Genomic DNA, 111,900 nt, shown 5'->3' with positions numbered 1-111,900 from the left:
CGATCTCCCGGAGGAGGCGCCCGGCGAAGGGACGCTGCTGGGTGCCGCAGGTGACGAGGTTCCTCCCGGCGGAGTCGTCGCGGGCTCGTTCAGCCAGGAGTTCCCCGGCGCCGATCCGTATGCCGGCATCCCGGCCGACGCAGTCGGGCTGCCCCCGCTGAGCGAGGCCGAGCAGGAGGCCGTGGAGCGCGAGGCGGATCGGCTCGCCGACGACCCGGACGCGCGCAAGAACCTCTAGACGCGTCAGGCGACCTGAGCCGCCTTCGCGAGTGCGAGGTCGTCGAACAGATCGGTGTTGAAGCGGTAGGCGAGCAGCACCTCGTCGATGACATGCTCCTGCTCCTCGGCATCCCACGGCGCAGCATCCAACTGCTCGCGGTACACCTCTTTGAAGGCCTTCGGGTCGGCGATGTCGTCGAAGAGGTAGAAGCCGATGCCGTTGGTCTCGAAGCCGAACCGGCGGGCCATGAGGCGGCCGATGAACTGGCCGCCCGAGAGGTCGCCGAGGTAGCGGGTGTAGTGGTGGGCGACGAATCCTCCCGCCCACGTGGCGCCGACCTCGTTGATGCGGTCGACATACGCGCGGGTGGCCGGCAGCGGAGTGATGCTCTCGCGCCAGTCGGGGCCCACGAGGAACTCCAAGTCGGCTTCGAGCGCCGGCAGGCGGGTGAGCTTGTCGCTGATGAAGACGGCGGCGACGGGATCGTTGCGCATCTGACCGGCGGTGCGCTCGAGCGCCTCATAGATGAACCAGTGCTGCGCGACGAGTGCGATGTAGTCCTCGCGCGTCCCCTCGCCCTTCATCAGATCGGCCATGAAGCCCGCGTGCTCGCTGGACGAGTGGGCGCGACTCGAGCGCTCACGCAGCGCAGCGGAGAACGGGATCGGGTCGCTCATGGCCCCATTCTAGACAGATTAGGTTCGCCTTACCTATCTCGTCATCGGCTCACGCGTGCGGCCGTGGCTCCACCCCCAGCCTGCGGCACGCCTCGTCGTACAGGGCGACGATCTCTCGGCGCACCTCGGGACGCGCGGTGATCGGTCCGCCGGTCCAGGGAGCGCGAACCTCGATCGCGCTGCCGTCGGACAGCGTCGCTTCCCACGTTCCGCCGTCGCCGTCGAAGCCGGTCATCACCGCGCCGACCACGTCGTCGACGCCGAATGCCCGGGCGATCAGGATGTTGTCGTCCCCGTGGTCGCTGTTCATGTGGCCCAGGACGCCCGCCAGCGCGGACTCGTCGAAGTGGTGCGTCATGAGCGTCAGCCTAAAGAATGCTGAGAGAGTCAGTCGTGCCCGGGTGTGTTTGAATCTAGAGGACGATCACCGGGGGGTGAGAATGACGGCCCGACTCGCGACACGCCGCGCCATGGCTGCGGCATCCGCCGCGATCGTCGTCGCGCTCGCCCTCGCAGCATGCTCCCCCGACAAGCACGTCGAGGTCGACGTGCCGCCGCAGGCTGAGGGCAAACTCGCCGAGGCGACCGTCGAGCAGCTGAAGGATGCCGTCACCAACGCGATGGAGGCGACCGGGTCGTCCGGCGCCATCGTCGGAGTCTGGGCGCCCTGGAGCGGCAGCTGGGTTGAGGGCCTCGGGACGCAGAATCCGGTCGACGGCGGCAAGGTCAGTGCGGACATGCAGTTCCGGACCGGGCGCATGACACGGGCGATGACCTGCGACGTGCTCTACGCCGCAGCCGCCGAAGGCAAGGTCAAGCTGAACGACACCGTCGCGACATGGGTGCCGAGCGCTCCCACCCTCACCGACATCACCCTCGAGCAGCTGTGCGACGGCACGTCGGGCATCGGTTCGTACTCGAAGCACCTGACGCCGGTCTGGCTGTCGAACCCCGAGCGCAAGTGGAGCCCGCGCGAGCTCGCCAGCTTCGGGCTGGGCGAGCCCCGGTCGGGCGAGCCCGGTGCCGCGTACCGCGACTCCGACGCCGGCTACGTGCTGCTCGGACTCGCGCTCGAGCGCGCCCTCGAGCGGTCCGCCGCCGAGCTGATCCAGGACTACATCGCCGACCCGCTCGACCTGGAGGCCACCCAGCTGGCGCTGCCGTCCGGATCGGTCCTGACCGGCCTGCACGCACCACGGCTGGAGGACGGCAAGAGCAACTGCGCCGAACCGCTCGACGTGTCGAACGTGTCCATCACGACCGGGTTCACCGACAGCGGGGTGTCGAGCAACATCACCGAGCTCGGCCGATACGCGCAGGCGCTGGCGACGGGCGCACTTCAGCCCGAGAAGGACGACCGGTTCGACGACGCGCTTCCGGCGACGAAGGGAGCGCCCTCCTGGTACAACCAGGCGGGCGGCGCCGTGCTCGCGGGCTCGCTGGTCGGGCAGTTCGGCTCCGTTCCGGGCTACATCACCGCTGCGTTCTCCGACCCCACGTCGGGTCTGACGGTGGCCGTGGTGCTCAATGACTCCGCGGCAGGCTCGGGCGTGGGGGCGTACCTCGCATGGGAGCTGGCCGCGATCGCCTCGAAGGCGCCCGCCGCGTCCGGTCAGACGGCCCCCGACGCCGGGCTGCCTTGGACTGCGGAGCAGTACCACGAGATGATCGCCAGCGGCGCGATCTGCGCAACTCCCGAGCAGTGACCCCGTGACGCGCGGCGGCGCGGGAACCACCCCCGCGATCCTCCTCGTCGTCGCCGGCCTCGCCTGTCAGGAGGTCGGCGCTTCGCTGGCCGTCCTGCTGTTCCCCACCGTCGGACCGCTCGGCATGGTGATGCTGCGGCTCGTCTTCTCGGCGGTGATCCTCCTCCTGATCGCCCGTCCGACGCTGCGAGGGCACTCCCGCCATGCGTGGACGGGCGTGGTCTGGTTCGGTGTCGTCCTCGCGACCATGAACGCGCTGTTCTACCTCGCGCTCGAGCGGCTCCCGCTGGGCGTGACCGTCACCATCGAGGTGCTCGGTCCGCTGGTCCTGTCGATCGTCGCGAGCAAGCGCGGCTCCGCCTGGCTCTGGGCGCTGCTCGCTCTGGTGGGAGTCGTGGCGCTCGGCGGCGGCGGATGGGACCGGCTCGACCCGCTGGGCGTGCTCTTCGCGCTCGGCGCCGCAGCGAGCTGGGCGTTCTACATCCTCGCGTCGGCGCGGGTCGGCCAGGCGTTCCCCAAGCTCGACGGGCTCGCGCTGGCGATGGCGGTCGGCGCCGTGCTGGCACTCCCGTTCGGTGTGGCGGATGCCGGCCCCGCCCTGCTGCGGGTCGAGATCGTCGCCCTCGGCGCGGCCGTCGCGGTGCTGTCGTCGACCATCCCCTACGCACTCGAGCTGGTGGCGCTGCGCCGGCTGCCGGCGGCGGCCTTCGCGATCCTGATGAGCCTCGCGCCGGCGACGGCGGCGCTCGCCGGGTTCATCTTCCTCGGCCAGCACCTGGCCTGGCTCGAGATCGTCGGCATCGCCCTGGTCATCGCCGCCAGCATCGGCGCCGTCCAGTCGTCCGCGCGGGCCGCGCGCGAGGCGGCCGAGCCGCTCGCCTGACGCTCGCGGTCCGGGCGCTGGTGTGCGTCGCGACCGTATCAGCATGTCGCGCGGAGGCCTCTGCGCAGTACCATCGTGCTGATCTGTCCGGCGGCACCGACGCATCCGGGAAGTGTCCATGACTGACGCGCAATCGACGGCCCCGCCGTCGCCGCTGATCCTCGATATCCGGGTCCACGGCGTGAGCAATACGCCTCCGGCCGAGATGCTCGAGTCCGAGCCCGACGCCATCGAGCGTGTCGACGGCGATGCCCTCGGCTCGTTCTGGGCGAGGAAGGACAGAGCCGTCAGCGGTGACGGCATCACGTCCACGCATGCGTTCTCGTGGGGTGCGCAGACCCGCACCGGCGGCGGAGCGCTCGCCGCGGTCGGGCGGGCGTTCGTGCACGTCGGCTGGTTCCTGCTGCTGCCCTATGCGCTGGTGAACCTCGCCTACTGGACGCGCGAGATCAGGCCGCAGCCCGACGGCACGACGCGCGCGTGGCACGGCGACATCGGCTCGGGAACGGTGCGCGTCTTCGGGCTCGTGCTCACGCTCATCGCGGTGGCCGCGTTCTGCTCGGTCGCGATCGACCTCGTCGCGGTGCAGTGCTTCCGCGGCAGCATCGACGAAGCGGACAGGGTGTGTGCGGCCCTGCCCGCGATCTTCGACGGCTTGCGCGAGTTCGACGTCGACAGCCGGGCGGCCCTCCTCGGCCTCATCCCGGTGCTGATCATCCTCGTCCTCTACTCGATCGCACGCCGTGGACGGGTGCGGTTCGAAGCCCGGATCGAGAAGTTCGGCGAGCAGATCGGCAGCCAGGAAGACGCAGGCAGGCCGCTCCTGGCGACCCGCGGGTTCTGGTCGGCCGCACGCAGCCGCGACACCTCGGAGTGGCTGCATGTGGCCGGCTCGTTCCTGCTGGTGCTGTTCCTGCTCGCCTGGGATGCCGCGTTCCCCGAGGCCGACTGCCTCGGTGCCCCGCTGACCAAGGACCTCGCCACGTGCCTGGGGCCGATCGACGGGATGTCGATGGCGTTCGTGGTGGTGGCGGGTGTCGGTCTCGTGCTCGTCGTGATCGGGGTGATCATTGCCTCGAGCACGCCGCCACAGGCAGCGCAAACGGCGAAGACAATGAACCCCGTCCTGCTGGCCCAGCGGAATCAGACGCCCGACAAGCGCAATGCCCGCAAGCGGATATTCGCGCTCAGCTGCCTCGGCTACGCCGTGGTCGGTTACCTCGTGTGGCTCGTTCTGACGTTCCTGCCGCCGACCGACCCGTCGAAGGTCGCGGATCAGTTCACCGGGCTGATCACTGCGCCACTCGTGCTCATGTCGGTGGCGCTGTTCCTCGCGCTGTACGCGCTGAGCTGGCGACTGCGCTCGACCTGGCGCCGGCGCACCAGCGCGATCGTGCTCACCCTCGGCGCCGCCGCGCTGCTGACGAGTCAGGTGCTCTCCGACTCCTCTCTCCAGTGGACGCTGACCGCCGTGGCTGTCGCGTTCGTGCTGCTTCACCTGCTCATCTCGCGGACATCGCAGCCGAACCCGGGTGTCGCTGAGGGGGAGTCGGATGCCGGCGAGCTGCGGTTCCGCGCCTGGCGAGGTCAGGGGGCGGCAGTGGTCATGCTGCTGTCGCTCTTCGTGTCGATGGCACTGTCGAGTCTGCTCGTGCTCGGGGTCGCCTCCTGGCTGGGAGCGCCCGCGCCACCCGAGACCGACCGCATCTGGCGCGAACCCGGCGACCCGTTGCCGGTCACCGAGTGGAACGTGCCCGACGCGTACGAGCGCTTCGCGGTGCTGCTCCTGGCGGTGGTCGTCGGGATCGTCGTGCTGCTCATCTTCGCGATCGGAATCAACCTCGCGAAGCTCGTCAGGCTCACGCTTCCCGAGCTGAGGTGGAGGGGCAGTGCGCCGGATGACGAAGCCGACGCTCGGGTCGGGGGTGGAGTGGATGCACCCGGCGCGAGGTATCCCGAGCCTCTCGACGACCCGGACGAACGGGTGCGGATTCGCGCCCTCGCACGGCGGTCGTCGCATCTGCTTCACCGCGGCGAGCCGCTGTTCGCGTGGATCGCCGCGTTCGCTGCGGTCGGCTTCTTCGCCCTCTCGTCTTCGATCGCCTTCGACGAGGCGAAGCTCATCCTCGGCGGGTGGGCGCCCGGCCTCCCGGCGGGATTGCGCACCACCGCGACGTCGGTGCTCGTCGCGCTGGCGGTCGTCGCCGCAGCGGCGGTCGTCGCGAACGCGGCATCCAGTGCTGATCGTCCTCTCGGCGTCTTCTGGGACGTCGTCGCGTTCTTCCCGCGTGCCGGCCACCCGTTCGCGCCGCCGTGCTTCGCGGAACGAGCCGTTCCCGAGCTGGCGGAGCACACCAGGCGATTCCTGCGGCAACCCCGGGCAGACGCCGCCGCGCCGCTGCCGGCCGTCATGCTGACGGCGCACTCGATGGGATCGACCATCTCTGCGGCGACGATCCTGGCCCTCCGCGGCGAGACGGTCGTGGAGGGCGACCTGCTCAGCACGCGGTTGACCGAGCGTATGGCTCTGCTCTCGTACGGCAGCCAGCTGCGCGCCTACTTCAGCCGGTACTTCCCGTCGGTGTTCGGCTATCAGGTGCTGGGCGTGCCCGGGCTGACGGCTCCGTCGCTGTGGAGGCGCGACCCGTGGAAGACGCAGGTGCTGGCGGAGTTCCCCGGACCGGGTGCTGCAGCCGACGAGGAGAGCGTCAGGGCGTCCAAGGCCGAGGTGCATGCCGCGGCATATCGGGATGAGTCGCTGACAGCGCTGCTCGGCGCCGGGGCGAAGGGCGACCCGCGCTGGCGGAACCTCTGGCGGCGCACCGACTTCCTCGGCTTCCCGGTGTTCAGCTACCACAGCGTCCGCAACCCGGTAGACCGCGGCGCGACCGAGGCGGCCCCGGGCTACCAGTGGACCGTCGCGAAGCACTCGGCCTATCTCGGCACCGAGCAGATCGAGCTCGCCCGCGCCGAGCTGGTGACCGCGCTGCGCGCCGGTCAGTAGCGCTCGCGGTGCGTCTCCCGGGCCGGAATCAGCAACACGACGCCGAGGAGCAGACTGACGCCGAGCGCGATCATCTCCCCGACGGCGTCGATGAGCGGCATGTGGTCGAGGTGGAAGGCGTGGTACGCGAAGTGCAGAGCGCCGAACGTCGTCCATGCGATTCCGAGGATGCGGTAGGCGATCTCGTTGCGCCAGATGAGGCTGCCGATGCTCGCCGCGCCCAGAGCGAGGTACATGGCGCCGACGTCGCGGATCAGGTGTTCGTTGAACGGTCCGTCGACGGACACCCACGATCCGAGCACGCCGGGGAACGAGTCGTAGAACGCCTCCGGGAAGAAGTACGCCCATACTCCGACGAATCCCGCGAGAAGGGTGGAGAGCGCCGCGGCCCAGGCATGTAGTCGTCTCATACCAGAGTCGACGACGCAGCATCCCCGAATGTATGCCGGTCGACCTGGTCGAGCGGCCGGCGACCCGCGCTCTCGTGTCGCGGTCAGATCGCCAGGGTCACCTCGCCGTATCCCATGGCGATCAGGAACGACAGCACCGAGAGCACGATCGCCACCGGCACCATCGTGTAGCGCTCCGGCTTGCTGCGGGAGATCGCGTTCATCAGGATCCCGAGCACGGAGTAGGCGAAGATCACCCACATCGCGATCTGCGAGAACAGGTCCGGGAAGACGCTGATCGCACCGACGCGGTCCCACGCCACCACCGCCATGAACGCGTAGATCAGGATCGAGAGCACACTGCCGATGCGCTTGCGCGCGGGCAGTACACGGTCCTTGCCGCCCCACGCGAAGTGCCCCCACGGCGCACCGAGCACCAGCGCGAGCTGGAAGACGGCCAGCAGGGCGAGGACCAGCGTGAAGAGGAAGGCGAAGGGCATCCTGTCAATGTAGCGGCGGGCCTTCGCGCGTTGCGTCACAGCCCCGGCGCTCGCCGTTGCGGTTTCTCCGCACGGCCGAGCGATTCAGTCGCGCGAGGTCGCGTTCACGCTGCCGGAGCGTTCCTGGCCGCTCAGGCGCGCGATGGCGGCCATCATGCGCTCGGTGATCTCGCGACGCGCCTTGCCGTCGGGCACGCCCTCCAGATCCGTGAGATCGAGCGGGTCACCGAAGCGCACCTCGATGCGCGGCCTCCCCGGCAGCAGGTGGCTCAGAGGCCTGACGGTGCCGGTCCCGATGAGGCCGACGGGCACGACCGCAGCGCCCGTGTCGCGCGCCATCCACGCGGCGCCACCGTGGCCGGCGTGAAGCTTCCCGTCGCGTGAGCGGGTCCCTTCGGGGAATACCGCGAACACACTCCCGGCCCGCAGGATGCTGCTCCCGGCATCGAGCGCGGCGCGTGCATCGCGACCGGTCGCGCGGTGAACGGGGACCCCGCCGATAGAGGTGAAGAACCATCGCTTGAAGCGCCCGAGGATCCCGGGGCCGGTGAAGTATGACGACTTGATCAGGAACTGGACGGGGCGGATCGCCGATGTCGGGATGATCACCGTGTCGAGCGCCGCCAGGTGGTTGCTCGCCAACAGCACCGGCCCGCGCTCGGGCACGTTCGCTCGCCCCACGATGCGGGGACGGTACAGCATCCAGAAGAGTGGCCGCAGGACGACTCGACCCAGGAAGTAGACGGCACCCGGCCGCGGCACGGGGGTGGGACTCGGCGGAGCGGGCGCTGTCACCTCGCCACTTTATCTGCCGTGGAGCCCCGGACTTCCTGCGGTCCTCGTCGCGATTGCCTGAGGAGAACGATGGTGATGACGGCGAGCGGACCGTTCACCAGCCCGGGCGCACCGACCCAGAGCGAGCCGGTGCCCACCGCATACGCCCCCCAGAGGCATGCGTTCATCAACAGGAGCACTTGAGAAGACGTCGACACTCCTCTCAGCTGCTCCCGGTGCTTGCGGCACCTCCACACCAGAGCCGCCTGGGGCCACCAGAGGACGAACGAGATCACCGAGGCGACGAACCCCAGCACGTCGATGTAGGCGTACATCGTGTCTCACCTCCTCGGGCGGAGCGCTGACGCTCCCTGCCCTGAGCCCGGTGGTCCCGGGACTCTTCCGTTGTGTCGATAGAGAGGAGGCTGCGCGGGCCGCGGCCGATACCCCTCGCGCACATGAGGTTGGATCGGTGCGCGAGCTGTCAGAGCTTCGAATGGCCGCCTCCCCGAAGGTCGACCGGATCACCTCGGTGCCGATGGACCCGATATGAGCCCGCGCCGCACCACAGCGGCGCTCCACCGTCCCAGCGCGACGCCAGCGACGATGTCCGAGATATGGTGCTGGCCGCGGTAGACCCGCGAGAAGGCGATCGCTCCAGGAATGCCGTACCGAAGGACAGGACCGACGAGCCGCGCGCCACGGACGCCGCGGCGATCGAGCAGGTCGGCGAGCGTGCCATGGAGCGCGAAGGCTGCTGCCGTGTGCCCGGAGGGGAAGGACGACGTCGCATGGGGCTTCTCAGGACGCCACACCCGCTGGGGCCGTGGTCGTTCCACGAGAGCCGCGGATGCGACGAAGCATGCGGTCTCGAGGGCGAGCACCGCCGCGGGGGCGATCGCTGAGCGGCGGTCGCGCGTCAGCATCCAGGTGATGCCGCACCAGATCGCCCCGTTCGCGATGGTCTGCGGCACGCCGGAGTACCACGAGAGCGGCCCGGTGAGGCGGTCGATCGGCTCACGCCCAGCCGGGTCGGCGGGGCGTGTCGCGAGGACGGCATCGACGTCGTCCGGCCGGTGGCCGAACGCCTCCTGGAGCGCGCGCACGGGCTCGTCCTCGCGGGGGTCGTCGCCGCCGAGGAGCCGTATGGCCCGCCCAGCCGCAGCCAGCACGGCGACTGCTCCGAGCGTCGGCAGGACCACGGCTCGCAGCAACGGCATGCCCGCATCGTAGCGGTGCGGCCGGCGGGAGCCGGGGGATGTCCGTCAGCATCACTGCGGCTGATCGCGGTCGCCGAGCGACATCTCCTGGGTGCCGATGACCGCGAGAAGCTGCAGGCGCTCGTAGCTCTCGGTGCCCGGCGTCGCAGTGAGCACGAGGAGCGTCTGTCCTTGCTCCGGGTCGATCAGGATCTGGCACTGCATGTCCATCACGCCGACTTCAGGGTGCTGCAACCGCTTCTCACGTGCATGCGTCGACCGCACCTCGTGCGCCTCCCACAGCGCGGCGAACTCCGGGCTCTCCGCCAGCAGGGCGGCGACGATCGCACCGGCGCGGGAGCGTGCACCGTACTTGGCGTAGACCGTCCGGATGTCGGCGGTGAACGCGCGGGACAGTGCGGCGTGGTCCTCGTGCGGATAGACGTCGCGGGCCGCGGCATCCATGAACCATCGATACCCCACGCTGCGCATGAATCCTTCGAACCGCGTCTCGTCGCCGAACAGCGTGCGAGCGGCGGGAGTCTGCGCGAGCGTCTCGCCGAGCTCCGTCATGACCTGTGCCGGAGTGTCGGCGAGCCGGTCGAGAACCCGCATCAGGCCGGGCGAGACGTGCTCGCTGCGCAGGGCTCGCGCGGGTGCCGTGTGGCCCGCGAGTCTGAACAGGTGGTCGCGCTCGTCGAGGCTGAGCCGCATGCCGCGCGCCATCGCGGCGAGCATCTGCTCTGAAGGCTGCGGGCCGCGGCTCTGCTCGAGCCGGCTGTAGTAGTCGGTGGACATGTCGCAGAGCACCGCGACCTCTTCGCGGCGCAGCCCCGACGTCCGGCGCCGCGGGCCGCGCCGCAGCCCGACGTCCTCGGGTTGCAACGCCTCTCGGCGGCGCCGCAGGAAGTCCGCCAGTTGCGCTCTGTCCATGATCCGAGTCTCGGGTACGGGCGCGGGGTTAGCCAGGGATCGCGGATCCGTGCGACGGCGTCGCGCGCATCACAGGGCGACGCTGACGCCGGTCAACTGTTCGGACAGCTCCCACACGCGCCGTGCGTCGCTCTCGCTCCGCAGCCGGGTGAACAGCGGCTGCTCCGCGGGGAGCCCGCCCAGATGACGGAAGCCCTTCGGCCCATACATCCGTCCGCCCCGCGCCTCCGGGGCGGTCGCCGCGTACACGGCAGACAGCGCAGCCGACGAAGGGGTGCCGACCAGGATGCCGCGCCCCGACAACCACCGGATCACCTTGACCGCCGCAGTGTCGTTCGGTCGCCCCATACCCGGCTGCGCCGACAGCAGGTTGGTCGGAGTGATGCCGGGATGCGAGAGGTTGCTGCGCAGGCCCCAACCCGCGGCATCCGATCGCCTCTGCAGTTCGACCGCGAAGAGGCCGAACGCGATCTTCGATGAGCTGTACGCCTTCATGGGGTCGTAGTGGCGCGCCCACGTGAGGTCGTCCCAGTTGATCGAGCCTCTGTCGGCCGCGACGCTGACCTGACTCGTCACATGCGCGCGTCCCGCCTGCAGCAAGGGGAGCAAGTGTGCGACGAGGGCGAAGTGTCCCAGATGATTGACCGCGAACTGCAGCTCGTGGCCGTCGATGGTGCGCTGCCGGGTGGGCGGGTTCATGACACCGGCATTGGCGATCAGGATGTCGATCGCGCGCCCATCGGCGAGCAGGCCGTCGGCGAATGCGGCGACCGATTCCAGCGAGGCGAGATCGAGATGACGGACCTGGATGCCGGCGCCCGGCGTCCGCTCGCGGATACGAGCCGCGGCGGACTCGCCCTTCGCACCGTTGCGGACGGGCAGGACGAGGTCGGCACCCGCCCGAGCGAGCCGCGCCGCGATCTCGAATCCGACGCCGTCGCTCGCGCCGGTGATGAGCGCGCGCTTGCCAGTCAGGTCAGGGGTGGGGATGTCGTGGGGCTTCGGCATGGGTGGCTCCTTCGTGTGAGGGTTCACCCATCGTGCGCGAGGCGCGCCGGCGGATTCAGGGCGCCGTTACCCCCGGATCGGGCGTCCCTGGCTGGGGAGGGCGGCCACCCTCGCCGACCCTCGGCTACCCGCTCCGTTCTTGCGCGGAAGCTCCGGCGCCCCCTACTCGACGGGCGCTCGGCTACCCGCTCCGTTCTTGCGCGGAAGCTCCGGCGCCCCCTACTCGACGGGCGCTCGGTCAGTACTCCGTGCCTGCGATGGTGATCGTGTCGGGGAGCTGATCGCCGCTGTCGATTGCGACGCGGGTGAACTGATCGCCGTTCCTCACGTACGCCCCTGCGACCGCTCCGGTGATGAAGTAGTGCGTCGAATCCTCCCCGGAGAGCATGCTGGGCGTCAGGTAGAGCAGGTACTCCTGCCCCGGGTGAAGAACGCTGGGCTCCGGCCCATCCTGCCGAACCTGGATCACCTCTCCGACTGCTACGGGCACCGCGCCGGACTCGAGGTTCGAGCCGAGGCTCGGGTTCGCAGGACTGCTGGTGACTTCGACTGTCGAGATCGTGGAGCTGAATCCCGCGGATGTCTCTTCGCGCTGATCTCTGACGGATCCCACGACGATGGCCGAGCTGTCCCGGGCCAGCGAGTCGAGGTCGTCATACAACGTATGCCGACTTCCCGATTGACCACCCGGCACGCAACCTACGGCGACCAGGGAGGTCGCGACCAGGAGCGCTGTGGTGAACGCGACTCGTCTTCCGCGACCCTTCATCGCATCCTCGATCTCTAGGTAGGTGGAAACCATGGTCCGGTCGAGCTGGCCCGCGAAGGCTACTCGAGCGACCCCTCTCGATCGTGCGCTCGATCTGCGAGAGAACGGGTCGCGATCTGCGCGACGCCGGCGAGCACGGTCGCTCCGACGAGCGCGACGATGCCCAGCGTGACAGATACCTGTGCCCCTGCCGACAGCGCCGCGACTCGCTCGGCATCTCCGACCTCGTCCCAGGTCCGGTTCGTGATCGCCAGAGCGGCGAGGCTGAGCGCGGTCGCGAGCGACAGGCCCGCGACACCAACGACGACGAGCCACACGGTGTGAGGGATGGGACGGGGGCGTCCAGGTGCGGCAGCGCTGCCAGTCATGCGAAGTCCTTTGCGAGCGGGGATGACGCGAACCTACCTCAGAGCAGCGGCCTCGCGCGTGAAGATCTGCGGACCCGAACTGCGGCAGCCACCATCCCCGTTGCCAACCCCATGACCTGATACGAGACGTTTCCACAGGTCGTGGGGTTGAGACTTCGCCTGGCACGGGATGAACTACGCTCCGGACTGTGAAGCATGACTCCGTCGGTCGTCGCCCGCTCGCGTCCGGCTCCGTCCCGACCGTGTTGGCAACTGCCCTCCTCGTGTTCGCCTTGGCGGGATGTGGTGCCCCGACCCCTGCTACCAGCGATCGGGTGCCATCCGCGGCGTCAGATGACGCCCTCGGGAACACCGGCGACTCGCCGTGCAATGTCCTCGATGACGAGACTGTCGAGTCTCTGCTGGGGCAGCCTCTGACCCCGGTCGAGGTGAAGGTCCCGGGCACCGAGACGTCGGCGTGTCAGTACGGCGACATCACCGACCACGGCATCCAGGTGATCCACCTTCCCGCGGATGCCTGGGCGCAGTCGCTTCCCGCCGCGCTGAGCGCGATCGACGCGGCCGGCGCCGCGGAGATGCTCGATCCGGCGAAGGTGGAGAAGGCGAAGGCAGCCGCCGAGATTATCAGCCAGGGCGGCACGATAGCGCCGGAGGAGGGGTGTGAGCACTTCAGCACGCTGGTCGAGATCCAGGGGATGGAACCCGGGTCGAATTACGTCGTGAACTTCGTGCCCACCCAGGAGTCGCCGATCGCCGTGACCGCACAGCAGTGCGTAGACGGCACCTTCACCTCGCTCCTCCTAGGGAGCCCCGAAATGGCGCAGGACCCGGCCGTGGTACCCCGTCTGCTTGAGGTTCTGGCCGACGTGGCGCCGCGCTCGTAGTGAACCGCATGCCACGAGCATGCGACAGACAAGTGAGTCGCGCCGAGTAGCGCGACTTCGGTGATCAGCCCAGCGTCGTCACCGAGTGCTGATTGCTCTCGGGGTCGCACGTCGTCACCTGCCACGCTGCCTGATCGCCGTCGCTGACGCGGGCCATCTCGATGATCAGCGGGCTCGGCCACTGTTCGCCCGAGCGCTGCGCTGCTTCGAGCGCCGCGAGCGCCGGCGAGCCCTGCTCGGCCTGGGTGAGCGCGACTTCGCGGGTCGCGATCGGTTCGAGAGTTCGCACGTCGACGAGCGACTCCCTGCCGAAACTCGGATCGTCCACCCGCTCGCCGAAGGAGTCGAGCTTCGTGTCGGCGCTCCTCAGGCGCCAGACCCACCGCGACTCCAGGTACTCGAGCCGAAGACCGACGATCTCGCCTCCCACCGCCGACGACTCTCCCGGGAGGGACTCCAGGAAGTCGGTCGGCCATGACAGCTCCGGCGGCATGCACGTGCCGGGATAGCCGTCTCCGACGGCACCCGGCGCGCTCGGGAACGACGCGCAGCCCGCGCAGAGGACCGCCACGGCGAAGACAACCGCAGCACCCGCCGGATTTCGAGACACGCTTCCGACCCTAGTCCGCGGCCTTCACGTAAGTGGATGTGACTTCCCATCCCCACGCGAGCGAGACGCACCTCCGGTACCGCGTCCTTCGTTAGCCGGATGCGCGTATACGGATCCGCACCGATTGCGACTTGCCCGGCCTCGGCATGGACTTCACCTGCTGCTCACGGTCAAGCCGCGGGTCGGTCGCATCCCCGATGCTCACGCGACCGCTTGCCGGTCCGGTTGCGGTCCCACCCCGGGGCGAGCCATGAAGGACGCCCCTCCTCGCCCGGCGTGGGCTGAGGAGGGGCGTGGGGGTCAGGCGGTAGGAGTTTCGGAGTGGGTTACCGACACTTGATGACGTAGATCGGCTGTGAGAACAACGGCTGGCGACTGCCGGCGATCGTTGCCCAGTTGTAGAACGTGCCTTGCTCCGCGATCCGCGACGTGCACTTCGGCGTTGACACCAGCGTCTTCTTGCCGTTGTGGTACAAGCCGACGATCGCACCCTTGGGTGGGGACAGCACGGTCGTTGACGACGGCCACGCCTTCACGAGTACGGCTGAGGACTTCGCCGACGGGTACGCGGCGTGCGCCGGAGCACCGCCCAGGATCAGCACGCCAACGAGTGCCGCTACAGCCGCGGCCTTGCATGCAAACAGCTTCATCACAGAACCTCCACATAAAAAACGGCGGGAGGTCTGGGGAACCCGACCCGCCAGGGCGCTGGGGACGCCCGCAGCCCACGCTAACGGCGCAGACGCGGGACCCTCGGCAGCAACGAGCGCTAGAGCGCCAGGTAATCGGCCCCGGGATCGCCGGTAAGGAGTGCGGCAGGGAGGGGCGTGGTTGAAAGCCGCCCTACGTGGCGATGAGGTGCCGCTACCGGCGGAAAACGTCAGTCCGGAACACCTCTCGAATGTCCGAACGAGCGTTGGAAGTGACAAGTGGAGGGGATGACGGGAATCGAACCCGCGCTATCAGCTTGGGAAGCTGAAGTTCTGCCATTGAACTACATCCCCGGGCACGCCTTTCAGCGTCTGGAAAGAATAACAGAGCGGGTCCACAGGCCGAAGCAGACGCTCCCGCGCCGCCGGTAGGCTGGCCTCGTGCTGCTCTCCGATCGCGACATCCGACACGAGCTCGACGCGGGTCGCATCGGGCTCGAGCCGTGGAACCCCGAGATGGTGCAGCCGTCGAGTGTCGACGTGCGGCTCGACCGCTACTTCCGGCTGTTCGACAACCACAAGTACCCGTTCATCGACCCTGCCGAGGACCAGCCCGAGCTCACGCGACTCATCGAGGTCGACCCGTCGGAGCCCTTCATCCTGCACCCCGGCGAATTCGCGCTCGGCTCGACGTTCGAGCAGATCACCCTGCCCGACGACATCGCCGCCCGCCTCGAGGGCAAGTCCTCGCTCGGCCGTCTGGGTCTGCTGACCCACTCCACGGCAGGCTTCATCGACCCCGGCTTCTCGGGCCACGTCACGCTCGAGCTGTCGAACGTGGCCACGCTGCCCATCAAACTCTGGCCCGGCATGAAGATCGGCCAGGTCTGCTACTTCCGCCTCACCTCGCCCGCGGAGAACCCCTACGGCTCGGGTCCGTACGGCAATCGCTATCAAGGCCAGCGTGGGCCGACGGCATCCCGATCGTTCCAGAGCTTCCATCGCACCGACGTCGGTCAGACCGACGCAGGAGCCATGGGCGGCTGAGCCTCGGGCCCCGATCGAGCAATCGGGGTGGAACCGGCGAGCGGTGCCGGCACCACCCCGATGGCTGCCCCAGCGCCATCGGGCGCAGGTCAACCTTCCGATCGAGCCCGCCCCAGTCCGTGACCCGTGTCCCCACACGATTCGGTCACGATCGACCCGAAGGCTACTGCAGTTTGCAGTATAGGGATCCGGACGGTCCGCGTCGATGATTTTCTGAAAGTAGGATGCTGTGCCCCAACGCGAGCTCACCACGACCGCGTACCTGACCCTCGGTCTGCTGGCGACGAGCGACTGGTCGGCCTACCAGCTCGCCGAGCAGCTGGGTCGCGGCGTGGACCAGCTCTGGCCGCGCGCCGACCGTCAGCGATACAACGTGGTGAAGAAGCTGCTCGCCACGGGTCTGGTGACCGCGCGCGAAGAGCACTCCGGCAGGCGCGGCCGAACCGTCTACGCGATCACCGACGCGGGCCGGGAGGCGCTCGCCGCGTGGCTGGCCGCCGAGCCGGAGCCGGTCGCCCTCGAGTTCGAGGGGATGATCCGCGTCCTCGTCTCCGACCAGGGTTCGATCGACGACCTGAGACGCACCCTCGAGACCATGCGCGCGCAGGCCGAGACGGCACGCGCGCAGTTCGCCCGCTACGCCGTGCACATCAGTGAGACGGGCGGCACCTTCCCGGAGCGCCGGCACCTGTTCGCACTGTCCAACACCTTCATGATCGGCCACTACAACCACATCATCGAGTGGACGACGTGGGCGCTCGAGCAGACCGAGTCGTGGCCCGACCCCGCTTCCCCGGCTGAAACGCATCAGACGCAGGTGCGCGACATGCTCGCGGAGGGTCGCAAGGCCTGGGGCGCATCGCTCCAGCTCGGGGCCTGACCCCCTTCGTCGCCCGCACCGATCGCCCTCGGCGCGTCGCCGGATGTCAGGATATGAGCGATGGATCACGAGTGGAGTGACGAGCTGCGGATGCTGCGTGCCCGCGCCTACGGTCCGGCAGCCGACATCCTCGACGATCCGGCTGCGCTCGCCCGGCTGCGCGAGCTTGAAGACCGCGCGCAGACCCCCGACCCGGCTGCGACGGACGCAGACCCCGCACCCGCTGCGACGGATGCAGCACCGGCACCCGCCGCCACGGACCCCGCACCCGTACCCGCCGCCAAGGACGCGGCACCGGTGGCCGCGGCATCCGTCTCCGGCGCGTCCGCGACGACCGCGGTCGCCACGGGTGACGAGCCGGAGAAGCGACACCGCCGCATCTGGCCGTGGCTGGTCGCCGTCGGCGGTGCGGGCCTGGTCGTCGGCGCGGTGCTGGCGACGGCGATTCCTGCGCTGCCCGGCAACCGGGTCGCGGTGCTCGCGACGGCGTCGGAGGCCGAATGGAACAGCGACCTCTTCGGCCCGATGCAGGACGGCTCGGTTGTGTTCGAGGACTTCCGCGACCTCACCGTCGTCGAGGTGCGCAACGCCTGGGGTCAGCCCGAGGACGACCGCTCGACGACGTGCGTGTTCGTCTACAGCGACCAGGGCATGATGCTGACCATGGGCTGCGCGGGCGAGGGCTTCCCGCCGACGGCGTCGTTCACCGTGACGTCGACTGCGTCGGAGGACCTCCGCTCGGAGTTCCCCGAGGGCACCTCCCTGCGCTTCGTCGTCGACGAATCCGAGGCGTCGGTCTACGCCCGGCGGCCCTGAGCGCCCGGAGACTCTGAGCGCACGGACGACCTCAGTGCGCCGTGCGCACCCCGACCGAGTCGTGCACCAGCACCGCGGCGGCACGCGCCCCCTGACCCGCGGCGACGATGAGCTGCTGCGGGCCGGGGGACGCGGCATCCCCCGCCGCATACAGGCCCGGCACCGACGTGCGTCCCGAGCGGTCGGCGGTGAGCGCGCCGTCGTCGTCGCGATCCACGTCGAACGCCGACAGGAAGTCCAGCGCGGGCTGCCACTGGGGCCGCACGAACCCGCCGGTGACCGCGACGCGAGAGCCGTCGACGAGGCGCACCGCCGACACGGCGCCGCGGTCCCCTTCGAGATCGTCGATGCCGCGGCGTTCGACGATGATGCCGGATGCTGCGAGCTCGGCCTCCTCGACGGTGTCGACCACGTCCGCTCCGTTCGTGAACACCGTGAGGCGGTCCGTCCAGCGGGAGATGAGGCGGGCCCGCACCGCGAGGTCGGTCGTCTCGCCGATGAGGGCGAGCGGACGATCCTGCAGCTCCCACGCGTCGCAGGCCGCGCAGCTGAACAGCGACATGCCGTAGAACGCGCGCAGGCTCGGAATCTGGGGCAGGGTCTCCCGCATCCCGGTCGCGATGAGCACCGATCGTGCGGCGACGGCCGGCGGGGTGCGACCGGCTGGCCCCTTCAGAGCGGCGATGAATCGCATGCCGTTCGGAGAATCCGTCGGCAGCAGATCCGTCACCACCGTGCGGTCGAGCAGGCGGACGCTCGGGTACGCCGCCAGCTCCGCGCGTGCGAGCTTGCGCAGCTCGAGCGGAGGAACCCCGTCGCGGGTGAGGAATCCGTGGGAGCGAAGGGTGGCCGCGTTGCGTGGTCGACCGGCGTCCACCACGACCACCGAGGCCCGCGAGCGTCCGAGGTTGAGCGCCGCCGACAGTCCCGCCGGACCACCTCCGATGACGATCACGTCGACCTCGACCTGCGACATGCCCGCGCTGTATGCCGTTTCAGCCATGCGATTCCTCCTGCGGGGGAAGCGCGGCGATGATGGGGTGGTCCTTGTGGATCACGCCCACCTTGGCGGCGCCGCCGGGCGAGCCCACGTCGTCGAAGAACTCGACGTTGGCCTTGTAGTAGTCCTGCCACTCGTCGGGCAGGTCGTCTTCGTAGTAGATCGCCTCGACGGGGCACACCGGCTCGCACGCGCCGCAGTCGACGCACTCGTCGGGGTGGATGTAGAGCGAGCGGTCGCCTTCGTAGATGCAGTCCACGGGGCATTCGTCGATACAGGCCCGGTCCTTGACGTCCACACACGGAAGAGCGATCACATACGTCATGTGCGGATCAGCGCTCCCGACCGCGAGATGTCCACCTGCTCGGCGCGCGGCACGACCTTGACGCGCTCGCGCGCGAAGCGGTGCGATTCGCCGAGAGCGCGCTCATGGGCGTCGAGCGCGAGCCAGCCGTCCCATGTCGTGTAGGCGACCTCGCGCTCCTCGAGCAGCTCGACGACGTCGCTGTCGATCCGAGGTGCGGCGAGCCGGCCCGCGGCGGCGTCGGCGACGAGATGTGCGATCGTCTCCATCGCGTCGGACTTGGTGTGGCCGATGAGCCCGACCGGACCGCGCTTGATCCATCCGGTGGCATACAGACCCGACACGTGACCGTCCGCACCGTTCACACGGCCTTCGACGTTGGGGATCACACCGCGCGCGTCGTCGAACGGCGCATCGACCACGGGCGTGCCGTGGTAGCCGACAGCCCGGTACACCTGCTGCACCGGCAGCTCGCGGAACTCTCCCGTTCCCCGCACCCCGCCGTCGCCCGCCGGCGCGGTGCGCTCGAAGCGGACTGCCTCGACCCTGTCAGAGCCGAGCACCTCGACGGGGGAGTGATAGAAGTGCAGGTGCAGGCGACGGCTCGCTCCGGTCGACGGGCGGGTGCGCCAGCCGTCGAGGATCCGCAGCATCACCTTGAGCTGGTTGGTGGCGGGCGTCACGCCCTCGAGGTGGGCGAAGTCCTCGTCGTGGACGACGATGTCGACGCCGGGCACTTCGCCCAGCTCTCGCAACTCGATCGGCGTGAACTTGATGTCGGCAGGGCCGCGGCGTCCGAACACGTGCACGTCGGTGACGGCGGATGCCTCGAGCCCGGCGAGCACGTTGTCGGCGATCTCGGTCGAACGCAGGTCTTCCGGGTGCTTCGCGAGGATGCGCGCCACGTCGAGCGCGACGTTGCCGTTGCCGATGACGGCGACCTGCTCGGCGTCGAGGGTCCAGTCGGTGGGGACGTCGGGGTGACCGTCGAACCAGGCGACGAAGTCGGCGGCGCCGAACGACCCCGGCAGGTCGATGCCGGGGATGTCGAGCGCCGCGTCGCGGATCGCGCCGGTCGCCAGGATCACCGCGTCGTACCGCTCGTGCAGCTCGTCGAGCGCCAGGTCGCGGCCGATCTCGACGTTGCCCAGGAACCGGATGGACCCGGCGTCGAGCATCTCGTGCAGCGATGTCACGATGCCCTTGATGCGCGGGTGGTCGGGCGCGACCCCGTAGCGGATCAGGCCGTACGGGGCGGGCAGCGACTCGAAGAGGTCGATCGCGACGCGACCGCCGGCCTCCCGCACGGAGGCGGACAGGATGTTGCCCGCATAGATGCCGGCGGGACCGGCGCCGACGATCGCGACGCGGAGGTTGTCGATGGACGATGAGGTCATTGTGCAAGAGCCTTTCCGGGGGCGTCGCCGCGCGAGACGGGCGGGCCGAGGGGGTCGAAAGCCGACAGATCGGCGGTCGCGATCGCGTCGGGGGCATACGGGCTGAGGCGTACGACGTCCCCGACCACCACGACGGCGGGGGAGCGGACGCCGCGAGCGGCGGCCTGCGCGGCGATGGTTGCGAGCGTGCCGACCGTGACCCGCTGGCCCGGGCCGTAGCCATCCTCGACGACCGCTACGGGGCAGTCGGCACCGCGCGCGCCGCGGGCGAGGATGAGGGCTGAGTGCGCGAGGGTGCCGATGCCCATGAGCAGCACCACCGTGTGGTCGCGTCCGCCGCCGAGTTCGCGGATCTGGTCGTGTCCGGTGGCGACGGTGAACGCGGTGGCGACACCACGATGGGTGAGCGGGATGCCGGCGAGCGCGGGCACCGAGATGGCGCTGGTGATGCCCGGCACCACCTCGGCCTCGATCCCCGCCTCCTGGCAGGCGGCGAGCTCCTCGCCGCCGCGGCCGAACACGTACGGATCGCCGCCCTTGAGCCGCACGACGCGCTTCCCGTCTCGAGCGAGCTGGATGAGCAGCGCGTTGATCGCGTCCTGGGGCACGGCGTGGTGTCCGGGCAGCTTTCCCACGTCGACGACCTCGGCCGTGAGCTCCACCCCGTCCGCGGCGAGGCCGTCGAGCACGCCCCGTGCGCCGAGCCGGTCGGCGACGATCACGTCGGCGTTCTCGAGCGCGCGCAGCCCCTTGACGGTGAGGAGTCCCGCATCGCCGGGCCCGGCGCCCACGAGCCACACCTTGCCGGCGGACTCCGGTCGCCGGGTCATCGCGCACCTCCCGTGACGAGCAGACCTCGGCGCTTCAGCATCCGTCGCTCGAGGGGTCCGAAGAAGACGAGCTCGATCAGGATGCCGATGAGGAGGATCAGGATGATGGTGCCGAGCACGCCGGCGAGATCGGCGAGCTCGCGCGACTGCTGCAGCATCGAGCCGAGCCCGAACCCGATCGTGCCGCCGACGGCGATGATCTCGGCCGCCATGAGCGAGCGCCACGAGAACGCCCAGCCCTGCTTGAGACCGGCGAGGTAGCCGGGCAGCGCCGCGGGGAGGATGACGGCGGTCGCCAGCTGCCAGCGCGACGCCCCGAGCACGGTGCCGACGCGCCGGAGCTGCGGCGGCACCTGGTCGATGCCGGCGATGAGGCCGTTCACGACCGACGGGATCGCGCCCATCAGGATTACGAAGTAGACGGTCGCGTCTGACAGCCCGAACCAGATGATCGCGGCGGGGACCCACGCGACGGAGGGGAGCACCTGCAGCCCCGAGATGATGGGTCCGACGGCCCGGCGGATGGGACGAACCTCGGCCAGCAGCAGCCCGATCGGTGTGCCGACCGCGAGCGCGATGAGGAAGCCGACCACGCCGCGCTCGAGGCTCGTGGCGACGGCCTCCTGCAGCCGGCCGGAGTCCCACGCCGAGCCGAGTGCGGTCGCGACGTCGACGGGGCTCGGCACGATGTCGGGGCGCGGCTGCGCGAGGACGACGTACGCCTGCCACGCGACGAGCAGCAGAAGCACGAACACGATGGGCGGCACGACGCTCTCGGTGATGCGGCGCCAGCGCGCAGCTCCCGGGCCGGCATCGGTCTGGAGGCGGTCGAGTCCGGCAGCGAGGCTGCGCAGGTCGTCGGGAGCGGATGCCTCGGCCCGCGGCGCTTCGACCGTGATGTCACGCGGCATTGCGACGGATCTCCTTCCGCAGCTGCTCGGTGATCTCCACCGACAGGGCCGCGACCTCGGGCGATTCGATGCGACGACCGCGGGTCTTGGCGATCGTCCATTCCTGCACGATCCGGCCCGGCCTGCTGCCCATGAGCACGACGCGCTGGCCGAGCCGCGCCGCCTCGCGGACGTTGTGGGTGACGAAGACGATCGTGCGGCCGGTCGCGCGCCACACGCGCTCGAGCTCCTCGTGGAGCAGGTCGCGCGTGATGGCGTCGAGAGCGGCGAACGGCTCGTCCATCAGCAGCACCGGCCGGTCCTGCGCGAGCGCGCGCGCGAGGGCGACGCGCTGCCGCATGCCGCCCGACAGCTCGTGGGGGCGCTTCTCCGCGGCATCCGCGAGATTCACCGTATCGAGCAGGGCGAGCGCCTTCTCGCGACGCTCGCCGCGCGGAACCCCGCGCAGCCGCAGGGCGAGTTCGACGTTACGGCGTGCGGTCAGCCACGGCATGAGGGCCGACTCCTGGAACATGACCGCCGAGCCCTCCGCCGGCGTTGCGATCGAGCCGACCGTTGGCCGGTCGAGGCCGGCGATCAGGTTGAGCAGCGTCGACTTGCCGCAACCCGACGCGCCCAGCAGGCACACGAACTCGCCCGGCGCGATGTCGAGGGAGACGTCGTCGAGCACGAGCGGACCGCGGCCGAACCGCTTCGAGACGCCGCCGATGCGCACTGCCGGCGCGGGTGCCGCAGAGGGTGCAGGCACCGGCGCCACACCGTCGAAGCTCGGCCCGAGCAGGTTCGGCGTGGCGGAACGGGGCGCCGCGAAGTGGGGCGCCGCGACCTCGACGCCCGACGTCGCGACACCCGCTGCCGTGGGACCGGACGCCGTCACGGCGAGTCCTCTCCGAGCCCTGCCGCCGAGACCTGCTCTGCGCCGGCGGTGTCGAGCAGGCCGTTGAGGATGCGCAGGTCGAACAGTCCGTCGATCGAGCCGTCCTTCTGCGTACCGGCTTCGAGGCCGTTGGCGACGAGGGTCTCGAACGCCTCGGCGTGGGGGTCGACCGAGAAGGCCACGTGCTCGAGGGCGCGCTCGATGACCGGGTCGCTGAGCGGCTTGCCCGTCTCGGCCTCGATCGCCGCGTTGATGACGCCGGGGGCCTCGGCCGCGTTGTCGCCGATCCAGTGCACGGCAGCCACGTGCCCTTCGAGGAGCCGCTCGACGACGTCGGGATGCTCCTCGAGGAAATCGGCGCGCACGAGAAGGACAGTGGTCGGGAACGCGCCGTCGGGCCACAGCTCGGCCTCGTCGACGAGCACTTCGGCACCCTCGTCGACCACGAGCCGCGAGACCCACGGCTCGGGCAACCAGGCGCCGTCGATCGCACCCTGCTGGAACAGGGTGAGCGTCTGGGCGTTCTCGGTCGGCGTGATCGACACGTCGCCGCCGCCCGAGGGATCGGTCTCGTAGCCCTGCTCTGCCAGGTAGACGCGCAGCGCGACGTCCTGCGTGTTGCCGAGCTGCGGAGTCGCGAGGGTCGTGCCCACCAGCTGCTGGGGGCTGTCGATGCCGGGACGGACGACGAGCGCGGCGCCGCCGGTCGCCACACCGGCGACGATGCGGGCCGACTCGCCGCCGGACTGGATGAACGTGTTGATCGACGGATTCGGGCCGATGTAGGTCGCATCGATCGCGCCCGCCGTGAGCGCCTCGATCGCCGCGGGACCGGCGTTGAAGACCGAGGTCGACAGGTCGATGTCGCCGAGCGACTCTGCGAAGAGGCCCTCCTCGAGTCCGACGAGCGCCGGTGCGTGCGTGACGTTCGCGAAGTAGCCGAGGCGCACCTCGGTGACGTCTTCGGGCTCGGGCGTGCTGCCTGCGGCGGAGGCGCACCCGGCCATCATCACGGCCACAAGTCCCAGAGTGGTGATCGTCGTCGCGGTGCGGATGGTGTTCACGGTTCGCCTCCTTAGATGGCAGTGGGTGGAGCAGGACGGGTGCGCGTCAGCCGCGCACGATGCCGGCGGCCAGGGTGGCGCCGTCGGACGGATGGATCACGAGGAACGAGCCCCCGTGTCGGCTCGAGGCGTACGGCTCGAGCGGAAGATCGGCGGCCAGGCGCAGGCGCGCTCGGCCGATGTCGTTGGTGTGCAGAGTCTGCGCCGGCGCGTGGACCAGGGCGTCGAGGTCGTACCGCGACTCGATCTGCGCGACGATCGCCTGCACCGTCGTCGTGCCGTGCTTGACCAGCACCCGCTGACCGGGGGTGATCGGCCGGGCGTCGAGGTTGAACAGCTCGACGTCGGCCTCGCGACGACCGGCGGGGAGCGTGCCCTCGGTGACGACCAGAGCGCCGCGCGCCGTGTCGAGCTCGTCGGCGAGCTCGAGCGAGACCGACTGCGGGGCGACGGCCTCGTCGACCGGGCGACCGGAGGAGCGGATGCCGGTGATCGTCGTCGCGATGCCGGACGGGAACAGCTGCACCCGGTCGCCGACCCGCACGGCGCCCGACGAGATGCGCCCCGCGACGGCGCGGTAGTCGCGCAGCAGCTCGGCTTCGACGGGGTCGGCGGCCAGCTCGGGCGAGAGACCGCCCTGCGGCCGCAGCACGAGCTGCACCGGGAGGCGCAGCGGCTCGGGACCGGCATGCGGGTCGTCGCCCAGCGACCCCGTCGCAGGCAGGGTCTCGAGCAGTTCGAGCAGTGAGGGCCCGTCGTACCAGGGGGTGCGGTCGGAGCGGTCCACGACGTTGTCGCCGTCGAGCGCCGAGACGGGGAGCACGTGGAGGTCGTCGATATCGAGCTCGGTCGCGACCGACCGCGCCTGCGCCGCGACGTCGGCGAACGCATCCGCCGAGAATCCGATCAGGTCGATCTTGTTGACCGCCACGATCACGTGCGGAACGCGCAGCAGCGCGACGACGGCGAGATGCCGGCGGGTCTGCTCGAGCACGCCCTTGCGGCCGTCGACGAGCACGACCACGGCGTCGGCCGTCGTCGCGCCGGTGACCATGTTGCGGGTGTACTGCACGTGGCCGGGGCAGTCGGCGAGGATGAACGACCGGGAGCCTGTCGAGAAGTAGCGGTAGGCGACGTCGATCGTGATGCCCTGCTCGCGCTCGGCACGCAGGCCGTCGGTCAGCAGCGCGAAGTCGAACGCGCCGTGCGCGAAGCCCCGCTCGGCCGACGTGCGGGCGACCTGCTCGAGCTGGTCGGCGAGGATCGCCTTCGAGTCGTGCAGCAGCCTTCCGACGAGCGTGGACTTGCCGTCGTCGACCGATCCCGCGGTCGCGAACCGGAACAGCGTGGGTTGAGCCGTCAGCGTCGCGGTCATCAGAAGTACCCGTCCTTCTTGCGATCCTCCATGGCCGCCTCGCTGAGGCGGTCGTCGGCGCGGGTCGCGCCGCGCTCGGTGAGGGTCGAGATGGCCACTTCGGCGACGATGTCGGCGAGGGATGCGGCATCCGACTCCACTGCTCCGGTGCAGCTCATGTCGCCCACCGTCCGGTAGCGCACCGTGCGCCGCTCGACCTTCTCGCCCTCGCGCGGGGGCGAGAACTCGCCGACGGGGCGCCACATGCCGTCGCGGGCATAGACCTCGCGCTCGTGCGCGAAGTAGAGGGGAGGGAGGGGGATGCCCTCGCGCTCGATGTAGCGCCAGACGTCGAGCTCGGTCCAGTTCGAGATGGGGAAGGCGCGCACGTGCTGGCCGGGGGTGTGGCGGCCGTTGTACAGGCTCCACAGCTCGGGGCGCTGGTTGCGCGGGTCCCACTGGCCGAACTCGTCGCGCAGCGAGATGATGCGCTCCTTCGCGCGGGCCTTGTCCTCGTCGCGGCGCGCGCCGCCGAAGACGGCGTCATGCCGGCCGGCGGCGATCGCGTCGAGCAGCGGCAGCGTCTGCAGCGGGTTGCGGGTGCCGTCGGCGCGCTCCTGCAGGCGGCCGTCGTCGATGTAGTCCTGCACGCGGGCCACGTCGAGACGGATGCCGAGGCGCTCGACGGTCTCGTCGCGGAACGCGATCACCTCGGGGAAGTTGTGGCCGGTGTCCACGTGCAGCACGGAGAACGGCACGCGGCCGGGCGCGAACGCCTTGGTGGCGAGGTGCAGCACGACCACGGAGTCCTTGCCACCGGAGAACAGCAGCACGGGCCGCTCGAACTCGGCGACGACCTCCCGGATGACATGGATCGCCTCGGCCTCGAGCAGGTCGAGCGTGCTGAGCGCCGTGCCGAGCTGCCCAGAACCGGTGGTCTGCCGAGCGGAGGATGATCTGTCGGGAATCGACCTGTCCTCGCCAGAACTCCTGTTCTCGGCGACAGCGTTGACGATGAGTGTCTCGGTCATACGTGGAGCCCGCATTCGGTCTTGGAGAGCCCGGCCCACCGGCCGGAACGGGGGTCTTCGCCGGCGGCGACCGGCTTGGTGCACGGCTCGCACCCGATGGACGGGTAGCCGTTCGAGACGAGGAGGTTGACCGGCACCCGGTGCGCGTCGGCGTAGTCGAGCAGGTCGTCGAAGGTCCAGGCGGCGACGGGGTTCACCTTCACCAGGCCGTTGCGCTCGTCCCATGTGACGAGAGGGGTGCGGGTGCGGGTCGGGGCCTCGTCGCGGCGCACGCCCGTGAACCAGACCTCGTAGCCGGCGAGGGCGTCGCGAAGCGGGGTCACCTTGCGGCGCTCGCAGCACAGCGCCGCGTCGCGCTCGTGCAGCTTCGCGCCGAACTCGGCGTCCTGCTGCGCAACGGTCTGCTCGGGCAGCACGTCGACGATCCGCACGTCGAGCACGCGGCCGACCTCGTCGCGCGTGAACCGCGTCTCGGCGAAGTGGTACCCGGTGTCGAGGAACAGCACGTCGACGCCCGGCAGGTGCTCGGCGACGAGGTGCGGCAGCGCGGCATCCGCCATCGAGCATGCGACCGCCGCCGACGTCATCGAGAAGTTGCGCGCGACCCAGGCGACGGCATCGGCGGGGGATGCCTCATGCTCGGTGAGACTGCCCAGCTCGAGGTTGCCCCGCTCGGCGAGAGCCTGCAGCTCTTCGGCCGAGCGCTTCGCCGCGATCCGGGGCGCGAGCGACACGGTCACTGGAGGCTCTCCTCGTCGGCGCGGTGCGCCCACTGGGCGAAGGTCTCGTCCGCCGCGGCATCCCGTTCCGAGAGGAAGCGGCGCACCACCCGGTCGACGTAGTCGGCGATGCCGTCGGCGCCGACCTTCAGGCCGCGCACGGTGCGGCCGAGGCCGGCCTCGTCTCGGTCGGCGCTGACGAGTCCGCCGCCGAGGTGCACCTGGTATCCGGGCACCTGCTCGCCGTCGATCGTCACGAGCTGGCCCTTGAGGCCGATGTCGGCCGTCTGGATGCGCGCGCACGAGTTCGGGCAGCCGTTGACGTGGAGGGAGATCGGATGCGGCAGCTCGAACTGCTCGAGACGCTTCTCGAGGTCGAGCACGGCGGCCGTCGCGTAGGCCTTGGTCTCGACGATCGCGAGCTTGCAGAACTCGATGCCGGTGCACGCGATCGTGCCGCGGCGGATCAGGCTCGGACGCGCCGAGAGCCCGAGCTCGTCGAGGCCGGCCACGAGCGAGTCGACGCGGTCCTCGGGGATGTCGAGAATGACGAGCTTCTGGTGCGGGGTGGTGCGCAGCCGCGTCGAGCCGTGCGCCTCGACGAGGTCGGCGAGCTGCGCGAGGATCGGGCCCGAGACCCGGCCGACGATCGGGGTGACGCCGACGTAGAAGCGGCCGTCCTTCTGCCGGTGCACGCCGACGTGGTCGCCGTGGGCGAGCGGCTGGGGCGCGGCCGGTCCGTCGGGGAGGGCGTAGCCGAGGTACTCGTCCTGGAGCACCTGGCGGAACTTCTCGGCACCCCACTCCGCGAGCAGGAACTTCAGGCGCGCCTTGTTACGCAGGCGCCGGTAGCCGTAGTCGCGGAAGATCTGGGCGACGCCGTGCCAGGCATCCGCCACCCGATCCGGCGACACGAAGACACCCAGCCGCTCGGCGAGGCGCGGGGTCGTCGACAGGCCGCCGCCGACCCACAGGTCGTAGCCGACGCCGAACTCGGGATGCTCGACCGCGACGAAGGCGACGTCGTTGATCTCGTGCACGACGTCCTGGCTCGGGTGCCCGGTGATCGCCGACTTGAACTTGCGGGGGAGGTTGGCGAGCGAGGCATCGCCGATGAACCGCGATGTGATCTCGTCGATCTGCGGCGTCGGATCGATGAGCTCGTCGGCGGCGATGCCCGCGACGGGCGACCCGAGCACCACGCGCGGAACGTCGCCGCAGGCCTCGGTCGTGCCCAGCCCGACTGCTTCGAGGCGCCGCCAGATCTCGGGCATCGACTCGACCTCGACCCAGTGCAGCTGGATGTTCTGCCGGTCGGTGAGGTCGGCGGTGTCGCGGCCGAACTCCTGCGAGATGCCGGCGATCACGCGCAGCTGCTCGGTCGTCAGCTGGCCGCCGTCGATGCGGACGCGCAGCATGAAGAAGGCGTCCTCGAGTTCGTGCGGTTCGAGGGTCGCGGTGCGGCCGCCGTCGATCCCGGGCTTGCGCTGGGTGTAGAGCCCCCACACGCGGAAGCGGCCGTGCAGATCGGTCGGATCGATGCTCGCGAAGCCGCCCTTCGAGTAGATCCTCTCGATGCGCTCGCGCACCGCCAGGCCGTCGTCGACCTGCTTCCACTCCTCGTTGCCGTTCAGGGGCGTCGTGCCGTCGATCTTCCATTGCCCGTTGGGCTTGGACGACGGCCGAGGCGGACGCGCGGTGGCTCCGCCGGTGCGCGCGGGAGGCGGCGCCGCGGCGCGGGTGTCGGTGTCGCTGATGGTCACGGTGACCTCCGGAGGAGTCCCCGGGCGTCACCGGGGCGGACTCTGGCGAGCCCATTCGGCGAGAGTAGAAGCGCCATGCGCCCCGGCCTAGGCGGGTGTCAAGGGGCGTCACCGTGCGTAACGGTGCGTCACAGAGGTTGCGGCCGAGCGGGGTTATCGGACCGCGTCCAGGAAAAGGGCGCTCGCTATGCGGGGATTGCGCTGCGGTAGCGGTCGATGACGATGTCGACGAGGGATGCCGCGGGCTCGTCGTCGTCGAGCAGCGGGCGTACGACTGCTGAGTCGCCCGACACGCGCACGGCGAGGTCGTGGAAGTAGCCGGGCGCGAGGAGGTAGTTCGCGACCACGGCCGCGCCCGCCGTGTCCTGCACGTGGGCGACGGCCGCGCCGAGGCGCGGCTCGGCCGCGGCCAGGAACCCCACCTCGACGGGTCGCCCGAGACGCTCTGCCAGCATCGCGCCGACCGCACGGCAGTCGTCGTTCGCCCGGTCGTCGCTCGATCCGGCGACGGCGAGCACGACCGCGCTCGCCGGATCGGGGTCGAGCTGCGCGAGACGCGCGGCGAGCTGATCGGCGAGCCTGGGGTCGGGGCCCAGAGCGGGGGCGATCGTCACGCCCTCGCGGCCGGCGGACTGCTTCTTCAGGTCGACCCGCACGTGGTAGCCCGCCGACAGCAGCAGCGGCACGATGACGACCGGCTGGTCATCGGGGAGGGCATCGAGGGATGCCGCGACATCGGGCTGCTGCACGTCGACATGGCCGAGCCGCACCGTGACGTCGGGAAGTCGCTGTGCGACGGCGGCGACGAGCGCCGCCACCGCGGCCTGGCCCTCGGGTGAGGACGTGCCGTGTGAGATCGCGAGCAGAGCCGGGGTGGTCATCGGCTCCATTGTGCTCCGGCCATGTGGCGCGCGTGTTACGAGTCTTGCGGCGCCGACACGTCGAAGCGTCGGGAGAAACCCGCCCGGCGACGTTCTGGGAACGCCGCGAGCGCAGGAATCTCCCGACGCTTCGACGCCGGGGCGTCGGCTCAGGCGGCGCCGGCCTCCTGGCCGCGGCGGAATCCGGCGTCGAAGCCGCGCTCGTACGCGCGCTCGCCGCCCTTGCCGCCGTGCCCGTGCCGGTCGTGACCGTGGTGGCCGTGGCCGCCGCCGTGGCCACCGCCGTGGCCGTGGCCGCGCCCGTGACCGTGCTCGTGAGGGGCATGGCCGTGGTGGTGCCCGCCGCGGCCACGGCATCCGTCGTCGTCATGACCGTAGGCCCACGCCTCGGACCGCGAAGCGCCGTAGCCGAGTCCGAACCCGAAGCCGGGACCGGCGCCGAACCCGCGCGGTCCGCCGAACCGGCGTCCCGGGCCGAAGCCGCGCCCGAAGCCGCGTCGTCCGGCGAACGGTCGGGATTCATCCCAGCCGAGCTCGCGCGCGATCGCCTCGAGGGAAGCGAGCGTGGTGGCGAACTCCTCGTCGGAGACGGCGCCGGCGACGCGGGAGCGGATGCCGCTCACGACCTCGCCGAGACGTGCGTGCGCCTCGCGGCCGGCATCGGTGAGCGCCCAGGTTCCGTCGCCCTGCTCTTCGGCCCAGCCGAGGTCCTCCAGTCGGCGCAGTCGCTTGCCCTTGCGGGCGAGGCGCTCGGCGGCCTGCGGAGCATCGACGTCTCCGGCGAGCAGGTTCAGCAGCATCCAGTCGCGGCGCGTGACGCCCTCGTTCTGGAACGCTGCGGCGAACTGACTCGTGAGCAGGTCGTCGACGGCGCGCAGCCAGTAGCCGATCGGGCGACGGTCGCCGGGGGTGCCGCCGTTGTCGTCGGCGGGTGTGTTCTGTGTGTTGTCGTCGTCGTTCATGAGGTCCCTTCCAAGGCGGCAGAGCCGCTCGATTACATGTCTAAGTACATGTATATGTAGTGTGACATGCGAATGTTTTATATGTCAAGTCGCATGTAAATTGATCCCATGCCCCAGCAACCCACCCCGGCCGACGACATCGCCGCAGCCCTCTCGAAGCTGCGCGGCCGCCGTATCCCGCGCCCGCCGTGGGAGGGCCCCGACCCCCACGGCCACTCCGGCCGCGGTCCGCATCACCACGGCGATGGACCCTGGGGGCGCGGCGGTGCGCACCACGGGCACGGCGGTCCGCCGTGGGGCGGCGGTCCTCGCATCGGCGGCCCGGCCCGCATGCGCCTGCTCGAGGCGCTGGCGGCGGCATCCCACCCTCTCTCCGTCGGTGAGATCGCCGACGCCGTCGGCGTCGATCAGCCGCGTGCCTCGCGGCTGGTGCAGCAGGCGTTCCAGCTGGGGCTCGTGCGCCGTGAGGCCGACCCCGAAGACGCTCGGCGGACCCGTGTGGCATTGACGGATGCCGGAGCCGCCCTCGTGCGGGGGTTCCGCGGCGAGCGCCGCGAGGCCATCGACACCGCCCTGGCCGGGTTCACCGACGAGGAGCGCGCCGACCTCGCACGACTGCTCACGAAGCTCGCGGACGCCTGGCCCTGGTGACGCAGCCGGGCGCCGCCCCTCACGCGGGCTGCGAGCGCGGCGGGGCCTTGACGAACAGCAGCAGCACGAAGCCGATCGCGAGGATCAGCGCGATCCCGAGGATGCCGTACAGGGTCTGGTTGCCGGCGACGGCGATGAACGCACCCCACAGGAGCGGCGCCATCCAGCTCGCGGCCCGGCCGGTCGTGGCGTAGAGGCCGAAGATCTCGCCCTCCTGGCCGACGGGCGTCACCCGGGCGAGGAACGAGCGAGATGCGGCCTGTGCTGGGCCGACGAGGGCAGCCAGCACGATGCCCGCCGCCCAGAACAGGCCCTTGCCCGCGCCCGCACCGATGAAGACGGCGAGGCAGCACGCGATGATCCCGCCGATGGCGACGAGGATGACCGTCTTCGGGCCGAAGCGGTCGTCGAGACGACCGGCCAGGATCGTCGAGATGCCCGCGACCAGGTTCAGGACGACGCCGAAGATGACCAGATCGGTGAAGCCGAACCCGAAGACGCGGGCGGCGATCACGGTGCCGAAGGTGAACACGGCGGCGAGGCCGTCGCGGTACACCGCCGAGGCCAGCAGGAACCACAGCGTCGGACGGTGTTCGCGCCACAGGCGCGCCACCGAGCGGACGAGCTCGACATAGCCGGCGAAGAATCCGACCCGCTTGGCGTCGGGCGACGCCGGCGGCTCCGGGACGTTCCGGAAGATCGGGATGCAGAACAAGACCGTCCAGACGGTCGCCCCCGCAGCGATCAGCTGGAAGGTGATCGCCTGCGTCCCGTCGAGGACGCCGCCCAGGATGAGGCCCACGACGATCACGAGCGCGACGATGCCGCCGATGTAGCCGAACCCCCAGCCCAGTCCGGAGACGCGGCCGACGGTCTTGGGGGTCGACACGGACACCAGCAGGGCGTTGTAGTTGGCGCCCGCGATCTCGCCGACGATGCTCCCGAAGGCGATCATCGCCACCCCGAACCAGAAGAGCGACGGCGTTCCCGGGATGAACGCCATCGCGAGCTGGCTGAGGATGAGCAGCCCGGTGAAGATCGCCAGCATGAGCTTGCGGCGGCCAGTGGCGTCGGCGCGCTGACCGAGCACCGGCGCGAGAAGCGCGATGAGGATGCCGGCGATCATGATGCCCCAGCCGAGATTCGCGTCGAGACCGCCCAGTGCTCGGCAGAACTCCGTCAGCGCGTTCGCGCTGGTGTCGCAGTCGATCTCCTCGCCGTTCACGATGCCGGAGGCGGCGACGGCGGGATCGAGGAAGAACGGCGAGACGAGGAAGCTCGGCACCCAGACGAAGGTGAGCAGCACCGAGTTGAAGGGCTGGGTCGCCCAGTCCCAGAGCGCCCACGAGACCACGCGCTTGCGTGGGACCGGGGCTTCGGAACCGGCCTCCTGGAAGACGTCGGCGAACGGACGGATCGCACCGGTGTTGGCTGCCGCCGGCGGCGCAGGCGTGCGGAAGATCGGCTCGTCGGGAGAGTGGTCGGGTCCCATGGTCGTCACGGTACGGCCCTTCGATGAACGGCGGGTGGCGCCCGCGGGCGCGTCGCCTCATCGCGACGCCCCGCCAGAGTACCGGCCGTCGACCGGGGCGATGTTCACCCGGGTGATCTCTGCCGCAGGATCTGTCCGTGCGGGTTCCGCCGTGGTTCGCTACGGTCATGTCCGACGCACCGGGCGCCACGCCCGCCTTCAACGGTCGCCTCGCGATGCTCCTCGCGATGGCGATGTTCGTCCTCGTCGTCGACACGTCGATCATGAACGTGTCGATCTCGGCGGTCGTGAACGAGCTCGGCACGACGGCGAGCGGCGTGCAGAGCGCGATCGCGCTCGAAGCCCTCGTCTCGGCCGCGTTCATCCTCATCGGCGGCAAGACGGGCGACCTGATCGGACGCAAGCTCGCCTACATCCTCGGCCTGCTCGGCTACGCCATCGGAGCCGTCGCGATGACGTTCGCGCAGAGCCTGACCGCGGTGATCATCTTCTGGGCGGTGATCGGCGGGATCGGAGCATCCCTTCTCCTTCCCGCGATGCAGTCGCTCATCCACGGCAACTTCGCCGGCGATCACCAGAAGCGCGTCTACGCGCTGGTCGGCGCGTCGGCGGCGATCGCGGCGGCAGTGGGCCCTCTGCTCGGCGGGTTCATCACGACGTTCTGGTCGTATCGCGTCGCCTTCGCGCTCGAAGCGGTCATCATCGCGGTGGTGCTGCTGGGGATCGGCCTCGTCAAGGATGTGAAGTACACCGGTGACCGCTCCATCGATCTCGTCGGCGCGGCTCTGTCGGTGATCGGCATGGGCGGTGTCGTGCTCGGCATCCTGGTGTGGCAGGAGGGCGGCGGCTACGTCGGTCTGATCATCGGCCTCGGCGCGGTCGCGCTGGGGGGCCTTGCCTGGTGGCTCAACTCGCGCAAGAAGCGCGGCAAGCCGGTGCTGCTCGATCCGGCCCTGTTCTCGTCGAAGCCCTTCCGCACGGGAGTGAGCGGGCAGCTGCTGCAGCAGATCGCGCTGGGCGGCACCATGATCGTGCTGCCGCTGTACCTGCAGATGGTGCTCGAGTACAACGCGCTGCAGGCCGGCCTGTCGATCGCTCCGCTGTCGCTGAGCATGTTCGCCGTGGCGATCTGGGCCGGGCGCGGCGCGAAGGGCCGCCCTGCCAATCTGATCCTGACCGGCTTCGCACTCGCCCTCGTGGGGCTGGTCGCCATCGTGCCGCTCGTGCCGATCGCAGACACGGGGTGGTGGCTCGCGATCCCGCTGCTCATCGCCGGCTCGGGGCTCGGCCTGCTCGTCTCGCAGCTCAACAACTACACGCTCTCGCCGATCTCCGACGAACGGGTCAGCGAGGCGGCGGGAGTCAACTCCGCTGCGGGTTCCTTCGGACTCTCATTCGGACTCGCGTTCGCCGGAGCCATCATGCTCGCAACGCTCGCCGTGTCGTTCACGTCGCTCTCCGACGCGAGCACGGTGCTGTCGTCGGAGCAGAAGCAGCAGGTCTCCAGCGTGCTCGAAGAGGACGCGCAGCTGATGTCGAACACCGGGCTCGCCGAGTTGGTGGCGGATGAGCCGCCGGATGCCGCGGCCGAGGTGATCCGCATCAACACCGAGGCGCGGCACATCGCGCTGCAGGTGGCGCTCCTCATCCCGATCCTCGCCGCCGGCCTGGGCGTGCTGAACGGGTTCCGGATGCGGAAGCTGCCCGACCCGAAGGCGTCGTCGACGGAGACGCTGCTCGGGTAGGGCGGGGCGGTCCCGGGCGGGCTGTCCACCGCTGGCTGGCGCCCGTGCGGCGAGGCGCGCACGCCTTGTTAGGGTGTATCGATTTGCGCGTGAGCGGGCCGTTCGATCCGCGCGACTGCACCCCTCGATCCGGAAGCGACCCACGATGCCGCACCCTCGCCTTCGGGCCGTCCTCGCCGCTCTCGGAGCCGGCGCCCTCGTGCTGGGACTGGCCGCGCCTGCCGATGCCGCCGAGCCGGTCGGCACCGTCCGGGGAGTGCTTCAGGACGAGGCCGGCGGGCTGCTCGTCCGCGACGAGTCGGTCATCCTCGTCTCGCTCTACCGCGACGACGAGCTCGAGACTCCCGCGCTGACGATGCAGTTGGGGACGGGCGACCTCGGCGAGTTCGAGCTCACCGACGTCCCCGCCGGACGATATGCGGTGAAGTTCGCGCCGGTGCCGGGGTGGAACCCCTGGCGCGTAGGCGAGTGGTGGGGCGACACGCGCCGCGCGGCGGAGCGCGCGTTCATCGAGGTCACCGATGGCGGTGTGGTCGAGCTGGAGGCCCGGCTGTCGTCCACGGTCAGGCTGCGGGGCACGGTCACCGGCCGGCAGCTGGCGTTTCCCGTCGCCAAGAGCAGCATCACCGTCGCGGTCACGTCCGGGGATGCCGAGCTCGACGACTGGCTCCCCTGGCGGTCCACCACCATCCGGCTGGGGGAGAGCTACTCGTTCAACGTGATTCCCGGGACGTACGATCTCTCCTTCGCCGACACGACGGGCGCGCATTCGCCCCTGACGGTCGGCGACGTGGTCGCGACGTCACCCTCGACGACGACGGACGTCGCCCTTCAGGCGGCCCGGGCATCGATCTCGGGCACGTGGTCGCTGCGAACGGCCGAGGGCATCGTGCCGATGCGACAGGGATCGGTGCTCCTCTACAAGCTCTCGGCCGGCGGCGCGTGGGTGAAGCAGTCCGCGACGTGCGCCGGGAGCGGCACCAGCAGCGCGTTCCTTCTCGACTGCTTGAGCGCCGGGCGGTACAAGCTGGGGTTCAGCCACAGCGGCATCGTCACGGGCTACTGGGGTGGCGAGGATCTCGATTCCGCGACCGAGATCGTCCTCGCGAAGAACCAGACGTTCGCCGGGATCGATGCCGTCGTCGACGCCCACGCGGAGCTGACCGGCGTCATCGGGGTGCGGGCGGAGGGGACCTTCTACCCGAGTGCCGGCGTCGGTTTCGATGTCTGGCGGAGGACGGCCGCCGGGTTCGTGCCTGTTCCCGGCGCTGTGGAGGGGTACACCGTGTGGGGCGAGACCGGCGGTGCCGGCGAGTTCTACGGCTACCTCGCGCCGGGCCGTTACGTGCTGCGGTTCGATCCGGGCCACGGGCCGTCGATGTACTACGGCGGAGCCGCCTCCTTCGAGAGGGCGACCGAGATCTCCGTCGGGCCGGGCGAACACCTGGACCTCGGCACGCTCGCGCTTCCGTCCGCCATGAAGGTCGGCAGGATCGCCGGCGACGACAGGTTCGCGACGGCGGTCGCGGTGTCGAAGAAGCTCGTCCCCTCGGGAGGCCGGGCGCCCGTGGTCTATCTCACGAATGCGTTCGACTTCCCGGATGCACTCGCCGCAGCTCCTGCGGCGATGCGCGCCGGGGGCGTGGTCCTTCCCGTGAGCCGCGACGCGATTCCGGCGGGCGTGGCGAGCGAGCTCAGTCGCCTACGCCCGAGCCGAGTGGTCGTCGCAGGCGGAACGGGTGCGGTGTCCACGGCTGTCGTCACCGCCGTGAGGGCGATCCTCCCGGATGCCGCCATCGTGCGGCTCGGCGGCGCGAGCCGCTACCAGACCGCCGACCTCATCGTCCGCGACGCGTTCGGGGGCGAAGGCAGCCGTCACGCGATCCTGGCCACGGGGGCCGCCTACCCGGACGCCCTCGCCGCTGGCCCGGCAGCCGGGCACCTCGACGCCCCGGTGATCCTCGTCGACGGTGCGCGAGGGCTGACCCGCGAGACGAAGGCCACGATTGCGAAGCTGGGGATCACCGATGTCTACATCGCCGGGGGGAAGGGCGCCGTCGGCGCCGACCTGGAGTCGGAACTCCGCTCGCTGCTGGGCAAGGGCAAGGTGAAGCGGCTCGCCGGCTCCGACCGGGTGTTCACGGCGATCGAGGTGAACGACGCGATCTTCGGGAGTGTGGATCGAGGGTACGTCGCGGGCGCCAACGGCTTCGCGGACGCGCTCGCCGGAGCACCGCTGGCGGGCTCGCACGATGCACCGCTCTACCTCAGCGCCAAGACGTGCATCAACTACTGGACCCTCGAGAGCCTTCGCTTCCGCAACGCCGCCCAGCTGACACTGCTCGGAGGAACCGGTGTACTCGGTTCGAGCGTCGCGGCGCTCCGCACCTGCGACTGAGCACCTGCGCACTTCACGGAGTGTCGTAGGTATGTTCTAGTGTCGGGGCATGTGCAGCACCGACGCCCTCCACTGCGACGACGCTGCTGCCATCGTCGGTGAGCTCGACCGCGTGCGCCGTGACCTGGCCGCGCTCGAAGCCGAGCGCACGATGCTGCTCGACGCCCTGCGGCGCGCAAACGAGGCGCACGAAGATCGGGTCGTGACCGGGGGTGACGTCGAGTGCGAGTCCGGCTCGAGAAGAGCGGCTGCGGATGCCTCGGACTGGGTCGCCCGGTCGACCCGCGCCGAAGTCGCGTGCGTGCTGCGGATCAGCGAGCGCGCTGCCGCGACCCTCCTCTCCGAAGCACGCGTGCTGTGCGCCGACCTCCCAGCCACGACCGAGGCGCTGCGCTCCGGTGGCATCTCCTACGCGCACGCGAAAGCGCTGGTCGAAGACGCGCAGCTGTTCCGCCCGCTCGACCGCGGCGCGTTCGAGCAGGTCGTGCTCTCCGGGCGGGTCGACGTGACGCCGCATCGCTTCGCGCATCGCTGCCGTCGCGTGCGCGAGCACCTCGACCCCGAGACGATCGACGAGCGGTCTGAGCGTGCGACGCGATCGCGCGGGGTGACCGTCCAGCCGGCGCGAGACGGCATGGCCTGGCTGATGGCGTACGGACCGATCATGCAGGTGCAGCTCGCGCACACGCTGCTCACCGGCACCGCGATGGATGAGACTGCGGCGGGCGACCCGCGCACGATGTCGCAGCTTCGCTTCGACGCCCTCGTCGACGCGGTGCTGCGCTCCGGGCGCCCGGTCGGGCTCGCCGACGGCGCTGACGCAGCGTCGCTGCGTCCGGTTCGGGTCGGGGTGACCCTCACGGTACCCGCCCTGACCCTGCTCGGGCAGGGTGACGAGCCCGCGGTGATCGACGGGTACGGCCCGATCCCGCTCGACGTCGCCAAGACGCTCGCAGCGGGGGCGGACTCCTGGCGACGCGTGCTCACGCACCCCGTGACCGGGGTCCGGCTCTGCCTCGACCGCGAGACCTACCGCGTGCCGGCCGCATTGCGCGCCTGGCTCGCCGACCGCGACGGCACGTGCCGGTTCCCGGGCTGCGACCGCGCGGCCTCGGCGTGCGACGTCGACCACAACCATGCCTGGGCCGACGGCGGCTGCACCGACCACGACAATCTCGCGCACCTGTGCCGTGCGCACCATCGGCTCAAGCACCACACCCGATGGTGGGCACGGTTCGAGGATGAACTGCTCGTGTGGATGAGCCCATCGGCCCACGAATACTCCACTGGTCCCCGCGAAGACCGCGAACCGGCACTCACCCGGCTCAGACACTGACTCACCGGGCACCGGGCGCAGGCGGTGATCCCGCCGGGCACCGGCGTCCGGCGGTGATCCGCCGGGCACCGTGCGCAGGCGGTGATCCCGCCGGGCACCGGCGTCGGGCGGTGATCCGCCGGGCACCGTGCGCAGGCGGTGATCCCGCCTGGCACCTGGCTCAGGCGGTGGTCCGGGCGCTCACCAGGCTCAGGCGGTGATCCGGCCGCTCACCCGGCTCAGGCAGTGAATCCGGCGCTTCTCCGGCTCAGGCGTTGACCCCGCCGTTGCGATGCTCGTGCCATTCCCGCTCGAGGATCGCGTAGTGACCGGTGTCGGTCCACTCGCCCTTCAGCCACATGTGCTCCACGAAGTGCCCCTCATGGCGCATGCCGAGACGGGCGCACAGCCGGACGGAGGCGTCGTTCCGCGGATCGAGCTCGGCATACACGCGATGCAACGCGAGGTCGCCGAACGCCAGGTCGAGCAGCACGCGTGCCGCCTCCGCGCCGTAACCGCGTCCCTGCGCGTGCGGAGCGAGGATCCAGCCGATCTCGGCGGTGCGATCGGGATCGACGCTGTGCAGCTCGAGATACATCGTGCCGAGAAACGCCCCGTTCTCGTCGCGGATCGCCGGCTGAAGGTAGTCGTCGGCCTTTTCGAGATGCGTGGCCGCAGCATCCCGTTCCAGCACTCGGGTCACCTCGTCACGCGAGCGCGGCTCGTACAGCAGGTACCGGCACACGTCGGGGTCGGATTGAAGGGCATGCAGGTCGTCGAGGTCGTCGGGGCGCAGCGCGTCGAGCGTGACGCGGGGGCCGCGCAGCGGCTGCAGGTCGTACGGAAGCGGCATGCGGCCATCCTCCCGGATCGCACGAACGGGTGGGAGGGATGCCGCGCCCGCCGATGCCCGCCATCCGGCGCTCTCGAGGGTTAGGCTCGCCGCAACGCGAACTCCGACGGGAGGATCGATGAACGACCCCACACCGCCGGACAGCGAACCGACCGGCGCCCCGCCTGACGCCGCCTCGCCTGACGCCGCCTCGCCTGACGCCGAGCCCTCGCCTGACACCGGCGCCCCGCCCTCGCCTGACGCCGCCTCGCCCGAGGCCGCCTCGCCTGACGCCGAGCCCTCGCCTGACACCGGCGCCCCGCCCGGCTCGGCCTCGCCTGACGCCGAGCCGCCGCACAGGCAGGCCTTGCGTCGCGGCGAGGGTCCGCATCACGCGCAGGGCGCTCGGCACCGCGTGGGCCAGCACCACGAGGCGCCCCCGCCGCCGACGCACGGAGGCACCGCCCGCGCCCGCAAGAGGCTGGGCGAGGATGCACCGGAGTTCGTCGAGTACTTCAAGGAGCGCGTCTACGCGACCTTCACCGGCCTCGCGATCATCCTCGTGGTGTCGGCGAACGACGCGCACGACGCCGCCCATGCCGTGCTGGCGCTCCTGCTCGGCGTCGTCGGCATCACCGCGGCGGGATTCGTGTCGGGCGTGATCTCGCACCTCGCGGTCCACCGCGACTTCCCGGGGGGCGCCGAGCTGAGGGCGCAGCTGCGCATCGCGGGCGGGGCACTCGGCACCCTCGTCACCCCGATGATCCTCCTGGCGCTGGCGTGGTTCGGCGTCCTGCCGCTGCCCGCCGCGCTCCGCGCGGCCGAGATCGTCTACGTCGCCACGCTCGCCGTCATCGGCTGGTTCGCGGTCCGCCGGTCGCGCCTGGACCTGTGGAAGCAGCTGCTCGCGCTCACGATCCTCGTCACCCTCGGGCTGGTGGTCGTGTTGCTCCAGACCCTCGCCCACTCCGTCTGAACCTCAGCCTCCGACTCAAACTTGAGCCGGGTCATATCAAGTTCATTTGACACGCTCGGAACCCCCGAGTAGCCTTGAGCCATCGCGACTCAACCTCTGTGTCGAGCGCGAGCAGACTTCCCATCAACCACGGGCCGAGGCATCCGCTTCGCCCACAAGAAGGAGAGAACACATGGCACGTGCTGTCGGAATCGACCTCGGTACGACCAACTCGGTCGTCAGCGTCCTCGAGGGTGGCGAGCCGAAGGTCATCGCCAACGCCGAGGGCTTCCGCACGACCCCGTCGGTCGTCGCGTTCACGAAGGACGGTGAGGTGCTCGTCGGCGAGACCGCGAAGCGCCAGGCCGTCACCAACGTCGACCGCACCGTCTCGTCCGTCAAGCGTCACATGGGCACCGACTGGGGCTTCGACGTCGACGGCAAGAAGTGGACGCCGCAGGAGATCTCGGCCCGCATCCTGCAGAAGCTGAAGCGCGACGCCGAGCAGTACCTGGGCGACACGGTGACGGATGCCGTCATCACGGTTCCGGCGTACTTCAACGACGCCGAGCGCCAGGCCACGAAGGAGGCCGGCGAGATCGCGGGCCTCAACGTGCTGCGCATCATCAACGAGCCCACTGCCGCCGCTCTCGCGTACGGCCTCGACAAGGGCAAGGAGGACGAGCTCATCCTCGTCTTCGACCTCGGTGGCGGAACGTTCGACGTCTCGCTGCTCGAGGTGGGCAAGGACGACGACTTCTCGACGATCCAGGTGCGCGCGACCGCCGGTGACAACCGCCTCGGCGGTGACGACTGGGACCAGCGCCTCGTCGACTACTTCATCAAGCAGTTCAAGGACACGACGGGTGTCGACGTCTCGGGCGACAAGATCGCCCTGCAGCGCCTCAAGGAGGCCGCCGAGCAGGCGAAGAAGGAGCTCTCGTCCTCGACGAGCACGAGCGTCAACCTCCCTTACCTCTCGCTGACCGACTCGGGCCCGGTGTCGCTCTCCGAGACGATCACCCGCGCCAAGTTCGAGGACCTCACCAAGGACCTCCTCGACCGCACGAAGAAGCCGTTCGAGGACGTCATCCGCGAGGCCGGCATCAAGGTCGCCGACATCGACCACGTCGTGCTCGTCGGCGGTTCGACGCGTATGCCCGCGGTGAGCGAGCTCGTGCAGCGCGAGGCCGGCAAGGAGCCCAACAAGGGCGTCAACCCCGATGAGGTCGTCGCCGTCGGCGCAGCCCTCCAGGCCGGCGTCCTCAAGGGCGAGCGCAAGGACGTCCTGCTCATCGACGTCACCCCCCTGAGCCTCGGCATCGAGACCAAGGGCGGCATCATGACCAAGCTCATCGAGCGCAACACCGCCATCCCGACCAAGCGCTCGGAGACCTTCACGACGGCCGACGACAACCAGCCGTCGGTCGCGATCCAGGTCTTCCAGGGTGAGCGCGAGTTCACGCGCGACAACAAGCCGCTCGGCACGTTCGAGCTCACCGGCATCGCGCCGGCGCCCCGCGGCATCCCGCAGATCGAGGTCACCTTCGACATCGACGCCAACGGCATCGTGCACGTCTCGGCGAAGGACAAGGGCACCGGCAAGGAGCAGTCGATGACGATCACCGGCGGCTCGTCGCTGCCCAAGGACGACATCGAGCGCATGGTGCGCGAGGCCGAGGAGCACGCCGCTGAAGACAAGAAGCGCCGCGAGGCCGCCGAGGTGCGCAACCAGGCCGAGACCCTCTCGTACTCGATCGAGAAGCTCATCAAGGAGAACGACGACAAGCTGCCCGAAGACGTCAAGACCGAGGTCCAGGCCGACGTCGACGCTCTCAAGACGGCGCTCGCAGGCGACGACGACGAGGCTGTGAAGACGGCGTTCGACAAGCTGAACCAGAGCCAGGGCAAGCTGGGCGAGGCGATCTACGCCTCGAACCAGGCGTCGCAGCCGGCTCCCGACGCGTCGGGCGAGCAGCCCGCTGACGGCTCCGGCCAGACCGAGTCCGACGAGGACGTGGTCGACGCCGAGGTCATCGACGACGAGGAAGACAAGAAGTAACCATGGCCGACAAGGACTTCGAGAACGAGGTCCCCGGCGGCGAGGACCCGGAAGCACAGGCTTCCGGGTCCGACCCGCAGGAGGGCCAGGACGACGAGCTGACGATCGATGACATCCTCGGTGCACCACAGAATGCGGATGCCGCGGCCGAGGACGCCGTGATCGCCGACCTCGAATCGCAGCTGCTGAATGACCTCAAGCGCCTGCAGGCCGAGTACGCCAACTACCGGCGCCGCACGGAGGACCAGCGAGAGCTCGAGATCGAGCGCGCCAAGGGAGCGGTCGCGAAGGGTCTCCTGCCCGTGCTCGACGACCTCGACCGAGCGGAGAAGCACGGCGACCTCGAGGAGGGCTCGCCCTTCGCCGCGATCGCCGAGAAGCTGCGCGGCGTGGCCGAGCGGATCGGCCTGGCCACCTACGGTGCGCCCGGCGAGGCGTTCGACCCGCAGCAGCACGAGGCCATCTTCCAGGCGCCGACCCCCGGCACGACCGAGCCCACGATCCTCGAGGTCGTCGAGATCGGCTACCGACTCGGTTCCGTCGAGCTCCGCCCGGCGAAGGTCGTCGTCGCGGTGCCGGCCGAGTAGTCCGGAGGGCACCTATGGCCAGTCAGGACTGGTTCGACAAGGACTTCTACTCGATCCTCGGTGTGTCCAAGGACGTCAGCGACGCTGACCTCAAGAAGACCTACCGCAAGCTCGCGCGGAAGTACCACCCCGACTCCAACCAGGGCGATGCCAAGGCCGAGGCGAAGTTCAAAGAGGTGAGCGAGGCATACTCGGTGCTCTCCGACGCCGAGCAGCGCAAGGAGTACGACCAGATCCGTGCCATGGGCTCGGGCGCGCGCTTCACGGCGGGCGGCCAGGGCGGCGCGGGCGGCTTCGAGGACGTCTTCTCGATGTTCAACCAGGGGCGCGGCGGCGGTCGCTACCAGTCGGCCGAGGACTTCGACGACATCTTCTCGATGTTCAACCAGCAGGGCGGCGGCTTCGGCACCGGCCGGTTCGGTCAGTCGACGGGCGGCTACCGCGGGTACGGCGGTCCGACCCGTGGGGCCGACGTCACGGCGCGCACGACGATCGACTTCGTCACCGCGACCAAGGGCGAGACCATCACGCTCCAGGGCGAGGACGGCCGTCCCTTCAAGGTGAAGATCCCCGCGGGCGTCTCCGACGGCCAGAAGATCCGCCTGCGCGGCCGTGGCCGGCCGTCGCCGGACGGCGGCGACAACGGCGACATCGTCGTGCAGGTCGCCGTGCGACCGCATCCGGTGTTCACGCGCGACGGACTCAACCTTCGGGTGACGATCCCGGTGACGTTCACCGAGGCCGCCCTCGGCGCGACCATCGAGGTCCCGACGTTGGGCGGCGAGCCCGTGAAGCTGCGGGTCGCTCCCGGCACTCCGTCGGGGCGCGTGCTCCGCGTGAAGGGCCGCGGCGTGCAGACCGCCAAGGGCACCGGCGACCTGCTCGCCGAGGTGCAGGTGGCCGTGCCGTCGCATCTCGACGACGCGGCCCGCGAGGCGCTCGAGCGGTATCACGCGCTGGAGCCGAAGGAGAACCCGCGTGCCGACCTCATGGCGAAGGCGCGCGGCTAGGAGGATAGGTCGGAGGGAGGTGACTGGGCATGGGTGAGCAGCACGACATCGACGACGAGTCGCCGATCTTCGCGATCGCCGTCGCCGCAGAGCTCTCCGGCATGCATCCGCAGACCCTCCGTCAATACGACCGTCTCGGGCTGGTCGTGCCCGCGCGCACGTCGGGCGGCTCGCGTCGCTATTCGCTCCGCCACGTCGCGCAGCTGCGCGAGGTCGCGCGGATGTCCGCCGACGGCATCGGCCTCCCGGCGATCGCGCGCATCCTCGAGCTCGAAGACCGGGTCCGCGAACTGCACGGCCGCGTCCGCGACCTCGAGGAGCGCGTGCGCACCGAGCTCGAACGACGCCCCGGCGCCCGCGTCTTCGCGGCCGGCGCGACCGGCGCGGTCGTGACGCTGCGCCACGGCACACGCGTGCGCCGCGCGACCGAACTCGTCGTGTGGCGTCCGCGCCAGCCGATCGAGCGTGCCGAGGATCCCGCAGATGATCCGCCGGCGGCCGGCTCGTCTGAAGGCTGAGCCGACCGAGCCGGGAGTCGGTGCGATCCGTGCTGGATCTGACCGGCCACTCCGTCGTACTCTGTTAACTGTCGACAGGAGACGAGAGTGACTCGATCGGTCCAGCGCGCCGCGTCATTGGGTCAGCAGATCGCGGACATCATCCGCCAGCGCATCGTCCGGGGCGAGTTGCAGCCCGGCGATCGCCTCACCGAGGAGTCGCTCGCCGACGAGTTCCAGGTGAGTCGCGGACCGGTTCGCGACGCGATCACCCAGCTCAGCTTCGAGAAGCTCGTCGAGGTGCACAAGCCCCGCGGGATCTACATCGTCGGGCTCACCGACGACGACGTGGAGCAGCTGTACAGCCTGCGCGCGGCACTCGAGCAGCTCGCCCTTCAGCGGGCGATGCGCGTGAGCGACGATGCGCGCTGGCGCCCCTCGCGCGAGGCGGTGACACGCATGCTCGAAGCGGCAGATCGTGGCGACCACGCCGATTTCCTCGCCGCCGACCTCGACTTCCACGCGCAGATCTACGCGCTCGCCGATCATCCCCGTCTCGAGGGCGCGTGGAGCCAGTACCTGCCGACCTTCACCTCGCTCCTCGACGTGACGATCAACCACGACGAGGATCTCCACGAGTCCGCTGCCGACCACGATCGCCTCTACGCAGTGATGCGCTCGGGCGACGTCGCCGCGGCGTCCAGCGTCCTGGCGCAGCACCTCGCCGGCGCCGAAGAGCGCATGACCATGGAGCTCGCCGCGCGCCGCGAGGCCTGAGCGACGAAGTGTTGACTGTTAACAGTCGACACTGTAACGTCGAGGTGAGTCGACAACAGGGTCGGCCACGCACCAGAGGAGCAAGGATGCCCCGCAAGCGCATCACCCGCCTCGCCGTCGCCGCCGCAGCCGTCGCAGCGACCGCTCTCGTTCTCTCCGGCTGCACCAAGGTCGAGGAGACCGCTGCACCGGAGTCGACGTTCCCCGAGAAGGACCTGCGCCTGATCATCCAGGCGAACCCGGGCGGCGGATCGGACCTGTCGTCGCGCGCCCTCGCCACGGAGCTCGAGGACATCCTCGGCGTCAGCGTCATCCCCGAGAACATGCCGGGCGCCGCAGGCGCCCTGGCGATGGAGTACGTCGCGGCCCAGCCCGCCGACGGCTACGTCATCGGGTTCGCGCCGGTCGAGATCGCGATGCTCAACACCACGCAGGGAGCCGACGTGCTCCCCGAGAACTACGATCTGCTCGGCCAGATCATGCTCGCTCCGGGCGTCGTCACCGTCGGTGCGTCGAGCGACGTGCAGACCCTCGAGGATCTCGTCGCCAAGGCGGAGGCCGGCAGCGTCACCGTCGCCAACTCGGGCGCGGGCTCGATCTGGGAGGCCGCGACCCTCGGCCTCGCCGCCGAGGCCGGCGGCACGTTCACCCCGGTGCCGTACGACGGCGGCGCGACCGCCGTCTCGGCCGCTGCGTCCGGCGAGACCGACGCCGCGGTGTCGGGTCTCGGCGAAGCGCTCGCGCAAGGCGACGCCGTGCGGATCCTCGCGGTGCTCCACGACGAGCGCCACCCCGACGTTCCGGACGTCCCCACCGCGCAGGAGGCCATCGGCGCTGAGGTCGTCTTCGGTGGATGGGGCGGGATCTACGCTCCCAAGGACCTGCCGGACGACGTGAAGAGCGTGCTCGAGTCCGCCGTCGAGGAGGCGGTCGCGAGCGACTCGTACCAGCAGTTCCAGGCGGACGCCGGCAACCTCGTCGTGTACCGCGACTCGGCCGAGTGGACGACCTTCGTCGAGGACCAGTTCACCCTGTTCCAGGAACTCCTGGGCTGACCCGTCCGGTGCGGGGCGGGCGAGAGCCCGCCCCACACCTTCGGAGGACGACATGTCGACATCGCACAGCACTGTCGCTGCGGAGGAACAGGCGGGGGCCGCGGCATCCCGTCCCCTCGAGATCCTGTTCGCAGCGGTGGCACTCGCCTTCACCGCGATCTATCTCTACCTCGGCACGCAGATCCCGCTGAGACAGGAAGCCGCCCCCGGCCAGATCGACGCGCGCTTCTGGCCGCTGCTGCTGGGCGTGAGCGGTGTCGCGGTGTCGATCGCGCTGCTGGTGATCGCGATCGCCCGCCCCGCGCCCTCGCGGGAGGACATCGAGCCGATTCAGCCCGGCGGCATCGTCCGCGTCATCGCGACGTGCGCGCTCACCGGCGTCTACGTCGCCCTCTGGACGGTCGCATCGGTGGTCGCGTTCGGCTACCGCATCGAGCTGTTCCCCATCATCACCGCGCTCTTCATGGCGTCGCTGATGCTCCTCTTCGGCCAGCGGCGCTGGCTCGGCCTCGTGCTCTACCCGCTCGCGGTGACCGCATTCATCTATGTGCTCTTCGGAGTGCTGCTGAGGGTTCCCCTATGAACGCCATCTTCGACGGCATCAGCTCTCTGCTGGATATCTCCGTCCTCCTCTACATGCTCGTGGGCCTGCTCCTCGGCTTCCTCGTCGGAGCGTTCCCGGGCATCACCGCGACGATGGCGGTCGCGCTCGCCGCCGGGTTCACGATGACCCTCGAGCCCGTCCAGGGGCTCGCCGTCCTCCTGACCATCTACGTGGCGGCCAACTTCGGCGACCGGGTGCCGTCCATCCTGGTGAACACCCCGGGCACGCCGGCATCCATCGCGACCACACTCGACGGCTATCCGATGGCCAAGCAGGGCCGCGCCGGCCTCGCGCTCACGATCTCCGCGATCGTGTCGGCGATCGGCATCCTCGCCTCCCTCGTGCTGTTCGCCGTGGCCGCCGTGCCCGTCGCCACGTTCGCGCGCAACTTCTTCAAGTCGCCCGAGCTGTTCGCGCTGGTCGTCTTCGGCATCGCGATCATGATCGGCATCTCGTCGAAGTCGATGCTCAAGGGCATCCTCGCCGGGCTGTTCGGACTGATGCTCGGCACCGTAGGCACGTACTCGGCCACCGCCGATCAGCGCTATACGTTCGGCATCCTCGAGCTCTTCGAGGGCTTCAACTTCATCGCCGTCATCATCGGACTCTTCGGCATCGCCGAGCTGTTCGACCAGCTGCTCACCTACCACCGCGCCAAGACCCGTCCGATCTCGAGCCTCGGCCGCTGGTGGCCGACCCGCGCCGAACTGCGTCAGACGCGGCGTGCGCTCGCGGTGTCGGGCGGCGTCGGCCTCGGCGTCGGACTCATCCCCGCGGCGGGCGGCGACATCGCCGGCCTCATCGGCTGGGAGCGCGCGCGCAAGGTGTCCAAGCAGCCCGAGCAGTTCGGCAAGGGGTCGATCGAGGGCATCACCGCCTCGGACACCGCGTCGAGCGCCACCCTCGGCGGATCCCTCACGACCACCATGGCCCTCGGCATCCCGGGCGACTCCGTGATGGCCGTCATGATCGGCTCGATGATCATCTGGGGCATCACGCCCGGCCCGAGTCTGTTCGCCGATCGCCCCGGCCTCGTCGTCTCGATCACGGGCATCATGCTCATCGCGACGCTCCTGTCGCTCGGCCTCAGCCTGGTGCGCATGCGCGGCATGGTGAAGCTCCTCGACGTCCCCCAGCCGTACCTGTGGAGCGGCATCCTGGTGTTCTGCATCATCGGCACGTTCGCGACGTCGAACAGTCTCTCGACCGTGGTCACGATGCTCGTGTTCGGCGTGATCGGCCTGCTGCTGAAGCGGATGTCGGTGCCGGCCGGCCCGGTCGTGCTCGGCCTCCTGCTCGGCCCGCTCGCCGAGGAGAATCTGGCGCGCACGCTCGCGATCCTCCCGACCCGCCCGTTCTTCGAGGTCGTGAGCCCGATCGCGATCATCCTGCTCGTGCTGGCCGTGCTGTCGATCGCCGTGCCCGCGGTGCGCAACGCCCGCCGGCCGCGCGACAAGCGGGGCTCGTTCGCCGAGTCGATCCTCGACGACGACACCGTCGCCGACATCGAGGCCAAGCACACCGCCATCGACGCCCTGCCCGACCCCGTCACGGGCGTGGTCCGCACGCCCGACGAGCTGGACGTCGCTCCGACGCGTCCGGTGAATCCCAAGGAGAATCAGAAGTGACCCGCCGAGACATCGTGACCGCCATCCCGACGAGCTTCCACCCCGACGGGACCCTCGACGCCGAGGGCAGCCGGTCGATCTTCCGGTACGTCGCCCAGTCGGGCAACGAGGGCGCATTCGTCCTCGGCACAACCGGGGAGTTCCCGGCGATCGACGACGCCGAGTTCGAGACGCTCGTCGCGGCCGCTCTCGACGAGCTCGGCGGCGCGATGCGCGTCATCGTGCACGTCGGCCAGCCGAGCGCCTTCGAGGCGGTGCGCCGCGTGCGCATCGCCAAGCAGCTGGGGGCGACGGAATTCGCGGCGCTCACGCCGTACTACCTCGCGGTCACCGAGGACGCCGTATTCGACTACTTCTCCGAGGTGTCCGAAGCCATCGGCGACGGCACGCTGTTCGTCTACGTCTATCCCAAGCGCAGCGGTGTCGAGGTCAGCCCGGAGCTTCTCACCCGCCTCGCCACTCTTCCCAACGTGATCGGGGCCAAGGTCAGCGAGCTGTCGCTCGACGAGCTCGCTGCCTACCGCGCCGCCGTGCCCGACGGCTTCGTGCTGTACACGGGAGCCGACCGCGAGCTCGTGGCCGCCGGCGAGGCCGGTGCGCAGGGCGTGGTCTCGGGGGTGTCGTCGGTGCTCCCCGGCCCCTTCCGCGCTCTCGCGCAGGCCGCGGACAGCGGCGATCCCGCCGCGATCGAGCAGGCCCAGACCGCCGTCGACGACGTCGTCTCGGTCATCGGCGGAGACATGGCGCGCATGAAGGCCGCCTATCGCAGCATGGGCATCGCCGACGGCGTCTGCCGGATGGCGCTCGTCGAGCCGGACGCGTCGGCGATCGCGGAGATCGAGCGGGTGCTCGCGGCCTACGGCTCCTGACTCGGCGGATGCGCGGAAGGTGAGGCGGATGTCGGGGATCGCGGTGCTGGGAAGCGCGAACATGGATCTCGTCGTGCGGCAGGAGCGACGCGTCGAACCGGGCGAGACGATCTTCGGATCGTCGTTCCACGCCGGGCCCGGCGGCAAGGGCCTGAATCAGGCCGTCGCCGCAGCGCGCGCCGGTGCGACGGTCGCCTTCATCGGCGCGGTCGGTGCCGACGATTTCGGGGTGCGCCTGCGCTCGTGGCTGTCCGCCGAGGGAATCGACGTCGGGAGAGTCCGCATCGTGGACGAGCCGACCGGCATCGCCCAGATCACCGTGACCGACGACGGCGAGAACGCGATCGTGGTCGTGGCCGGAGCGAACGCGCGGAGCGTGCTGGACGATGCCGACCGCGAGACCATCGCCGCGGCATCCCATCTCGTCGTGCAGCTCGAGCGGCCCGAGTCGCTGCTGCTCGAAGCACTCGCTCACGCCCGCGCGCACGGCGTGACGACCGTCGTGACCCCCGCACCCGCCCACGAGGGTCTCGACGACATCCTGCGCCTCGCCGACGTGCTCGTCCCGAACGAGGGCGAGGCGATGCTGCTCTCGGGCGAAGCCGATGCCGAGTCTGCCGCGGTCGCACTGAGCCGACTCGCCGGAACCGTCGTCCTGACGCGCGGCCGGCACGGCGCGATCGTCGCCCGCGACGGCGCCGTCGTCACCACCGTCGCGGCGGTCGCGACCGACGTCGTCGACACCACCGGGGCGGGGGACACCTTCACGGGCGTCCTCGTCGCGGGTCTGGCTGCCGGCGACGCGCTGGATCGAGCCCTCGAGGCCGCAGCGGCCGCCGCCGCGATCGCGGTCTCGCGGCGGGGCGCCGCCGAGGCGATGCCGACCGCCGATGAGATCGCCGCCCGGCTGGCAGGCCGCAGCGACGCGACCACCTCCACTCCGACCGACCATCCCGCACCACAGGAGAACGCATGAGCACCTACACCCTCCCGGCAGCCCGCGCACGCGCGGCCGTCCCCCCGAAGACCGCGTACCTCATCGCGAGCGGCGATCTGCGCGAGTCGGCGAACACGGCGGGTTGGCCCACGCAGGCGCAGATGGAGGCGGACGTGACAGCGGCGCTCGGCGATCTGGGCTGGACGGTCGTGCGCGCCAACGATGTCGACCCCGCTACCGGACACGGATTCATCTCGAGCCAGCGGATGGGGCTCGAGGTCTTCAAGACGATCCCCACGGACGCGCCCCTCATCGTTGCCGAGGCGGTGTGGCAGTACTCGCACCACGTCCTCGCCGGACTGCGCACCCACGAGGGGCCGATCCTCACCGTCGCGAACTTCGCCGGCGACTGGCCCGGTCTTGTCGGGCTGCTCGGCCTCAACGCCGGTCTCACGAAGATGGGCAAGGCCTACTCGACGATCTGGTCGGTCGACTTCACCGACGACTGGTTCAAGGCCGGGCTCGAGGAGTGGACCGAGACGGGCACCATCACCCACGACGCCTCGCACGTGCGGCCGCTCGGCGAGCTGCCGGCCACGGCCGAGGTCGAGCTCGGACGCGCTCTCGGCGATGAGCTGCTCGCAGACAAGGCCATCATCGGCGTGTTCGACGAGGGCTGCATGGGCATGTACAACGCGATCTTCGACGACGAGCTGCTCAATGCGACGGGCATCTACAAGGAGCGCCTGTCGCAGTCTGCGCTGTACGCCGAGATGCTGACGGTGACGGATGCCGAGGCCGACGCAGCCCGCGACTGGCTGATCGACCGCGGCATGACGTTCCGCTTCGGCACCGACGAGGAGACCGAGCTGACCGAGGCGCAGGTGCGCTGGCAGATGAAGATGTACATCGCCGCGCTGCGGATCGCCGACGACTTCGGCCTCGACGCCGTCGGCATCCAGTACCAGCAGGGCCTCAAGGACCTGGTGCCCGCCTCCGACCTCGCCGAAGGCGTGCTGAACTCGACCGAGCGTCCGCCGGTGCTTTCGCGCGACGGCTCGCGCGAGCTGTTCGCGGGCCGTGCGTTCCCGCACTTCAACGAGGCCGACGAGGGCGTCGCGGTGGATGCGCTCATCACCGACCGGGTCTGGCGGGCGATGGGCCTCGTGCCCGACAACACCCTGCACGACGTGCGGTGGGGCGAGGAGTACGACGGGGAGTTCGTCTGGGTCTACGAGATCTCGGGCTCGGTCCCGGCATCGCACCTCGGCGGGTGGGACAAGGCCGAAGGCTGGCGTCAGGGCCCGGTGTTCTTCCCTGCCGGCGGCGCGACGATCAACGGCATCTCCCGGCCGGGCGAGGTCGTGATCTCGCGTGTGTTCATCGCCGACGGCATCCTGCAGGCCGATGTGTTCCGCGGGTCGGTCGTCGAGCTGCCCGTCGAGGAGACGCAGCGGCGCAAGGACGCCACGAACCCCGAGTGGCCGATCGCCCACGTCGTGCTGCACGACGTCTCGCGCGACCAGTTCATGGCACGGCACAAGGCCAACCACGCGCAGGTGGTCTACGCGCCCGATGCCGAGACCGCCGACAAGGCGCTCATCGCCAAAGCGGCGATGTTCGACCGCATCGGCATCAGGGTGAACCTCGTCGGCCGCGTCGAAGGCCTCTGAGCGCGCGCCCCGCCTGTCAGCCCGCCTCGCCCACCCCGCGGTGACGGCGGAAGAGCTCCCAGTCCGCACGGGACAGGTCGGCGTAGGCGTACGACCATTCCAGGATCGCCTCGCCGACCACGCGGCCACCGCCCGCGTACCCGGCGACGACCGCCGCGTTGGGGGACTGGCCGTGTGCGCGCGCGAGCGTCGAGGCGCAGGCATCCGCGTACCAGCCGAAGGCGGCGTCCTCGAGCGTGTCGACGTCGAAGCCGCCCTTCTTGTCGTGGAACTGCCGCACGTAGAACGAGCGCTCGGGTCCGTCGATCGACGGGCCGGTGAGGTGGCCGAGGAACGGATCCGACACCGCCTGCAGGATCCGCTGCATCGCCACGACGCGCCCGCCCTCGCCGTTCTCCTCGATGTAGCGGGCGACGGACTCCGGCTGCGCCACCTTGCCGAATTCAACGAGCACGCTCTGTCCCGCCTCCTTGCCCTGCAGGATCAGCGCATTGCCGTCGCCGTCCGACAAGGAGATCAGGTAGCAGCGCGTGCCGACACTGCCGACGCCCACCACGCGGCGGGCGATGTCGGTGACGTGGTACTTCTGCAGCAGCACGCGGATGTCGACGTTGGCCGACCGCTGGTACTGCGCCACGAACTCGTTGATCCGCAGCTCGATCCGCGGGTCCACGTGCGTCATCGTCGGCGGCGTCTCGCCGAACACGAGCCGACCGGCGTCGTCGAGCGACGTGAGCTTGCGCACCGCGCGGGCGGACGTGCGCTTCTCGGCGTCCTTCACAGCCTTGTGCAGAGCCTCCGCCGACTCCGGGTCGAGCGAGTCCGAGGCCGCGTCCGCGTCGAAGTGGTCGTAGTAGCGCTTGAGCGGACTGCGCTTGGCGCCGCTGCCGAGGGCGCGCGCGTACGTGCGCACGGCGCCGAGCGCGGCATCCCGCACCACCTCCTCATCGCGCGAGGTGGACTGCCCGGCGATCACGATGCTCGTCACGAGGCGTTTGACGTCCCACTCCCACGGGGCCCAGGCCGACTCGTCGAAGTCGTTGAGGTCGAACACGAGCGTGCGCTGCGGCGATGCGAACAAGCCGAAGTTCGACACGTGCGCGTCACCGCACGACCCGACCTCGATGCCGCTGCTGGGCGACCGTGCGAGGTCGGCGGCCATCAGGGCCGCTGTTCCCCGATAGAACGCGAAGGCGCTCTCGCTCATGCGCTGCGTGCGGATGGGCACGAGCTCGGGCACACGGGTCGAATCCTGCTGATCGAGGATCCCTATCGGATCGCGCTCGCCTTCCGGCAGCACAGCCAGGCTCTCGCGCGGATGCGCCTCGCGCACCGTGCGGCCCTCGGTCAGGTGGTCCTCCAGGGTGGGCGGCGGGGACCAGGTCTCGGCCAGGGGCCGCGAGTCCGTCATTGACATGTCGTCAGTGTGGCACCGTCCGTCGCCGCGCGGGGGGTGACTTCGGGGATGAAATGCGCGGCGTCGAGCCCCGCCGTCGGTACCCTGGCCGCGTGACCCGCGCCGCAGCAGAACCGCCGCCGCCGCTGCTGTCGTCGAGCACGCGGACCGTGCTCGGTCTCGCGGCCGCGGTCATCGTGCTCACGGGCGTGTACTTCGCGCGCGAGCTCGTCGGGCCCCTCGCGCTGGCGATCGTCCTGGTGGTGATCTGCGAGCCGGTACGCCGGCCGCTGGAGCGCCGCGGCTGGCCGCACTGGACGGGCACCACCGCCGTCATCCTGGTGGCGTATCTGGTGCTCGCCGTGATGGGCGCGCTGCTGTGGCTGGCCGGCACGCAGTTCGCGCGCCTCGTCGGTGAGTTCTCCGACGAACTGCAGGACAGCGTGCAGAGCTTCCTCGGCTGGCTGCGGTCGGTCGGCCTCGATGATCAGGCAGCGGATGCCGCGGCCGCCGTGCTCGATCCCGAGACGCTCGTCGGCCTGGCGTCGAGCCTCGGCGGGGCGGTGCTCGGCGTCGCGACCGCGCTCTTCTTCGTCGTCGCGTACATCATCTTCATGGCTGCCGACGCCGCGCGCTATCGGGATGCGGGCCGGGTCTTCGGGCGCGCGAAGGCGCCGACACTCGCGCGCATCCAGCGGCTCAACACGGGGGTGCGCCGCTACTACGTGGTCAACGCCACCTTCGGTGCGATCGTCGCCATCATCGACGGCTTCGCGCTGCTGTGGCTCGGCGTGCCCGCGCCGCTCGTATGGGCGATTCTCGCGTTCGTCACCAACTTCATCCCCAACATCGGCTTCGTTCTCGGCCTGATCCCGCCGGCCGTGCTCGCGTTCGTCGTGGGCGGCTGGCCCATGCTGCTCGCCGTCATCGCGATCTACTGCGTCGTGAACGTCGTGCTGCAGGTGCTGGTGCAGCCCAAGTTCGTCAGCGACGCCGTCGATCTGAGCCTCACTCTGAGCTTCTTCTCGGTCATCTTCTGGACCTTCGTCATCGGCCCGCTCGGGGCGATCCTCTCCATCCCGCTCACGCTGTTCGTCCGCACGCTCGTGCTCGAGGGCGACCCGCAGTCGCACTGGCTGCGCTGGCTCTCGGGCGATCGCTCAGCCGTGCCACCGCCCGATCCCGATCCCTCGTCGACCCAGCCACGGAGGCGGCCATGACCGAGAGCACCATCGACCACGAACCCGCGACACGGCGCGGGAACGCGGCATCCCGGATCCTCGACAGCACCAGCGAGAGGTCGCTTGAATCCCTCGCGATCGGCATCGCCGCGGTCGCCTTCGTCGTCGCGGCGGTCATCGCCGCGGTCGCCTTCGGCCTCCAGCCGGCGCCGATCTCCGGTCCGGACTCGATCGGCCAGTTCGCCGCCGTCGCATCCGCGGTGGTCGCGTTCGTCGCGGTGATCGCCGGACGCTGGCTGCTCCATGACCGTGGGCCGAACGGGCGCGTCCGCGTGCTCGACGTGCTCGACATCGTCGCCCTCGCGATCGCGCACGCCGTGATCGCGCTGCTGGGCTGGACGATCCTCGCCGTGACGCTCGAGCGCGCGTTCATCGGTGCCGAGGTGTTCGCCCTGCCGGTGCTGATCCTCGCCGGCGCGGCGGCCGCGATGACGGCGTACCTGGCGTTCTTCTCGGCGACTCATATGGACCTGCAGCTGCTGGCCGCAGTGCTCGCCGTCTTCCTGGCACTGGGCGTGCTCGCGAGCATGCTGACCGCGAGCGACCCGAACTGGTGGAAGGACAACCTGAGCGCGCTCGGCATGACCACGAACGTGTCGGCGCTCGCGTTCAACCTCACGCTCATCGTCGCCGGCTTCCTCGTGACGACCCTCGCGCGCTACGCGACGCGCGGCATCCCTACGGCCAATCCGGTGGGCATCGGCCGCGTGCGCGTATGCCTGATCGTCGTGGGCGTCTTCCTCGCGCTCGTCGGCGTCTTCCCCGTCAACGTGTTCTTCGGCATCCACACCGCCGTCGCGTCGGGCATGGTCGTCGCGTACGGCGTGCTCGTCATCGGACTTCCGAGGTGGATCACCGGGATGCCGCGCCCCTTCATCCTCATCGGCTGGCTGTTCCTCGCGGTCACGCTCGTGCTCGCCGTGTTCTTCCTCGTCGGCTACTACACGCTGACCGCCGTGGAGCTCGTCGCGGGCATCCTCGTGTTCACCTGGATCGTGCTGTTCATCCGCAACGCCGCCGCGCTCGAGCAGGACGCCCGCTCGGCCTCCTGACCCGCGCGCCCCCGCGGGGAGTCGCGTGTACTGCGGGATGATGCGCGTGTGGACGAGAAGACCTGGCATCGCCGCACACAAGTGCCGCTCGTACTCGCATCCCTCGTCTACCTGATCGCGTACTCGTGGCGCGTCATCGGCGGCCTCGAAGGAGTCGCCCACGTCCTGGTGACGACGGTGATCGTCGCGACGTGGGCGCTGTTCATCGTCGACTACGTGGTGAGGCTGTCGCTCGCGAAGGACCGCCGGGTCTGGTTCCGCACGCACCTGGGCACCCTCGCGATCACCCTCATCCCCGTGTTCCGCCTGGTGCTGCTGTTGCGCGTCCTCACCCACGTGCCCGGCATGCGCCCATCGGCGGGCAGCCGCCTGCGCACGCAGATCATGGTCTACGGCGCCGGTGCGGGTGTCCTGCTGATCTACATCGCGTCGCTCGCCGTGCTCGAAGCCGAGCGGTCGTCGCCCGACGCCAACATCACCAGCTTCCCCGTCGCGGTCTGGTGGTCGTGTGTGACGATCACGACGACCGGCTACGGCGATTTCTTCCCGGTCACGTGGATGGGGCGCGCCGTCGGGACCGGCGTGATGTTCAGCGGCATCGCGCTCTCAGGCATCATCACCGCCACGCTCGCCTCGTGGATCTTCGAGCGCGCCGCCCGCGACCACGACGACGCGGAGCCCGCGACCCGCGGCCAGATGCGTCAGCTGCTCGCCAAGGTGGAGGCGCTGAGCAGGCCCGCCGCGGAGGGGGATGCCGAAGGGCGCTGAGCCGGCGTCACCGAAACGCTGAAGAGCGCTGACCCGGCGTCACCGAAACGCCGAAGGCCGCACCCTCGCGGATGCGGCCCCCGGCGTTCGATCGGCGCTGTCAGGACAGGAGCTTGGCCTTGGCGGCCGCGAACTCCTCGTCCGACAGGATGCCCTGCGAGTGCAGGGTGGCGAGCTGCGTGAGCTTCGCCATCATGTCGTCGCCGCCTGCGGCCGGCGCCGCGGCGGGCGGCGCTGCCGCCTGAGCGTTGGCGACGGCCTGCGCGGCAGCGGCGTCCATCGCCGCCTGCTGCTGCTGGGCCTCGTACGCCTGCTGCTCGTACTGCTCGTTCGCCTTGTTCTGCTGGTGCCGCGCCACGCTCCCCGAGACGGCGGTCGCGGTGCCCGCGACGACCGCGGTACGTGCCGCCATTCCGATGAGGCCGGGACGGCCCACTCTGCGCATCATGTCTGCCTCCTTCAGTCGGCGTTCTCGGCGAGGAACGCATTGACGACCGGCGCCGGGATGCCCTCGCGGGCGATGACGGCGCCGCCGGCGTCGTAGAGCGCCGCCGCGAACGCCTTGGCCCACAGCAGTTCGACGACGAGGATCGCCGCGGAGGTCCCGGGCGGAACCTGTTCGGCGAGCGCCTCGATGTCTTCCATCCCCGCCAGCCCGGCGAGGTCGAGGGCCGGCACTCCGCCGTCGTCCGTCGTGTCGGACAGCTCCATCACGGTGAGCTCGCCCTCGGGCGACCGCGTCGCGAAGACGAGGTCGAGGACGTTGATCGTGCCGGTGGCGACGAGGTCGTCGACCGCCTGCAGGATGCCGGGACCGGGCTTGTCGCCGTCGAATCCGATCGCGTAGAACTCGATCGGGCCGTAATCGAAGGTCGTCATGACGTCATCCTCCTCTGCCGAGCCTCAGCCCGCGAGTGCCTTCGCCTTGAGCGCGTCGAACTCGGCCTGCGAGATCGCGCCGGAGTCGAGCAGCGACTTGGCCTTGGCGATGTCGTCGGTGGCACTGCCTCCGCCGCTGCCTGCGGTGGCCCGGATGTACTCATCCTGCTGCTTGCGCATCTCGGTGGCCTGGTCCATCGCGCGCTTCTGCATGCCCGTGCCCCGGGCGATCAGGTAGACCAGCGCGGTCAGGAACGGCACGAAGATCAGGAAGATGATCCAGACGGCCTTCCACCACCCGCTGAGGGTGTGATCGCGGAACAGGTCGCCGAGGATCGAGAACAGCACCATCAGGTACGCGACGAACACGAAGACCCAGAAGAACCAGGCGACCCAACTCCAGAGATCCATTGTTTCCAGCCAATCGTCAAGGGCGGATCGATTCACCCGCCGCAGTTGCGAAACTACGAGGGCGGACCGGGCGCGACGTCACCCTGAGCGGGTGAATCGTCGACGGCGTCGGGCACGGGGTTGACCGATACGACTTCGATGTGGAGTTCGTCGAACATGTCGAGCAGGCCGATGAGCTTCGCCTGGTCGGGCACGCGGCCCACGACCCGGGTGCAGCCGTCGTCGGTCGTGCGGACGTCGAAGCCGTCGAGTGCCGCCACGAGCGCGGGGCCGAGGCGTCCTCGGAGCAGGATGCACACGACCTGGGGCGTCATCACGGACCTCTCGGAGGGGATCGCGCTTCTGCGGGTGTCGTCCCGGTGAACGCTGCCGACATTGTCACCGCGGGTCTCTCGCGCACACGTCACCCCTGTGGGATGATTCCCCCGAGCTCACGCCCACCTCGCCAGGGAGGCTCAGGGGTTGTCTGGATCACGTCGTATCCCGTCGCACGCCGTCGATCGGCCGGCGCTGCGAAGGCAGCTGGATGCCGGCATGGAATCGCCGTTGTCGCTGGTCGTCGCGCCCGCGGGCGCGGGCAAGACCGTCCTGCTGTCGCAGTGGGCGCACTCCCATTCCGACATCGCGGTGGCGTGGTTCGACATCACGGTCGCCGACGACTCGCCCGGCGCCTTCGCCGCGCGCCTCGTCGAGGGGATCGGGTCTGTCGTCCCGACTCTGCACGCGCCCGGCGCACCGCTCGAAGCATCGGAGGGGCGCCTCGGCGACGCGTTCCTCGACGACCTCGCGGGCAGCCTCGGCGAGCTCGATGGTCGCTTGGTCCTCGTCTTCGACGACCTCGACCGCATCGCGGGGAGCTCCATCCTCACCGACCTCTGGCGCCTCATCGACCTGCTGCCGCCGAACGTGCACGCCGTCTTCGCGTCGCGCGTCGACCTGCAGCTCGGCTGGAGCCGTCACCGCCTCGAGCACGGGCTCGTCGAGATCCGGCAGCGTGAGCTCGCCTTCGACGACTCCACCACCGCGCGGGTCATCGAGCACATCGCGGGCAAGCCGGTGAGCGGGCACGCCGTCGCAGCGGTGACGGCGCGCACCGAAGGATGGGCGGTCGGCGTGCAGCTCACAGCGCTGAGCCTGCGCTTCGCCGACGATCCCGATCGCGTCGTCGACGAGCTCGCCGGCACCGACCGGCTGGTCGTGGACTATCTCAGCGAGGAGGTGCTCGACGCCCTCGAGCCCTCGCGCCGCTCGGCCCTCAAGCATCTGGCGGTGGTCGACGAAGTGTGCGCCGGGCTCGTCGAGGCGATCGCGGACGTCCACGGCGCGGCGTTCCTGGCGGAGCTCGAGCGCGACTCGATGTTCATCGTCGCCGTTCCCGAGCGTCCCGGCTGGTTCCGGTTCCACCGGCTCTTCCGCGATCTGCTGCTGTACCGCCTGCGTGCCGACGATCCGCGCGCCGAGACGAGCCTGCTCGAGATCGCCGCGGACTGGCACCTCGATGCGGGCGACGTCGAGATCGCCGTCGACTACCTCCTGCGCGCGAGGAAGTGGGAGCGCGCCATCGAGCGCGTGCTCCTGAGCGGACGCGAGGTCTTCGAGCAGTCCCGCACCGCCACGGTGGCCCGGTGGCTCGAACGCGTGCCCGCCGAGGTGCGTGCCGCCCACATCGACGCCGAACTGCTCCGGGCGATCGCCGAGGGGATGAGCGGCCGGGGCCTTGTGGCGGTCGACGCGATGCAGGCTCTGCTCGCCGGCGCCGAACTCTCGATCGGCCAGCGGCAGGTCGCGCTCGCCTACCTGGCCGCGAGCGTGCAGTTCCACCCGCATCCCGAGCCGTTCGTGCGGGCGGCTGTCGACGCGCTCGCCCTCCTCGAGGCGCATCCCGACGCCGAGGTGCCCGATCTGCTCGGACTCACCTCGAAACCGTTCCTCGCGTTCCTGGCGCGTGGTTCGCTGGGCCGCGCCCACATCTTTCTCGGCGATCTCGTCGGCGCACGGCGGCATCTCGCGGCGGCGATCGCACTGCCGGGGTTCGCGTACACGCCGTACCGCGTGCACCTGCTGGGCAGTCTCGCCCTGGTCGAGGCGATCGACGGCAGGTTGGGGGCCGCCACCGCCCACTCCGACGAAGCGCTCGAGACCGCCCGGAGCGCGGGACTCCTGTCGCATCCCGCACCGGCCGACGCGTACCTCGCCCGGGCGATCGTGGCGGTGCAGCGCGGCGAGCCTGATGTCGGAGCGCTCGCCCTGACTGAGGGCATCGTCCGCTCGGCTGCGAACCAGCGCACCCAGCTGATGTGGGTCGGCCACGCCATCCGGCTGCTCATCGACCCCGACGACTACCAGCTCGCGACCGTCGAGCCCCCGGGCCCCCCGCCGGCCATCGTGCGCCAGTGGCTCGTGACCATCGCCCTGCGGCGGGTTCGCGTTCACGGAAAGACGTCGACTCAGGCTGCGCCGGCCCTGGCCCTCTCCTCCAGCTGGTCCTCGGTGCACTTCGAGGAGATCGCGGCCCTGCTCGCCGACGGGCAGGCGGCCGCTGCGAACGCCCGGATACGCCGACTCGCCTTCGAGCCCGATCCGGAGGCGCCGCTGGCGTCCGTCGAGCTGGCCATCGTCGCCGGCTGGACGTACGCGCTGGAAGGGCGACGCGGGCAGGCTCGCGAGCAGTTCGAGAAGGCGCTCGCGCTCGCCGCACCGGAATGGCTCGCGTATCCGTTCCTGCGTGCCGGACCCGCGGTCGTCGACCTCGTCGAGGAGCTCACCGGCGGGCGCACCGAGTTCGCACGCTTCGTCATCGCCCGCGCCCGCACCGCAGGGGGTCGCCCGAACCGCAGGCTGCTCGAGGAGCTGACACCGCGCGAGCTCGAGCTGCTCGCATTCCTGCCGAGCCGCCTCACGATCGCCGACATCGCGGCCCGCTGCTACGTGTCGACGAACACGGTCAAGACGCACCTCGGTCACATCTATCGCAAGCTGGGGGTCTCGGGGAGGGATGCGGCCATCGAGCACGCGGTCGAGCTCGGCCTCCTGGACGCCCGAGAGATCGCCCGCGTCGGGTGACGTAGAACCCGATCGCGCGCGGCCATCATGGCCGCATGGATGACGCCGAGGGCCCGGGTCCGGTCGCCGAGGCGGAGGGCCTGCCGCTTCCAGACCGGCCTCGGCGCTTCCTGGGCGTGCTGGCGGCGCTCGACCGGCCCCTCGCCCTCGGCTTCATCACCACGCTCGGCGTGCTGGGTGCGCTCCTGCTCGGCAGCGCGCTCGGCTCGATCTCGACGATCCTCGTCTACATCGTCCTCGCGATGTTCCTGGCGGTCGGTCTCGATCCCATCGTGCGGCGCCTCGAGCGCCGTCGCGTGAAGCGGGGCGGCGCGATCGCCATCGTGTTCGGGGGCTTCACCCTGCTGTTCCTCGGGTTCCTGATCTGGGTGCTGCCCCCCGTCATCGCCCAGATCGCGGAGTTCGTCGAGGCGATCCCCGAGTCGATCGCAGGCGTTCCCGAGACCGAGTGGTTCGCGGCGCTGAACGCCGACACGCAGGTCGCGCTCGTCGCGGGCCTCGAGCAGCTCGGCGAGTGGATCGCGAGTCCGTCGACGATCGCGGCGCTCGGAGGCGGTGTGCTCGCCGTGGGTGTCGCCTTCATCAGCGGCATCACCGCGTCGTTCATCGTCGTCGCCCTCACGCTCTACTTCCTCTCCTCCCTCTCGTCGATCAAGAGGGCGTTCTACGATCTCGCGCCGGCGCACAGCCGGCCGCGGCTCGAGAGCCTCACCGAGCGGATCACCGACTCGGTCGGCAGCGCCCTCATCGGATCGGTGATCCTCGCCGCCCTCAACGCCGGCGTCGTCTTCGTGCTGCACGTGGTGATCCGGTTGCCGTTCCCGGCGCTCATGGCCGTCGTGGCCTTCGTCGTGACGCTCATCCCGCTCTTCGGCTCGGTGATCTTCCTCGTGATCGGCACGGGTGTCGCTCTGTTCACGAGTCCGCTGCAGGCGCTGATCTTCGCGATCGCCTACCTGATCTACATCCAGCTCGAGTCGTACGTCGTGAGCCCCAGGGTCATGAACCGGGCCGTCTCGATCCCGGCGGCCCTCGTGCTCATCGGCGCGCTGATCGGCGGCGCGCTGATGGGTGTGATCGGCGTGCTCGTCGCGCTGCCGGTCATGGCGTCGATCCTGCTGATCATCCGCGAGGTCGTGGTGCCGAAGCAGGACCTCAAGGTCTAGGTGTCACGCGTCGCGCGCACAGCGGAAGCCGATGTGCGACATGCCGGTGTCTTCGGCCTGCGCCGACCGCGCAGCCGGTCGGAACCGCAGGCAGTACTCGGGCGAGCACAGGTGCGAGCCGCCCTTGAGCACGCGGCGCGGGGTGGAGAACCCCTCCTGTGCGCTCGCCGTGGCGAGCAGGTTCTGCCGGCGCCCGGGGTCGACGGGCCGATCCGACAGCCGCAGGTGCCGCGGCGTCCAGTAGTCGCTGGTCCACTCCCACGTGTTGCCCGTCATGTCGTACAGCCCGTAGCCGTTGGGCGGATACGAGCCGACGGGCGCGGCATCCCCCACCCCTTCATTCCGGTACGGGAACCGCCCGAGCCACGAGTTGGCCAACACCCGCCCGCCCGGCTGCATGTCGTCGCCCCACGCGAAGCGCGCTCCGGAGAGTCCGCCCCGCGCCGCGTACTCGTGCTCCGCCTCTGTGGGCAGCCGCTTGCCCGCCCACGCGGCGTAGGCGGTGGCGTCCTCGAACGCGACATGGACGACCGGATGCCGCATCCGCTCGTCGATCGACGAACGGGCGCCGAACGGCCGTCGCCAGTGGGCGCCCGGCTGCCAGCGCCACCAATTGCGCCAATCCTCGAGGTCGACCGGGCGCGCGGTGGGGGTGAAGACCATCGACCCCGGCACGAGGTCGGCGGGGTTCGCCCCCGGGAAGTCCGCCGGATCGAGCTCGCGTTCGGCGACCGTCACGTAGCCGGTGTCGTCGACGAACGCCGCGAACTCCTCGTTGGTGACGGCGTGACGGTCGATGTGGAAGCTCTCGACGGCTCGCTCGTGCACGGGCCGCTCGTCGGGGTAGAACTCGTCCGAACCCATGAGGAACGTGCCGCCCTCGATCAGGACCATGTCGCCCATGCGGTCAGTTCAGCGCCGAGGTGAGCCGCGCGAGGCCGTCGAGGAAGGTCGCCTTGCCGGGCTGGTCGCGCCACTCCCGCAGCGTGAGCTCGCGTCCGGCATCGCGGTACGCCTGCTCGACCTCGCGCATCTCGGCCACGAACGAGGCGCCGCGCACGAGCAGCGAGACCTCCATGTTGAGGCTGAACGAGCGGATGTCCATGTTGCTCGACCCGATGACCGCGATGTCGTCGTCGATCGAGAAGTGCTTCGAGTGGAGGATGAACGGCGCGGGGTAGAGGAAGATCTTCACGCCCGCCTCGAGCAGCGCCGAGTAATAGGAGCGCTGCGCGTGGTACACCAGCCCCTGGTCGCCGATCTCGGAGACGAACAGCTGCACTTCGAGCCCGCGCTGGCAGGCGGTGGTGATCGCGTAGACCATCGCCTCGTCGGGCACGAAGTACGGACTCGTCAGGATGACCTTCTCGGTCGCGCCGTAGATGAGCGAGAGGAACAGACGCAGGTTGTTCTCGGTGTCGTAGCCGGGGCCGCTCGGCACCACCTGGCACAGCAGCGCGTCGGGAGCGGTCGAGCGCGCGACCTCCGTGGCCGGCACGTGCTCGATCGTCGAGAGATCCTGGCCGGTCTCGATCAGCCAGTCCGACAGGAACACCGCGTTGACCGCCGTGACGACCGGGCCGGTGAGGCGCGTCATGAGCTCCTGCCACTTCAGGCCGCGCTTGATGTTCTTGGGCGAGTCGTAGGTGCGGTCGATGAGGTTCTGCGACCCCATGAAGGCCGCGCGCCCGTCGACGACCACGATCTTGCGGTGGTTGCGCAGGTCGGGGCGCTGATACTTGCCCTTCAGCGGCATGACCGGCAGCATCCACGCCCACTCCACGCCGATGCGGTCGAGCTCGGCGAGGGTCGCCGTGCAGTTGCCGAGCCGGCGGGTGGCGACGTAGTCGGCGAGCAGCCGCACCGTGACGCCGCGCGCGACGGCCCGCTCCATGGCGGCGAAGAAGCCGCGCGTCGTGTCATCCCACGCCACGATGAAGAACTCGACGTGCACGAATGCGTGCGCCGTGTCGATCTCGGCCGCCATGGCGTCGATCGATCCCTGGTAGTCGGGGAAGAGGGATGCCTCGTTCCCGTCGGTCGCCGGCAGTGCGGTGAGCAGCTCGTTCTGCTGCACGACCCGCTGGAACCAGCGGGGCCAGTCGGGCTCGTCGGTGCGCAGCCCCTGCGCATCGACGGCCCCGCGGATCAGACCGTCGATGCGCGCCTGCTCGTCGCGGCGGGACTTCGGCAGGCGGACGCTGCCGATCAGCAGGAAGAGCAGGATGCCGACGAACGGGAGGAGGAAGATCAGCAGCAGCCACGCCATCGCCGCCGTCGGCTTGCGGCCCCGGGGGATGACGAAGAGCGCGACGATGTCGATCGCGAACACCACCAGCAGGATGATCGGCCACAGGGCGGACTGGTCGAGGATGCTGGCGGCCACGCGGGTCTCCTTCAGGCGGGGGTCACTCGGTTGACCGACACGACCTCGATGTTCAGCCCGTCGAAGACGGCGAGCAGGGCCCGCAGCTCGGCCTGGTCGCCCACCATACCGGTGACGCTCGAGGTGCCGTCGTCCCGCCCCACCACGTCGTAGCCCTCGAGCGCCGCGGTCAGCGACGGGCCGAGGTGACCGGTGATGACGACTTCGACGAGGTGAGCGGACATGTCTCTCTTCCGGCGCGGCGCGAAACGGACACTGCCAGCGTGGAGGACGCTTCCTGGGGCGTCGTCACCCGCGAGGGACGATTCCCTCAGCCCGGGTCGTTCACCCGGTGACGAAGCTCACCCGATCTCGTCGTTCAGCCGGTCGCGCCACTCGAGCAGCGGCACGAGCGGCGACAGGTCGTAGTCGGGGCCGTCGATCGCCGGCACGATGAGCCGGAAGCCGAGCTCGAACAGCCGGGCCGGGGCATCCGCCTCCAGCAGCGGACCGAAGCCGCGGATCGTGTAGCCGGTCGACAGCTCGATCTCGGCGGGGTCGCGCCCCTCCTTCGCGCACCACTCGTGCAGCACTCCGATCTTGCGGGGCAGGTCGTCGAGCTTCGTGAAGGTGTGCCAGATGTCGGCGTGCTGGGCGACGAGCCGCAGGGTCTTGCGCTCGCCCTGCCCGCCGATGAGGATCGGGATCCGTCGCGTCGGTGCGGGGTTGAGCCGGTCCCACCGGGAGCGGATGCGGGGCAGGTCGGCGGCGAGGGCGTCGAGGCGCGAGCCGACGGTGCCGAACTCGTACCCGTACTCGGTGTAGTCCGGCTCGGCCCAGCCCGAGCCGGTGCCGAAGATGAGGCGGCCCGTGCCCGTTGCCCCCGTGCTGATGTGGTCGACCGTGCGGGCCATGTCGGCCTGCAGATCGGGGTTGCGATACGAGCTGCAGTTGACGAGCGGGCCGAGCTCGACGCGCTCGGTCTGCTCGGCCATCGCGGCGAGCACCGTCCAGGCCTCGAAGTGCTCGGCCTCGAACGGCGACGTCAGCGGGAAGAAATGGTCCCAGTTGAAGATCGCGTCGACGCCCATGTCCTCGGCTCGCAGCACCGCGTCGCGGTACGCGCTGTAGCGCGCGTGCTGCGGGGCGAGCTGCACGCCGATGCGCACAGGGCGATGGGCTGCCGGATGACGGACGTCGACCACTCGGGCTCCTTCGGTTCGCCGGCGCGTCAGCGCGCCGGGGCGATCAGTTCGTCGGCTCGATGCGCAGGACGCCGGGCGCCTCGCCCACGGCGAGGTCGTCGACGACGCGCACCGTGCGGGCGAGGTCGTCCACCGAGCCGATCACCGTGCCGAAGCGCTCACGGTCGGAGCACACCGCGGTGACGGTGACGAAGTGCGTGCCGGTGTCCCATGTGTAGGTGGCGAACGGCGGCGTGCGCGGGTCGGAGGGGAGCGCCATCTCGAGCTTCTCGCCGACGCCGAGGTGACTGCTGCGGAAGGACTCGGTGTCGTCGTACTCCATCGGCATCATGGCCCGGGCGGTGCGCAGCTGGGGCGTCGCCTCCTGCACCTGCGCCATCGTCACGACGAGTTCGGGGTCGGCCTTCCACACCCAGACCAGCACGCGTCCGGCGGCGCGCCGCATGAGGAAGGGCGCCGCCTGGCTCATCGCCCACGCGGCGACGCCGCTGCCGGGCCGCTCCGCGCCCACGGCGGTGTTCGCCTGGGACAGCAGCATCCGGATCGCGGCCTTGCGGTGGCGGCGCCCCTTGAATCCGAGGGACTCGGTGACAGCCACCCACAGCGTCGGATCGGCGTCGGCCTGGAGTCGGGGCATGCTTCCAGCGTACGGGGCCCACCGGGACCCCTCGGGTACAGTGGATGCCGCGCCACCCTCTCCTTCCCGCCGCGCACCCCCGCCGCACAGACAGGCCCCTGTACCCCGTGACCGAGTCCGCGACGCCCGACGACCATCTGGCCGACGCCGAAGTCCAGCGACCCCTGACGATTCTGATCGGCGCCGACACCTGGCTGCCCCACGTCAACGGCGCTGCCCGGTTCGCGGAGCGCCTGGCCGCCGGCCTCGTCAAGCGCGGCCACGACGTGCACGTGATGGCGCCGAGCGCCACCCACCGTGCCCACGGCACGTTCACCGAGGTGATCGAGGGCGAGCCGATGACGATGCACCGCATCGCCTCGTGGCGCTGGTACCCGCACGACTGGCTCACCTTCGTGCTGCCGTTCCGCTCGAAGTACTACGCGCGACGCGTGCTCGACCGGGTCAAGCCCGACGTCGTGCACATCCAGTCGCACATCGTGATCGGCCGCGGACTCACGCGCATCGCCCGGCAGCGCGGCATCCCGGTGGTCGCGACCAACCATGTGATGGCCGAGAACGTGCTCGACTTCACCGTGCTGCCCGCCTCGTGGACCCGCTACGCGATCAAGCTCGCGTGGGAGGACGCCAAGCGCACGTTCGACATGACGCGCGCCGTGACGACCCCCACGCGCAAGGCGGCGGAGTTCCTCGAGCGGACCATCGAGATCCAGAACGTGATCCCGGTCAGCTGCGGCATCGAGGCGTCGAACTACAGCGCCGACCTCACGGCCCGCGACGGCAACCGCCTCGTGTTCGTCGGCCGGCTCACGACCGAGAAGCAGATCGACGTCGTGCTGCGCGCGCTCGCCACGCTCGACCCGGCGCTCGACGTGACGTTCGACATCGTCGGCAAGGGCGACCAGCGCCGCAACCTCGAAGAGCTCACACGCGAGCTCGGCCTGACCGATCGCGTGCGCTTCCACGGTCACACCACCGACGACGAGCTCAAGGCGCTGCTCACGAACGCGAGCCTCTTCGTCATCGCGTCGATCGCCGAGCTGCAGTCCATCGCGACCATGGAGGCGATGGCGTCCGGCCTGCCGATCGTCGCCGCCGACGCCGTGGCGCTGCCGCACCTCGTGCACGACGGCGAGAACGGCTACCTCTTCCGCCCCGGCGACGTGGATGATCTCGCCGAGAAGCTCACGGCGGTGCTCACGCTCTCGCCCGAGGACCGCCTGCAGATGCAGCAGGCGTCGCTCGACGGTGTGAAGGTGCACGACATGAAGCGCACGCTCGACACCTTCGAGGCGCTGTATCGCGACGAACCGCTGCCGGAGTAGCCCCGTGCACGTCGTGATGTTCGGCGACCAGCACGTCGAAACCCTCGGCGGAGCCCAGGTGTCGATGCGGCTGCAGCGGCGGTTCCTCGAGCGTGCCGGACACACCGTGACGATCGTCGCGCCGGCCGTGCACGGCCCGCGGGCCAGGTCCATCGCCGCCGACGACGCGTACCTCGACATGCGGTCGATCCCGATCACGTTCGACCGCGAGTACTCCATGGCGTGGCCGGGCCGGGGAACGGATCGATGGGTGGATGCCGCGCTCGCCGGCCGCCCGCCGGTGGACGTCGTGCACATCCAGGGCGACTTCTGGGGCGCGTTCATCGGCCACCGCTATGCCGCGCGGCACGCACTGCCCGTCGTCCACACCATGCACAACCGCGTCGACGTCGGCATCGAGGCGACGGCGCCGTTCCCGTCGACCGTTCTCGCCGTGCTCAACGCCTGGCAGCGTCGCGCGCTCGACGTGCAGTCCAGCGGCGACGCCGACGGGTCCGACGGCTGGGCGTTCCTGCGCCGGTTCGCCGGGCGCTCGCATGCCGTGACCGCGCCCTCGACGCACTTCGCACGGCGGCTCGAGGACCACGGCGTGGTCCCGGGCGGTCGCCGCGGCATCCTGGACCTCCACTCGCCCGGATCACGCGTCGACGTGGTGTGGAACGGCATCGACGACGAGGTCCTCGACACCACCCTCGCCGAGGCGCCGGAGGAGCGGACGCCCGGGCCGGCCAGGCTCGTCTGGCTCGGACGCATGAGCCCCGAGAAGCGCCTGCTGCCGTTCCTCGAAGCGCTCGCCGAGTCGGGCGTGCAGGCCGAGGTCGAGGTGATCGGCGGCGGCGGCCAGCTCGCCGCGGCTGCGCGGACGGTCGCGCGCACGCGGCCCGCGGCGTCGGTGGTCTTCGCCGGGCGGCTGCCGTATGCCGAGACGCTGCGCCGCATCGCCGCGGCCGACGCCGTCGTGCAGACGTCGATCGGCTTCGAGACGCAGGGCATGACGATCTTCGAGGCGGCCTCGCTGGGCACACCCTCGATCGTGAGCGACCCCGACCTGGCGACCGAGCTCGGTGCGGGATTCTGGCGCGTGGGCGAGGGGAAGCGGACGGATGCCTCGACCGCGGCCCTGGCGGAGGCGCTGCGCACCGCGGTGGCCGCCATCGACGCGGGAACACCGGTGAAGGTGGACCCGACGATCCGCGAGCGGTTCCGGCAGTCGTCCCGCACGGCGGCGATGGTCGAGATCTACGACCGCGTCATCGCCGGCTGAATCCCCGGGCCCCGGTCCCTGAAGACCGGGGGCGAGGGGCGGAGTCAGACGAGTCGTGACCAGTCGGTCGGGGTGCGACGGTATCCGTCGTTGCGAAGTGCCGTGATCGTCGAGGCGACCGCGACAGCGGACAGTGCTGCGAGAAGAATCACCATGAACATGGCAGAAACGCTACGCTTGTGCTTGTCCTGCCAACAGTGGCAGGATGGACACACATCGCATGAAAACTGCCACTGCAGTCCAGGTCAGGAGGTCACCATGAAGACGGTCGCCGTCATCGTCCAGGACGGGTTCGCCCCCTTCGAGTTCGGCGTCGCGTGTGAGGCCTTCGGCCTCGATCGCTCCGCCGACGGCATCCCGAACTTCGACTTCCGCATCGTGACGCCCGACCCGGGCGTCGTCAACTCCAAGATGGGCTTCTCGATCAACGTCGATCACGACCTGTCGTTCGCCTACGAGGCCGACCTGGTCGTCGTGTCGCCCACGCCGCGCGAGTACTGGGCGCGGAGCACCGCCGACGAGCGCGTGCTCGACGTGATCCGCCAGGCCGTCGCGCGCGACGCGTGGGTGCTGAGCGTCTGCAGCGGCTCGTTCGTCGTGGCCGCGTCCGGTGTGCTCGACGGCCGCAAGGCGACGACGCACTGGATGTACGCCGACGCTATGGCCCGCATGTACCCCGCCGTCCGCGTCGACCCCGACGTGCTCTACGTGCAGGACGGTCGCATCATCACGAGCGCGGGCACCGCGGCCGGCCTGGACGCCTGCCTGCACCTCCTGCGCCAGGAGCTCGGCGCCGAGATGACCAACAGGATCGCCCGCCGCATGGTCGTGCCCCCGCAGCGCGACGGCGGGCAGGCGCAGTTCATCGATCGGCCGCTGCCCGAGGTGGCGTCGCTGTCGCTCGCGCCGGTCACCGACTGGATGCTCGAGAACCTGCGTCTCGACCTCAGCGTCGACCAGCTCGCCTCGAAGGCCCACATGTCGCCGCGCACGTTCGCGCGGCGCTTCAAGGCCGACTACGGCGCGACGCCCGCGGCATGGCTCGCGCGCCAGCGCATCATCCACGCGCAGCGGCTGCTCGAGAAGACCGACCTCGGACTCGACCGCATCGCCTACGAGAGCGGATTCGGGTCGGCGGCCGTGCTGCGTCAGAACTTCGCGCGCGTCCTCGACACGACCCCGACGGCCTACCGGGCGCGGTTCTGCTGCACCCGCGAGGCGCAGGAGGCTGCGGGCGTGGCGGCCGCCGAATCGCGGCGCGGCGCAGGGGCGATGCTCGAACCCGTAGCGTAACCACCCGCGGCGGGCGAGGCTGCGAAGCGCCCACGTCACTACGGTGTGAGCGTGCGGATCGATCCGAGGCGGTGGTTCTCCCGCAAGACGCTGGGGAAGGATGCCGCGGCCGGCCTGGTGCTGGGCGTGGAGGCCGTCCCCGACGCCCTGGCGGCCGGGGTGCTCGCGGGCGTGAATCCGCTCGCCGGCCTCTACGCCTATCTGTTCGGGATGGCCGGCGCGGCGTTCGTCACGAGCAGTGCGTTCATGGCCGTGCAGGCGACGAGCGCGATGGCGCTCGTCGTGTCGGACGCCGACCTCGCCTCGCGCCCTGATCCCGACCGCGCGCTGTTCACGCTCGCGATCCTCACGGGTGTGGTCATGGTGATCGCGGGAATCGCGCGGGCCGGGCGCCTGGTGAGCTTCGTGCCGACCGCGGTGATGACCGGGTTCGTCACGGCGATCGGCGTGAACATCATCCTCGGGCAGCTTTCCAACTTCACCGGCTACCCCGGACGAGGTGCCAACCGGCTGCTGAAGACGATCGACGTGCTCGTGCACATCGGCCAGTGGAGCATCGCGTCGGTCGTGGTCGGCACGATCGCGATCCTGCTCATCGTCGTGCTGCGACCCACCCGCGTCGGGAGCCTCGGCCTCGTCGTCGCGGTCATTGCGGGCTCGGTGTGCGCCGTGCTCCTCAACCTGTGGGTCGGCGACCCGGTCGCCCAGCTGCGCGACATCGTCGACGTGCCGCGCGGGCTGCCCGCGCCGGTGCTGCCGAGCGTCGCCGACATCCCGGTGCTGATCATCCCGGCGGTGTCACTGGCCTTCATCGGCCTGGTGCAGGGAGCGGCGGTGTCGGCCGGCATCCCCACCGCCGACGGCCGTCCGGCCGACGCGAACCGCGACTTCATCGGCCAGGGCGCGGGCAACGTCGTGTCGGGCCTCTTCCAGGGCATGCCGGTCGGCGGGTCGATGTCGGGATCGTCGATCATCGTGCAGTCCGGCGCGAAAACGCGCCTCGCCCTCTTCATCGCGGCGGCGGTCATGGCCGTCGTCGTGTTCGCCGCCTCCGACCTCGTCGCCTTCATCGCGATGCCCGCGCTCGCGGGCCTGCTCATGGTGGTCGGATTCGGGGCGATCAAGCCCAGCCGGGTCTACTCGGTGATGAAGTCGGGTCCGCTGCCGACGGCCATCATGGCGGTCACGTTCGGGCTGACGCTCGTGATCCCGCTGCAGTTCGCCGTGCTCGCCGGCGTCGGCCTCGGCATCATCCTGTTCGTCGGTCAGCAGTCCAATCGCGTGCGCGTGCGCGCCGTGCACATCGAGCCGGGCGGCCGCCTGCGCGAGTCGGATCCGCCTGCGGTCGTACCGCCCGACGACGTGCTGGTGCTCCAGCCCTACGGCAGCCTGTTCTTCGCCAGCGCCCCGATCTTCGAGAAGCAGCTCCCGGAGGTCAGCCGGGCGTCACGCAACGCCGTCGTCATCGTTCGCCTGCGGGGCACCGACCAGATCGGGCTGTCGCTCGTCGACGTGCTGCGCCGCTTCGCACATCAGCTGCGCGACGCCGACTCCAGCCTGAAGGTCGTCGCGACCGAGGATCGCGTGCTCGACGCGCTCGAAGCGGGCGGCCTGCTCGACGACATCGGCGAGCGCAACGTCTACAAGGGCACCGAGTGGGTCGGTGAGACCCTGCGCCGTGCGCACGCCGATGCCCGCGAGGAGATCGGCGACCGGTCGTAGCTCAGTCGTCGAGGACGAAGGTGACCTCCAGCGCCACCTGATACGAGGTGATCTCGCCGTCAGTGCACTCGACCTTCTGCTCCTTCACCCACGCTCCGCTGACGTTGCGCAGCGTCTGGTGGGAGCGGGCGATGCCCTCTCGGACAGCCGCCTCGAAGCTCTCGGGGGACCGGGCGGTGATCGTCGTGACGCGCGCGACCGTCGTGCTGCTCATCATGAACTCCTCTGTTCGTGTGGGTGGCTCCCAGCGTTCTCCCGCTCGCCGGACGAATCAACCCCTTGACGGTCCGCCGGACGCATTGCCGTGGCATCCACTCTCCTGCTAAAGTTGAGTCATCACGACTCAACTTTGTGAGAGGACTTCAGGAGACACATGAACGCCACCCAGCAGCCGGGGCAGGAGGACGCGCGCAGCGCCCTCGAGCAGTTCGGCATCAACCTCACCGACAGGGCCCGCCAGGGAAAGCTCGATCCGGTCATCGGGCGCGACAGCGAGATCCGGCGCGTCAGCCAGGTGCTGACCCGCCGCACGAAGAACAACCCCGTGCTCATCGGCGAGCCCGGCGTCGGCAAGACCGCCGTCGTCGAGGGCCTCGCGCAGCGCATCGTCGCCGGCGACGTCGCCGAGTCCCTCAAGGACAAGGAGCTCGTCACGCTCGACATCTCGGCCCTCGTCGCGGGCGCGATGTACCGCGGCCAGTTCGAGGAGCGCCTCAAGAGCGTCCTCAAGGAGATCACCGAGTCCGACGGACGCATCATCACGTTCATCGACGAGCTGCACGTGCTCATGGGCGCGGGCGGCGGCGAGGGGTCCGTCGCGGCGTCCAACATGCTCAAGCCCATGCTGGCGCGCGGCGAGCTGCGCCTCATCGGAGCGACGACGCTCAACGAGTACCGCGAGTTCATCGAGAAGGATGCCGCGCTCGAGCGCCGCTTCCAGCAGATCTACGTCGGCGAGCCCTCGGTCGAGGACACCGTGGCGATCCTGCGCGGACTCAAGGAGCGGTACGAGGCCCACCACAAGGTGGCGATCGCCGACGCGGCGCTCGTGGCCGCGGCATCCCTCAGCCACCGCTACATCCCGAGCCGGCAGCTTCCCGACAAGGCGATCGACCTGATCGACGAGGCGGCGTCCCGCCTGCGCATGGAGATCGACTCCGCGCCGCTCGAGATCGATGAGCTGCGCCGTCACGTCGACCGCCTGAAGCTCGAGGAGCTCGCGCTCAAGAAGGAGAAGGACGACGCGTCGAAGGAGCGCCTCGCGGCGCTGCGCGAGACCCTCGCGGGCGAGCAGGAGCGGCTCAGCGACCTGCAGGCTCGCTGGGAGCACGAACGTGCCTCGCTCAACCGGGTCGGCGACCTGAAGACCAAGCTCGACGCCGCCCGCATGGAGGCGGAGCGCGCTCAGCGCGAGGGCAACCTCGAGAAGGCATCGCGCCTGCTCTACGCCGAGATCCCGGCGCTCGAGCGGCAGCTGATAGACGCCGAGCGCGACGAGCCCGCCGGTGACCGGATGGTCAACGACCAGGTCACCGACGAGGACATCGCCGCGGTCATCGCAGCCTGGACGGGCATCCCGGTGGGCCGGCTGCTGCAGGGCGAGACCGAGAAGCTGCTGCACCTCGAGGCCGAGCTCGGCAAGCGCCTGATCGGCCAGAAGGACGCCGTCAAGGCGGTGGCCGACGCCGTGCGCCGCTCGCGCGCCGGCATCAGCGACCCGAACCGGCCGACCGGCTCGTTCCTGTTCCTCGGCCCGACCGGCGTCGGCAAGACCGAGCTCGCCAAGGCGCTCGCCGAGTTCCTCTTCGACGACGAGCACGCCATGGTGCGCATCGATATGTCGGAGTACGGCGAGAAGCACACGGTCTCGCGACTCGTGGGCGCCCCTCCCGGGTACATCGGCTACGAGCAGGGCGGTCAGCTGACCGAGGCCGTGCGGCGTCGTCCGTACTCGGTCGTGCTGCTCGACGAGGTCGAGAAGGCGCACCCCGAGGTGTTCGACGTGCTGCTGCAGGTGATGGACGACGGGCGCCTGACCGACGGTCAGGGGCGCACGGTCGACTTCAAGAACGTCATCCTGATCCTCACCTCGAACCTCGGCTCGCCGATCCTGATCGACCCGACGCTCTCGACCGAGCAGAAGCGCGAACAGGTGCAGGGGCTCGTCCGCCAGGCGTTCAAGCCCGAGTTCGTGAACCGCCTCGACGACATCGTCATCTTCCAGGCGCTCACCGAAGACGACCTCGCCCAGATCGTCGAGCTCGCGGTGTTCGCGCTGCAGCGCCGGCTCAAGGACCGCCGGCTCACGCTGGCCGTGACGCCGGACGCCCGCGGCTGGCTCGCCGAGCGCGGCTACGACCCGATGTTCGGTGCGCGGCCGCTGCGCCGGCTCATCCAGTCCGAGATCCAGGACCGCCTCGCGATGGCGATCCTCGGCGGCGGAGTGCACGACGGCGACGTCGTGCGGGTGGATGTCGCAGCGGACGGCTCAGGGCTGTCGCTCGTCAGCGAGGGTCCTGCACCGGTCCCCGAGGCCGACGAGGAGGAGGTCATCGAAGCCGAGCTCCTCGACGACTGACGCCGCGTCTCCGTGAGAGCATCGGACGGTGCGCATCGTCCGGGCCCTGTGGGGATCGACCCATCCCGGCCCGACGCTGGTCGTCACAGTCCTCGCTCTCACGCTGGGCATCGCGGTCGGCCTCGAGCTGTGGCGGCTGACACTGCTTGCCCTCGCCGTCTTCGCGGGCCAGGTGTCGATCGGCATCTCGAACGACGCGCTCGACGCAGCGCGCGACCGAGCCGTCGGCCGCACCGACAAGCCCCTCGCCCGCGGGGACGTGTCGCTGCGGGCCGCATGGGGCGCGGCATCCGTCGCCCTGCTCGTCGCGCTCGCGCTGTCGGCACCCCTCGGCTGGCGGATGCTCGCGGCGCACGCGCTCTTCCTCGGATCGGCGTGGGCGTACAACGCGGGGCTCAAGTCGAGCGCGCTGTCGATCGTGCCGTTCATCGTGAGCTTCGGGATCTTCCCGTCGCTCGCGACGCTGTCGGCGCCCGACCCGGTGTTCGCACCGGGGTGGGCATGGATCGCCGGCGCGGCTCTGGGCTCGGCGGTGCATCTGACCAACGTCCTGCCCGACCTCGACGACGATGCCCGCACCGGCGTGCGCGGGCTGCCCCATCGGCTGGGAGCGCGGGTCTCGGCTGTTCTCGCCGCGAGTGCGGTGCTGGCCGGCGGGATCGCGGTGCTCCTCGGCACGTCGGGAGGCGACCTCGCGACGGTCTCCATCGTCTCGTGGCTGTTCTTCGCCGGCGTCGCCGTGGTCGCGGGGTGGACGATCGTGCGTGCGCTCGTCCGGCCCCCCGCGCGCGTGCTGTTCCGGCTGGTAATGGTCGCCGCGCTCCTGCTGGCCGCGCAGCTCGTCGCCAGTGGCGCCGCGCTGGCAGAGTGAGGCGCGGAGTCGGTCAGGCGTCGGCGTCGAAGCCCATCGAGTAGGCACGGGCGAAGATGCGGTCGACGGGAGGGGTGAGCATCGTGCGCACCAGCGTGCGCCGTGCCGCGTCTGCGGGCCGGGTCGCGCTCCGTCCGAGCGCTGTGTTCGCCGCGGCCAGACGTGCGGCGGTGCGGGCCGACGCGATCCGGCGCTTCTCCCACCGCGCGAGGTCCGCGTCCGGCGCCTCGCCGGTGCGCACCCAGGTCGCGAGCAGCGGCGCGAGGGTCGCGGCGTCGAGCAGACCCAGGTTCATGCCCTGGCCGCCGATGGGGCTGACCTCGTGCGCGGCATCCCCGATCACGATCATCCGGCCGTTGCGCAGGCGCGGGGCGACAACCCGACGCACGCCGAAGGCGGTCGCCTGAGAGACGGCGACGGATGCCTCGCCCTCGCCTCGTGCGTCGAGGGCGGCGCGCAGGCGCTCGGTGCGTGCTGCGGGGTCGGGATCCGCTCCGGGACTGTCCCACGTGACGAAGCGCCGATACCCGTGCGGGAGCGGGAACGACTCGAGCACGCCGTCTCGATCGAGGTGGATCACGGCGAGGTCATCGTCGGCGCGAAGGCCGGTCGCGGCATCTGCCATCAGATACCTGTCCCGATACTCGTGCGCGCGCACGGCACCGGGGCGGAAGACGAGATCGCGCCCTCCGGCACCGGTCGCGACGACCACGATCGGCGCCGTCAGCTCGGTCGGGCGCCCGCTGACTCCGATCCGCACGCGCACGCCTTCGGCGCGGGGTGCGATCGACATCGCCGTGGCCCCACGGGTCGGTTCGGGGGCGTCGGCGGCGAGCACCGCCTCGGTCGCGGCCTGCGGCAGCGTCGCGACGAACGGGAACCGCGTCGACAGACGCGAGAACGACAGCGAGCCCAGCAGGCGCCCGCCCGAGCGCGCCTCGCCACGGGGGACCCGGGCCGCGGCTGCGAGCAGTCGCTCGGTCACGCCGCCCGGCTCGAGGGCGGCGAGCACGGGCGCGTGCACGCCGATCGCCCGCGTTCCGCCCCCGGCGGCGGGACGGCGTTCGTACAGCGCGACGTCGACCCCGCGACGCGCGAGATCGCCCGCGAGCAGCGTGCCGACCGGCCCCGCGCCGACGACGACGACGTCAGGCACTCGGTGGCTCCGTGCGCGCGGCGCCGAGCCCCGGCTCGGGCGCGAGCCCGGGTGCCGCGGCGAGCAGCCGGAACGGCGCGTGTCCGGTCACGCTCCAGGCACCGGGATCCGCGTGGTCGAGAAGGCGCCGCAGCTCGTCGTGCGTGTAGCTGCGGCGGATCGAGCGCAGTCCGTCGGTGCGCAGGAAGGTCCCGGGCGCGAACGGGGTGACGGCCACCGCGTACAGGACGTACGGCATCTGGCCGCGGGCGATGTCGCCGTGCAGCACCAGGCCGTGCGAGAGCGCCCGCGACTGCGACAGGAACGACGCCGTGTCGTCGCCGAGGTGGTGGAGCACGTGGTTGGACAGCACCGCGTCGAACGCCTCGCCCTCAGCGACCAGGGTCGTGGCATCCGCCAGCCGGAATCGCACGTTCGCGGGTGCGTCCCGGCCGATCGCGACCTCGTGCGAGCGCGGGTCGGGGTCGACGCCGGTCCACGCCACGTCGAGCCCGTCCTCGGCCGCGAGCCGTGCGAGGCGCAGCACGAGGTCGCCTCCTCCCGAGCCCAGGTCGAGCACCCGTGCCGGGCGGCCCAAGGAGGCGAGATGCGGGGCCAGGCGGGCGCGGTAGGCGAAGCCCCAGCCGGAGAAGAGGCGGTTGATCGTGCCGAACCGGCGCAGGGTCGCGCGCAGGCGCCGCGGATCGCAGGCCGGATCGTCCATGAGCTCCTCGAGCTCGACGTCGCGTACCGCCAGGCTCATGCGCCGGCGACCGCCCCGACCGCCGCCCCCGCCGGCTCACCGGCGACGGCAGATCCTGTGGCGCCGCGCTTGGTGAGCAGCGCGGATTCGACGGTCAGCCCGGGCCCGAACGCGAGGGCGGCGAGCCGCGCACCGTCGGCGACGGAGTCGTCGCGCAGCATCCGCTCGAGGATGAACAGGATCGTGGCACTCGACATGTTGCCGTAGTCGCGCAGCACGCCGCGCGAGGCGTCGAGGGCGGTGGGTGGAAGTTCGAGGCCCGCCTCGACGCGGTCGAGCACGCTGCGCCCGCCGGGGTGGACCGCCCAGACGTCGGGCGTCGCCTCACCCGCGAGGAAGCGGTCGACTGCGCCGCGGATCTCGCGCCCGACGATGCGGGGCACCTCGGCCGACAGGATCATCTCGAAGCCGTGGTCGCCGATGGTCCAGACCATGTCGGCTTCGCCCTCCGACGTCAGCGCGGTCGAGAAGCGATCGAGCTCGAGACCGCCCTCGCGCCCTGCGCCCGGGTCGGCGGTGACCACGGCCGCGGCGGCCCCGTCGGCGAACACCGAGGCGGCCACGATCTGCTGCGGATCGGCCGACGGCCGGATATGCAGCGTGCACAGCTCGACGCACACGACGAGTACGACGGCGGCCGGGTCGGACTCGGCGATGCGCGACGCGAGTCGCAGTCCGGGCATCGCCGCCGCGCAGCCGATGAAGCCGAGGTGATAGCGCTCGACCGAAGGGTCGAGGCCGAGGTCGCGCACGAGCCGGTAGTCCGGCCCGGGGGCGAAGAACCCCGTGCACGAGACGGTCACGACATGGGTGACGGCGGATGCCTCGATCTCTGCGTCCGCCATCGCGACGCGGGCCGCCTCGGCGTAGAGCGCCGGCGCCGTGCGGATGTACAGGTCGTTGCGGGTGCCGGTCGTCGGGCGGAGGAGGCCGCGCTCGGCGTCGATGAAGGCGGTGCCGTCGTCGGGACCGGGGGCCCCCGACAGGGCGAGCTGGGCGAGCACGGTATGCCGGTGCTCGATCTCGGCAGCGTCGAAGGCCGCGCGGATCAGTCGCGCGGTCAGGCGGTCGACGCCGGGCTGCGTCGCGAAGAGGTCGCGGGCCTCTGTCTGGGCGACGCGGGTCGTCGGGACGGCGGTTCCGATCGAGACGATGCGCGGACTCATGCTCACACCTAAGCACCCCGAGGCCCTGCGCGGGGTGGTCTTGTGCGAACCATCAGGTTCGTGCAGAGCGCGGGGCGCGGCATCCGCTCGCGTACTACGGTCGGATCATGCACATCGAGGGCACCGGTCGCTTCGTGTTCTACGCCCAGTGGCCGGTGGCCGTCTTCCTGCCGGTCCTGTTCTTCATCGGACGCGGCAACCTCGGTGCCGAGGTCGGCTGGCTCGGCTTCTTCGGGATCGTGTACGGCCTCATCGTGATCGCGCTGCTGCTCGTGCCGCCCGCGATCACGCTGTTCGATCCCGAGGTGCGGCGGCAGCGGGCCACGCGGCTTCACTACGACATCGCGAGCGCCGTGCTGTGGCTCGGCATCGTCCTCGGCGCGCTCACTGTGCCCGACTCCGGCGACAGCGGCCCGCTCGACACGGTGCTCATGTCGTGGTTCGGCATCACGGCGCAGACCTCGGCGGCGCTGTTCGCCATCGCCGCCGGGCTCATCGGCCTGTCCTATCTCGCACAGCTGGTGCTGGCCGTGATGGGCGTCACGCGCGGCCGGGCGGCCGTCGCGAAGGGCTGAGCCGCCGGGTCAGCCCTCGGCGGCGGATGCGGCACCCCCGGTGTGCTGGTCGGGGAGCTCGCGCATCGACCAGAACGGCGAGAACACGACGAACACCGCTGACAGCAGCTGGCCGATCGCACCGATCCACATCGTCGGGATGACGCCCAGCCACGTGCCGAGCACACCGGCGAGCAGCGCGGCGATCGGCATCACGCCCCAGATGACGAAGCGCACCGAGGCGTTCATGCGCCCGAGGAGACGGGGCGGCGTGATCCGCTGCCGGAACGTCACCTGCGTGATGTTGTACACGAGCACCATGAAGCTCATCACGAAGAACTGGCAGACGAGCAGCGGGAACGCGAAGGCGGGGGTGAGCGCCGCCACCGGCAGCAGCAGGGCGACGAAGCTGAAGCCGAGCGCGGCAGCCGGGATCGCGCGGGCCTCGCCGATCCGCCGCACGATGTGCGGGGTCGCCATGGCGCCGAGCAGTCCGCCGACCGACGCCAGCGAGAAGATCAGGCCCAGCGACGCGGGGGAGAACCCGAGCTCGCGCAGCAGGAACAGCGGCAGCAGCGTGGTCGACACCGTGTTGAAGAAGTTCGACGTGCCCGTCGTCGCGACGATGCGGCGCAGCAGCTTCTCGGTGAAGACGAAGCGCAGGCCCTCCCAGATCTCGTGGAGGATGGGGCCGCGCTGCGCAGGGTCGTGTTCCTCCTCGTGGTCGCGCGTGACCAGGAGGGCGAACGCCGACACGACGTAGGTGCCGGCCGTCGTGAGCACGGCGACGGGTGCCGTGACCACGCCGATCAGCCAGCCGCCGAATCCCGGACCGGCGATATTGGCCAGCTCGTAGGTGGACTGCAGCTTGCCGTTCGCCTCGGCGATCTGGTTCGGGCGGACGAGCGACGGCACGATGCTCTGGTACGACACGTCGAAGAACACCGTGGCGATGCCGATGATCGCCGCGATCACGACGAGGTGCCAGATCTGAAGCACCCCGAGGATCCACAGGAGCGGGACGAGTGCGAGCGCGCCCGCACGCACGACGTCGGCGGCGATCATGACGTGGCGCTTGCGCATGCGGTCGATCCACGCGCCCGCCGGCAGCCCCACCAGGAGGAAGGCGGCGACGTTGGCGGCATTGAGCACGCCCACCTGGAACTCGGTGGCATCGAGCAGCAGCACCGCGAGCACCGGGATCGCGAGCTCGGCGATCTGCGCACCGAACTGGCTGAGCGCCTGGCCGCTCCACAGCGTCAGGAAGTTGCGGTCCCGCCACAGCGATGCGCCCCGCGATCGCGGGGGGAGCGGGTCGGGCTGATCCGCATCGGCTGCGGCGTCGGCGCGCGCGGCGGAGGAGGTTCCGGATGCCTCCGCCCGCGCTTCCGCGAGGATCGCGTCGTCGACATCGACGTCATCGGGAGAGCGAGGCGCGTCCGGTGATTGGGACATGCCAATCAGTGTCCGACACTGATTGAGAGTTGTCAATCACTGGCTTAGTCTGGAGTGGTGACCGAGCAGCGCGTCGGCGCCGAGGTGCGCCCGTCGACCGATCCCGCCGACGAGGCGCGCCTGCGCGCGCTGAGTTCACCGCTGCGCCTGCGCGTGCTGCGGCTGTGCGCCTTCGAGGCGCGGACGAACAAGGAGCTCGCCGAACTCCTCGGGGTGAACCCGGGCACGATGCTCCATCACGTGCGCACGCTGGTGCAGACCGGCTTCCTCGCGGCGCAGCCCGAGCGCGTCGGAGCTCAGGGCGCGCGTGAGGTCCCGTACCGGGCGACGGGTCTGTCCTGGCGCACCCCGATGCCGCACCGCAGTCGCGTGCTGGTCGAAGTCTTCCTGCAGCAGATCGAGGGCGTCGAGCCCGAGGAACTCGACACCGCCTGGCTCGGCCTCAAGCTGAACGCCGAACACAAGGCAGAGCTGCAGCAGCGCATCGTCGACCTGCTCGAGGAGTTCAAGGAGCGCGATCCCGACCCCGACGGTGAGCCGTACTCGCTCTTCACAGCGCTGCACCCCGACCTGAACCCGCCCGCCCCGTCGCCTTCCGGTCGCTGAGCGGCGTGGGGCGAGACGCCACGCGTCAAACCGTCGGGAGAAACGCCCGCTCCGGGCTTCACCGCCGAGGAAATCCGGCGATTCTTCCCGACGGTTTGACGCGCGGAGCGCCCTGCGGACGTCGTAGCGTGGCCGCATGACCATCGCGACGGCCGACCTCTACGACGAGCACGGGGACGCGCTCGACTCGCTCTCCCTTCAGCTGCACGACCTCGGCGGGCGGGTGGCGTTCGACGGACCGATCCGCACGGTGCGCTGCCACCGCGACAACGCCCTGGTGAAGGCCGTGCTCGCGACACCGGGCGACGGCGCCGTGCTCGTGATCGACGGCGGCGGCTCGCTGCAGTCGGCGCTCGTCGGCGACCTCATCGCCGCGTCGGCGGTCGAGCACGGATGGGCCGGCATCATCGTGCACGGCGCGATCCGCGATCGCGAGGCGATCGCCGCCCTCCCGATCGGCGTGAAGGCGCTCGGGTCGAACCCGCGCAAGAGCGCGAAGGACGGCGTCGGTGAGGCCGACGTGCCCGTCGAGATCGCGGGCGTGGTCTTCACGCCCGGCCGGCACGTCTGGGCGGACGCCGACGGCGTGCTCGTCGAGCGCTGACGCGGGGTGCCGGCCGCCGCGCCACAGTGAGGAGACGCGCCCGTCCGGGCAGGTCCGCCGGCCCGCCCGCGCGGCGTGTCCCTGACGCTGGCGCCTCCGCGCGCCCGCTCGGCGGCCGGGACCGGGCGCACGGTGGCACGATGGAACGAGCGAGCAAGGGAGACGCCATGACCGATGCCTACGTCTACGACGCCGTGCGCACGCCGCGCGGTCGCGGCAAGGCGACCGGCGCACTGCACGGGGCGGCGCCGCACGAGCTCGTCGTCGGGCTCATCGACGCGCTGCGCGACCGGCATGCCGGTCTCGACCCCGCGGGAGTCGACGACGTCATCCTCGGATGCGTCACGCCGATCGGCGACCAGGGCTCCGACATCGCGAAGGTCGCCGCGCTCGCCGCCGGCCTTCCCGACTCGGTACCGGGAGTGCAGCTCAATCGCTTCTGCGGCTCGGGGCTCGAGGCCGTCAACCAGGCGGCGGCACGCGTGCGGTCCGGCTGGGAGGACCTCTTCCTCGCGGGCGGCGTCGAGTCGATGAGCCGCGTGCCGATGGGCTCCGACGGCAGCCCGTTCTCGACCGACCGTGCGGCGGCGATCTCGCCCGACTCCGTTCCGCAGGGCATCAGCGCCGACCTCATCGCGACGCTCGAGGACTACTCCCGCGAAGACGTCGACCGCTTCGCCGCGATGTCGCACGAGCGCGCCGCCCGCGCCTGGGACGAGGGCCGGTTCGACAGGTCGGTGATCCCCGTCCGCGGCGCCGACGGCACGCCGCTGCTCGAGCGCGACGAGATCATCCGCCCGGGCACGACGGTCGAGACCCTCGCCGCGCTGCCCCCTGCCTTCGCAGCGATGGGCGCCGGCGGGTTCGACGACCTCGCGCTCGCGAAGTACCCCCAGGCGGGTGCTGTCCAGCACGTCCACCACGCCGGCAACTCGTCGGGCATCGTCGACGGCGCCGCGCTCGTCCTCGTCGGCAGCGAGCGGGCCGGCGAACGCCACGGACTCACGCCGCGCGCCCGCATCCGCTCGGCCGCCGTCGTGAGCACCGAGCACACGATCATGCTGACCGGCCCCGGCCCGGCGTCGAAGCTCGCCCTCGAGCGCGCGGGGCTTCGCATCCACGACATCGACCTCGTCGAGATCAACGAGGCGTTCGCCTCCGTCGCCCTGCGCCTCATGCGCGACCTCGACGACTTCCCCCACGAGCGCACCAACGTCAACGGCGGCGCGATCGCGATGGGGCACCCGCTCGGCGCCACCGGAGCGATGATCCTCGGCACCCTGATCGACGAACTCGAGCGCACCGGCGGACGCTACGGCCTGGCCACGCTCTGCATCGGGGGCGGCATGGGCGTCGCGACCGTGGTCGAGCGGCTCTGACGGCGCGCTGCACCGCACCCCCTGGACACCGCGCCGCCGGAGGCGGAGGCTGGCTGCAGCCACGACCCAGGGAGACAGCATGTTCACACCCGCTCGCGCCTTCAGCAGCTTCGCCGTCGCCGACCTCGGCGCAGCGAAGACCTTCTACGGCGAGACCCTCGGCCTGCCCGTGCAGGAGTACGACATGGGCATCATCGAACTCACGATCGGCAGCGGCGCACGCGTCATGGTCTATCCGAAGGACGACCACGAGCCGGCCGTCTTCACCATCCTGAACTTCGAGGTCGACGACGTCGAGGCGGCGGTCGACGACCTCAACGCGCGCGGCGTGGTGACCAAGATCTACGACGACTCCGAGTTCCCCACCGACGCGAAGGGCATCTCGCGCGAGATGGGTCCCGCGATCGCGTGGTTCCGCGACCCGTCGGGCAACGTCCTCGCGGTGCTGAAGACCCAGTGATCGACGGATGCCTCGTCCCGCGCGCACAGAGCGAGGGACGAGGCATCCGGAATCGAGCTCAGCCTGCGAGCGCCTCCGAGAGCTTCACGCGGCCGCCCATGCGCAGCAGCGAGTTCTCGTAGATGCGCGAGCCGACGAGGATCGCGGCGATGCACGTCGCGATGAGGATCGCGAGCGAGAGCAGCGGCTCCCACCACTGCGCCTCGCCGAGGAACAGTCGCATCGGCATGCCCACCGGCGCGGAGAAGGGCACGTACGACATGATCCCCAGCACGAGCGGGTTGTCGAAGAAGAAGATCACCAGGAAGTACGGCGCCATGATCAGCATCGTGAGCGGCGTGGTGGTCGAGCCGACGTCCTCCATGCGCGACACCATCGACGCCGCCGCCGCGAACAGCGCCGCCAGCAGGATGAACCCGAACAGGAAGAACACCGCGAACCAGGCGATCGGCCCGCCGAGCCCTTGCAGCAGCGCCGTCTGACCGGTGACCGTCAGGCCGACGATCGCGATCGCCGCGAGCAACAGGATCTGCCCCATCGCGAGGATCGTGTTGCCGATCACCTTGCCGGCGAGCAGCGCGCGCACCGGGATCGCCGAGATGAGCAGCTCGACCACACGGGTCTGCTTCTCTTCGACGACGCTCTGCGCGATCGTGCCTCCGAACATCGATGCGGCGAACAGGAACACGACGCCGAAGCCGATCGCCGCGAGGTAGCCGAGCGCCTGATTGCCGGTCTGAGGCTCGAGCAGCACGACCGTCGGCGCCTGCGACAGCTGCTGCAGCAGCTGCGACGGCGCGCTCGAGTCCGCGATCACGGCGATCCCGACCGGGGAGTCCGGATCGGCCACGATGGCCGCGTCGACGTCGCCGTCCGCGACGAGCGCCTCGGCGGCGGCGCGATCGGCGACCTCGGTGATGTCGAGTCCCTGCACGTCCGCAACGGCGGACGAGGCATCCGCTGTCACTGCGACCGGGGTGCCGGTGGAGTTCGCGGCCGCGAAGCCGCCCCAGATGACGAGCGCCAGCGCGCCGATCAGCAGGATCGCCGTCGAGATGACGAAGGCCTTGCTGCGCAGCTTCGAGCCGATCTCGCGTTCGGCGACGAGCCAGACGGCCTGGGCCGTGCCGAGGCCGGTCGCGGGGGTGCGGGCGGGGGTGCTCACTGGATGACCTCCTTGAAGATCTGGGCGAGGGTGGGATGCTGCGGCGCGAAGCTCGCGACATCGCCCTGGTCTACGGCCCGGCGCAGCACGCGCTGGGCGGTCTCGTCGGTGTCGGCGTCGAACACGGCGTAGCCGCCGTCGAAGTCGAGGACCTCGACCCCGGGCTCGGAGCGCAGCCACCCGGCATCGCCCGTCGAGACGAGCTCGAAGCGGCGCGTGGAGTGCTGTGCGCGCAGCGTGTCACGCGCGCCGGCCGCGCGGATCGTGCCGCCGGCGATGATGACGAGGTCGTCGCACAGCCGCTCGACGACGTCGAGCTGATGCGACGAGAAGAGCACGGCGGCGCCGGCGGCGGCGCGCTCCTGCAGCACGCCGGCGACGACGTCGACCGCGAGCGGGTCGAGGCCGGAGAAGGGCTCGTCGAGGATGAGCACCTGCGGGTCGTGCACCAGGGCCGCGGCGATCTGCGCGCGCTGCTGGTTGCCGAGCGAGAGCGTCTCGACGTTGTCGTCCAGGCGCTCGCCCAGTCCGAGCTGCTCGAGCAGCGCGGTGGCGCGGGTCGTGGCATCCGCCTTCGTGAACCCGTGCAGACGCGCGAGGTACACGATGTGCTCGAGCACCTTCATCTTCGGGTAGAGCCCGCGCTCCTCGGGCATGTAGCCGAAGCGGCGGCGATCGGATGCCGTCACCTCGGCGCCGTCGAGCGAGACGTCGCCGCCGTCCTTGGCGAGCACGCCCAGGACGATGCGCATCGTCGTCGTCTTGCCCGCGCCGTTGCCGCCCACGAAGCCGGTGAGCCTGCCCGGTTTGACGTCGAACGCGACGTCGTCGAGCACGCGCCGCCCTCCGTAGCTCTTGGTGATCCCCGTCAGCTGCAGCATCCCGCTCCTCCTGTCGATTCCTGCATCCGACGTTACGGAGGCGGGGATCCCGCGTCCTCCCCCTCAGGGTGGATTCCGCGCGGTCAGCCGCACGGGGGAGCCCCAGGATGACGACGTCTGCATGCGTCGGAATAGATCTCGAGTGCATGCGCTTGCATGATTGTGGAACGTCCACGGTGGTCACCACCGGGACGTCTTTTCGTTTTTCCAGAAGGAGCACACCCATGTCCGAGCGGACCATCGGCTACATCGTCGGCAGCATCTCGTCGACCTCGATCAACCGTCGCCTCGCGAAGGCGCTCGAGCGCCTCGCCCCCGAGGGCACGACCCTGGTCGAGATCCCGATCAAGGATCTCCCCTTCTACTCGCCCGACTTCGACGCCGACTACCCGCAGGTCGCTCGCGACTTCAAGGATGCGATCGACGATGTCGACGGCGTCATCATCGTCACGCCCGAGTACAGCCGCTCGATCCCCGGCGTGCTGAAGAACGCCCTCGACTGGGCCGCCCGCCCGTGGGGCCAGGGGTCGTTCAACGGCAAGCCCACCGCCGTGATCGGCACCTCGGGCGGCGGCATCGCCACCGCTGCGGCGCAGCAGCACCTCAAGGCGATCCTCAGCCACTACAACGCCCCGACGCTCGGCCAGCCCGAGGGCTACGTGCAGTCGACCCCCGGCCTGTTCACCGACAGCGGCGAGGTCACCAACGAGCAGACGGCCGAGTTCCTCGTCGGCTACCTCGAGGCCTTCGGCGCGCTCGTCGACCGCTACGCATCGGTTCCGGTCGCGGCCTGACCCCGTCTCTCGGAACGCCCCGGCCCCTCACGGGCTCGGGGCGTTCCGCTCTTAGGTGGGGGGTCAGACCAGGCCGTGGCGGTGCGCGTAGACGACGGCGGCGACCCTGTCGCGGGCGCCGAGCTTCTGCAGCACGTTCGAGACGTGCGTCTTGACGGTCGCTTCGCCGATGTAGAGCCGCTCGGCGATCTCGGCGTTGCTCAGGGCCTGCGCCACCAGGCGCAGCACTTCGCCCTCGCGCTCCGTGAGCTCGGGAACACCCGCGGGCACCGCCCTCTTCGTGGGCGAGGGAGCGGACGCCTCGCCGTCGGCGAACCGCGCGATCACCCGCCGCGTGACCTCGGGCGCGAGCAGCGCATCGCCGGCGGCCGCGATGCGCACGGCCGCGACGAGCTCCTCCGGACCGGCGTTCTTCAGCAGGAATCCGCTCGCCCCCGCCGACAGCGCCGAGAAGAGGTAGTCGTCGCGGTCGAACGTCGTCACCACCACGACCGCCGCGGCGATCTCCGGGTCGGCGACGATGCGCCGTGTCGCCTCGAGCCCGTCCATGTCGGGCATCTGCACATCCATGCACACCACGTCGGGTTGCAGAGCGGATGCCGCGGCCACGCCCTCCACTCCGGTCGCGGCTTCGCCCACGACCGCGATGTCGCCGGCCGCCTCGAGGATCATGCGGAACCCGGCGCGCATCACGGCGTGATCGTCGACCAGGAGCGCCCGGATCGGCGTGCCGGTCACGCGATGACCCGCTCGGCCAGCGGAACGCTCAGCCGCACGAGGAATCCGCCCCGCGCGCGCGGCGCCGCCTCGAGCGTCCCGCCGGACGCACCCGCGCGCTCGCGCATGCCGACGATGCCGAGGCCCGGACGCAGCGCCGCGGCGACGCGCCCGGTGTTGACGATCTCGAGCTCGACCGCGTCGCCGGCGTAGCGGAGGCGCACGTCGGCCGCGGCATCCGGTCCGCCATGGCGGCGCGCGTTCGTGAGCGCCTCCTGCGCGACGCGGTAGATGTTCACCTGCACGAGGTCGGGCACGGGTGTCTCGTCACCGACGACCGTCAGGGTCGTGGGCAGGCCGTTCGCGTTCGCGTGCGCGACCAGCTCGGCGAGCCCGCCCAGCCGCACGGTCGACGCGTTCGGCGGCTCTCCGTCGGGCGTGCGCAGCGTCTCGAGCAGGTGGCGCAGGTCGTCGAGCGCAGAGCGAGCGGATGCCTCGACCCCCGACAGCGCGGCACGGGCGGCATCGGGATCGCGGTCCATCACGGCGCGGGCGGCACCCGCCTGCACGCCCATCGCCGAGACGTGGTGCGCGACGACGTCGTGCAGTTCGCGGGCGATGCGCACGCGGTCGAGCGCCACCGCCTGGGCGGCGGTCACCTCGCGCTCGTTCTCGAGTTCGCGGGTGCGCTCCTCGAGGGCGGCCCGCTCGAGTGCCGATGCATAGGCGCGATCGCCCATGTAGTACGCCCCGCCGAAAAACGCGGCGTTGACGAGGAACTGGATCAGCATGAACGCGACGAACGGCGAGAAGAGCCCCTCGCGAGAGAGGCCCTCGTCGGTCGGCGCGGTCGCGGATTGGAACGTCGTGACCAGCAGCCACAGGAACATCCCGACGATGATCGCGACGCGGATGATCATGGCGCGGCGACGGTCGTCGACCCACGCGCCTACGGTGTACATCGCGATGAACACCGCGATGTTGCCGACGTAGAGCTCGGGGATGCGCATCGTCACCCCGACGAAGAACACCGCGGCGATCACGACCGCGACGATCCCGGGGTATCGGCGCCGCAGCGCCAGGGGAGCGGTGAGGCCGAAGGCATACAGGAGCGCCCACTGCATGCCCTGCCGGGTCTCTTCGCCGTAGACGCCGGCGACCGAGCCGAGGGCGGCGCTGAGCACGGCGCCGAGCAGCAGGCCGACCGCGAGCCAGACGTCGTTGCGCAGCTCGCCGGGCGACGCGGGCGTGCGCCGGGCGGGGGAGTTCACGGACATCCCTCCACGGTAGGGCTGTCGCGGGTGCCCGGGCATCCCCCGCACGACGGAGCCCGGACCGGGTCGGGGGTTACTTGCTATTGACAAGTCAAATTGCTTTTTGCAAGTATCGACCCATCGCCGCGGAGCACACCGCGGCACGACCGCCACGGGCAAGGGAGCAGGGCAATGACGCACATCTTCGTGAACATCGCGACGAACGACCTCGAGCGGGCCAAGTCGTTCTACACGTCGCTCGGCGCGGGCATCAACCCGCTGTTCACCGACGAGAACGCGGCGTGCATCGTGTGGGACGACAACGTCTACTTCATGGTGCTCAGCAAGGAGTACTTCTCGACGTTCACCGAGAAGGAGTTCGCCGACCCGGCCACGCACGCGCAGGTGCTGATCGCGCTGAGCCGCGAGTCGCGCGAGGCCGTCGACCAGATCGTCGAAGCGGGCCTGGCCAACGGCGGCACCGAGCCGACCGAACCGAAGGACTACGGCTTCATGTACAGCCGCGACCTCGAAGACCCCGACGGCAACGGCATCGAGTTCGTCTTCATGGAACCGCAGGCGGCCGAGCAGGGTCCCGACGCCTACGCGGCGGCGCAGGCGCAGGCGTAGATGGCGTCCCGCAGCTACGGGCAGTACTGCGGGGTCACGACGGCCGTCGAGCTGATCGGCGAGCGGTGGGCGCTGCTCATCGTCCGCGATCTGCTCGTCGGGCCGCGGCGGTACACCGACCTCAAGCTGGGGCTGCCCAAGATCCCCACGAACATCCTTTCCACGCGGCTGAAGGAGCTGCAGGAGGGCGGTGTCGTGCGGCGCGTTCCGCTCATGAACTGCGGGCTCGTGTACGAGCTCACGCCGTACGGCCGCCGGCTCGAGCCCGTGGTGCTCGCGCTCGGACGGTGGGGCTTCGCGCAGATGGGCGACCCCGCCCCCGAAGACGTCGTCACCGCGGACTCGCTCACCATGGCGCTCCGGACGGCGTTCCGAGCGGATGCCGCTGCCGACCTCCCCGCGGCGGACTACGAGGTGCACGTCGCCGACGTCGCGCTGCGCGTGCAGGTCGACGGAACCGAGCTGCGCATCGCCCAGCTCGCGCCGCCGGCCCCTCCCGTCGGGGGCGCGATGCCGGACGGCGAAGCCGGCCTCGTCTTCGCGGCGGGCCCGGGCATCCGGCTGCTCATCTCGGGCGAGGTCACGCCCGCCGAGGCCATCGACCGCGAGGTGCTGGCGGTGGTGTCGGGTGATGCGACCCTGCTGGAGCGATTCGCCGCGACCTTCCACATCGACCCGACCGGCGCGTCGGAACTGGTCGTGTGACCGGAGGCCGCGGCCGCGCCGCCCGGCGTGTGCCGCCGGGGGCTCGCGCTGGCCCCCGCTAGCGTGCGGGTGTGAGCGAGACCGGCAGGGTCAGGGCGGAGCGCCGCCGGCGCGACGTGCCCATCGGGGTGGTGATGGTCGGCATGGCGGTGATCGCCTGGTGGCCGGCGTTCACCCTCGGTGTCTACGGCGAGATCTTCTTCAACGACATCCTGACGGTGTGGGCGGCGTCGACGGCCGCCTTCGTGTTCGTGCTCGTCGAGCGGAAGCCGGTCGGGGGAAAGCTGGTCCGGGCATTCCTGCTCCTGCTCCCGTCGGTCTGGCTCGTGCTGTCGTTCGTCGTCTCCGACGAGGAGACCGATCTGCTGATCGCGATCGTCGACGTCGTCGCGATCCTGGCGGTGCTGATCGGCATCCCGTTCACGCTGTGGGTGCTCGTCCGTGTGGCCTTCCCCGACTTCGCGCACGAGTCGAGCCGCGGGACGAAGTGGCTCATCGCGGGAGTCGTGCTCGGAGTGGCGATCATCGCGTTCGTCCTCGGACTCAACCAGGAGCACTTCCTCACCTGCTGGGACTTCCAGCTCAGTGGCAACTACCCGCCCGCGAGTTGCACGCCGGCGCCGGCCACCGAGGGCTGAGCCGGCTCAATCGGCGGCCAGCGTGTCGCGCACCGTCGGAGTCAGTTCGACCGTGAGGTCGCGCGCGAGGAAGCCGAGGCCGACGCGCTCCTCGAGGCGAGACCCGGCGCGGGCATGGATCCAGGCGCCCCACACCGCGGCGCGCTCGATGGGCAGGCCGCGCGCGACGAACCCGGCGATCGCCCCGGCCAGCACATCACCGCTGCCCGATGTCCCCAGCCCTGCTCCACCCTCATCGACGCGCCAGAGGCGGCCGTCCGGGTGTGCGACGGTGCCGTAGCACCCGACGACGGCGTCGAAGCGGCGCGCGGCGTCGGCGACATCGGTCGTCTCGTCGCGCAGGTCCCGATCGAGCAGGATGCCGAGCTCGTCCTTGTTCGGGCTCAGCACCACGTCGGGCGGCAGAGCGTCCCGCTCGACACTCGGCAGCACCCCGAGCGCGAACGCATCGAGCACCAGCCGCCGCGCACCGGCGGCGACCACCGCGAGGAGGGTCGCGCGCGTCTCGTCGGGATCGTCGAAGCCGGGCCCGACGAGCACGACGTCGGCGCGGGTCACGTGGTCGAGCAGGTCGCCCTCGAACGGGTCGTCGGCGTGATCGGGCAGCGCGAGAACGCCGGCCTCCGGCAGGGCGACGCCCACCTGCGCGTCGATCGACCCCGGCACGGCGAGGGCGATCCGCCCGGCACCGACGCGCAGCGCCGCCTCACCCGCGAGCAGCGCCGCACCCGGCGCGCTGCGCGAGCCGCCGACGACCAGCACGTCGCCGCGTGCCTTCTTGGAATCGCCGGGATCGGGGAGGCCCCACCCCCGCAGAAGCTCGGGACCGACGCGCTCAGGCCGGCTCGACATCGGGGTTCCCGGGATGCACCGTGACGTCCGCGCCCTCGCGCTGCAGGTGGGTGACGTCGGAGAACGCCACCAGCTCCCAGCCCGGGTCGCGGCGCACGAGGTGAGTGACCGAGGCGTTGAGCACGGTGTTCTCGGCGGCGAAGTCGAGCAGCTCGTCCTCGCGCAGGGGGAGGAGCACGTACAGCAGCAGCATCACCACCGCATCATGCGCGACGATCATGGCCTTCTCACCCGGTCCGTCGAGCCGGTCCCGCAGGAAGGACCGCAGACGCAACGCGACGTCGGCCCACGACTCGCCGCCGGGCGGCCGGTGGTAGAACTTGCCGAGGTGCAGGCGCCGGGCGCGCTCCTCGGGATGCAGGCGCTGCACACCCGTGCGCGTGAGCAGATCCAGGATGCCGAGCTCCCGGTCGCGCAATCGCTCGTCGAGGGCGGGCGGCGAGGGCGTCGCGCGCTCGCCGAGCGCGATCCGCAGGGTCTCCTGTGCGCGCACATACGGCGAGACCCAGTAGTCGTCGATGTGCGCGTGGCCCTCATCGAGCCACTCACCGAGCGCCGCGGCCTGCTCGCGGCCCGTGTCGGACAGCGGAACGTCGGCATCGCGGATTTCGAGCGGGATCGTGTCGAGCCCATCGAGTTCCGCCTGCGTCGCCGCCACATTGCCGACGCTCTCCCCGTGCCTGACCAGCCAGAGCTCGTTCACCGCCATGGGCCCAGAGTAGGCAGGGGTGGGGTGCCGTGCCCAGCGCTTGACAATGACGGCCCGGGGAACCAGCCGTCGCGTCAGAAGATCATCGGGCGATCGTCGTCGTCGGGGCCCTCCAGGTCGAGGTCGACGACCACAGGAACGTGATCGCTCGGCGCCTCGCCCTTGCGCTCGTTGCGGTGGATCGTGGCGCCGGTCACGGCATCGGCGACCGCATGCGAGCCCAGGATGAAGTCGATGCGCATGCCCTCGTTGCGCGGGAACCGCAGCTGCTTGTAGTCCCAGTACGTGTACCCGGTCGGCACGAGCGGGCGCACCACGTCGGTCAGCCCGGCGCTCTCGAGCGCGGTGAAGGCCGCGCGCTCGGGCGGCGACACATGGGTCGCGAAGCCCTGCACGACGGTCGGGTCGCCGTTGTCGGCGTCCGTCGGCGCGATGTTGAAGTCGCCGACCAGGGCGAGTGCGAGATCGGGATTCGCCGTCAGTGAGTCGCGGGTGTACTGCTCGAGCGCCGCGAGCCAGTCGAGCTTGTAGAAGTAGTGGGGGTCGCCGAGCGAGCGGCCGTTCGGCACGTAGAGGCTCCAGACCTCGACTCCGCCGACGGTCGCGCCCATCGCACGGGCCTCCTGCGGAGCATCCGGTCCGTTGTGTCCCTTCTCGAAACCGGGCATGCCCGGAAACGCGGTGCGCACGTTCTCGACCGGCTCGCGGCTCGCGATCGCGACGCCGTTCCACTGCGAGAACCCGTGCGCCTCGACGTGGAAGCCGGCGTCTTCGAAGGCGGCGAACGGAAACTGCTCGACCTTGCACTTGATCTCCTGCATGGCGAGCACGTCCAGATGCTCGCGCACCGCGAAGTCGACGATCCTGTCGACTCGGGCGCGGATCGAGTTCACGTTCCAGGTGGCCAAGCGCATGGTCTCCAGCCTAGGACGAGCGGCCGACGCGGATCGCGTCGGCCGTTGCACGTGGCCACGCGGTCGTAGTACCGTCGCCGGGACCGGTTGCAGACCACAACTGGAACGCGCGCGGAGGATGGACTCATGAAGCTGTTGCTCACGTCAGGCGGGATCACGAACGAGTCGATCCAGGCGGCGCTGGTCGATCTGCTCGGCAAGCCGATCGCCGAGTCGCGGGCGCTGTTCATCCCGACCGCGCAGTGGGGGCATCCGATGTGCTCACCCGAGACCGTCTGGAAGGGGACCGCCGGCCGATGGGAGGGGGGCGGCGCGCTGACGACGCTCGGCTGGAAGTCGGTCGGCGTGCTCGAGCTCACGGCCCTGCCGTCGATCCGCGCAGAGCGCTGGGTGCCCTGGGTCCGCGACGCGGACGTGCTGCTGGTCGACGGCGGCGAGGCGGTCTACCTGGGTCACTGGATGCGCGAGTCCGGCCTGGCCGACGAGCTCGCCGCGATGCCCGACCTGGTGTGGGTGGGGGTGAGCGCGGGGAGCATGGTGATGACGCCGCGCATCGGCGGGCAGTTCGTCGACTGGCGACCCGACGGCGGCGACGAGACTCTGGGCGTCGTGGACTTCTCGATCTTCCCGCACCTCGACTATCCGGGGTGGGACGAGAACACCACCGAGGCGGCGCGCCGCTGGGCGGCGACGATGCCCGGACCCGCGTATGCGATCGATGACCAGACGGCGATCACGGTCGTCGAGGGCAAGGCAGAGGTCGTCTCGGAGGGCCATTGGGAGCACTTCGACGCCCCGCGGTGACGCCGACGGGCAATGACCGGAAGCGGGGCGCGAGGCCGCGGCATCCGGAATTCCACCCTTGTCAACGTCCCGATCGCGGTGACATGCTCATCCCACCAACACCCAGGGAGAGGGGTACTGCATGCGCCACAAAGCGCTTGCCGCAGTCGTTGCGGCATTGGCACTCATCGGACTCAGCGCCGCACCGGCACAGGGCATCACGGACGGCGTGCCGGACGGTAACGGACACCCGGAGGTCGGCCTCATGGTCGCCTTCGTCGACGGCGCCCCGGCGTGGCGCTGCAGCGGCACGCTGATCTCGCCGACGGTCTACCTCACGGCGGGGCACTGCACCTCCGGCGCCGACCACGTCGAGCTGTGGTTCGACGACGACGTTCGGGATGCCGCGGTCCACGGATACCCCACGACCGGTGAGGTCAGCGGCACGCCGCACACGCACCCGGAGTACGACGACGCCGCGTTCTACCTGTACGACGTGGGCGTCGTGGTGCTCGACCAGGCCGTCGACCTGCCGCGATACGGCGCGCTGCCCGCACTCGACCAGCTCGACGCGCTGAAGACGAACAAGAAGGCCGCGACCTTCACCGCCGTCGGCTACGGGCTGCAGAAGAGCTTCCCCGACGCTGCGTCGTGGAAGGACCAGGCCGAGCGCTTGCGGATGGTCTCGTACCCGAAGCTGAACCAGATCAACACCGGCTTCACCGGCGACGGCTCGCTGCTGCTGTCGAACAACGCGCACACCGGCGGCACCTGCTCGGGTGACTCGGGCGGCCCGAACTTCCTGGGATCGACCAAGGTCATCGCGGGCGTGACCTCGTTCGGCCTCAACAGCACGTGCGCCGGCACCGGCGGCGTGTACCGCGTCGACCGTGCCGACGACCTCGCCTTCGTGATGCCCTTCCTGGACTGATCGACGCACGACGGGCGGGTGCGATCGCGCGATCGCACCCGCTTCGTCGTTCCCCGGCATCCGTAGAATCGACCCATGACCGTCGCGTCCACGCCCGCGCTCGAAGCCGACCGCCAGTACCTCATCGCCCTCGTCCAGGACGAGGCGGTGTTCCACGGCGACTTCACGCTCTCGAGCGGCACGCAGGCGACGTACTACGTCGACATGCGCAAGCTCACCCTCGACCACCGCGCCGCCCCGTCGATCGGCCGAATCATGCTCGACCTCATCCGCGACCTCGACGGCATCGTCGCGGTCGGCGGGCTCACGCTGGGCGCCGACCCGATCGCCAACGCCGTCATGCACGAGTCGGCGCGCACCCACATGCCGCTCGACGCGTTCGTCGTGCGCAAGGAGCCCAAGGACCACGGTCGCGGCCGTCAGGTGGAGGGAGCGGATGTCGCGGGCAAGCGCGTCGTCGTGCTCGAAGACACCTCGACCACAGGGCAGTCCGCACTCAAGGCCGTCGAGGCGCTGCGCCGGGAGGGCGCGGAACCGGTCGCCGTCGCCGTGATCGTCGACCGCAAGACGGGCGCTCAGGCCGCCGTCGAGGCGGAGGGGCTGCAGTGGCTCGCCGCGATCGACCTCGACGACCTGGGGCTCGACCCGCAGTAGTCGGTCGTCAGCTGTACGCAGCCGGCCTCGTGGTCAGCTGACCTACGGCAGTCAGTCGTCGTCGCCGCGACGACGCCCCCGCCACCACTGCCAGACGAAGACGATCAGCGTGCCCGCCAGCACGATGGCGGTACCGGCGAAGAGAAGATTCTGCTCGAGCTCCGTCACCGGGGTCTCCTGTCTGCGGCGGCGTCCGCCACGATCTTCGCGATGCGCGCCGCGCGCGTCTCGGGTCGCCGCGCCGCGTCGACGGCACCGATGCCCATCTTGCGGGCGGACGGGGGGAAAGCGTCCCATTTCCCCCGGGCCTCGGGCTGGGCGTCGAGCGCGGCGGCCAGGTCGTCGGGCTCGATCATCGCCTCGGCGTTGTCGAGCACCGTCCAGGCGCCGTTCTGCTTCGCGACCTCGACCGCGCGAAGGCCCGCCTCCATCATGAGCCCTGCGGCCTCGAGTTCGATGAGACGCGCCTTGTTGGTGGCGGCCCACGCGCTCGACGGCCGGCGCGGCGCGAACCACAGGCCGCCCCGCGCGTCGTCGAAGGTGCGGACCGGACCGTCGATCCACCCGAAGCACAGTGCCTGCCGGATCGCGTCCTCGTACTCGACGAACGTCAGGCCCGACCCGCGCCGCGCACGCACGAGCCAGGCGCCCTTCGAGGTGCGATGGTGGGATTCGAGCCACGCGCGCCAGGCCGCGGCATCCGCTGCCTCCACCATCACGCCGTCGTCGAGTGCTCCCATGTCCGCGACCCTATCGGCCGATGCGGACGCGACGTGTCCGCATGCGGTCGATCACAGGATGTCGGTCTCCTCGGCCTCCACCGGGTGCTCGGCGAGCAGGTCGGCGACCGAGTCGAGCACTTCGTCAGGCCGGAACGGGTAGCGCTGGATCTCGGCCGGGTCGCTGATGCCGGTGAGCACGAGCACCGTGTGCAGGCCCGCCTCGATGCCGGCGACGACGTCGGTGTCCATGCGGTCCCCGATCATCCCGGTGTTCTCGGAGTGCGCGCCGAGGCGGTTCATCGCGGAGCGGAACATCATCGGGTTCGGCTTGCCGACGACGTACGGCTCCATGCCGGTCGCCTTGGTGATGAGCGCCGAGATCGCGCCGGTGGCCGGCAGCACCCCGTCGGTCGACGGGCCCGTCGCGTCGGGGTTGGTCGCGATGAACCGGGCGCCGGCGCCGATGAACCGGATCGCCTTCGTGATCGCCTCGAACGAGTAATTGCGCGTCTCGCCGACGACCACGTAGTCGGGCTCGGTCTCCGTCATGATGAACCCGGCCTCGTGGAGGGCGGTGGTGAGCCCCGCCTCGCCGATCACGAAGGCGGTTCCGCCGGGCATCTGCGACTTGAGGAAGTCGGCGGTGGCGAGCGCTGAGGTCCAGATCGACTCCTCGGGGACGAGGAGGCCCGAGGCCCGCAGCCGGGCCGACAGATCGCGCGGCGTGAAGATCGAGTTGTTGGTCAGGACGAGGAACGGGGTGCCGGTGTCGCGCCACTGCTGCAGCAGCTGCGACGCCCCCGGAATCGGCGTGTTCTCGTGGACGAGGACCCCGTCCATGTCGGTCAGCCAGCATTCGATCTCGGCGCGGGTCCGCATGCGCCCAGCCTACGGGTCGCGGGGATATGGTCGGAGTCGTGCGCACCTCGTGGGATCCCCGCAGCCTGCCCGACCTCACCGGCCGTGCGTATCTCGTGACGGGCTCGAATGCGGGCCTCGGCTACTTCGCGTCCGAGCAGCTCGTCCGCGCCGGAGCCCGCGTGTACATGACCGGCCGGCACCCGAACCGGCTCGCGGCTGCGCGCGCGGCGGTGCGGAGGAGGGTTCCGGATGCCGCGCCCGGCGCCACGGAGACGCTCGTCCTCGACACGAGCAACCTCGGATCGGTGCGCTCGGCGGCCGCGAGCATCGGTGGCAAGGGCGGCCTCGACGGCGTGCTGCTCAACGCCGGGATCGTGCATGCGCCGAAGGAGCGTCAGATGACGGTGGACGGGCACGAGCTCGTCCTGGCCACCAATGCGCTGGGTCACTTCGCGCTCGCCGGAGAGCTGCTGCGGCCGCTCGCCGACCGGTCGGGCCGCATGGTGTGGGTCGGCAGCATGTCGACGTCGCTGACCCCGTACGACCCGGTCGATCCGCAGCTCGTCGAGGGATACTCGGCCTGGCGCGCGTACGTGCAGTCGAAGGTCGCGACGACGGTGCTGGGATTCGAGGCGGATCGGCGGCTGCGCGCCGCGGGAGTGCCCGTCGAGAGCGTCGTCGCGCATCCGGGCTACTCGACCAGCGGGCGCACGCCCGGCATCACGGGCGTCAACGCGCCGACGCGGGCGAAGCGGTTCCGCGACAACCTCCAGGCCCCGATCGCGCAGTCGAAGGAGCACGGCGCATGGTCGCTCGTACGCGCCCTCATCGATCCCGACGTCGAGGGCGGCGAGTTCTGGGGCCCGCGCACGGTCGCCCGCGGTGAGCCCCGCCGGCAGCGAGCGTCGCGCATCACGTACGATGCCGACGTCGCGGCGCGAGTCTGGCGAGCGGCCGAGGAGGCGACCGGCGTGCGCTGGCCCTTCGAGAAGGCCGGTCTCAGGCGCTGAGCCAGACGGCGTCGGCGGCGGCCGCGGGAAGCGCGACGTCGACATCGCCGATGCGGAGGGTCGCGGCATCCGTCACCGTCGCATCGGCGCCCACTTCGACGCCGGCCGCCTCGACGGCCCGCAGCACGTCGGGGTCGCGGTCGCTCACGCGCAGCACGCGCCCGGTGTGACCGGCGGGCGCCGAGGCGAGCAGCACGAAGGGCACGCGCTCGACCTCGCCGGCGGCATCCGGAATCGCGTCTCCGTGCGGATCGAAGCGCGGGCGTCCGAGGCGTTCGTCGATGCCCTCGAGCAGCCGGTCGCTGATCGCGTGCTCGAGCACCTCGGCCTCATCGTGCACCTCGTCCCACGCGTAGCCGAACTCGCGCACGAGCCACGTCTCGATCAGGCGGTGGCGCCGGATGATCGCCGCCGCCCGCAGCCTGCCCGGCTCGGTGAGTGCGATCGGGCCGTACGGGCGGTGGGTGACGAGATCCTGCGCGGCGAGCTTCTGCACCATCTCGGTGACGCTCGACGGCGCGAGCCCCAGCTCGGCCGCGAGCTGCGACGGCGTGATGCGATCGTTCTGCCACTCGGTGTGGTGGTAGATCGTCTTCAGATAGTCGTCGATGGCGGGGGAGGAGGGCACGTGATCAGGCTACCCGCGGCCCGTCACGAACCCGTGAGCACCAGCCACAGCAGGATCCCGTTCAGCGCGATGAGGAAGACGGATGCCGCGACCCCCGCGACCGTCGTCAGTGCGCGGTTGCGGAACCGGCCCAGCACGTCGGCCTTCGCGGTGAGCGCGACGAGCGGGATGAGCGCGAAGGGGATGCCGAACGACAGCACGACCTGGCTCAGCACGAGGGCGAGCGTCGGATCGATGCCCGCGGCGAGGATGACGAGCGCCGGGATCAGCGTCACCAGCCGGCGGGCGAGCAGGGGCACCCGGATGTGCAGCAGGCCGTGCATGATCTCGGCTCCGGCATAGGCGCCGACCGAGGTCGACGCCAGGCCGCTCGCGAGCAGGCCCACGGCGAAGAGCGTGGCGACGGCGGGGCCGAGGCCGGCGTCGAGTGCGGCGTACGCGCCCTCGAGGGTGTCGGTGCCGGGGACGCCTGCGAGGTTCGCGGCCGCGAGCAGCAGGATGCAGAGGTTCACCGTGCCGGCGATGAGCATCGCGATCGTGACGTCCCACTTGGTCGCGCGCAGGAGGCGGGCGGTGCCGATGCCGCGCAGCTCGTCGAGGGGTGCCTCGATCCGGGGGCCGGGCGACGCATCGTCGCCGCGCGGGAGGGTCGGCGCGAAGCGATCGCGCGCGAGCGCCGAGTGGGCGTAGATCGCGTGCGGCATGATCGTCGCACCGAGGATCGACGCGGCGAGCAGCACCGACCCGGTGTCCTGGAAGCGCGGCACCAGGCCCGCGGCGACACCGGCCGGATCGGGCGGGGCGACGAACACCCCGTAGGTGAAGCCGATCGCGATGATGACGACGAGGCCGATCACCACGAACTCGAACGTGCGCGCCCCCCGGCGCGACTGGATGAGCAGCAGCACGATCGAGACGACGCCGGTGATCAGCCCGCCCCAGAGCAGCGGCACTCCGAACAGCAGGTTGAGCGCGACCGCGCCGCCGATGACCTCGGCGATGTCGGTCGCCATCGCGACGAGCTCGGCCTGCAGCCAGTATGCGCGGCGGCCCCACGGGTTGCGGATGCGGCGGCCGAGCGTCTCGGGCAGGCTCTGCCCCGTGACGATCCCGAGCTTCGCCGACAGGTACTGGATCAGCCACGCCATCACGTTGCCGAGCACCACGACCCACACCAGCAGGTAGCCGTAGACGGCACCGGCCGTCATGTTGCTGGCGACATTGCCCGGGTCGAGATAGGCGACGCCGGCGACGAGGGCGGGACCGATCAGCCATGCCGCCCGCCGGGCCGTGGGCGCGCCGCTCGCCCGCGTGGGCGTGAGCGGCGGCATCCGATCGACGTCGACAGGATTTTTCGGCATGCCGAAAACCATACTCTGATTTCGGCGCACCGAAAAGCGGATCAGGTGCGGCGGTGCAGGCGGCGCAGACGCCAGGTGTTGCCGCCGTCGGTCTCGTGGCTGAGTTCGTCGAGAGCGGCGAGTGCGATCGCCAGCCCCCGACCGGACTCCGCCTGCTCGTCCGGCATCTCGACGTGCCGGAGGTCGAGCAGTGCGGGGTCGGCCGAATCGGTGAAGATCGCCGAGAACGCCTCGGCATCGACGTCGAGCTCGACGGTGACGTGGATGGGCTCGCGGGCGACGGCATGCTCCACGACGTTCGTCGCGACCTCGCTCACGGCGAGCCGGAAGAGCATCCGGTCATCGTCTCCGGCTGCCGGAGCGCGCGCGAAGAGCTCGTCGAGCGCCGCGTGCACGCGGTCGACGAAGGCGGGATCGGCGATCCCGTCGAGCCGGATCGCCGGGTCAGTCGCCATCGAACGCCGTCTCCGGGGTCGGGTGGTCGCGCAGCACCCGATCGAGGTTCGTCAGCCGCAGCACTTTGCGCACCGACTCGGGGGTCGCGGCGATGCGCAGATCGCCACCGGCGAGGCGCGCCGCCTTCAAGCCGCCGATGAGGGCGCCCAGTCCGGACGAGTCGATGAACTCGGTCCCGCCGAGGTCGACGACGATGCGGGGGCTGCCGCCGCCGACGAGCTCGTCGACGGCCTTGCGCAGCTGCGGCACCGTCGTAGCCGTCACGCGACCCTCGGGACGGATGACGGCGTAGTCGGCGCCGGTGGTGACGGTCAGATTCACGGGACCTCCTCGGGGGCGGGAGCGGGGGCGGCGGGCCCGCGGTACAGCGCCGCTTGGATGATGACGCTCAGCACCACGAGGTCGTACACGACCCAGACCGTGTTGACGAGCGTGCCGGTGCCGTCCGCCGTGCCGACGGCGAGCCTCGCCAGTCCGATCACGAGCGCGATCGCCAGCACGGCCATCGCGGTGAGCTGCGGCCAGATCTCGCGCCACGGCGGTCCGAGCTCGCTGCGGCCGTCCTTCTTGGTCACGGCGAAGCTCAGGGGCCGACGGAGGACGACGTTCGCGAACGCGCTCGTGCACGCGCGGATCCACACGGGGAACAGCGCGAGGGAGTACTGCTGCCCTCGCCAGGTCTTGAGCCCGCGCGCGACGACCAGGAACAGGATCTGGTTCACGATGAAGTACGGCAGGAATCGCGCGAAGAAGTCGACGCTCCAGGCCGTGACGGGCATGACACTGAACACCAGGTAGATCACGGGAGCCGCGAGGTACACGAGCGCGGTGAAGCCCGACGGGTAGCTCCACATCGTCGCGAAGTACATGAGCCGCTGCCCGGCCGAGAGGCCCTTCTTCGCGAGCGGGTTGTCGCGCAGCATGACCTGGAGCGTGCCCTGCGCCCACCGCAGGCGCTGCGTGAGCATGGTGCGGAGGTCTTCGGGTGCGAGGCCCTTGGCGAGGATCTCGTGGTGATACACGCTGCGCCAGCCCAGGGCGTGCAGCTGCATGGCCGTCGCCATGTCCTCCGTCACCGAGATGGTGGCCATCGGCTGGACCGGCTGCGCCTCATCGGGGCGGTCGAGACGGAGCGCCTCGAGGAGGGCGGACACCGAGTCGACGGCCCCCAGCGGCGACAGCTCGCGTGCAGCCAGGGCGTCGAGCCCGGCGTCGTCGATGACGATCGCGTCGAGCTCGGCGTCGCGCTGCACCGGGAGCGCGTCGATGGCGGCGAGATCGGCGCGCACCTGGGCCAGGTCGGCGCGCACCAGTCGGCGCGATGCGGCGTCCACCGCCGACTGCACGCGGTACGTGACATCGGCGATCGGCTGTCCGGCTGCGATGTCGGATCTCGCGCGTACGACCTCGCTGCGCAGCGCCCCCAGCTCCGCGCGGACGCTCTGGTCGGCCGAGCGATCGCGGGCGGCCTTGGCCAGCAGGGACTCCGACGCTCGGAGGGTCCGCAGGGTGGACTGCTCGACGCTGCGCACGTATCCGACGATGCCGAGCTGCATGAGGGCGTCGCGCCGCAGCACGGCGTTCGAGCCGCAGAAGAAGGCCGCGTTCCAGCCGTCCTTCCCCTGCTGGATGGGCCCGTAGAAGAGAGGCGCCTGACTGCCGAGAGGGTCCGCGTCGTCGACGTTGACGAACCACTGCGGCGTCTGGACGAGTGCGACCTCGGGATCGTCGGCGAAGTACCCCAGGGTGCGGTGCAGGATCAGCGGGTCGGGCACCTGGTCGGCATCGAGGATGAGCAGGAACTCTCCCTCGGTGGCGAAGAGCGCGTTGTTGAGATTGCCGGCCTTCGCATGCCGCGGCTTGCCCTCCCAGTCAGCCGAGCGGGTGATGTAGCCGACGTCCGCCTCCCGTGCCGCGGCCGCCATCTCGGGCCGGGCACCGTCGTCGAGGATCCAGGTCTCGTGAGGGTACGCGATCCGCTTCGCCGCGCGGGCCGTCGCGATGACCATCTCGACCGGCTCGTTGTACGTCGTGATGAGGACATCCACGGTCCCCTCCGGAGCCGAGACCGGCGCGGGCCTCTCGCGGGCGCGCCACATCGTGAGGCAGAAGAAGAAGGTGTCGATGAGGCTGTAGGTCTCGGCGATCACGAGCGGCACCGCGATCCACCAGGCGGACCAGTTCACCGAGTCCATCCACCGCCACACGACGTAGTTCGCGCCGAGCAGCACCGACAGCAGGGCGAGGATCCGGATCCACGCGAAGCGGGCGGTCATCGGTCCCTCCTCACCACCACGACCGTGACGTCGTCGGGCGCGCGGGTGGCCTTCGCCAGGCGCGCAGCCTCGGCGACGGCGCCCTCCGGATCGAGACTGGTCAGCACCCGGTACACGTGCCCATAGGGGTCGTCCGGATCGAGCACGTCGAGCAGGCCGTCGCTGCAGACGAGGTAGCTGTCGCCGACGTCGAGGTGCGCTCGCGCGGGATCGCGCACCTCGTCGAAGCCCATGCCGAGCGGCAGCCCCGTGGATTCCAGGAACTCCCAGCGCCCGTCCGCCCGCAGCACGAATGCCAGCCCGTGGCCGGCGTCGACGAACGAGAGCGCACCCGTGGCGAGGTCGATCTCGGCGTGCACGGCGGTGACGAAGATGTTCGACCCGCCGATGTCCTCCTCGAGCATCTTCTCGACCTCGGACACCGCGTGACCGAGCGGACGCCCGGGCGCGGTGCGCAGCGACGCCCGGACCTCCGCCGCGATGATCGCGGCGCCGGCGCCCTTGCCCATCACGTCGGCGAGCGTCACCCTCAGCCGGCCGTCGTGGACGTACCAGTCGTAGACGTCGCCCATGAGCTGTCCGGCGGGGGTCGCGGACGCCGCCAAGGTGTAGCCCGGGACGTCCGGCCGCCGCGCCGACATCAGCGACTGCTGCACGAGAGACGCGTCGTCGAGCTCGTGCACGTCGGTGAGTTCTGCCTGCACCCATCCCGCCAGCTCGCGGAGCAGGTCGATCTGCCGGCCGTCCAGGGTGCGCGGGCGCGTGTCGAGGATGCACAGCGTTCCGAAGTGCTCCCCGCCGGGCGCGGCGAGCGGATGCCCCGCGTAGAACCGCAGATGCGGGTCGCCCACGACGAACGGGTTGTCGGCGAAGGTCGCGTCGGTCGAGGCATCCTCCACCACCAGCGTGTCGCCCGCGCGCACCGTGACGTCGCAGAACGCCCCCTCGCGCGGCGCCTCATTGCCTCCGAGCCCGATCTGCGACTTGCGCCACTGCCGGTCGCGGTCGATCAGCGTCACGCTGACCATGGGCACGTCGAAGAGCTCCTGGGCGAGCCGTGTGACGCGGTCCACGCGCGCGTCGGGCGGGGTGTCGAGCACCCCGAGCTTCTCGATGGCGCGCTGACGCTTCTCGTCGTCGAACAACAGGCCCCCCTCTGTCACGGCGATCTCTCCAGTATGTAAGGCGCCGGTCGCACCGTCGACCCGACATTCGGGGGACACGGCGGATAGCCTGAGCCGGTGACCGCCCCCGACGACGCCCCCGAGCCGACGCTGCCGGTCGGGGTCGGGCCGTGGCCCGGCGGGCCGGCGGCGTGGCCCGACGACCCGCGCTACGACCCCGAGCTGCTCGCCCAGGGCGATGCCCGCAACGTGGTCGACGCGTACCGCTACTGGACCATGGACGCGATCGTGGCCGACCTCGATCAGCGCCGGCACGGCTTCCACGTCGCGATCGAGAACTGGCAGCACGACATGAACATCGGATCGATCGTGCGCAGCGCGAACGCGTTCCTCGCCGCCGAGGTGCACATCGTCGGCCGGCGCCGCTGGAACCGGCGCGGGGCGATGGTCACCGACCGGTACCAGCACGTGCGTCACCACGAGAGCGTGGCGGCGTTCACGGAGTGGGCGGATGCCGCATCCCTCCCGGTGATCGCCATCGACAACGTCGACGGATCGGTGCCGCTCGACCGCGCCGACCTGCCGGAGCGCTGCGTGCTGCTGTTCGGACAGGAGGGGCCGGGGCTGTCGCCCGAGGCGGTGGCCGCGGCATCCGCCGTCATCGAGATCACCCAGTACGGGTCCACCCGGTCGATCAACGCCAGCGCGGCGGGGGCCGTGGTCATGTACGAGTGGTGCCGCCGCTGGGCGTGAGCCGCGGCTGAGCGCGTGCGCGGTCAGGCGGGGATCGTCATCCAGGTCGTGCCGCGCACCCTCCAGCCGAGCGTGGCGAGGCGGGCCAGCATGTACACGCCGAAGAACGCGACCGACAGCCACGCGAGGCCCGCGGCGCCGTGCGGCTGGAGCATCCCGATGATGACGAGCGCGGGAACGTACGGCACGAGGTTGAGCACACCGGCGAGGGCGAGGTACCGCGCGTCGCCCGCGCCGATGAGCACGCCGTCGAGCACGAAGACGACGCCGCAGATCGGCTGCGCCACGGCGAGCACGATCAACGCGGGCTGAACGAGCGCGGCGACCTGCGGGTCACCGGTGAAGAGCAGTCCGATCACGCCCGAGAACGCCGCGATGACGCCGCCCACGATGAGGCCGAACCAGGCGCCCCATGCCAGTGTGCGGCCGAGCACGCGCTTCACCATCGGACGGTCGCCCGCACCGAGGCCCTTGCCGATGAGCGCCTGTGCGGCGATCGCCAGTGCGTCGAGCGCGAACGCGGCGGTCGAGAAGATCGTGAACGCGACCTGCCATCCGGCCAGCTCGCCGGTGCCGAGCGCTGTCGCGACCGCGACCGTCGCGAGGAGGGCGACGCGCAGGGACACCGTGCGCAGGAACAGCCAGCCGCCGGAGCGCGCCGACCCGCGCACCCCTTCGCGATGAGGGCGCACGGATGCCGCGTGCCGACGCGCGAGCCGGGCGATGACGACCACGTACGCCGCGACCATGCCCCACTGCGCGAGGACGGTGCCCACCGCAGACCCGGCGATGCCCCAGCCGACGCCGTAGATGAACAGCCAGTTGAGCAGGGCGTTGGCGGCGAACCCGATGCCGGCGATCCACAGCGGCGTCACGGTGTCCTGCATGCCGCGCAGCAGACCGGTCGCGGCGAACACGATGAGCATGGCCGGGAGGCCCCACATCGAGATGCCGAGGTAGGTCTCGGCCTGCTCCGACACGAGAGGCGTCGCGCCGAACAGCCCGACGAGGAAGGGCGTCGCGACATAGCCGATCAGGGCGAGCACGCCGCCGATGCCGAGCGCGAGCCACATGCCGTCGATGCCGACCGAGACGGCGCGCGACGGGTCGCCGGCGCCGAACCGCCGCGCGACAGCCGGCGTCGTCGAGTACGCCAGGAACACCATCAGCCCGACGATCGTCTGCAGCACCGCCGATGCGATGCCGAGGCCCGCGAGCGGCGTGATCCCGAGGTGTCCCACCAGGGCGGAGTCGACGATGAGGAACAGGGGCTCGGCCACGAGTGCGCCCAGCGCGGGGACCGCGAGCCGCAGGATGTCGCGGTTCAGCGTGTCGGGCAGGCTCGTCACCCCTCGAGCCTAGGTGCGCCCGGCGACGCCGGCCGGTCATCACAATGCGGTCACAGCCCGGATTGGTTCTGTGAACAACTCTCCCTGGGGGCGGGGACGCATATTGTGGAACGCATGACCGACGCCCCCCGATCCGGTCTCGCGCTCGACGAGCTCAGCGCTGAGATCCGCCCGCAGGACGACCTCTTCCGCCACGTCAACGGCGCGTGGCTCGAACGCACCGAGATCCCTGAAGACAAGGCCCGCTGGGGCTCGTTCCACCTCATCGCCGAACAGGCCGAGAAAGACGTCCACGCGATCGTCGAGGAGTCGCAGAAGGCCGAGTCGGGAACCGAGGCGCGCAAGATCGGCGACCTCTACACGAGCTTCATGGACACCGAGCGCATCGCCGCCCTCGGCGCCGCTCCTCTCGCGGACCAGCTCGGGCGGGTCGACGAGATCGACTCGATCGCCTCGTTCCTGCGCACCGTGGGCGAGCTCGAGCGCGACGGGGTCGCGGGTGTCCTGCACCTCTACATCGAGCCCGACCCCGGCAACCCGCAGCGCTACGTGCCGTTCATCATCCAGGGTGGCCTGTCGCTGCCCGACGAGAGCTACTACCGCCTCGAGAACTTCGAGGCGACGCGCGTCGCGTTCCGCGCGCACGTGCAGAAGATGCTCGAGCTGGCCGGTGTTGCCGAGGCCGCGGCATCCGCCGATCGCATCTTCGCGCTCGAGACGGAGCTCGCCACCCACCACTGGGACAACGTGCGCAGCCGCGACGCGGTCGCCACGTACAACCTGAAGCCGTGGGCCGACGTGCAGACGCTCGCCGGTGTCGACCTGGCGCCGTGGCTCGAGGGGATCGCCCCGGCGCACCCCGACGCGTTCGCCGAAGTCAACGTGTACCAGCCGAGCTTCGTCGAGGGCCTCGGCGCCCTCCTCACCGAGGAGCGGCTCGACGACTGGAAGGCGTGGCTGCGCTGGTCGATCGTGCACGGCTCGGCGGCATTCCTGTCCGACGAGTTCGTCGACGAGAACTTCGCGTTCTACGGCACCCAGCTCACCGGCGTGCCTGTCAACCGCGAGCGGTGGAAGCGCGGTGTCGCGCTCGCCGAGGCCGCGCTCGGTGAGGCGATCGGACGCGTCTACGTCGAGCGGCACTTCCCGCCGGCGTCGAAGACCGCGATGGACGAGCTGGTCGCCAACCTCATCGAGGCGTACCGCCAGTCGATCACCGACCTGGAGTGGATGACGCCCGAGACCCGTGAGCGGGCGCTCGCGAAGCTCGACGCGTTCACGCCCAAGATCGGCTACCCGGTGAAGTGGAAGGACTACTCGTCGCTCGAGATCGACGCGTCCGACCTCGTCGGCAATGTGCGCCGTGCGCACGTGTGGGAGCATGACCGCCAGCTCGCGAAGGTCGGCCAGCCGATCGACCGCGACGAGTGGTACATGACGCCGCAGACGGTCAACGCGTACTACAACCCGCTGATGAACGAGATCGTCTTCCCGGCGGCGATCCTGCAGTTCCCGTTCTTCGAGTCGGACCGCGACGCCGCGGCGAACTACGGCGGCATCGGCGCGGTCATCGGCCACGAGATCGGCCACGGCTTCGACGATCAGGGCAGCCGCTTCGACGGCGACGGGTCGCTGCGCGACTGGTGGACCGACGACGACCGTGCGGCGTTCGAGGAGCGCACGAAGAGCCTCATCGCGCAGTACGACGAGCTCACGCCCGAGGGCCTCGACGGCGACCACAGGGTCAACGGCTCGCTCACGATCGGCGAGAACATCGGCGATCTGGGCGGCCTCGGCATCGCGCTCAAGGCGTACGAGATCTCGCTCGGCGGCGAGGAGGCGCCCGTGATCGACGGGTACACCGGTGTTCAGCGTCTGCTGCTGAGCTGGGGCCAGATCTGGCAGCAGAAGGCGCGGGATGCCGAGAGCATCCGCCTGCTGACGATCGACCCGCACTCCCCGAACGAGTTCCGCTGCAACCAGATCGTGCGCAACATCGACGCGTTCTACGACGCGTTCGGCGTGACCGAATCCGACGCCCTGTGGCTCGATGAGGATCAGCGCGTCACGATCTGGTGAGATGTACCCGTGCGCGTCCTGGGGACGCGTGCTCACCCGCCCGAATCCACTGGAAGGAAACCCACCCGTGGGCACTGAGCCCAGAAGGGATGCCGAGTCGCTGCGGGGGTCGCGACGGAGCACCAGCAGAAGACCGCCGAGGAGGGCGGCGGTCGGACGCCGATCATTCACGTCGACGCTGAAGGCGCTCGACGACCTCGCCGCATCCGGCGCCAAGATCTCGGTGCGCATCACCGACCTCGACCGGGGCGGGTCGGTGCTCGCAGGCGACGACTTCGTCACCCTGCCGGTGGCGGGTCTCGGGGTGGTTCCGCTGCTCATCGAGGTGGCCGCCGGCTTCGAGGCCGGCACGCTCGATCCGCTCGAGATCATCGACCGCTCGTACGTCGAGCCGGTCACGGTCGGCGGCGTCTGGCAGCACCTGAAGGCGCCGGCGCTGCCGCTGTCCGACCTCGCGGTGCTGACGGCGTCGACGGGCGACGCGCTCGCCGCCAACGCGCTGCTGGCGCGGGTGGGCATCTCGGCGGTGCGTGCGCGCATCGAGCGGATGGGCCTGTCGCGGTCCGCCCTGCTCGACCGCTTCCGCGACATGCGCGGCCCCGACGACGCTCCGCATTTCGCGCTGGGGTCGGCGCGCGAGCTCGCCGAGGTCTTCGCCGCGCTGGTCAACTCTCAGGTCGTGTCGGCGAGCGTGAGCGCGCAGGTCGCCGAGTGGCTGAGTCTGAACCACGACCTGTCGCTCGTGGCGTCGGCGACGGGGCTCGACCCGTTCTCGCACGAGAACGACGAGCACGGGCTGCTCTTCATCAACAAGACGGGGCGGGATGCCGGCATCCGCGTGGAAGCGGGAGTGCTGGCCGGTCCGCGCGCCGGTGTCTCGTACGCGTTGATCGTGTGCTTCGACGACCTGTCGATCTACCACCGCATGCGGGCGCACGAGGCGTTCCGCACCCTGGGCGTCGAACTGATGGAGTACGTGTTCTGAACAGGTGCGGGGGCCGGCATGCCGGTGGCTCGCCGCGTCACATGGTCGCGAGCTGGATGTTCAAGAGCTCCGAGCCGTAGTGCTCGCGGATCGCGAGCTTGCGCTCGAGATCGTCGACGACTGCGGCGGCGAAGTCCACCCCGTAGAGCGCCGCGCACGAGCCGAGACCGCCCGGCGAGAAGACGTTGACCTCCATGAGCTTGTCGCCGACGATGTCGAGGCCGACGAGGAAGAGTCCGTCGGCCATGAGCTTCGGCCGCACCGCTTCGACCAGCCGCAGCATCTCGTCGGTGACCTTGACGGCCTCGGCCTTCCCGCCCGCCGACATGTTCGATCGCACGTCGGTCTCGCCCGGGCGGCGGCGGAAAGCGGCGTACGCGCCGTCGACCTCGAGTGCCTGGCCGTTCATGACGAACATGCGCACGTCGCCGTCGGTCGCCGCAGGCAGGTACTCCTGTGCGACGACGTAGCCGTCCCGCGAGATCGCCTCGACGATCTGGGTGATGTTGGGCTCCTCCTTCATGTTCACCAGGAACACACCGGAGCCGCCGGACCCCTGCAGAGGCTTGAGCACGGCGCGACCGCCGAGCTCGTCGATGAACTCGCGCACCCGGTCCTCGTCGCGGCTGATCATCGTGCGGGGCCGCACCGCCTCGGGGAAGTACTGGAAGTACGCCTTGGACATCGCCTCGGCCAGGGAACGCGGCTCGTTCACCACCAGCACGCCGTTCTCGGCGAGCATCCGGCCGAACGCGAGTCCCGCCGTGTTCGTCCATGGACTCTCCAACGCGTCGGTGGCCGGGTCCGCGCGCAGCATGGCCACATCCAGGTCGTCGATGCCCACTCGGGTGCGCGTCGCGCTCTGCACGTCTTCGAGGTAGCGCTCGAGCGAGCGGTACGCCTTGTTGTGCTCAGGTGTGGCGACGTACGCCCACAGCGAGCCGTCCGGCTCGTAGCCGAAGTCGCGCTGCCCGAGGAGGAACACCTCGTGGCCCAGCTTGGTGGCGGCCATCGCCAGCCGGGTCGTGGTGTACTCCGGCTTCTCGGTGGCGATGTCGTTCACGACGAAACCGATCTTCATTGTTCTCCCCCTCTTCGACGGCGCTCGATGGCGAGGCCGTGTGTATGGATCGTGATCGGCGGGGTGGCACCGTCGTCACGCTGGACATTACGCGTTGACCAGGGTGAGCAGGTCGTCTGCTCGGGCGGCATCCCGCAGTCGGTCGCCGGCCGCGGGGTCGGCGAGGTAGCGAGGCGTGATCTTCGCGGGAACCAGGAGCCCGCGCTGGGCGAGGTCTTCGACGAGCGGAAGGTCCTCCAGGGAGAACTTCCCCAGGAACAGGAGGTCGAGCGAACCGCCGCCCGCCACGTGCTCCAGGAGCGCGAGTAGCCCGCGCAGGTAGATCGCGTCTTTCGTGAAGCCGCCGGCGCGGTACACACGCATGGCGACCGTGTACGCGCTGCCGGCCGGCAGGCCGTAGCCGGTGAGCACGCGGTGCGTCTCGACGAAGCTCGCGCCGCCGACCATCGAGTGAACGGCGACGACCCGGGCGGCGAGTTGACGGAGCCGAGCGACGGTGAGACCGCCGCACGCGATCTCGGCGAGCACCGCCAGGCCCTCCTGCGTCTCGTCGTAGTGGGCGAGGCCTGAGCCCATCATGCGGATCGGCTGTGCCGAGCCGTTCACCTGGGTGACGAGGTGGGTTCCCACCTCGTGCTGAAGGAGCGCGTTGACGCGCGCGCCGGCGACCGAGGCGTTGTGCGAGATGAGGAGCGTGTCGCCCTCCACGAGGACGCCCGACACGTCGTCGCGGATCTCCGCGTGGATGCCGACGTCGGGGTCGATCGACCGGTAGTGGTCGATCTCCGCCTCGGCTGCGGCGAGAAAGGCCGCGGCATCGACCGAGTCGTACTCCAGCCGTCCGCGCGGAAGGCGCTCCAGGAGGTCCTCCGCACGCTGCACGAGGGCCGGCAGCACCGGGCCGTACTGGGCGATCGAGAGCTGCAGGAAGTCGGCGGTGTCGCGTGCACGCAGCATCTCCACCCGCAGGATCATTTCGCGGTGCCGGTTCGCGAGCAGCGTGGCGAGCGTTGCGTCCGTCACCGAGTCCAGCGGAATCGCGGCCACCTGGGCGTCGAGCACGTCGGGATCCACGTCGAGCTCGCGGTACTCGAACACCGGGTCGGTCCGCGGATCGGCGAGGAACGTTGCCCGGACCTCATCGGCGTTCACAGGCGTCATCTCGAGGAGGAATCGCACCGTGCCTGCCAGGGAGGCCATGGCGTGATCCGCGGCGAGGTCGGCGGGCGAGAACGCCCCCGACTCGATCGCGCTCGTCTCCGGTCCGACGGCCTCGCTCAGGTGGTCTGGCGTCATACGCTCACCAGATGGCGGAGGGATGCCTCCACCGCCGGCACCGTCTCCGCCAGAGCGCGCGCGAGCTCGTCCACGCGGCCGAAATCGGCCTCGCCGGTCCACTCGTCCATGAAGGTCTTCTTGAACTCGAGTGCGAGCACCACAGCTCGGCCGGGGTAGCGGGCATGCGTCCACGCGGCGAGCTGACGGCCGCGGAAGCGCACGTTCTCGCGGACATCGAGAGGGCCGGTCGAGGTGTGCGCTCCGTGAAGGGCGTCTATGAAGACATCCACGACGCCGCCGAACCGATCGCGATCCAGCGAGCCGGTGCCGACGTTGACCTCGGGGTTCTCTCCGGCCGGTGCCGGGTCGGCGTCGGCGCCGTCACGCCGGTGGTTGTAGGAGTGGACGTCGAACACGACGAACGGCCCTCGAGCGGCCACCTCGTCGAGGCGTCTGCCGAGTTCGGCGTAGAAGGAGTCGTAGACGTCGAGCGACCCGGCGACGAGGTCGTCCGCCAGGGGCGGGTCCTGCAGGATCTCGAGCCCCCAGGCGTCTTCCGAGGAGCGGTAGACGGCCTCGTCACGGGCGCGGTTGAGATCGACCTCGAACCGTGACCGGTTCACGACGACGCGGGCGGGGATGAGCGCGCCGATCCGGTCGGTGTGCGGGTCCTCCTCACGCAGCCGATCGGGCTCGGGCAGGGCGAACTCCGCGGCGAGATCCGGCCGCACGTCGTGGCCGTTGTGGATCGCGGTCGCCACGAACTGGCCGTCCCACTGGCCGAGGAACTCGAACGGGGGTCGCTCCGTGTGGGTCATGGGTTCCAGTGTCACCGCGTGGCTGGCGGGGTCACAAGCGCTTGACAGAAGCGGCGGACGTGGGCCAGAGGGGGCGCGGACGTCGGCCGGTGCGCGTCGGTTAGCATTCCGACATGACCAATCCGGCCCCGATCGACGACGTCTCGATCGGCGGCGACGGCATTCGCCTGGGGCAGTTCCTGAAGTTCGCCGGGGTGCTCGACTCGGGCGGCGACGTCAAAGAAGCCATCATCGACGGCTTCGTGACCGTGAACGGCGAGGTAGACCGCCGCCGGGGGCGCCAGCTGCAGGTCGGAGACGTCGTCGGCTTCGAGGGGCGCAGGCTGCGCGTCCGCCCGTGAATCTTCGGGATGGTGTCCTATTCGAGCATCGCCGTTCGTAGATGAGGTGAGCGGGCCCCATCCGGGCCACCGCGACCGAGAGTCCACGACCGGCTCTCGTCCCGACGAAAGGACACGACAGTGCCGAAGTACCTGATCGCATTCAACGACGAGTGGGTCCCCGAACACACCGCCGACGAGCTGCACAGCAAGAGCGAGGCCTCACGTGTGGTGACGGACGACATGAAGGCCGCCGGTGTCTATCTCTTCGCCGAAGGCGGGATCGATGCCTCGACAGCGGTCTTCCACGTGGTGAAC

The 111,900-nt window shown here is 70.4% G+C and carries 115 protein-coding genes and 1 tRNA gene (2 of these 116 cut by a window edge); 53 read left to right on the top strand and 63 right to left on the bottom strand.

Annotated elements, in window-relative coordinates; translation table 11 throughout:
* On the top strand, positions 1-238 hold the 3' portion of the coding sequence (locus H9622_RS05090) for a hypothetical protein (RefSeq protein WP_191764840.1). The gene continues 35 nt to the left of window position 1, outside the view; only the last 238 of its 273 coding nucleotides appear in the window; the start codon falls outside the window, past its left edge; the stop codon is at positions 236-238.
* Positions 239-243: 5 nt separating this feature from the next.
* Here H9622_RS05090 and H9622_RS05085 read toward each other — a convergent pair whose 3' ends face one another.
* Both H9622_RS05085 and H9622_RS05080 read right to left on the bottom strand, forming a co-directional pair.
* The gene (locus H9622_RS05085) at positions 244-897 is read right to left on the bottom strand and encodes a biliverdin-producing heme oxygenase (protein ID WP_191764838.1); all 654 of its coding nucleotides are present in this window, start codon (positions 895-897) and stop codon (positions 244-246) included.
* Between the two features lie 49 nt (positions 898-946).
* The gene (locus tag H9622_RS05080) at positions 947-1,255 is read right to left on the bottom strand and encodes a DUF2470 domain-containing protein (RefSeq protein WP_191764836.1); all 309 of its coding nucleotides are present in this window, start codon (positions 1,253-1,255) and stop codon (positions 947-949) included.
* A gap of 82 nt (positions 1,256-1,337) precedes the next feature.
* Between H9622_RS05080 and H9622_RS05075 the strand changes: the two genes are divergently transcribed.
* From H9622_RS05075 to H9622_RS05065, 3 genes are all read left to right on the top strand, one after another.
* Complete coding sequence (locus H9622_RS05075; protein WP_191764834.1) at positions 1,338-2,603, top strand: serine hydrolase domain-containing protein; 1,266 nt, start codon at positions 1,338-1,340, stop codon at positions 2,601-2,603.
* 4 nt (positions 2,604-2,607) lie between these two features.
* Positions 2,608-3,486, top strand: a complete 879-nt coding sequence (locus H9622_RS05070; RefSeq protein WP_191764832.1) for an EamA family transporter — start codon at positions 2,608-2,610, stop codon at positions 3,484-3,486.
* Between the two features lie 118 nt (positions 3,487-3,604).
* Positions 3,605-6,490, top strand: coding sequence for a hypothetical protein (locus H9622_RS05065; RefSeq protein ID WP_191764830.1), 2,886 nt, complete (start codon positions 3,605-3,607; stop codon positions 6,488-6,490).
* Here the strand turns inward: H9622_RS05065 and H9622_RS05060 are convergent.
* From H9622_RS05060 to H9622_RS05020, 9 genes are all read right to left on the bottom strand, one after another.
* Entirely contained in the window at positions 6,484-6,900 is a 417-nt protein-coding gene (locus tag H9622_RS05060) for a hypothetical protein (RefSeq protein ID WP_191764828.1), read from the bottom strand. The genes H9622_RS05065 and H9622_RS05060 overlap by 7 nt on opposite strands.
* 83 nt (positions 6,901-6,983) lie before the next feature.
* Entirely contained in the window at positions 6,984-7,379 is a 396-nt protein-coding gene (locus tag H9622_RS05055) for a hypothetical protein (protein ID WP_191764826.1), read from the bottom strand.
* Positions 7,380-7,463: 84 nt separating this feature from the next.
* Entirely contained in the window at positions 7,464-8,174 is a 711-nt protein-coding gene (locus H9622_RS05050; RefSeq protein ID WP_318247033.1) for a lysophospholipid acyltransferase family protein, read from the bottom strand.
* Positions 8,171-8,488: a PQ-loop repeat-containing protein gene (locus tag H9622_RS05045; protein WP_191764824.1), complete on the bottom strand. Its 318-nt coding sequence runs from the start codon at positions 8,486-8,488 to the stop codon at positions 8,171-8,173. Before H9622_RS05045 ends, H9622_RS05050 begins: the two co-directional genes overlap by 4 nt.
* Before the next feature lie 189 nt (positions 8,489-8,677).
* A complete protein-coding gene (locus tag H9622_RS05040; protein ID WP_191764822.1) occupies positions 8,678-9,373 on the bottom strand; it encodes a phosphatase PAP2 family protein in 696 nt (231 codons plus the stop codon).
* A 51-nt stretch (positions 9,374-9,424) separates the two neighbouring features.
* Positions 9,425-10,285, bottom strand: coding sequence for a helix-turn-helix transcriptional regulator (locus tag H9622_RS05035; RefSeq protein WP_191764820.1), 861 nt, complete (start codon positions 10,283-10,285; stop codon positions 9,425-9,427).
* A gap of 69 nt (positions 10,286-10,354) precedes the next feature.
* Complete coding sequence (locus tag H9622_RS05030) at positions 10,355-11,293, bottom strand: SDR family oxidoreductase (RefSeq protein ID WP_191764818.1); 939 nt, start codon at positions 11,291-11,293, stop codon at positions 10,355-10,357.
* A 238-nt stretch (positions 11,294-11,531) separates the two neighbouring features.
* The gene (locus tag H9622_RS05025; protein ID WP_191764816.1) at positions 11,532-12,095 is read right to left on the bottom strand and encodes a hypothetical protein; all 564 of its coding nucleotides are present in this window, start codon (positions 12,093-12,095) and stop codon (positions 11,532-11,534) included.
* A 26-nt stretch (positions 12,096-12,121) separates the two neighbouring features.
* Complete coding sequence (locus tag H9622_RS05020) at positions 12,122-12,430, bottom strand: hypothetical protein (protein ID WP_191764814.1); 309 nt, start codon at positions 12,428-12,430, stop codon at positions 12,122-12,124.
* A gap of 188 nt (positions 12,431-12,618) precedes the next feature.
* Here H9622_RS05020 and H9622_RS05015 point away from each other — a divergent pair, with 188 nt between their 5' ends.
* Positions 12,619-13,314 carry a hypothetical protein gene (locus H9622_RS05015; protein WP_191764812.1) on the top strand — a complete coding sequence of 232 codons (696 nt, stop codon included), beginning with the start codon at positions 12,619-12,621 and terminating at the stop codon, positions 13,312-13,314.
* 64 nt (positions 13,315-13,378) lie between these two features.
* Here the strand turns inward: H9622_RS05015 and H9622_RS05010 are convergent, their stop codons facing one another.
* From H9622_RS05010 to H9622_RS05000, 3 genes are all read right to left on the bottom strand, one after another.
* A complete protein-coding gene (locus H9622_RS05010) occupies positions 13,379-13,924 on the bottom strand; it encodes a hypothetical protein (protein WP_191764810.1) in 546 nt (181 codons plus the stop codon).
* A gap of 326 nt (positions 13,925-14,250) precedes the next feature.
* Positions 14,251-14,574, bottom strand: a complete 324-nt coding sequence (locus H9622_RS05005; protein ID WP_191764808.1) for a hypothetical protein — start codon at positions 14,572-14,574, stop codon at positions 14,251-14,253.
* A gap of 280 nt (positions 14,575-14,854) precedes the next feature.
* Positions 14,855-14,928 (bottom strand) — tRNA-Gly (locus H9622_RS05000).
* 87 nt (positions 14,929-15,015) lie between these two features.
* Here H9622_RS05000 and dcd point away from each other — a divergent pair.
* From dcd to H9622_RS04985, 3 genes are all read left to right on the top strand, one after another.
* Positions 15,016-15,621: a dCTP deaminase gene (gene dcd / locus H9622_RS04995; RefSeq protein ID WP_191764806.1), complete on the top strand. Its 606-nt coding sequence runs from the start codon at positions 15,016-15,018 to the stop codon at positions 15,619-15,621.
* A 229-nt stretch (positions 15,622-15,850) separates the two neighbouring features.
* On the top strand, positions 15,851-16,501 hold the full coding sequence (locus H9622_RS04990; protein ID WP_191764804.1) for a PadR family transcriptional regulator: 651 nt from the start codon (positions 15,851-15,853) through the stop codon (positions 16,499-16,501).
* A 60-nt stretch (positions 16,502-16,561) separates the two neighbouring features.
* A complete protein-coding gene (locus H9622_RS04985) occupies positions 16,562-17,317 on the top strand; it encodes a hypothetical protein (RefSeq protein ID WP_191764802.1) in 756 nt (251 codons plus the stop codon).
* A 31-nt stretch (positions 17,318-17,348) separates the two neighbouring features.
* Here the strand turns inward: H9622_RS04985 and H9622_RS04980 are convergent, their stop codons facing one another.
* The 13 genes from H9622_RS04980 to H9622_RS04920 form a co-directional block, all read right to left on the bottom strand.
* Positions 17,349-18,320 (bottom strand): NAD(P)/FAD-dependent oxidoreductase, encoded by a 972-nt coding sequence (locus tag H9622_RS04980; protein WP_191764800.1) that lies wholly within the window; start codon positions 18,318-18,320, stop codon positions 17,349-17,351.
* A complete protein-coding gene (gene fdxA, locus H9622_RS04975) occupies positions 18,313-18,642 on the bottom strand; it encodes a ferredoxin (RefSeq protein WP_191764798.1) in 330 nt (109 codons plus the stop codon). The genes H9622_RS04980 and fdxA overlap by 8 nt, the downstream gene beginning before the upstream one ends.
* A complete protein-coding gene (locus H9622_RS04970; protein WP_225221552.1) occupies positions 18,639-20,018 on the bottom strand; it encodes an FAD-dependent oxidoreductase in 1,380 nt (459 codons plus the stop codon). The genes fdxA and H9622_RS04970 overlap by 4 nt, the downstream gene beginning before the upstream one ends.
* A complete protein-coding gene (gene cobA / locus H9622_RS04965) occupies positions 20,015-20,848 on the bottom strand; it encodes a uroporphyrinogen-III C-methyltransferase (RefSeq protein ID WP_191764796.1) in 834 nt (277 codons plus the stop codon). The genes H9622_RS04970 and cobA overlap by 4 nt, the downstream gene beginning before the upstream one ends.
* On the bottom strand, positions 20,845-21,759 hold the full coding sequence (locus H9622_RS04960) for an ABC transporter permease (protein ID WP_191764794.1): 915 nt from the start codon (positions 21,757-21,759) through the stop codon (positions 20,845-20,847). The genes cobA and H9622_RS04960 overlap by 4 nt, the downstream gene beginning before the upstream one ends.
* On the bottom strand, positions 21,749-22,474 hold the full coding sequence (locus H9622_RS04955) for an ABC transporter ATP-binding protein (protein ID WP_318247050.1): 726 nt from the start codon (positions 22,472-22,474) through the stop codon (positions 21,749-21,751). Before H9622_RS04955 ends, H9622_RS04960 begins: the two co-directional genes overlap by 11 nt.
* 158 nt (positions 22,475-22,632) lie before the next feature.
* Positions 22,633-23,700, bottom strand: a complete 1,068-nt coding sequence (locus H9622_RS04950; protein ID WP_318247032.1) for an ABC transporter substrate-binding protein — start codon at positions 23,698-23,700, stop codon at positions 22,633-22,635.
* 46 nt (positions 23,701-23,746) lie between these two features.
* Positions 23,747-25,075 carry a sulfate adenylyltransferase subunit 1 gene (locus H9622_RS04945; RefSeq protein WP_191764792.1) on the bottom strand — a complete coding sequence of 443 codons (1,329 nt, stop codon included), beginning with the start codon at positions 25,073-25,075 and terminating at the stop codon, positions 23,747-23,749.
* The gene (gene cysD / locus H9622_RS04940) at positions 25,075-26,085 is read right to left on the bottom strand and encodes a sulfate adenylyltransferase subunit CysD (RefSeq protein WP_225221551.1); all 1,011 of its coding nucleotides are present in this window, start codon (positions 26,083-26,085) and stop codon (positions 25,075-25,077) included. The genes H9622_RS04945 and cysD overlap by 1 nt, the downstream gene beginning before the upstream one ends.
* Complete coding sequence (locus tag H9622_RS04935; RefSeq protein ID WP_191764790.1) at positions 26,082-26,825, bottom strand: phosphoadenylyl-sulfate reductase; 744 nt, start codon at positions 26,823-26,825, stop codon at positions 26,082-26,084. Before H9622_RS04935 ends, cysD begins: the two co-directional genes overlap by 4 nt.
* Positions 26,822-28,567: a nitrite/sulfite reductase gene (locus H9622_RS04930; RefSeq protein WP_318247031.1), complete on the bottom strand. Its 1,746-nt coding sequence runs from the start codon at positions 28,565-28,567 to the stop codon at positions 26,822-26,824. Before H9622_RS04930 ends, H9622_RS04935 begins: the two co-directional genes overlap by 4 nt.
* 185 nt (positions 28,568-28,752) lie before the next feature.
* The gene (locus tag H9622_RS04925) at positions 28,753-29,448 is read right to left on the bottom strand and encodes a sirohydrochlorin chelatase (RefSeq protein WP_191764788.1); all 696 of its coding nucleotides are present in this window, start codon (positions 29,446-29,448) and stop codon (positions 28,753-28,755) included.
* 149 nt (positions 29,449-29,597) lie between these two features.
* Positions 29,598-30,410, bottom strand: a complete 813-nt coding sequence (locus H9622_RS04920; RefSeq protein ID WP_225221550.1) for a hypothetical protein — start codon at positions 30,408-30,410, stop codon at positions 29,598-29,600.
* Positions 30,411-30,518: 108 nt separating this feature from the next.
* Between H9622_RS04920 and H9622_RS15780 the strand changes: the two genes are divergently transcribed.
* Positions 30,519-31,061 carry a MarR family winged helix-turn-helix transcriptional regulator gene (locus H9622_RS15780; protein WP_225221549.1) on the top strand — a complete coding sequence of 181 codons (543 nt, stop codon included), beginning with the start codon at positions 30,519-30,521 and terminating at the stop codon, positions 31,059-31,061.
* 19 nt (positions 31,062-31,080) lie between these two features.
* Here the strand turns inward: H9622_RS15780 and H9622_RS04910 are convergent, their stop codons facing one another.
* Complete coding sequence (locus H9622_RS04910; protein ID WP_191765627.1) at positions 31,081-32,553, bottom strand: MFS transporter; 1,473 nt, start codon at positions 32,551-32,553, stop codon at positions 31,081-31,083.
* Between the two features lie 167 nt (positions 32,554-32,720).
* Between H9622_RS04910 and H9622_RS04905 the strand changes: the two genes are divergently transcribed.
* The 3 genes from H9622_RS04905 (at position 32,721) to H9622_RS04895 (ending at position 38,032) form a co-directional block, all read left to right on the top strand.
* A complete protein-coding gene (locus tag H9622_RS04905) occupies positions 32,721-34,298 on the top strand; it encodes an MFS transporter (protein WP_191764787.1) in 1,578 nt (525 codons plus the stop codon).
* 145 nt (positions 34,299-34,443) lie between these two features.
* A complete protein-coding gene (locus H9622_RS04900) occupies positions 34,444-36,696 on the top strand; it encodes a cell wall-binding repeat-containing protein (RefSeq protein ID WP_191764785.1) in 2,253 nt (750 codons plus the stop codon).
* A gap of 49 nt (positions 36,697-36,745) precedes the next feature.
* Positions 36,746-38,032 carry an HNH endonuclease signature motif containing protein gene (locus H9622_RS04895; protein WP_191764783.1) on the top strand — a complete coding sequence of 429 codons (1,287 nt, stop codon included), beginning with the start codon at positions 36,746-36,748 and terminating at the stop codon, positions 38,030-38,032.
* Between the two features lie 247 nt (positions 38,033-38,279).
* Here H9622_RS04895 and H9622_RS04890 read toward each other — a convergent pair whose 3' ends face one another.
* Positions 38,280-38,864, bottom strand: a complete 585-nt coding sequence (locus H9622_RS04890) for a GNAT family N-acetyltransferase (protein ID WP_191764781.1) — start codon at positions 38,862-38,864, stop codon at positions 38,280-38,282.
* Positions 38,865-38,982: 118 nt separating this feature from the next.
* Between H9622_RS04890 and H9622_RS15775 the strand changes: the two genes are divergently transcribed.
* From H9622_RS15775 to H9622_RS04830, 12 genes are all read left to right on the top strand, one after another.
* Positions 38,983-39,819 carry a hypothetical protein gene (locus tag H9622_RS15775; protein WP_225221548.1) on the top strand — a complete coding sequence of 279 codons (837 nt, stop codon included), beginning with the start codon at positions 38,983-38,985 and terminating at the stop codon, positions 39,817-39,819.
* Between the two features lie 172 nt (positions 39,820-39,991).
* A complete protein-coding gene (gene dnaK / locus H9622_RS04880) occupies positions 39,992-41,860 on the top strand; it encodes a molecular chaperone DnaK (protein WP_191764778.1) in 1,869 nt (622 codons plus the stop codon).
* A 2-nt stretch (positions 41,861-41,862) separates the two neighbouring features.
* Positions 41,863-42,447: a nucleotide exchange factor GrpE gene (locus H9622_RS04875; protein ID WP_191764776.1), complete on the top strand. Its 585-nt coding sequence runs from the start codon at positions 41,863-41,865 to the stop codon at positions 42,445-42,447.
* Positions 42,448-42,461: 14 nt separating this feature from the next.
* Positions 42,462-43,457, top strand: coding sequence for a DnaJ C-terminal domain-containing protein (locus tag H9622_RS04870; RefSeq protein WP_191764774.1), 996 nt, complete (start codon positions 42,462-42,464; stop codon positions 43,455-43,457).
* 29 nt (positions 43,458-43,486) lie between these two features.
* The gene (locus H9622_RS04865) at positions 43,487-43,975 is read left to right on the top strand and encodes a heat shock protein transcriptional repressor HspR (RefSeq protein ID WP_191764772.1); all 489 of its coding nucleotides are present in this window, start codon (positions 43,487-43,489) and stop codon (positions 43,973-43,975) included.
* 87 nt (positions 43,976-44,062) lie between these two features.
* A complete protein-coding gene (locus tag H9622_RS04860; protein WP_191764769.1) occupies positions 44,063-44,731 on the top strand; it encodes a GntR family transcriptional regulator in 669 nt (222 codons plus the stop codon).
* Positions 44,732-44,817: 86 nt separating this feature from the next.
* A complete protein-coding gene (locus tag H9622_RS04855) occupies positions 44,818-45,786 on the top strand; it encodes a tripartite tricarboxylate transporter substrate binding protein (RefSeq protein ID WP_191764767.1) in 969 nt (322 codons plus the stop codon).
* A 52-nt stretch (positions 45,787-45,838) separates the two neighbouring features.
* Positions 45,839-46,369 carry a tripartite tricarboxylate transporter TctB family protein gene (locus H9622_RS04850; RefSeq protein WP_191764765.1) on the top strand — a complete coding sequence of 177 codons (531 nt, stop codon included), beginning with the start codon at positions 45,839-45,841 and terminating at the stop codon, positions 46,367-46,369.
* Positions 46,366-48,018, top strand: coding sequence for a tripartite tricarboxylate transporter permease (locus tag H9622_RS04845; protein ID WP_191764763.1), 1,653 nt, complete (start codon positions 46,366-46,368; stop codon positions 48,016-48,018). The genes H9622_RS04850 and H9622_RS04845 overlap by 4 nt, the downstream gene beginning before the upstream one ends.
* The gene (locus H9622_RS04840; protein WP_191764762.1) at positions 48,015-48,887 is read left to right on the top strand and encodes a dihydrodipicolinate synthase family protein; all 873 of its coding nucleotides are present in this window, start codon (positions 48,015-48,017) and stop codon (positions 48,885-48,887) included. Before H9622_RS04845 ends, H9622_RS04840 begins: the two co-directional genes overlap by 4 nt.
* Positions 48,888-48,915: 28 nt before the next feature.
* Positions 48,916-49,863 carry a ribokinase gene (locus H9622_RS04835; protein WP_191764760.1) on the top strand — a complete coding sequence of 316 codons (948 nt, stop codon included), beginning with the start codon at positions 48,916-48,918 and terminating at the stop codon, positions 49,861-49,863.
* Positions 49,860-51,497 carry a fucose isomerase gene (locus tag H9622_RS04830; RefSeq protein WP_191764758.1) on the top strand — a complete coding sequence of 546 codons (1,638 nt, stop codon included), beginning with the start codon at positions 49,860-49,862 and terminating at the stop codon, positions 51,495-51,497. Before H9622_RS04835 ends, H9622_RS04830 begins: the two co-directional genes overlap by 4 nt.
* 16 nt (positions 51,498-51,513) lie before the next feature.
* Here H9622_RS04830 and H9622_RS04825 read toward each other — a convergent pair whose 3' ends face one another.
* Positions 51,514-52,914, bottom strand: a complete 1,401-nt coding sequence (locus tag H9622_RS04825; protein WP_191764756.1) for a DUF2252 domain-containing protein — start codon at positions 52,912-52,914, stop codon at positions 51,514-51,516.
* A 92-nt stretch (positions 52,915-53,006) separates the two neighbouring features.
* Between H9622_RS04825 and H9622_RS04820 the strand changes: the two genes are divergently transcribed.
* From H9622_RS04820 to H9622_RS04810, 3 genes are read left to right on the top strand one after another with little or no spacing between them, the layout of a single operon-like run.
* Positions 53,007-54,113 carry an AI-2E family transporter gene (locus H9622_RS04820; protein WP_318247030.1) on the top strand — a complete coding sequence of 369 codons (1,107 nt, stop codon included), beginning with the start codon at positions 53,007-53,009 and terminating at the stop codon, positions 54,111-54,113.
* Positions 54,110-55,186 (top strand): DUF998 domain-containing protein, encoded by a 1,077-nt coding sequence (locus H9622_RS04815; protein WP_191764752.1) that lies wholly within the window; start codon positions 54,110-54,112, stop codon positions 55,184-55,186. Before H9622_RS04820 ends, H9622_RS04815 begins: the two co-directional genes overlap by 4 nt.
* A gap of 48 nt (positions 55,187-55,234) precedes the next feature.
* Positions 55,235-55,954: a potassium channel family protein gene (locus H9622_RS04810; RefSeq protein WP_191764750.1), complete on the top strand. Its 720-nt coding sequence runs from the start codon at positions 55,235-55,237 to the stop codon at positions 55,952-55,954.
* A 100-nt stretch (positions 55,955-56,054) separates the two neighbouring features.
* Here the strand turns inward: H9622_RS04810 and H9622_RS04805 are convergent, their stop codons facing one another.
* The 4 genes from H9622_RS04805 to H9622_RS04790 are packed head-to-tail and all read right to left on the bottom strand — an operon-like array spanning position 56,055 to position 57,558.
* A complete protein-coding gene (locus H9622_RS04805) occupies positions 56,055-56,402 on the bottom strand; it encodes an SHOCT domain-containing protein (RefSeq protein WP_225221547.1) in 348 nt (115 codons plus the stop codon).
* Between the two features lie 11 nt (positions 56,403-56,413).
* The gene (locus H9622_RS04800) at positions 56,414-56,833 is read right to left on the bottom strand and encodes a DUF6325 family protein (RefSeq protein ID WP_191764748.1); all 420 of its coding nucleotides are present in this window, start codon (positions 56,831-56,833) and stop codon (positions 56,414-56,416) included.
* A 24-nt stretch (positions 56,834-56,857) separates the two neighbouring features.
* Positions 56,858-57,244 (bottom strand): SHOCT domain-containing protein, encoded by a 387-nt coding sequence (locus H9622_RS04795; RefSeq protein WP_191764746.1) that lies wholly within the window; start codon positions 57,242-57,244, stop codon positions 56,858-56,860.
* Positions 57,245-57,297: 53 nt separating this feature from the next.
* On the bottom strand, positions 57,298-57,558 hold the full coding sequence (locus H9622_RS04790; RefSeq protein ID WP_191764744.1) for a hypothetical protein: 261 nt from the start codon (positions 57,556-57,558) through the stop codon (positions 57,298-57,300).
* A gap of 220 nt (positions 57,559-57,778) precedes the next feature.
* On the opposite strand from H9622_RS04790, the gene H9622_RS04785 reads away from it, so the two are divergent.
* Together H9622_RS04785 and H9622_RS04780 are read left to right on the top strand one after the other, a co-directional pair.
* The gene (locus tag H9622_RS04785; RefSeq protein WP_191764742.1) at positions 57,779-60,307 is read left to right on the top strand and encodes a LuxR C-terminal-related transcriptional regulator; all 2,529 of its coding nucleotides are present in this window, start codon (positions 57,779-57,781) and stop codon (positions 60,305-60,307) included.
* A gap of 35 nt (positions 60,308-60,342) precedes the next feature.
* Positions 60,343-61,473, top strand: a complete 1,131-nt coding sequence (locus H9622_RS04780) for an AI-2E family transporter (protein ID WP_191764740.1) — start codon at positions 60,343-60,345, stop codon at positions 61,471-61,473.
* Positions 61,474-61,476: 3 nt separating this feature from the next.
* Here the strand turns inward: H9622_RS04780 and H9622_RS04775 are convergent, their stop codons facing one another.
* From H9622_RS04775 to H9622_RS04755, 5 genes are all read right to left on the bottom strand, one after another.
* Positions 61,477-62,367 carry a formylglycine-generating enzyme family protein gene (locus tag H9622_RS04775; RefSeq protein WP_191765624.1) on the bottom strand — a complete coding sequence of 297 codons (891 nt, stop codon included), beginning with the start codon at positions 62,365-62,367 and terminating at the stop codon, positions 61,477-61,479.
* Positions 62,368-62,380: 13 nt separating this feature from the next.
* Positions 62,381-63,859, bottom strand: a complete 1,479-nt coding sequence (gene cls / locus H9622_RS04770; protein ID WP_191764738.1) for a cardiolipin synthase — start codon at positions 63,857-63,859, stop codon at positions 62,381-62,383.
* A gap of 11 nt (positions 63,860-63,870) precedes the next feature.
* Positions 63,871-64,083, bottom strand: a complete 213-nt coding sequence (locus H9622_RS04765; RefSeq protein ID WP_191764736.1) for a hypothetical protein — start codon at positions 64,081-64,083, stop codon at positions 63,871-63,873.
* Between the two features lie 117 nt (positions 64,084-64,200).
* A complete protein-coding gene (locus H9622_RS04760) occupies positions 64,201-65,043 on the bottom strand; it encodes an LLM class F420-dependent oxidoreductase (protein ID WP_191764733.1) in 843 nt (280 codons plus the stop codon).
* A gap of 43 nt (positions 65,044-65,086) precedes the next feature.
* The gene (locus tag H9622_RS04755) at positions 65,087-65,680 is read right to left on the bottom strand and encodes a hypothetical protein (RefSeq protein ID WP_191764731.1); all 594 of its coding nucleotides are present in this window, start codon (positions 65,678-65,680) and stop codon (positions 65,087-65,089) included.
* Between the two features lie 107 nt (positions 65,681-65,787).
* Here H9622_RS04755 and H9622_RS04750 point away from each other — a divergent pair, with 107 nt between their 5' ends.
* The 4 genes from H9622_RS04750 (at position 65,788) to H9622_RS04735 (ending at position 71,284) form a co-directional block, all read left to right on the top strand.
* On the top strand, positions 65,788-67,005 hold the full coding sequence (locus H9622_RS04750; protein WP_318247029.1) for a glycosyltransferase: 1,218 nt from the start codon (positions 65,788-65,790) through the stop codon (positions 67,003-67,005).
* Between the two features lie 4 nt (positions 67,006-67,009).
* Positions 67,010-68,269, top strand: a complete 1,260-nt coding sequence (locus tag H9622_RS04745) for a glycosyltransferase family 4 protein (protein WP_191764726.1) — start codon at positions 67,010-67,012, stop codon at positions 68,267-68,269.
* Between the two features lie 258 nt (positions 68,270-68,527).
* Positions 68,528-69,562 carry a GlxA family transcriptional regulator gene (locus tag H9622_RS04740; protein ID WP_191764724.1) on the top strand — a complete coding sequence of 345 codons (1,035 nt, stop codon included), beginning with the start codon at positions 68,528-68,530 and terminating at the stop codon, positions 69,560-69,562.
* Positions 69,563-69,613: 51 nt separating this feature from the next.
* Positions 69,614-71,284 carry a SulP family inorganic anion transporter gene (locus H9622_RS04735; protein WP_191764722.1) on the top strand — a complete coding sequence of 557 codons (1,671 nt, stop codon included), beginning with the start codon at positions 69,614-69,616 and terminating at the stop codon, positions 71,282-71,284.
* Between the two features lies 1 nt (position 71,285).
* Here the strand turns inward: H9622_RS04735 and H9622_RS04730 are convergent, their stop codons facing one another.
* Positions 71,286-71,498 carry a dodecin family protein gene (locus H9622_RS04730; RefSeq protein ID WP_191764720.1) on the bottom strand — a complete coding sequence of 71 codons (213 nt, stop codon included), beginning with the start codon at positions 71,496-71,498 and terminating at the stop codon, positions 71,286-71,288.
* 159 nt (positions 71,499-71,657) lie between these two features.
* Here H9622_RS04730 and H9622_RS04725 point away from each other — a divergent pair, with 159 nt between their 5' ends.
* Together H9622_RS04725 and H9622_RS04720 are read left to right on the top strand one after the other, a co-directional pair.
* Entirely contained in the window at positions 71,658-73,862 is a 2,205-nt protein-coding gene (locus H9622_RS04725; RefSeq protein ID WP_191764718.1) for an ATP-dependent Clp protease ATP-binding subunit, read from the top strand.
* A 28-nt stretch (positions 73,863-73,890) separates the two neighbouring features.
* Positions 73,891-74,733 carry a UbiA family prenyltransferase gene (locus H9622_RS04720; protein WP_191764715.1) on the top strand — a complete coding sequence of 281 codons (843 nt, stop codon included), beginning with the start codon at positions 73,891-73,893 and terminating at the stop codon, positions 74,731-74,733.
* 13 nt (positions 74,734-74,746) lie between these two features.
* Here H9622_RS04720 and H9622_RS04715 read toward each other — a convergent pair whose 3' ends face one another.
* From H9622_RS04715 to H9622_RS04705, 3 genes are read right to left on the bottom strand one after another with little or no spacing between them, the layout of a single operon-like run.
* Complete coding sequence (locus tag H9622_RS04715; RefSeq protein WP_191764713.1) at positions 74,747-75,889, bottom strand: FAD-dependent oxidoreductase; 1,143 nt, start codon at positions 75,887-75,889, stop codon at positions 74,747-74,749.
* Complete coding sequence (locus tag H9622_RS04710) at positions 75,882-76,631, bottom strand: methyltransferase domain-containing protein (RefSeq protein ID WP_191764711.1); 750 nt, start codon at positions 76,629-76,631, stop codon at positions 75,882-75,884. Before H9622_RS04710 ends, H9622_RS04715 begins: the two co-directional genes overlap by 8 nt.
* Positions 76,628-77,797, bottom strand: coding sequence for a type III polyketide synthase (locus tag H9622_RS04705; RefSeq protein ID WP_191764709.1), 1,170 nt, complete (start codon positions 77,795-77,797; stop codon positions 76,628-76,630). The genes H9622_RS04710 and H9622_RS04705 overlap by 4 nt, the downstream gene beginning before the upstream one ends.
* A gap of 107 nt (positions 77,798-77,904) precedes the next feature.
* On the opposite strand from H9622_RS04705, the gene H9622_RS04700 reads away from it, so the two are divergent.
* Positions 77,905-78,372 (top strand): hypothetical protein, encoded by a 468-nt coding sequence (locus H9622_RS04700; RefSeq protein ID WP_191764707.1) that lies wholly within the window; start codon positions 77,905-77,907, stop codon positions 78,370-78,372.
* Positions 78,373-78,381: 9 nt separating this feature from the next.
* Here the strand turns inward: H9622_RS04700 and H9622_RS04695 are convergent, their stop codons facing one another.
* Complete coding sequence (locus H9622_RS04695) at positions 78,382-79,806, bottom strand: MFS transporter (protein WP_191764706.1); 1,425 nt, start codon at positions 79,804-79,806, stop codon at positions 78,382-78,384.
* A gap of 57 nt (positions 79,807-79,863) precedes the next feature.
* Between H9622_RS04695 and H9622_RS04690 the strand changes: the two genes are divergently transcribed.
* The 4 genes from H9622_RS04690 to H9622_RS04675 all read left to right on the top strand — a co-directional run bounded on the left by H9622_RS04690 (position 79,864) and on the right by H9622_RS04675 (position 82,855).
* Complete coding sequence (locus H9622_RS04690) at positions 79,864-80,412, top strand: helix-turn-helix domain-containing protein (protein ID WP_191764704.1); 549 nt, start codon at positions 79,864-79,866, stop codon at positions 80,410-80,412.
* A 136-nt stretch (positions 80,413-80,548) separates the two neighbouring features.
* The gene (gene rraA / locus H9622_RS04685) at positions 80,549-81,016 is read left to right on the top strand and encodes a ribonuclease E activity regulator RraA (RefSeq protein ID WP_191764702.1); all 468 of its coding nucleotides are present in this window, start codon (positions 80,549-80,551) and stop codon (positions 81,014-81,016) included.
* Between the two features lie 167 nt (positions 81,017-81,183).
* A complete protein-coding gene (locus tag H9622_RS04680; RefSeq protein WP_191764700.1) occupies positions 81,184-82,395 on the top strand; it encodes an acetyl-CoA C-acetyltransferase in 1,212 nt (403 codons plus the stop codon).
* A 79-nt stretch (positions 82,396-82,474) separates the two neighbouring features.
* The gene (locus H9622_RS04675; RefSeq protein WP_191764698.1) at positions 82,475-82,855 is read left to right on the top strand and encodes a VOC family protein; all 381 of its coding nucleotides are present in this window, start codon (positions 82,475-82,477) and stop codon (positions 82,853-82,855) included.
* Between the two features lie 58 nt (positions 82,856-82,913).
* Here the strand turns inward: H9622_RS04675 and H9622_RS04670 are convergent, their stop codons facing one another.
* Both H9622_RS04670 and H9622_RS04665 read right to left on the bottom strand, forming a co-directional pair.
* A complete protein-coding gene (locus tag H9622_RS04670) occupies positions 82,914-84,020 on the bottom strand; it encodes an ABC transporter permease (RefSeq protein ID WP_191764696.1) in 1,107 nt (368 codons plus the stop codon).
* Positions 84,017-84,901, bottom strand: coding sequence for an ABC transporter ATP-binding protein (locus H9622_RS04665; protein ID WP_191764694.1), 885 nt, complete (start codon positions 84,899-84,901; stop codon positions 84,017-84,019). The genes H9622_RS04670 and H9622_RS04665 overlap by 4 nt, the downstream gene beginning before the upstream one ends.
* A gap of 224 nt (positions 84,902-85,125) precedes the next feature.
* Between H9622_RS04665 and H9622_RS04660 the strand changes: the two genes are divergently transcribed.
* Entirely contained in the window at positions 85,126-85,695 is a 570-nt protein-coding gene (locus tag H9622_RS04660; RefSeq protein WP_191764692.1) for an NADPH-dependent FMN reductase, read from the top strand.
* A 63-nt stretch (positions 85,696-85,758) separates the two neighbouring features.
* Here the strand turns inward: H9622_RS04660 and H9622_RS04655 are convergent, their stop codons facing one another.
* Both H9622_RS04655 and H9622_RS04650 read right to left on the bottom strand, forming a co-directional pair.
* Complete coding sequence (locus tag H9622_RS04655) at positions 85,759-86,433, bottom strand: response regulator (RefSeq protein ID WP_191764690.1); 675 nt, start codon at positions 86,431-86,433, stop codon at positions 85,759-85,761.
* A complete protein-coding gene (locus tag H9622_RS04650; RefSeq protein WP_191764688.1) occupies positions 86,430-87,689 on the bottom strand; it encodes a sensor histidine kinase in 1,260 nt (419 codons plus the stop codon). Before H9622_RS04650 ends, H9622_RS04655 begins: the two co-directional genes overlap by 4 nt.
* Before the next feature lie 168 nt (positions 87,690-87,857).
* Between H9622_RS04650 and H9622_RS04645 the strand changes: the two genes are divergently transcribed.
* The 3 genes from H9622_RS04645 to H9622_RS04635 all read left to right on the top strand — a co-directional run bounded on the left by H9622_RS04645 (position 87,858) and on the right by H9622_RS04635 (position 89,638).
* A complete protein-coding gene (locus tag H9622_RS04645; protein WP_191764686.1) occupies positions 87,858-88,295 on the top strand; it encodes a VOC family protein in 438 nt (145 codons plus the stop codon).
* On the top strand, positions 88,296-89,000 hold the full coding sequence (locus tag H9622_RS04640) for a winged helix-turn-helix transcriptional regulator (RefSeq protein WP_191764684.1): 705 nt from the start codon (positions 88,296-88,298) through the stop codon (positions 88,998-89,000). It abuts the gene before it with no gap.
* Positions 89,001-89,071: 71 nt separating this feature from the next.
* Positions 89,072-89,638 (top strand): hypothetical protein, encoded by a 567-nt coding sequence (locus H9622_RS04635; RefSeq protein WP_318247028.1) that lies wholly within the window; start codon positions 89,072-89,074, stop codon positions 89,636-89,638.
* A 6-nt stretch (positions 89,639-89,644) separates the two neighbouring features.
* On the opposite strand, the gene H9622_RS04630 is transcribed toward H9622_RS04635, so the two are convergent.
* The 3 genes from H9622_RS04630 to H9622_RS04620 form a co-directional block, all read right to left on the bottom strand.
* The gene (locus H9622_RS04630; protein WP_191764682.1) at positions 89,645-90,490 is read right to left on the bottom strand and encodes an NAD(P)H-hydrate dehydratase; all 846 of its coding nucleotides are present in this window, start codon (positions 90,488-90,490) and stop codon (positions 89,645-89,647) included.
* The gene (locus H9622_RS04625) at positions 90,474-91,199 is read right to left on the bottom strand and encodes a histidine phosphatase family protein (RefSeq protein WP_191764680.1); all 726 of its coding nucleotides are present in this window, start codon (positions 91,197-91,199) and stop codon (positions 90,474-90,476) included. Before H9622_RS04625 ends, H9622_RS04630 begins: the two co-directional genes overlap by 17 nt.
* A gap of 74 nt (positions 91,200-91,273) precedes the next feature.
* Positions 91,274-92,113, bottom strand: coding sequence for an exodeoxyribonuclease III (locus H9622_RS04620; RefSeq protein ID WP_191764678.1), 840 nt, complete (start codon positions 92,111-92,113; stop codon positions 91,274-91,276).
* A 126-nt stretch (positions 92,114-92,239) separates the two neighbouring features.
* Between H9622_RS04620 and H9622_RS04615 the strand changes: the two genes are divergently transcribed.
* The 3 genes from H9622_RS04615 (at position 92,240) to pyrE (ending at position 94,481) form a co-directional block, all read left to right on the top strand.
* A complete protein-coding gene (locus H9622_RS04615; RefSeq protein WP_191764676.1) occupies positions 92,240-92,917 on the top strand; it encodes a Type 1 glutamine amidotransferase-like domain-containing protein in 678 nt (225 codons plus the stop codon).
* Between the two features lie 121 nt (positions 92,918-93,038).
* Positions 93,039-93,827, top strand: a complete 789-nt coding sequence (locus tag H9622_RS04610; RefSeq protein WP_191764674.1) for a S1 family peptidase — start codon at positions 93,039-93,041, stop codon at positions 93,825-93,827.
* A gap of 75 nt (positions 93,828-93,902) precedes the next feature.
* Positions 93,903-94,481, top strand: a complete 579-nt coding sequence (gene pyrE, locus H9622_RS04605) for an orotate phosphoribosyltransferase (protein WP_191764672.1) — start codon at positions 93,903-93,905, stop codon at positions 94,479-94,481.
* A 164-nt stretch (positions 94,482-94,645) separates the two neighbouring features.
* Here pyrE and H9622_RS04600 read toward each other — a convergent pair whose 3' ends face one another.
* Together H9622_RS04600 and H9622_RS04595 are read right to left on the bottom strand one after the other, a co-directional pair.
* Entirely contained in the window at positions 94,646-95,221 is a 576-nt protein-coding gene (locus H9622_RS04600) for a YdeI/OmpD-associated family protein (protein WP_191764670.1), read from the bottom strand.
* Positions 95,222-95,272: 51 nt separating this feature from the next.
* Positions 95,273-96,082 (bottom strand): HAD-IIA family hydrolase, encoded by an 810-nt coding sequence (locus H9622_RS04595; protein WP_191764668.1) that lies wholly within the window; start codon positions 96,080-96,082, stop codon positions 95,273-95,275.
* A 38-nt stretch (positions 96,083-96,120) separates the two neighbouring features.
* On the opposite strand from H9622_RS04595, the gene H9622_RS04590 reads away from it, so the two are divergent.
* Positions 96,121-97,074: an SDR family NAD(P)-dependent oxidoreductase gene (locus H9622_RS04590; RefSeq protein WP_318247027.1), complete on the top strand. Its 954-nt coding sequence runs from the start codon at positions 96,121-96,123 to the stop codon at positions 97,072-97,074.
* Here the strand turns inward: H9622_RS04590 and H9622_RS04585 are convergent.
* Genes H9622_RS04585 through H9622_RS04560 form a run of 6 tightly spaced genes read right to left on the bottom strand, consistent with a single transcriptional unit; the run spans position 97,064 to position 102,940 of the window.
* A complete protein-coding gene (locus tag H9622_RS04585; protein WP_191764664.1) occupies positions 97,064-97,702 on the bottom strand; it encodes a metal-dependent transcriptional regulator in 639 nt (212 codons plus the stop codon). The genes H9622_RS04590 and H9622_RS04585 overlap by 11 nt on opposite strands.
* Positions 97,703-97,725: 23 nt before the next feature.
* Complete coding sequence (locus H9622_RS04580; RefSeq protein ID WP_449843660.1) at positions 97,726-99,063, bottom strand: Nramp family divalent metal transporter; 1,338 nt, start codon at positions 99,061-99,063, stop codon at positions 97,726-97,728.
* 41 nt (positions 99,064-99,104) lie between these two features.
* Positions 99,105-99,518, bottom strand: a complete 414-nt coding sequence (locus H9622_RS04575; protein WP_191764662.1) for an ATP-binding protein — start codon at positions 99,516-99,518, stop codon at positions 99,105-99,107.
* Entirely contained in the window at positions 99,508-99,840 is a 333-nt protein-coding gene (locus tag H9622_RS04570) for an STAS domain-containing protein (RefSeq protein WP_191764660.1), read from the bottom strand. Before H9622_RS04570 ends, H9622_RS04575 begins: the two co-directional genes overlap by 11 nt.
* Positions 99,837-101,795 (bottom strand): glycosyltransferase, encoded by a 1,959-nt coding sequence (locus H9622_RS04565; protein WP_191764658.1) that lies wholly within the window; start codon positions 101,793-101,795, stop codon positions 99,837-99,839. The genes H9622_RS04570 and H9622_RS04565 overlap by 4 nt, the downstream gene beginning before the upstream one ends.
* Positions 101,792-102,940, bottom strand: a complete 1,149-nt coding sequence (locus H9622_RS04560; RefSeq protein WP_191764656.1) for a PP2C family protein-serine/threonine phosphatase — start codon at positions 102,938-102,940, stop codon at positions 101,792-101,794. Before H9622_RS04560 ends, H9622_RS04565 begins: the two co-directional genes overlap by 4 nt.
* A gap of 96 nt (positions 102,941-103,036) precedes the next feature.
* On the opposite strand from H9622_RS04560, the gene H9622_RS04555 reads away from it, so the two are divergent.
* Positions 103,037-103,672, top strand: a complete 636-nt coding sequence (locus H9622_RS04555; RefSeq protein ID WP_191764654.1) for a TrmH family RNA methyltransferase — start codon at positions 103,037-103,039, stop codon at positions 103,670-103,672.
* Positions 103,673-103,695: 23 nt separating this feature from the next.
* On the opposite strand, the gene H9622_RS04550 is transcribed toward H9622_RS04555, so the two are convergent.
* The gene (locus H9622_RS04550) at positions 103,696-105,021 is read right to left on the bottom strand and encodes an MATE family efflux transporter (protein WP_404802847.1); all 1,326 of its coding nucleotides are present in this window, start codon (positions 105,019-105,021) and stop codon (positions 103,696-103,698) included.
* Positions 105,022-105,135: 114 nt separating this feature from the next.
* On the opposite strand from H9622_RS04550, the gene H9622_RS04545 reads away from it, so the two are divergent.
* Positions 105,136-107,100 (top strand): M13 family metallopeptidase, encoded by a 1,965-nt coding sequence (locus H9622_RS04545; protein WP_191764652.1) that lies wholly within the window; start codon positions 105,136-105,138, stop codon positions 107,098-107,100.
* A gap of 67 nt (positions 107,101-107,167) precedes the next feature.
* Positions 107,168-108,085, top strand: coding sequence for a serine hydrolase (locus H9622_RS04540; protein ID WP_318247026.1), 918 nt, complete (start codon positions 107,168-107,170; stop codon positions 108,083-108,085).
* Positions 108,086-108,122: 37 nt separating this feature from the next.
* Here the strand turns inward: H9622_RS04540 and H9622_RS04535 are convergent, their stop codons facing one another.
* The 3 genes from H9622_RS04535 to H9622_RS04525 form a co-directional block, all read right to left on the bottom strand.
* Positions 108,123-109,166, bottom strand: coding sequence for a glutathione synthetase (locus tag H9622_RS04535; RefSeq protein WP_191764650.1), 1,044 nt, complete (start codon positions 109,164-109,166; stop codon positions 108,123-108,125).
* 87 nt (positions 109,167-109,253) lie between these two features.
* Positions 109,254-110,462, bottom strand: coding sequence for a flavohemoglobin expression-modulating QEGLA motif protein (locus H9622_RS04530; RefSeq protein ID WP_191764648.1), 1,209 nt, complete (start codon positions 110,460-110,462; stop codon positions 109,254-109,256).
* Entirely contained in the window at positions 110,459-111,262 is an 804-nt protein-coding gene (locus H9622_RS04525; protein WP_191764646.1) for an N-formylglutamate amidohydrolase, read from the bottom strand. The genes H9622_RS04530 and H9622_RS04525 overlap by 4 nt, the downstream gene beginning before the upstream one ends.
* A gap of 113 nt (positions 111,263-111,375) precedes the next feature.
* Between H9622_RS04525 and H9622_RS04520 the strand changes: the two genes are divergently transcribed.
* Both H9622_RS04520 and H9622_RS04515 read left to right on the top strand, forming a co-directional pair.
* Positions 111,376-111,603, top strand: coding sequence for an RNA-binding S4 domain-containing protein (locus tag H9622_RS04520; RefSeq protein WP_191764644.1), 228 nt, complete (start codon positions 111,376-111,378; stop codon positions 111,601-111,603).
* Positions 111,604-111,723: 120 nt separating this feature from the next.
* Positions 111,724-111,900: the beginning of a YciI family protein gene (locus H9622_RS04515; protein ID WP_191764642.1), read on the top strand. The gene runs 210 nt beyond the window's last position; only the first 177 of its 387 coding nucleotides appear in the window; the start codon lies at positions 111,724-111,726; the stop codon falls past the right edge of the window.

The organism is Microbacterium gallinarum, assembly GCF_014837165.1.
Lineage (GTDB): Bacteria > Actinomycetota > Actinomycetes > Actinomycetales > Microbacteriaceae > Microbacterium > Microbacterium gallinarum.
The sequence above is the reverse complement of the archived record's forward strand: the minus strand, read 5'-3'. Positions and strand labels throughout refer to the sequence as shown.

Bases quoted from the DNA above. Each gene is read 5' to 3' on its own strand.
- H9622_RS05085 (WP_191764838.1), bottom strand. From the start codon at position 897: ATGAGCGACCCGATCCCGTTCTCCGCTGCGCTGCGTGAGCGCTCGAGT.
- H9622_RS05080 (WP_191764836.1), bottom strand. From the start codon at position 1,255: ATGACGCACCACTTCGACGAGTCCGCGCTGGCGGGCGTCCTGGGCCAC.
- H9622_RS05075 (WP_191764834.1), top strand. From the start codon at position 1,338: ATGACGGCCCGACTCGCGACACGCCGCGCCATGGCTGCGGCATCCGCC.
- H9622_RS05065 (WP_191764830.1), top strand. From the start codon at position 3,605: ATGACTGACGCGCAATCGACGGCCCCGCCGTCGCCGCTGATCCTCGAT.
- H9622_RS05060 (WP_191764828.1), bottom strand. From the start codon at position 6,900: ATGAGACGACTACATGCCTGGGCCGCGGCGCTCTCCACCCTTCTCGCG.
- H9622_RS05055 (WP_191764826.1), bottom strand. From the start codon at position 7,379: ATGCCCTTCGCCTTCCTCTTCACGCTGGTCCTCGCCCTGCTGGCCGTC.
- H9622_RS05045 (WP_191764824.1), bottom strand. From the start codon at position 8,488: ATGTACGCCTACATCGACGTGCTGGGGTTCGTCGCCTCGGTGATCTCG.
- H9622_RS05040 (WP_191764822.1), bottom strand. From the start codon at position 9,373: ATGCCGTTGCTGCGAGCCGTGGTCCTGCCGACGCTCGGAGCAGTCGCC.
- H9622_RS05035 (WP_191764820.1), bottom strand. From the start codon at position 10,285: ATGGACAGAGCGCAACTGGCGGACTTCCTGCGGCGCCGCCGAGAGGCG.
- H9622_RS05030 (WP_191764818.1), bottom strand. From the start codon at position 11,293: ATGCCGAAGCCCCACGACATCCCCACCCCTGACCTGACTGGCAAGCGC.
- H9622_RS05025 (WP_191764816.1), bottom strand. From the start codon at position 12,095: ATGGTTTCCACCTACCTAGAGATCGAGGATGCGATGAAGGGTCGCGGA.
- H9622_RS05020 (WP_191764814.1), bottom strand. From the start codon at position 12,430: ATGACTGGCAGCGCTGCCGCACCTGGACGCCCCCGTCCCATCCCTCAC.
- H9622_RS05005 (WP_191764808.1), bottom strand. From the start codon at position 14,574: ATGAAGCTGTTTGCATGCAAGGCCGCGGCTGTAGCGGCACTCGTTGGC.
- H9622_RS04985 (WP_191764802.1), top strand. From the start codon at position 16,562: ATGGATCACGAGTGGAGTGACGAGCTGCGGATGCTGCGTGCCCGCGCC.
- H9622_RS04980 (WP_191764800.1), bottom strand. From the start codon at position 18,320: ATGGCTGAAACGGCATACAGCGCGGGCATGTCGCAGGTCGAGGTCGAC.
- fdxA (WP_191764798.1), bottom strand. From the start codon at position 18,642: ATGACGTATGTGATCGCTCTTCCGTGTGTGGACGTCAAGGACCGGGCC.
- H9622_RS04970 (WP_225221552.1), bottom strand. From the start codon at position 20,018: ATGACCTCATCGTCCATCGACAACCTCCGCGTCGCGATCGTCGGCGCC.
- cobA (WP_191764796.1), bottom strand. From the start codon at position 20,848: ATGACCCGGCGACCGGAGTCCGCCGGCAAGGTGTGGCTCGTGGGCGCC.
- H9622_RS04960 (WP_191764794.1), bottom strand. From the start codon at position 21,759: ATGCCGCGTGACATCACGGTCGAAGCGCCGCGGGCCGAGGCATCCGCT.
- H9622_RS04945 (WP_191764792.1), bottom strand. From the start codon at position 25,075: ATGACCGCGACGCTGACGGCTCAACCCACGCTGTTCCGGTTCGCGACC.
- cysD (WP_225221551.1), bottom strand. From the start codon at position 26,085: ATGACCGAGACACTCATCGTCAACGCTGTCGCCGAGAACAGGAGTTCT.
- H9622_RS04925 (WP_191764788.1), bottom strand. From the start codon at position 29,448: ATGACCACCCCGGCTCTGCTCGCGATCTCACACGGCACGTCCTCACCC.
- H9622_RS04920 (WP_225221550.1), bottom strand. From the start codon at position 30,410: ATGAACGACGACGACAACACACAGAACACACCCGCCGACGACAACGGC.
- H9622_RS15780 (WP_225221549.1), top strand. From the start codon at position 30,519: ATGCCCCAGCAACCCACCCCGGCCGACGACATCGCCGCAGCCCTCTCG.
- H9622_RS04910 (WP_191765627.1), bottom strand. From the start codon at position 32,553: ATGGGACCCGACCACTCTCCCGACGAGCCGATCTTCCGCACGCCTGCG.
- H9622_RS04905 (WP_191764787.1), top strand. From the start codon at position 32,721: ATGTCCGACGCACCGGGCGCCACGCCCGCCTTCAACGGTCGCCTCGCG.
- H9622_RS04900 (WP_191764785.1), top strand. From the start codon at position 34,444: ATGCCGCACCCTCGCCTTCGGGCCGTCCTCGCCGCTCTCGGAGCCGGC.
- H9622_RS04895 (WP_191764783.1), top strand. From the start codon at position 36,746: ATGTGCAGCACCGACGCCCTCCACTGCGACGACGCTGCTGCCATCGTC.
- H9622_RS04890 (WP_191764781.1), bottom strand. From the start codon at position 38,864: ATGCCGCTTCCGTACGACCTGCAGCCGCTGCGCGGCCCCCGCGTCACG.
- H9622_RS15775 (WP_225221548.1), top strand. From the start codon at position 38,983: ATGAACGACCCCACACCGCCGGACAGCGAACCGACCGGCGCCCCGCCT.
- dnaK (WP_191764778.1), top strand. From the start codon at position 39,992: ATGGCACGTGCTGTCGGAATCGACCTCGGTACGACCAACTCGGTCGTC.
- H9622_RS04875 (WP_191764776.1), top strand. From the start codon at position 41,863: ATGGCCGACAAGGACTTCGAGAACGAGGTCCCCGGCGGCGAGGACCCG.
- H9622_RS04870 (WP_191764774.1), top strand. From the start codon at position 42,462: ATGGCCAGTCAGGACTGGTTCGACAAGGACTTCTACTCGATCCTCGGT.
- H9622_RS04865 (WP_191764772.1), top strand. From the start codon at position 43,487: ATGGGTGAGCAGCACGACATCGACGACGAGTCGCCGATCTTCGCGATC.
- H9622_RS04855 (WP_191764767.1), top strand. From the start codon at position 44,818: ATGCCCCGCAAGCGCATCACCCGCCTCGCCGTCGCCGCCGCAGCCGTC.
- H9622_RS04850 (WP_191764765.1), top strand. From the start codon at position 45,839: ATGTCGACATCGCACAGCACTGTCGCTGCGGAGGAACAGGCGGGGGCC.
- H9622_RS04845 (WP_191764763.1), top strand. From the start codon at position 46,366: ATGAACGCCATCTTCGACGGCATCAGCTCTCTGCTGGATATCTCCGTC.
- H9622_RS04835 (WP_191764760.1), top strand. From the start codon at position 48,916: ATGTCGGGGATCGCGGTGCTGGGAAGCGCGAACATGGATCTCGTCGTG.
- H9622_RS04830 (WP_191764758.1), top strand. From the start codon at position 49,860: ATGAGCACCTACACCCTCCCGGCAGCCCGCGCACGCGCGGCCGTCCCC.
- H9622_RS04825 (WP_191764756.1), bottom strand. From the start codon at position 52,914: ATGTCAATGACGGACTCGCGGCCCCTGGCCGAGACCTGGTCCCCGCCG.
- H9622_RS04815 (WP_191764752.1), top strand. From the start codon at position 54,110: ATGACCGAGAGCACCATCGACCACGAACCCGCGACACGGCGCGGGAAC.
- H9622_RS04805 (WP_225221547.1), bottom strand. From the start codon at position 56,402: ATGATGCGCAGAGTGGGCCGTCCCGGCCTCATCGGAATGGCGGCACGT.
- H9622_RS04800 (WP_191764748.1), bottom strand. From the start codon at position 56,833: ATGACGACCTTCGATTACGGCCCGATCGAGTTCTACGCGATCGGATTC.
- H9622_RS04795 (WP_191764746.1), bottom strand. From the start codon at position 57,244: ATGGATCTCTGGAGTTGGGTCGCCTGGTTCTTCTGGGTCTTCGTGTTC.
- H9622_RS04790 (WP_191764744.1), bottom strand. From the start codon at position 57,558: ATGACGCCCCAGGTCGTGTGCATCCTGCTCCGAGGACGCCTCGGCCCC.
- H9622_RS04785 (WP_191764742.1), top strand. From the start codon at position 57,779: ATGGAATCGCCGTTGTCGCTGGTCGTCGCGCCCGCGGGCGCGGGCAAG.
- H9622_RS04780 (WP_191764740.1), top strand. From the start codon at position 60,343: ATGGATGACGCCGAGGGCCCGGGTCCGGTCGCCGAGGCGGAGGGCCTG.
- H9622_RS04775 (WP_191765624.1), bottom strand. From the start codon at position 62,367: ATGGTCCTGATCGAGGGCGGCACGTTCCTCATGGGTTCGGACGAGTTC.
- H9622_RS04765 (WP_191764736.1), bottom strand. From the start codon at position 64,083: ATGTCCGCTCACCTCGTCGAAGTCGTCATCACCGGTCACCTCGGCCCG.
- H9622_RS04755 (WP_191764731.1), bottom strand. From the start codon at position 65,680: ATGCCCCGACTCCAGGCCGACGCCGATCCGACGCTGTGGGTGGCTGTC.
- H9622_RS04740 (WP_191764724.1), top strand. From the start codon at position 68,528: ATGAAGACGGTCGCCGTCATCGTCCAGGACGGGTTCGCCCCCTTCGAG.
- H9622_RS04730 (WP_191764720.1), bottom strand. From the start codon at position 71,498: ATGAGCAGCACGACGGTCGCGCGCGTCACGACGATCACCGCCCGGTCC.
- H9622_RS04725 (WP_191764718.1), top strand. From the start codon at position 71,658: ATGAACGCCACCCAGCAGCCGGGGCAGGAGGACGCGCGCAGCGCCCTC.
- H9622_RS04710 (WP_191764711.1), bottom strand. From the start codon at position 76,631: ATGAGCCTGGCGGTACGCGACGTCGAGCTCGAGGAGCTCATGGACGAT.
- H9622_RS04705 (WP_191764709.1), bottom strand. From the start codon at position 77,797: ATGAGTCCGCGCATCGTCTCGATCGGAACCGCCGTCCCGACGACCCGC.
- H9622_RS04700 (WP_191764707.1), top strand. From the start codon at position 77,905: ATGCACATCGAGGGCACCGGTCGCTTCGTGTTCTACGCCCAGTGGCCG.
- H9622_RS04695 (WP_191764706.1), bottom strand. From the start codon at position 79,806: ATGTCCCAATCACCGGACGCGCCTCGCTCTCCCGATGACGTCGATGTC.
- rraA (WP_191764702.1), top strand. From the start codon at position 80,549: ATGACCATCGCGACGGCCGACCTCTACGACGAGCACGGGGACGCGCTC.
- H9622_RS04680 (WP_191764700.1), top strand. From the start codon at position 81,184: ATGACCGATGCCTACGTCTACGACGCCGTGCGCACGCCGCGCGGTCGC.
- H9622_RS04675 (WP_191764698.1), top strand. From the start codon at position 82,475: ATGTTCACACCCGCTCGCGCCTTCAGCAGCTTCGCCGTCGCCGACCTC.
- H9622_RS04665 (WP_191764694.1), bottom strand. From the start codon at position 84,901: ATGCTGCAGCTGACGGGGATCACCAAGAGCTACGGAGGGCGGCGCGTG.
- H9622_RS04660 (WP_191764692.1), top strand. From the start codon at position 85,126: ATGTCCGAGCGGACCATCGGCTACATCGTCGGCAGCATCTCGTCGACC.
- H9622_RS04650 (WP_191764688.1), bottom strand. From the start codon at position 87,689: ATGTCCGTGAACTCCCCCGCCCGGCGCACGCCCGCGTCGCCCGGCGAG.
- H9622_RS04645 (WP_191764686.1), top strand. From the start codon at position 87,858: ATGACGCACATCTTCGTGAACATCGCGACGAACGACCTCGAGCGGGCC.
- H9622_RS04640 (WP_191764684.1), top strand. From the start codon at position 88,296: ATGGCGTCCCGCAGCTACGGGCAGTACTGCGGGGTCACGACGGCCGTC.
- H9622_RS04630 (WP_191764682.1), bottom strand. From the start codon at position 90,490: ATGTCGAGCCGGCCTGAGCGCGTCGGTCCCGAGCTTCTGCGGGGGTGG.
- H9622_RS04625 (WP_191764680.1), bottom strand. From the start codon at position 91,199: ATGGCGGTGAACGAGCTCTGGCTGGTCAGGCACGGGGAGAGCGTCGGC.
- H9622_RS04620 (WP_191764678.1), bottom strand. From the start codon at position 92,113: ATGCGCTTGGCCACCTGGAACGTGAACTCGATCCGCGCCCGAGTCGAC.
- H9622_RS04615 (WP_191764676.1), top strand. From the start codon at position 92,240: ATGAAGCTGTTGCTCACGTCAGGCGGGATCACGAACGAGTCGATCCAG.
- H9622_RS04610 (WP_191764674.1), top strand. From the start codon at position 93,039: ATGCGCCACAAAGCGCTTGCCGCAGTCGTTGCGGCATTGGCACTCATC.
- pyrE (WP_191764672.1), top strand. From the start codon at position 93,903: ATGACCGTCGCGTCCACGCCCGCGCTCGAAGCCGACCGCCAGTACCTC.
- H9622_RS04600 (WP_191764670.1), bottom strand. From the start codon at position 95,221: ATGGGAGCACTCGACGACGGCGTGATGGTGGAGGCAGCGGATGCCGCG.
- H9622_RS04595 (WP_191764668.1), bottom strand. From the start codon at position 96,082: ATGCGGACCCGCGCCGAGATCGAATGCTGGCTGACCGACATGGACGGG.
- H9622_RS04580 (WP_449843660.1), bottom strand. From the start codon at position 99,063: ATGCCGAAAAATCCTGTCGACGTCGATCGGATGCCGCCGCTCACGCCC.
- H9622_RS04575 (WP_191764662.1), bottom strand. From the start codon at position 99,518: ATGGCGACTGACCCGGCGATCCGGCTCGACGGGATCGCCGATCCCGCC.
- H9622_RS04565 (WP_191764658.1), bottom strand. From the start codon at position 101,795: ATGACCGCCCGCTTCGCGTGGATCCGGATCCTCGCCCTGCTGTCGGTG.
- H9622_RS04545 (WP_191764652.1), top strand. From the start codon at position 105,136: ATGACCGACGCCCCCCGATCCGGTCTCGCGCTCGACGAGCTCAGCGCT.
- H9622_RS04535 (WP_191764650.1), bottom strand. From the start codon at position 109,166: ATGAAGATCGGTTTCGTCGTGAACGACATCGCCACCGAGAAGCCGGAG.
- H9622_RS04530 (WP_191764648.1), bottom strand. From the start codon at position 110,462: ATGACGCCAGACCACCTGAGCGAGGCCGTCGGACCGGAGACGAGCGCG.
- H9622_RS04525 (WP_191764646.1), bottom strand. From the start codon at position 111,262: ATGACCCACACGGAGCGACCCCCGTTCGAGTTCCTCGGCCAGTGGGAC.
- H9622_RS04520 (WP_191764644.1), top strand. From the start codon at position 111,376: ATGACCAATCCGGCCCCGATCGACGACGTCTCGATCGGCGGCGACGGC.